This window comes from Pseudanabaena sp. FACHB-1998 (genome assembly GCF_014696355.1).
Lineage (GTDB): Bacteria > Cyanobacteriota > Cyanobacteriia > Pseudanabaenales > Pseudanabaenaceae > Pseudanabaena.
Genome location: NZ_JACJQA010000028.1, coordinates 115344 through 230686, shown reverse-complemented (window position 1 = coordinate 230686; position 115343 = coordinate 115344). Strand labels below are relative to the sequence as shown.

Here is a 115343-nt window from a genome sequence, read left to right as displayed (position 1 = left end):
TTTACTTGCCTAGAAGGAGTATAACAATCGTCAGGAATATTTGAGCTAGCAAACCTGATAAGTTAAACCGCCCAACCAACCCTTGACCAGTACAAAAGCCTGTGAAATATGGGGCAGCGTGCGCCACAGGCTGGTGGGTTTTATATTTAATTAGTTTGGTGAGAGGACTTACCCTAAATACAGCAATGCCTTGATGATAAAAAAGTTTATAATCATATTTAGATTCTAACGATCTAAATTCATGATCTAAATTCATGAATTTAGCAGTGACAGAATATGTCATCTAAAATCGTGAATCTTAAAAAGGAACTCAAAATTTCTTAAACACGTCTCACAATATATAAATGAGTTATATTGGCAATTGATTGAGATGCACACAACAAAGTTGTCTAACAGTTCAGTGACCCTTCTACACCCACATCCTTATCTGATCGTCCACGCAGATGAGGGACAGCAAATGATTCCTCTTATCAATGCAGATTTCTGGACAATTGGCAGGGGCTACGATAATTCAATTGTACTCACCGATAAATGGGTGTCACGCTATCATGCCACCCTCCAAATTGTTGGGGCTTCTAAAAACGAGGGTTTTGAATCCTCAATTAGAGGGGATGCCAAGTCTCGTAATACTAATAATGAATCTGGTAGTTTTTACCTAGTAGATTTTGGCAGTCGCAATGGCTCCTTCATGCGGGGACAGAGAATTACTTTTCCTATTCTGCTGAAAAGTGGCGATCGCATGACCATTGGCAAGACTGATATCGACTTTTTCTCTCCTCATAAACGCGAGCCTCACCGCACACCTAGTGAGCATATGCGTCTTTTTCAACAGCCTACCGCTCCTGTTTCGCGAACAACCTTGACCCCTTCGGAAGAAAGAGTATTTTGGCAAGTAGTCCAAGGCTTTACCAACAAAGAAATTGGCAAGCGCTTACAAATTAGCCCTCGGACAGTACAGACTCATCTGAGCAGCATTATGACTAAACTAAATCTTGAAAATCGTTCACAGATCGTGCGCTATGCCTTTGAGCAGAGCTATCGTCCGAGTGGGGACAGTGCGCCTGCGGCTGATAATACTGACGCTAGCAATTAGTTTTTTTTTTAATCAAAAAGAGAGTGGCGACCCTTGCGTCGCCACTCTCTTTTTATAGAAAGGTGGCACTAATGCCGCCTTTCTCTTGGGGCTATGGCAATAAATAATTAAGAAAGATCCCACAAGTTACTTTCTTAATATTTACTTGGGACTAAAATATATGGGTCATGATTAAGTAGCTAGGCGCAATTAAATATAAAACACCCAAACCTGTGGCGCACGCGCAGCGTGCGCCACAGGTTTGGGGTCTGGGTTTTTAATTCTTAGCTACTTAAGGATCATGATTAGTTTGTAATTATTCAGCAACATAAAACACCTAGCCACATACAACCATGCTTGATCTCAGAATTCTTTTGCCAGCTTTTACCATCTTGTTTACCGTTAGCTGCTTATTTTTCGGCACTCGTAACGGTTTTTATGACACTGACAAATATCACGGTAATGGCTCTGCCCATTAAAAAATATGGTGGTGCTTTGCACCACCATATTTTTTATTTGGGTACAAAAATAAGTGACCAACATGTTAAGCTAGTCTGTCTGAAAGCTAATATTCTAAAAAACTAGCGATCGCGATATATCCTACTCAGAGACTACTGAGAAACGGAAACCGCCTATGCAGTCGATCTGTCGAGTTAGCAAATAAATTGCTCTCGATAAGTGGCGCAACCCCAAAGATGGGAATAACTAGGAATGCCCAATCGTGAGGTTGGGAACTCGCTCTCTAAACTCCTAAGTGCGTTGATTGTCGGGTTTAGTCACGTCCACCTCAAAACACGTTCAAGTTTTTATCATGGCACTTTTGCAAGAACGCAAGCTCGAAATTTTCTCCGAATACCAAAAACATCCTACCGATACTGGTTCATCTGATGTGCAGGTTGCATTACTCACCGAGCGCGTCAACCAGTTGACGACTCACCTCAAACTACATCCTAAGGATTTCTCTTCTCGTCGTAGTTTGCTCAAAATTATTGGTCAACGTAAGCGCTTGCTAGCTTATGTTCGCAACCAAGATCGCGCTCATTACAAGCAACTAATCCAAAGCTTGGGTGTAAGAGGCTAGTTTTTAAATAGTATTCGTGAAAAGCACGAGTACTATTACCACTTGTTTAGTGCTAGTGAAGAATAAAAGTGAGTAAACCACCTGAACGTATCCCTTTTGAGCCAAATAATCGTAGTAAAAAAGCAAAAGGCAAGGAAATTAAAAAAACACCTACTGCTCCTGTTACTACAAATATAAATAGCTCGAAAACAAACGTAACTACCAACCCAAGTACAAAATCAGCTCCTAAACGAAATGATCCGTTAGGTATCCCTGAGGAAGTTAATCGTCGCATTGTTCGGCGTGCGGCTTTGTTCTGTGGTGTTCCTACGGGAATGGGGATTACGACTTTTTTTGTGAGCTACTTTGTTGTCACTAAACATATATTTGAATTGCCAACCACAGCCGTTGTGCTAGTGAGTATGCTGTTTTTAGGTTTAGGCGTTGTAGGACTAAGCTATGGGGCTATCTCCGCTTCTTGGGATGAGGGACGGGTTGGCAGTTGGTGGGGCAGCGAAGAGTTTAAAAAGAACTTTGGCTATTTAACTGAAGCTTGGAAAGCTCAGAAAAAAGTAGTCAAGGAAGCTCAGAAATCTAAAAGTTAACACTATCAAATAAAAAAGCCTCACATAGCGAGGCTTTTTTATTCTTTGAAAGTCAACCGCATCAATAAAAAAGATGAGTGGCGGCGTTTTGCGCCGCCACTCATCTTTTTTATTTGAGTAATCTTTGCATGATAACGTCAGAGCTTAAGCCTTCATTCAGAAAGGACTCAACAATTTGCAATCTTTCGGGTAAGCCAATTACATAGGTATTGCAACTCGCTCCTAAAGATTCACAACTGATCTGTGCGGCTAAGAGTTCGCGTCCAGTGAGGCGCGTAAAAAATGAGGTCAAAATTCCTGATTCTAAATAGCCTGTGGGTTGATTATTGCCAGCGATTTTATGGATATAGGGCGAATTGTAGGTCTTGATCGAGATAAATCCTTGGGCTTGGTATTGTGGATCAAACTCAAGTCTTCCCCAACCATGAGTTTTCCAACATTCTTTGAGACTTTGAATGAAGGTGATCATATCCATCTCCGATAAAGACTGAGAATAGTATTCTTCGAGGGATTCGGTAAAGCGGGTATAAAAGTTTTTTCCCCACCATTTGCCACAGTTGAAAAGAACTAATCTTGATGCTTGTCCCGTCTCTTTAGTTAAGCCTGTATAAAGTGAGGAAATTAAAGTGTCTGGTATGGCTAACAGGCGATCGCCACGGCGGTTTTCTAGTAGACCAATTTCTAGATCTCCTTTGATGTAAGCAGTGTAGTCAAAAAAGTTAGCAGGGATACGATTTTCTTTTACGAGGTCAGCAACGGAAATCATAGTATTGTCTCTAGTAAATTAAGGTGACTTGAGCAGTAGTAATCAAAGGCTGGATTAGAGCAAGCTGGGAGGGACTAATCTGTTGACGCAACACTTGATTTAATAATTTATAGAGCGTTTCATTGAGCCGACGCATATCTCGCATCGACATGATTCCTTCCAGCCAATTAAGAAGCCTTTCTTTTAAAAAGTTTTCGTCATTTAGCAACATCGCCATCGAGCAGTAACGCAAAACCAAAATTAGGTTTTTAACTCCCGCTTCGAGTTCTTCATCCGTAACACTTGCCAACTCAGAAGCGACTTGATCGGCAACTGTTTGTAAAATGTCAATTTCGCGATCGCGAATGACCTTATAAAGTTTGAGACGTTCAGGCAAGGAAGTGACATAGCCTTCCATCTGACCAAGCTCATCTGTTGCCAGATAGCGATCTTGAGCTTGGTTAATTAATTCTTGAATCTTCGGAATCATAGTTCTTACAGTAGAGAATTATCGAGATATTATTTGTCTGGATAAAGCATCAAAAAAGGTTCAAAGTATTGATGAAAACTAATCTAAGACGGCTCTCAAGATCTGTTGGGGTTGCTTCAGCGCTTCTAACGTAGGAATAAGCAAAGAAAATCTAGAAGAACTTAGAAACATCATCAAGAAAATCTTCAAGAGTTTCTGAATTTTCATCAATACTAGGAGGAGAGCTGATTTTCTCTGAGGTAGCAGCAATGGCAGGAATTCCAGTCCAAGATATAGCGCGAAAATAGTCTTTTACTGGCATCAAAAAACTTAAAGTTGATACAACTTTGCCGTTACTATTGCTAGTGACTTGGGTGATTAGACGATTTTCCCAATTTACACTTTGCCAAAAAGTTTTTAATGGCTGTAAGCGCCAATCTGGACTACTCATTTTAGAAGTTCTCCATTGCGTAAACGACCTTCAATGTCACGGGTTGTTGCTCCTTCGTTAAGCCAAAAAGAAGCGGCATCAATCCGATTTTTACCACCTAGCAAGAACTTGCAATAATTTTCGCCCATGGAATAGCATTGAATTTCGATGCATTCTAGTTCTTTATTAACTAGATGCGTAAAAAAGCCTGAGAACAAACCTGCATATAAATGACAGACAGGCTTGCCCACATCCCCAAGGCTCCGTGCAACCGCCGAATCAAATACGCTGATAAACATAAAGCCCTGTTTGCGATCGCTCATGTCTACCTGCCAACGTCCCCAGCCTTGGGAGGTAAAGGGCCACCACCAAGTCTCTAGCAAGAAAGGCAAATTCGTTTGACGAATACTCCGACCGAAATCTTTCTCAAACCACTTGGTAAAGACTAGAGCATCCTGCTGACCCCATTCACAGCCAATAGAATACATTACTGCTGCTGAAGCTTCGCCTACTTCATCTTCTAATCCTTCTTGTAGTCCAATGATAAAGTCTTCACTGGTAAGGATGTTTCTGACTCCATTCCAGTCTTCAATTATCCCTTGCTCAAGATTCGGCAGAAAAAAGTCTTGCAGACTATAGTGGTTGTTTTTTCTTTTAGATTTGGTGGCGCTATTGGGGCGATCTACAGCAACAGTCATAAGTAAATACTCCTATCTAAAAAGTTATCGAAAATTGTCGAATCCAACGATAGTTATTAAGTGATGAGCTGATCGACTCTAGCTCTAGCATAAATAATTCATCAAGAATGTTGCATCTAGATGTTACTTCGGCTCAAAAATATCAGCTCTTTTGGTGTTTGCCAATTGTTCACCAACGCTAAAATTCGTATTTTCTAATTGACGAACTACCGATCGCGTAATTAATTGTCCGACTTCTACTAAGGTCTGACCTGTGATCGGACTAAGTAGAGGTTTTTCGCAGCGTCTTCCTATCAACGCTTCAATGTCTTGAATCGACTGGACATACATACCTACTGGTAATTCAACGACGATGCCTTCACCCATAACTTTGGCTTGGCAAGCAAGCCTAGAGTTGGGCTTGCAGGTTGTGATTACTTCTAAAGTACGCTGCTCGCGTTTGCCCATGGGACTAAGCGAAGACATGCCGTCTTGGATATAAACATGGCAAGTGGCACACATACCACGTCCACCACATTCTTTTAAAATATTTAGCTCATCCCCCATTAAGCCAGATAGTAATGCACCGTTTGTTGCTATATCTGCTGTCTGGGCTATAGGCTCAATTCTTACACGCTTAGCCATTATTTAGCTTGCCTCTGCGGTTGTTCCCCTTATTATTAAAGACCAGTCTAACCCATTTAAGGTGTATACGTAGAGTCCTTCCCGCCAAATTGCTTAGAATTGTTAAGCATAGTTAAGCATTATAAAGATTAAGGTAGCGCTTCGGGCTGCCTTGATGTGTCGCCTTGATTTGGGTTTATAGCAATATTTGTTTTTGGCGGCTATCTAGGCAGTCTTGCTCCAGCATTTGATCGAAATTGCGAATGACTTGTTTACAGCGTTTGATATAAGCCGTAACCCAAGTTTGAATTTGTTTTAGCTCTTCTGGATTACAGGCGATCGCTGGCTGTTTTGGGTAGGAAATTTTACCATTGCGATCAACTTCAAACTCACTTAGCCACACAGACTCTGGGCGGCTAGATTTCCAATAATTAGTGACTACGACTTTGCCAAGGTATTGAGTTGTAAAGAGGCTGAGCTTATTGAGTGCGTCTAAAAGTTCATCTAACTTATACTCTTGTGTGTCAGTTTTCGTTGATACTTGCTTAGTAGGACTAGTGTTGACCTGCTGCTGATTGCTATTGGTAGTTGTTGACTTAGGTATGGAAGGTAAGGGCGATGGTGCAGGAGGTGTTTGAGGCTTAATTGTGCTTGGATTGTTTACATTGGGTTGAGTTTGAACGCTGAAGCTTGGGCTTTTACTAGAACTTGCATTGCTTTGCTGATTGTTTAAATTTCTTAGTTCATCTGGTTTTTGGCTACGAGATGATGGGGTATCAGTTTTTAGATTGGAGTTAGAAACTGGAGTCGCAAAGTTATGTACAGTGGGCTGTTCTGGTATTTTTGCTTGATCTGTTGCTTTGGCATTGTTGGCATTCCAATTTAAGCTAGGCAAAGAATGCTGGGTCACCGAGCCTAATAAGAGCTTAAAGTATGCGACTGTGTTGTATGTATCTGTTTCGATTAGATACTTGATTTTGGCGATCCCCCGTTTGTAGTCAACTGGCTCAAGATCGCTATCTGTAAGTACTAGTAGGACTAGTCCATGGGTCAGCTTGTAAATAAAGACAATATGCCCCGCAAAGTGAAACTCGAAGGATTCAAATCCTTCTGGTATATTTTCGACAACTTGCAGAACTCCTTGACCTAATGCTTGCTTTGTCCTGTCCAATACGGCATCTAGTCCGTAAAAATAGGGACGCATACGGCGATTTGTGAGGGCGATCCCCACAACTCCTGCTAAATTCAAAAAATCCTGAATAACCTCCCGACTCATCTTTTCTCACGCTGCTTCTATGATCGACATACCGTTCACCCTAGACCAATTACGCATTCTCAAGGCGATCGCTGCTGAAGGTAGCTTTAAACGCGCCGCCGATAGCCTTTATGTGTCACAACCCGCCGTTAGCTTGCAAGTACAGCATCTAGAGAGACAGCTAGATGTGCCTTTATTTGATCGCGGGGGGCGAAGAGCACAGTTGACGGAGGCAGGACAGTTACTACTTTCCTATGGTGATCGCATTTTAAGCCTTTGCCAAGAAACTTGTCGCGCCATTGATGATTTACAAAATCTTAATGGTGGGACTCTAATTATAGGTGCTAGCCAAACGACTGGAACCTATCTAATGCCACAAATGATTGGTTTATTTCGCAAGAAATACCCTGATGTCTCGGTGCAACTCCATGTCCATTCTACAAGGCGAACGGCTTGGAGTGTAGCCAATGGGCAAGTAGACTTGGCAATAATTGGCGGTGAAATTCCTGCGGATTTGCTGGATTCTTTAGAGATTACACCCTATGCTGAAGATGAGCTAGCGCTAATTCTACCAACTTCTCATGAATTAGCACAGGTTGGGGCTTTATCTATTGATGAGTTATACAAACTGCAATTTATTACGCTTGATTCGCAGTCTACGATTCGGAAGGCGATTGATCGGGTGTTGCTAGATAGTGGGGTCGATCCGCGCCAATTGGCGATCGCGATGGAGCTAAATTCAATTGAGGCGATTAAAAATGCGGTACAGGCTGGTTTAGGGGCTGCCTTTTTGTCGGTCACCGCGATCGAAAAGGAGTTGCAAATGGGAGCCTTACAGCAGGTTCGGATTGACGGGGTGGTCATCAAGCGGATGTTGTTACAAATTCGTAATCCTAATCGTTATCGCTCTAAGGCGACAGAAGCTTTTTGTAATGAGGTTTTGCCAGTTTTTCGAGATAAGCCTTAACCAAAGAGGGGGCTTCGCGCTCTCTTTGGTTTGAAAGCGATCGCGTTACAATAGTAGCCCGCATATATTCCAAGAAGCGAATCCTTTTGCTTCGCGGAATAATCAGCTTTTTGGAATATGCACTTTTTACTTTTTACTTTCTAACTGTCACCATGAGCTACTTCCGCCCCGCTATTGACGCAATGACTGGCTATGTTCCTGGGGAACAACCTAAGTCGGGTCTCAAAGTTATTAAACTCAATACTAACGAGAATCCCTACCCTCCATCGCCCAAAGCGATCGCGGCTTTGCAAAATATTGATGGTGATTCTTTGCGGCGTTATCCTGACCCTTTTGCCCATGAGTTTTGTCAAGCGGTAAGTGCTGTGGTCGGTGTGCCTACGGATTGGATAATTGTGGGCAATGGCAGTGATGATGTATTAAATATTTTGATTAGGGCTTGCGCGGAAAATGGCGATCGCAAAGTAGTTTACCCAATGCCCACCTATGTGCTTTACCGCACTCTTGCAGCAATGCAGCCATCAGAGACGGTAGAAATCCCCTATGGTGACAATTTTCAGTTGCCCATTGATGAACTTGTTGCCGCCAATGGTGCTGTAACTTTTATTGCTTCACCCAATAGTCCGTCAGGACATATCGTACCGCTTGATGATTTACGTCAATTGGCAAAAAGAGTTTCAGGTATTGTGGCGATCGATGAAGCTTATGTCGATTTTGCGGAATACTCGGCTTTGCCCTTGGTGCAAGAATTTGAAAATGTAATCGTATTACGCACTTTATCCAAGGGTTATTCTCTGGCAGGGCTGCGTCTAGGCTTTGGTATTGCAAATCCCAAGCTGCTATCAGGGCTATTTAAGGTTAAGGATAGCTATAACATTGATGCCGTAGCGATCGCTGTGGGGACTGCGGCGATGCGCGATCAAGAATACAAAACTGCCAATGCTGAAAAAGTCAAAATCTCACGGACTAAACTTACTTTAGATCTCAAAAATCTCGACTATAGCGTTCTAGAGTCACACGGTAATTTTGTGCTTGTCACTCCACCCAAAGGCAATGCTGAAGAGATCTATTTAAAGCTCAAAGATTCTGGCATTTTAGTCCGATATTTCAATCAAGCAGGACTCTCTGATAAGCTCCGCATTACAGTCGGTACTGACGAACAAAATCAAGCTCTAATTGATCAATTGTCGTTAATTGGTTAAGTGATTGTAAACGTAATTAACCGTTTGTCTATAAATATGGAGAATAGGAGGCTCGAACCCCTGACCTCTGCGGTGCGATCGCAGCACTCTACCAACTGAGCTAATTCCCCGATCTTAGGTTAACTATATTAGCATATCTGCTTGACAGAGATCCCCTCACGATCGCCTTGTTTATTTACTGACAGAGATAGGCGATCGCAACTCGCCACGCATTAAAAACTTAGTTATTTTCTGCTCATAGCCAGAACCATCGGGAAACTCAACCATGAGTACGGGCTGTTTAATCGTTTCCGAGGGAATTTGCAGCATATATACATAATCACCATTGTAAAACTCGAAATAACTGCCTTGATTCGGGTTATAGGTTTTAGCCGTAAGTTTCACCCCCGGAGTCCCATTTTTGTTCACACTGCGATAATGCTTTGGTTGTGAAGGCTCCTTAACGTCAGCGCAAATGTATAAGGAGTAGTCCTTTGTTTCCGCATAGGCAAGAATTCCACCTGTCCCCTCACAGGTTTTGTCATTAACTAACTCATTGGTTAACCCCGTAACTAAAGTTTCGGCTGTAGCTCGCCCTTCATATATACCAACACCCAAAAATAGCGAAGCTACTAACAATAAAGCGGTCAAAGGCTTTTGAGAAATAGGTTGCCCAATGAATTTAGAAATATCTGGATGAATTGCTCGCATCTCAAAACCTCACGATCTTGCTAATTGTTTCTGTACTTGCTGTAGCTACAGAGAGCCCCGTATCCCGATCATGACGGTAACAATGATGAAAACTTTTGTAATCAGCAACTTTGCCTAAAATAGGATAAGTAGCTAAGCGAAATTAAATATAAAACCCAAAACCTGTGGCGCACGCTGCGCGTGCGCCACAGGTTTTGGGTCTGGGTTTTTAATTATGCCCAGCAGCGCAATCAAGATTGCTAGGGACAGTATTTCCTAATGCCCATAGCAATTAACCCATAGCAATTAAAATCTTTTACTCAGTAAACTTGGCAAGCATCCACTATGAACTCAGGTCTCACCAATCATGAATCAACATTTCAGAAAATTGTGCGTCTCTTGCGTTGGCATAAACCCGCAGGTAGGTTGATCCTGATGTTGCCTGCACTATGGGCTACGGTTGCAGCTGCTAAATCCATGCATCAACTGCCTCCACTTGATTTATTAGGTGTGGTCATCCTTGGTAGCTTGGCAACTAGCGCCGCAGGTTGCGTTATTAATGACCTCTGGGATCGTGATATTGATCCACAGGTCGATCGCACTAAAAATCGTCCTCTCGCCGAGCGATCGCTATCGATTCAGGTGGGGATCGCGGTCTTGCTGGTTTCAGGATTGTGCGCCTTTTTACTATCAACTTATTTAAATCCCCTCAGTTTTGGGCTTTGTTTTGCGGCTGCCCCTGTAATTGTGATTTATCCCGCTTGTAAGCGCTTTTTCCCAGTACCCCAGTTAGTTCTGTCCATCGCTTGGGGATTTACGGTACTAATCCCTTGGAGCGCGGTTACGGGTGGTCTAGATCGCTATGCTTGGGAATTATGGTTAGCGGTAATTACTTGGACGATGGGTTTTGACACAATTTATGCCATGAGCGATCGCGAGGATGATCTTAAGGTTGGGGTCAAGTCTAGCGCTCTATTTTTTGGAAGATATGTAACGTTTGCGATCGCTATATTCTTAGCAATTACGCTAGGAAGCCTAATTTGGCTAGGGTGGGAGATGCAACTTGGTTACGCACACTACTTTGCTTGCTTGACGGCAGGAGTAATATGGATATGGCAATGTAACAGACTAACCCAAGCTGAAATTCCTAGCGACTTGTACCAAAAAGCCTTTGGGCAGAACGTGTGGATCGGCTTTCTTATACTGGCGGGGATGCTTCCATCGACTCTAGGAATCGGTTAACTGCCAATCAGTACATGGTGTTTTCCTACTCCTGACGTATGATGGCTATCACGCATTAGTCTGTTAGGATCTAGTTCATAGACATTAGAAAACAAATACATGAGCAATATCAAAGAGAAAATCCTAGAAGAAGTACAGCAAGCCAGAGACACCTGTGAAGTTAGCGGGACTGGTTCTAAAGAATGTGCGGCAGCATGGGATGCCGTGGAAGAGTTGCAAGCTGAAGCATCTCACCAAAAGCAAGATAAGCCTAAAAACTCCCTTGAAGTTTACTGCGACGATAATCCTGATGCTGCTGAATGCCGTTTGTACGAAGATTAATCTTTTTCGATTAGGCAATAAGTAATTTGTCAATCTGTTACTTAGATGTCCTCAATCTACCTTCAATAGCTGTAGCTATTTAAAAAAAATAAAGAGTTGCGGTGCGAAGCACCGCAACTCTTTATTTTTTTATGTACTAGATAAAATTTGTCACTAAATTCACTAATGTGTAAGATTGTCAGTTACATTATTGAGAGTCTCAAACTCCATAGTTGAGTTAATGTGCGGTTTTCAAATTAATATTATCAATGAGAAAATTGCCACAGTACCCCAAAATTACTAAACATCTATAGTTGCTAGGGTAAGAAATTTGTAGCCAATTGGGAATAGGATATGACACAAGTGAGCGTTATGGAATTGGCAAAGCAAGGTGATCCCCATGCGATCGCCGCTTTGATCAATCGATCGCTAGAATCCAAAGGCATCCATGCTCAAGCTCAGCTAGAAGATGAATGTCTGAAAATCTCTTTGCAAGCATCACAAATACCAAACCAAAAAGCGGTTGTTACAATTATTCATCGAGGCATGTTGGTTTTGCAGATACCGCAAATCAAACGTGTCAAAGTTTTTACCTATCGATCAGATAACAACTATCTAGCTTGGCAACATGAATTTTCGCTTAGCATCAGCCCTCCAAACTCTGCATCACCATCTTCAGAATTTCGGTCATTAGAATCTCAGCCTCTACCGCCTAGTCCATCAGGTTTAGTTACAGAGCCAAAAAATACGCATCTTACAAATAATTATCCAGTCAATAATTATCAAGGCGCAATTCTCGTTCAAAAACTATCGCAAATTCAACAAAACTTGCAAGAATACCAAGATATTATTGTTCGATTTACTGACGAGCATGTGGGAACAGTCCGATGCTTGACTACACTTACCGAATTAATCCAAGTAATTAGCAAACCTAGTTTTTTATTTGCAGCAGTTGCCTCAAATCCTAGTTTGAGGAGCTTGTTAGATACGATCGCCGAGTTTAGTAAAACTGATGAACATGGCGATCAGGTCATCACCAATCTATCGATTTTACAACCGGGGCAACAATGGCAAAAAGCAAAAATTCGCCTTGTCTCTAAGATATTTTTAGAACCAGCCCAAGATCCGACCAATGTAGAGAATAAACATCAAGGCATCACTCTTGACTTAGATAAAACTCTTCACCAACCTGTCGGCTATTCTGTTCTCGAAACATCTGAGCCAGCTACCCCACCTTCTCCATCGGTGGTAGCTACTCCTACCGAAGAATCAACTTCCATTTCTTCTGAATCCTCTTCTGAATCATTATTCGATGATTTCCCAGAGTCTCCAACATCAGATTCACAGGAAATCTTAGATCAACCAGAACCCGTGAATACGACGGAGTCTTTATTTGAGGATTTCTCAGAACCGAATAGTCCCGATTTGCCAGATTCTTCAGAATTTGGAGTTACAGAATCATCCAATACAGTGGAATCATTATTCGATGATTTTATGACTGATGTTACGGAGGCTGCCGGCGAATATGGGGACATTAGTAGTCTGGATGAGAGTTTATCCGTAAGTCCCTCTGTAGTCCAAGCTGTCAATAGAGTAGCTGATGAAACTGCACCTTTAGATGTAGAGGAAGGTGATTTATTTGGAGATTTCTTAATTGAAACGCCATCGCCTAAGCCAAAATTTTCGAGATCAGATATTTCCGACATAGTAAATAATCCAGAAGATAATCTTGATGTGATTAAGTCAAGAATTCCTAAGCAAAATCTTGAAACTCTTTTAAAGCTGATGGATGAGCAGGAACAAACTCCAACGGAAGTTCCAATATCTGCAAATAAGCAACCTCAGAATAAAAAAGACGCTTCTAATGATCTGGGTGCGACTACTATTGAGCGAATTTTAGGTGGTATGGAAACATTGGTGTTAAATGGAGATGGGGGATCGGGAAAATCGGAACCTGATTTTGTAACGTTAGAAAATTTTTCTAACGATTTAGATTCTCTGGGTTTTTAAAAGCACGCTAGTACTTTTAAAAAACGATAAGTAAAAGAAAAAGGCGCAAAAGCGCCTTTTTCTTTTACTTATCGTTTTCTACTATTTGTTCACAAATTTCTACAAGACGAAAATTAGCAGGGAATTTACCTTCGACTTTAATCTGTTTAATATATTCCGAAGAAATCCGCCATTGCAACTTGCTATCTAGAGCCTTAATCACATCACCTCGATCAATTACTCCAGCAACAGAACCAACTGGCGATCGCACAATTACATAACGAAGTTGCTTCTGCTCAAGGAGATTGATTACACTCGACAGCTTGGTTCGTAAATCAACGGTATCAACTTCATCGAAGGGTTTAATCAGGGATTGTAAAGATTTGGATTGCCATTCACTGCTGTCAATATTCCGAATTGCATTGGCAGAGATGATGCCGCGATCGCGTCCATCGGAAGAAGCAATATAAATCGGATTAGCATCCTTTTCTTCCATTAGCAAAAATTTATCTGCAAAGTCTCGCAAGGAGATTTCTGCATCTACTAGGCGAAAGTCTCTGGTCATCGTGACTTCAGCATCAATATCCAGAATTGCTTGTTGTAAATTCGTGATGTAGAGATATCCACTGGCACTGCCAAAGAGAAACCATCCTAAAAAGATTAAAAAGATACCTCCGAAGTTGGTAATTAAAATCATTCCCCCAAAAATCATGGTTAGGACACCAAAAAACTGTCCCGATCTTGCCGCCCAGCGAATACCCGCCCAGCGATCGCCTGTAATTTTCCAAATAATTGCTTTGAGGATATGACCACCTTCAAAGGGTAAGGCGGGAATGAGGCTAAAAACAGCGAAGATGAGATTGATACGGGCAATATTGAGAGCGATAATTGTCCAGATTGTACGAATATTGCCAATGCTTTCAGGCAATGTCTCAATTACTTTAGGATTGCTAGAAAAAATAATATCGCCAGCAAGTAACCAAGCCGCCGTAAAGCCAATGATGCTTAATAAGAGGCTACTTAAGGGACCCGAAAGGGCAATGCTAAATACAGATAGGGGATCTTTCGATTCTTTCTCAAGCGTAGTTGCCCCACCCATAAATTGAATATTAATCAGATTAATATCCACTCCTCTCGATTTAGAAACTAAGGCATGAGCGACTTTATTAAAGGCGATCGACAGAAAAAAGAGTAAGGCTGTAATTGCGCCATAACCTAGGGAAAAAGATGGCGATAGTTTGGTGTAGGCAGCACTTAGCCAAACGGCTAGAAATCCAAGTACTAAAAACCAAGAGGAATCAATGTATAAGGGTATGCCTGAAATACTGCCGATGCGGATGCCGCCTCTCATGATGTTGCTTGTCCTAGATTTATTAACTGATTGGCGCTGAAAGCTGTGTTTAACATTTTATCGTAAGTAGTTAGGCGAAATTTCAAAAAACTAAAGCTCACGCCGCGTGAGCTTTAGTTTTTTGAAATCTGATTAGTGTGGCAAACGTAGGTAGGAGATCGCCTCCTCTTGGTTGGTAATTTCGCCATCCAGCGTGGCTCCTCTTAGTTTTTGTAATATTTCACCCATTTGTTTGCCTGATGCATAGCCCAGCCCTTGGAGATCTATTCCTGTGAGTGGCGATTTTATTCTTCGCCATTGAGTCAAATATCGCCAAATAATTCGCCTCTGGAATGGCTGACATTTTACGCCCGCTAAAATCAGGGTTTGAAGATCAAATTTTTGGAGATTTTGGGTAATTTCTGAATTTTTTAATGATTTATTAGTTAAATCAGACACATTTGCTAATAATTCTGCTAGCTTGATTTGTCTGGTTTTCTGTTCGGGGCTGAACCCAAGATCCAGTTGAGTAGAGATTTGAGGCGACAAGTAGGACAGCAATAATTCCACGCCTAAATTGATGGGATTAAGGGCATTAATTTGAGCATTAATTTGGGCATGATTTTTACTGCTAGGACTATTTTCTAGGCGATTAATTAACTTGAGCCAATATTGCGATCGCCGCCATTGATATTTAAAAGTATTAGACCGAGTATTTGCCCCATCATCGGGCAATCGCAAATCTGGATGAATACAGCGCAAAGCCCCTAAGTCTTGCAATAGGGCAAACATTTGACTGGCTCTGGATTCCGCCAAGGTGTAATGCAGTTCGGCGCGTAGTCTTGCCCCACCGATCGCATCATGGAGTCCGCTCGCAGTGGTGGCGATGATTTCCGCATAAGTTTCGGGTGCGATCGCCAAATTTAATCTGGTCGCAAACCTTGCTGCCCGAAATAATCGTCGTGGATCTTCTTCAAAGCTACCTGCACGAATCGCCCGTACTTGCCTATTCGCTAAATCTTGCAACCCCTTAAAGCGATCAATGATTTCGCCTCTAGTCCCCAATTCTGAATCGAGTTGCACTGCCAAAGCATTGATGGTGAAGTCTCGCCGCTCGAGGTCATCTTTGAGGGTAGTGGCGATAACTTCAGGATTTGCGCCAGCATAGGCATAGGTTTCTTGCCTAGCAGTTGCCATGTCCATCGCAAAATCTTGCCAGAGCAACTCCGCAGTTTGAAATTTTTCGTGGATTTGTAATTTTGCTTCAGGAAAAGCTCTTTGTAAGGCGATCGCCACTTTAATTCCCGCTTGCTCCGCGCCATCAAAGACTAAATCGAGATCCTTCGGAAAAGCGGTCGTTTTGAGATGATCTAATTTGAAACTATCGACACACTCTCTCACCACAGCATCACGGACAATCCCGCCTACGGCAAAAGCTCGTAAATTTAGTTCATCAGCAATTTGGGCGACCTTGCGCAAGACTTGCCATTGCAAAGGACTAAAAAAGCGATCAAAATGTTTTATGTACATCTTTTTAAAAATGTTTTACCGTTTCGAGCTAGGCGGCTTCGCCGCCTAGCTCGAAATTAATGTTTTGCCATTTTGAGCTATGTGGCTTCGCTGTCTAGCTCGAAATTAATGTTTTGCCATTTTGAGCTATGTGGCTTCCTCATGTAGCCCAAAATTAGCGTTGTTCAGGATGGCAGACCATTGGGGCACCGCTATTGCAAGTGTCATTAATCGCAGCAATTAGCTCATGCAAACGACCAAAATCATGCTGATTGAAGTGCATTGTCAAACGTGGTAAGTCAATAATATGAGCCTCATTGACTTCATTAGGTAACGATTTACTGCGCTCGATCTTACCGTGAGTCAAAATATCGCTGAAATTATCATTTAGACGATCAAGATGTTCATCCGTAATATCTACGTTTAAGCGAATCACAAACACATCACTAACCCATCGACAGGAATGATAAACACTGTAGAAGGATTTAATGAATTGACAAGCCTCTTCCACATCATCAGTAATTTGGTAAAGACTGCGATCCTCTTTAGTGATCAAGCCTCTCTCCATTAACTGATTTTGCACAAATACATCCCACTCCTTCCAATAATCACCACCTTTTTTATCCATCAGCACCATTGGTCGGGGTGTAGTGCGTCCTGTTTGGGTAAGAGTTAAGCATTCAAAAAATTCATCCTGCGTACCAAAGCCACCGGGAAATAAGGCGATCGCATCACTCTCTTTCACAAAATACAATTTGCGCGTAAAGAAATAGCGAAACCTCACTAGGCGGGAAGCCTCCGAGACAAAACCATTACTAGACTGCTCAAAGGGCAAACTAATATTAAGTCCAAAGGAATTGTTGCCAGCCCCCTCGTTGCCCGCCGCCATGATGCCACCACCAGCCCCAGTGATCACCATAAATCCCTGCTTGGTGATTTGCTCCGCAAATTCATAAGCTTGGAGATATTCAGGATCATTTTTAGGAGTTCGCGCCGATCCAAAAATACTCACCTTGCGCTTAAAACGATGCGGATAAAACATGGCGATCGCCTTTTGCATATCCTGCAATGACCCCGCTAAAATCTTCCAGTCCAACCGTTCAGCGTTGGTATCACTAATTTGGGTAATCGCTTTTAAAGCATTATAAATAAGCTCCCCATGCTCGGTTGACTCAAGATTATCAACCAACCTCTGCAAATCGTCGGCAAGAGCTTTAATGTCTGAATTTGAAGGATTTGTAGCCATAAATGATTATCTTACAGCGCTTTGCGCTCAAATTCAAACCAAGAAAACTAATGAAAGCGTTGCAAAGTAACGCTTTCATTAGTTTTCTTGCGATTCGTTCTTCCATATACGTTATTGGTTAGATTGCGATAAGCAGCCATTTCATAAGATACTGATTAAGTAATAAAAATTAACAAATAATTAATACTTAGCTATGGCAAACATTACGTTTGTGAATGAAGGTAAGGAAGCGATCGCCATGGATGGCGCGAACCTCCGCATCAAAGCTCTCGAAAACAACATTGATGTCTATAAATTTGTTGCGAAGCTCACTAACTGTAATGGTTATGGTCAATGTGCTACCTGTGTTGTGGAGATTGTGGACGGGTTGGAAAAGCTCTCTCCTAGAACTGAATTTGAAGAACGCAAGCTAAAAAACAAACCAGCAAATTATCGCCTCGCCTGTCAAACCCTAGTCAATGGCGATGTCAGCGTAAAAACAAAACCATAATTTTGTTTTTTAATCTTGGCTAAATCGAGATTGAAATCCAGCCTGTTTGGGCTTTGGGTAGCCCAGATAAATTTTGCAAAAGCTTGCGAAGCAAGCTTTTGCAAAATTTATCTGGATTTTAGAAAAGCACCCAGCATTGTAAGGATGTGCGGTAAAACGTACCCTTAGTTAATATCCATAAGTAAACGATAAGTGCTAGGTTAAACTAGAACAATTGTCCATGAATCCTTTAGGCGACAGAGAAACCCCCTATGGCGCGTGATTATTACGAAATCCTTGGAGTCGAACGCAATACTGACAAAGAGGAAATCAAACGAGCATATCGACGTTTAGCTCGAAAATATCACCCCGATGTCAATAAAGAAGCAGGGGCGGATGAACGATTTAAAGAAATTAACCGTGCTTACGAGGTACTCTCTGAGCCAGAAACCCGTGCGCGGTACGATCGGTTTGGTGAAGCTGGTGTATCGGGAGGCGGTGGCGCACCTGATATGGGGGATATGGGCGGATTTGCTGATATCTTTGAGAGCTTCTTTAGTGGCTTTTCTAACACGGGGCAGCAACAAGCACGCCGCCGCAGTGGACCCACCCGTGGCGAAGATCTTCGCTTCGATCTAAAACTCGAATTTCGCGAAGCAGTATTTGGCGGCGAAAAACAAATCAAGATTTCCCACCTTGAAACCTGTGGCACTTGTAGCGGTTCTGGCGCAAAACCCGGAACACGTCCTCGCACCTGTGGCACTTGTAGCGGTACTGGTCAGGTGCGTCGGGCTACCCGCACCCCCTTTGGTAGCTTTACTCAAGTTTCCACCTGTCCTACCTGTAATGGGACGGGGCAGACCATTGAGGACAAATGCGAAAGCTGCAATGGCTTAGGATTAAACCAAGTTACCAAGAAACTGAAAATCACCATTCCCGCAGGTGTAGACAGTGGTACAAGATTGCGCGTTTCCAATGAAGGTGATGCGGGTCAACGTGGGGGCCCTTCTGGTGATCTTTACGTTTACTTATTTGTCCAAGCTGACAATGAGTTCGAGCGCGAAGGCATCAATATTTTGTCGGAAATTAGGATCAGCTACTTGCAAGCGATCCTTGGCGATAAGATTGCCATTAATACCGTTGATGGCAAGAAGCCGCTTACTATTCCCGCAGGTACACAACCTGATACTGTGCTGACCCTAGAAGGACTAGGCGTTCCTAAGCTAGGTAATCCCGTAGCCCGTGGCGATCATTTAATTAAGATCAAAATCGATATTCCTACGAAGATTGGCACTGAAGAGCGGGAAGTATTAGAAAAGCTCAAAGAAAAGCAGCTTGGCAATGCCTCTAAAGGTGGGATTGGCGATATTTTAGGCGGTATATTTGGTAATCAAAAGTAATATCAGCAAAAGAGAATGGCGATGCAAAGCGCCGCCATTCTCTTTTAAAAAGTAGTGGTGCGTGCCTTCGTCGCACACTACTACATAAGCTTTGCTTCGGACATAAAACCCAAGAAGCGAGTTGCAGCGCGAAGCGCTGCAACTCACTTTTTGGGTTTTGGTTTGTACTGGCTAACTCTTGCTTTGCTATAAAAGTAAAAATGGTAACGCCATTTTTACTTTTGGTATTATTTTACGGCGAAGCCCTTATCGCTATAATGAGCTAACAAGTAGGAAGTATGTATGTGTATTCAGGCAGACAAATCAATTGATTTACGCGGTGTTCCCTGCCCCTTGAGCTTTGTGAGGGCAAAATTGCATTTAGAAAAACTAGAAGCTGGGCAATTGCTAGAAGTTTTGCTAGATGCTGGTGAGCCGATTGAGCAAGTACCCAATAGCCTTATTTCTGATGGTCATCAGGTGAAGGGCATTGAAGAACGCGATCGCTTTTTTGCATTGACAGTTCAAAAGGCAGCATGATGTACCGAGAACTATGTTGGCTTTAACAGGCACTGTCTTGGCTGTACAAGCTAATTTTTATCGAGTCATGTTAGATCAGATTTTCTCTTTAGATCTACTTGATGAATTTGGACAAAGTTCAAGCCACAATATCTGTGAGCTACTCTGTACTCGACGAGCCAGACTAAAAAAAATTGGTCAACAAATTTGTGTTGGCGATCGCGTCACCATTGAGGAACCCGATTGGCAGGGAGGACGGGGAGCCATATCGGAGGTGTCACCTCGACGCAATTTATTAGATCGTCCCACGGTCGCCAATGTCGATCGCATCCTCTTAGTTTTTTCCTTAGCCGAACCGAGCCTCGATCCCCATCAACTGAGCCGTTTTTTGGTGAAAGCCGAAAGCACGGAGGTGGAAGTTTTACTTTGCTTAAACAAGCGGGATTTAGTTTCTGACGCGGTATGGCAAGAGTGGGGCGATCGCCTCGACTCATGGGGATATCCACCCGTTGCCATTAGTACCTATACCCATGAAGGGATCGAACAACTTGCACAACATCTGCAAACAGGCGTAACTGTTGTGGCGGGGCTTTCAGGAGTAGGCAAATCCAGCCTGATTAATTTACTCGTCCCTAACCTACGAGTAAGAGTTGGCGAAGTCTCCCAAAGATTGGGACATGGACGACATACCACCCGCCATGTGGAATTATTTGCTCTGCCTGCGGGGGGCTATTTAGCGGATACCCCCGGCTTTATGCAACCAAATCTAACTGTTACGCCGCAGGAATTGGCGAGTTGCTTTCCTGAAGCCAGACAAAGATTTGCGTTAGGTAATGTCTGTCATTTTAATAATTGCTTACATCGTCGCGATGAGCCTAATTGTGTGGTGCGGGGTGATTGGGAGCGTTACGAGCATTATCTTGCTTATTTAGATGAGGCGATCGCCTATCAACAAAAGCTAAAGAATACGACTAATGCAGATTCGGCTATTAAAATGAAGGATGCTAGTGATGGTAAGCAGCAGGAACCCAGATTACTCAAAAAACGTTATCGTCGAGAGTCTCGCCGCAGTGAGCATCAAAATCTAGATGAAGATTACGAGTAAATAAAGCTGTCGCCAAGTGAGTGAAGATCAAAGAATGGTGGCGCAAAGCGCCACCATTCTTTGCGGGGATTTTGTTTTTTAAAGAGAAAAGCCCACGCCAATCCAACGCATTCTTTCTTCCACTTGAGGGATCAACTCATTAGGGGTGAGGTCAGTCTCTTCCACAAGGCGATCGCTTGGTAATGCTTTTAAAATATCGATAGTTGAGCGATACATTTTAAGAGCGCGATCGCGATCGCTTTCACGACCATAGATATCACCAAGAGCCAGATAAGCCGCCACAAAATATAGATCGAGATAGATCGCCTTTTTTAAAAGTTGCTTCACATCATCGTATTTGCCCATTTCATCGGCAATATGCGCCATCAGGTAATAGGTCTTGGGGGAATTGGGATCTAGTTTGATGATCTCTTCACAATTTTGATAAGCGGACTTGAGTTCTCCTAAATTCGCATAAATTAGAGCGCTCAGTTGATGGATTTTTAGAGTATGTAAGCGTTTTTCTTGGATTTGCTCGATGTAGCGCAAAGCTTCGCGGTAGGCAGCGCGACTGATGGCAACCTCGGCGGCGGCTAGACGATCCCAATCGGTCTTAATTTCTGTGGGATGGAGATTTGTTTCTTGTTTATTGATACTATCGGCATAGTTATTGGAAGCATGGCGATAGGATTCCCAAGTAGAACTAAGGGGATCTGGAGAAGCTAATGGATTTTCAGAACTATTCGATTTAGGAGAACTTGGAGTGTAGGATAAATGACTTATATAATCTGTTTTCTGATTGAAAGAAGTATTGGCTGATGGATAGGAATTACTAGCTGGAGAAGTTGGATAATTACGGAAATCAGGACTGCCATAGGATTCGGTAGTATAAGCATTAGGGCGATCGCATTTTTGATAAACCACTGCATCGGGAAACACATTCACCTTAAATCCATCAAGATTTTGTCCATGCAGTTCCATGTGACCTGTAATCAAGTAGCAATTATTTTTGAGAGCTAGTTGAAAGCGATGTAAAACTTTTTTAATAGCCTGCGGCTCAAAGTAAATAAAGACATTGCGGCATAAAATCAAATCGAAGTTGGAAAATTCGGAAGATGACCGACTAAAATCTTCATCTACTAAGTTATTGGAATAGAAGACTGCCATTTTGCAAAGATTTTCGTGGAGCCGCCACAGACTTCCTTGCTGTGTGAAATAAAGACTTTTTTGCTTAGGCGTAAGGCTCCGCAATGACCAATCGCTATATATAGCCTGCTTTGCTTTTTGAATTACTTCAGGATTGAGGTCAGTCCCGACAATCTTTAATTTCCAATTCTGAGGATCAGGAATTAGTTCCTGCAATAAAATTGCGATGGAATAGGCTTCTTCTCCTGTTGAGCAACCCGCACTCCAAATACGCAGGGTTTTCGTATTTTGCTGCGCCTTAATAATCTCAGGCAATATATTGTTTTGCAATAAATTGATATGCCCTTTATCGCGCATGAAATAGGTTTCAGAGATCGTGATTTGACGAACGAGTTCGCGCCATTCTGAGTGACTCATATCGGAGGCACTGTTGAGGAGGTCGCAGTAGGATTCGTAGGTGGAGAGCCTTAATTCCTGCACTCTTCCATGAATTTTTTTGCAAAAGGGAGCATCATCTTGGGGACGAATATAAATTCCAAATCGCTCTGCGATCGCTGCTTTTAATTTATCTAAAACCGCTTGAGGAATAGTTACCATGACGATGCAGAACTGGTTTGGGTGGTGAGGATGTGATTCATCACAAAGGGGGCAATTTCTTGGATTGCGAGAATATTTTGGGCAGCTCCGATTTCGATCGCTACCTGTGGCATTCCAAACACAATACTGGTGGCTTCGTTTTGGGCGATCGTCACGCCGCCAGCTTTGCGAATTGCCATTAAGCCCGTTGCGCCATCGCGTCCCATTCCTGTTAGCAAAATGCCAATACTTCGCGCCCCATAACTCTTCGCCGCCGCCTGAAAAGTAACTGTCACTGATGGGCAATGTCCATCCACAGGAAAAGCTGCCGTGTAGAAAAATCTGCCGCGATCGTCAAATTCGAGTTGGCGATCCTCTGGCGCGAAGTAAATCGTGCCAGCTTCGGGCATCGTGCCTTGGACAGCAATTTTGACGGGCAAATGGCAAAGGGAGCCGAGCCAATCGATTAATCCCATTAAAAAGCCGCGACTAATGTGCTGCACACAGACAATGGGCGCAGGAAATCCCACAGGGATTTGGGTTAATAAAGTTTGTAAGGCTTGGGGACCACCTGTGGATGCGCCAATGGTGACAATCTGGGTGTCAGGGGCGATCGCAAAAAATACTGGTGGTGGGGCGGGTTCTTTGTAGGTTTGTTTTTCGAGAGATAGTAAGGTATTGCGCTTAGTGCGTGTGAATACCGAAACCCCTGACAAAACCCGAATCCGTTCGATTAAGTCCTGTTGGATTTTTTTGTAATCTTCAAACAAGCCACTGGGGGGTTTGGGGAAGACATCGACAGCACCCGATTCCAGCATTTTAAAAATGGTTCGCGCATCTTCAGTTTGTACGGAAATGCTAATTACTAAAATTGGGCGCGGATATTTCATCATTACCAATTCCGTAAGCTGCAAGCCGTTCATTCGCGGCATATGATAATCGGTGCAGATCACATCAGGATTGACTTGAGGCAAGAGGGCTAAGGCTTCGATGCCATCTTTGGCACAGCCTACTACTAAGATATCAGGAGCTTGGGAGAGAATCCGTTGCAAAATCTCTAGGGCAATGTGGGAATCGTCAACCAGTAATACGCGGATCGGTGACTTAGGCATTTAGATCAGCCTCCCTAATGTCTCTAGAAGCACATTTTGATCAAAGGCACTCTTGACGATATAGGCATTGGCTCCCACCTCTACACCTCGGCGTTTGTCCTCTTCGGAAGCGAGGGATGTAACTAAAATTACGGGCAGATCGGTATATTCTTTGTGCTGACGGATGCGGGCGGTGAGTTCTAGCCCATCAAGGTGCGGCATTTGAATGTCAGAAACTACGGCATCAACGGATTTGGTGCGAAGTTTTTCATAGCCATCTAAACCGTCAACGGCGGCAATGACTTCATAACCCGCATTTTCGAAAATGCGTTTGACTTGGGTGCGGACTGTTATCGAATCTTCGACCATTAAGACTATTTTCTTGCGTTGTACAGATTCTAACAGTTTACTCGTTGAGACAAATCCTGCACGTTTCCGCGCCGATTTTAATAAGTCCGATGGGTTGAGTACCATGCAGACTTCGCCTGTGCCTAAAATAGTCGCGCCACTGACGTTACGAATCCTTTTGAGGAGTTTGCTTTGTTGCTTCATGACGACATCTTGCTCATCGAGTAAAGCATCAACAATTAAGCCTAATCTTTCGACTCCGATTTTGAGGATGATGCAGGGCAAGGACTTGTGGTTAAAGTTGCGATCGCTGATATCTAATTCCAGTAAGTCCGACAGCCAAGCCACGGATACTGGATGCTCATCGATCGTAATCGTGTGACTGCCTTCGATGGAAAAAATATCTTGACGGGGAATCAGGCGCGTAGTTTGCACAAATTCCACAGGGAGGGCATAGGGCGTATCTTTGACGGCGGCAATCAGGACATGGGTAGTGGCGAGGGTGGTGTCAATCTGCATACGGAACTGACAACCCTGCCCAGCGCTAGATTCTACCCAAACATCGCCCTTGAGTCGTTCGATATTGGTGCGAACTACATCCAAGCCCACGCCGCGCCCAGACATTTGGGTAACCGCAAGGCGGGTGGAAAAGCCCGAAGTGAAGACTAAATTGTGAATTTGTGCTTCCGACATTGATGCTAGTTCTTCTTCACGACAAATACCGCGCTGGATAGCAGCTTGGCGGATCTGGTCTATGTTCAGCCCTCTGCCATCGTCACTGATTTCGATGATCACGCTACGGGCATTTTGCAAACCCTTGAGGCGGATCGTGGCAACTCTGGGCTTGCCAGCTTTTTCGCGCTCGGAAGGTAACTCGATACCATGATCGATCGCATTGCGGATCAGGTGCATCAAAGGATCTTTGATCTCTTCAAGAATATGCTTATCGGCGGAGGTGTCGCCGCCTTCGATGATTAGCTCGACCTCTTTGGCTTGTTGTCGTGCCAGATCGCGCACCATGCGCGGAAATAGATTAAAGACGGTGGCAAGAGGCAATAGTCTAAGAGTGCGAATACCTTCCTTGAGATCCCCTGCGATCGAGTCGAGTCGCGCCGTGTCTTCGTAAGTATTGCGGCGGAGATGGTTGAGTTGATTCCCAAGGCGATCGAGTCTTTCTTCGAGGCGGCGGTGGAAGTTGCTGTTTTTAGGGCTATGGCGATCGCCTTCTTTACCCAGAGAAATATCAGATAGAGCTTTGCCATTTTTTTCGAGAGCAAGGCGGCTGACAAAGGTATCGCGGCTCCATTCTTCCCAGAGGCTAATAATTTCTTCAATTTCCGTAAGTCTTTGGGAGATGCGAATTTTGGTAACGGTTAACTCACCAACTTGGGTCATCAAGGCATCGAGCTTCTGAGGATCAACGCGAATTGTATCAATGCGATATTTATCGGTTTCGCTAAAGGTGGCGGTTAAATTGTTGTTAATGACATTAGTACTATTAACATTGCCATTAGCCGATCGCAGATCAGGATGGGTTGCACTTTCAGGCGATCGCGCTGATTGGGTGACTTGAGGACTAGGATTTAGGGGAGGAGCCGCAGGGATGGTGGGGTTAGTTTTGGCGTTGGTAGAACTTTCGGACAAAGGTGCGATCGCTACGCCTTTATTGCCATTATTTTGATGACCATTGCCATTAAGTTTTTGACCATTCCCATTCACACTATTGAGGCTCACCAGTTCAGGGCTAGGCGCAATATTATTTGGCAATGATGATAAATTTTCGACCACAGGCGGCGTATTCATCATCACATCCCTAGTATCTTCAAAGGGATCGTTAAAAAGATCGTTTTCCTTGCTCGGCTCCGCCTCCTGCACCTCAGCTCCCATTAACTGCGCCAGCACTTCAAAAATACTAATTCGCGCTTCCTCATCAGTGATCGCCTCATGCACCAACTGCCTGATCGCATCTAGTCCTAAATACAGGCGATCGAGCATTTTGCCCGATATTTCTAACTCTCCCCGTTTCGCGGCTCCGAGTAGATCCTCAACTTGGTGAGTGAGCGTCTCCACGCCTGAAATGCCCAACATCCGCGCATCACCCTTAAGGGTATGCGCTTCTCGCAATGCTTCCTCTAAATGCGCCTTATCCTGTGGATTTTTTTCGAGAAATAGAAAGTCTTCTTCTAACTTCTGAATATGTTCTTCACTAGCGATCTTAAAGACATTTCTCAGTTCTTCATCTTGGATATACATAATAGGCACTCCTTATTAATACTTGCCCCTCATCCCCCAGCCCCTTCTCCCACTAGGGGAGAAGGGGAGCCATCAACTTTCTAGTCCCCCTCTCCCATTAAGGGAGAGGGGCTAGGGGTGAGGGTCTACACCACTGCCTGTAACTTCTGCGCCGCCGCATTAAGTTGATGGGTGCTGACCTTGATCTGCGATACGCCCGAAGCGGTTTCCCTTGCGCCAAGGTTAATCGCATTCATCGCTTCCACAACTTGATTGATTGCCACTGCCTGTTGTTTGGCATTTAGCGAAATCTGTTGACTGCTGATAAAGACGTTATTAATAGAATCCGAGACGCCTGTGAATGCTTCAGCCATGCTGCGAGCGAGGGATAGACCTTCGTTGACGGTCTTATTACCTTCATCGGTAACCATCACGGTTGAGTTAATCGCCGTTTGAATGTCGGAAACAAGGGTGTTGATTTTTTCAGCAGACTTCTTGCTTTGATCGGCGAGTTTACGAATCTCTTCCGCAACTACCGCAAAGCCTTTACCATGATCGCCAGCACGGGCGGCTTCTACAGCAGCATTCAGAGCCAGCATATTAGTTTGATTTGCCAAGTCGCCCACAAGTCCCGAAATATTACCGATCTGATTAGTTTGCTCACTGAGTCGCAAAATTTGTTCCGCGATCGCGCCGACTTTATCCTTAAGGGTAGTCATCTCATCAAGGGTTTGACGGACTGCTTTTGTGCCGCTTTCGGTGAGCGAGAGGGCATGGCGTGCGCCAGATGCTGAGACTTCCGCTTGTTCTGAGGATTGGCGCGAAGATGTGCCAAGTTCGCCCATCGTGGTTGAGGTTTCATTGACCGAGCTTGCCTGTTGCGAGACGGTGCGCTCCTGCTCTTCGACGGCGCTGGCAATCTGTGCCGAAGAACTAGCGATCTCACTGGCAGATTGATTGAGGGTATTGGCGATCGCTGAAGAAATCACAAAAGCAACCACCAAAGCAATCACTAGAGAAGCCATAGCACCAAGTACTGACATCGTAACCAATAACCCCAAAGCATTCTTAGTGGTGGCTTCTGCTTCCTTAACCACCTCAGCTTGGCGACCGTCAAACTCCTTCATCACCGCCTCAAAAGATTTCAGGAGTTCTGCGCCCTGTTCTACAGTATCCAAAACCACTTTACGGTTGCCGACTCTAGCCGCATCAACCTGACTGCGAGTAATTTTTTCATACTGCTCACTAAAAGCCACCATCTTAGTCATGCGTTCCTTTTGTTCAGGTATCGCATCTTTGACCAATGCCAAAGCCTTTGCTTGGACTTCATTCAAAGTCTTTACGCCACCTTCATAGCGATTCAATAACTCCTTGTCTGTGGTGAGGGCATAGCCCCGTGATTGGCGAGCAATCTGCGAAACCCTTAATTCCAAGGCGTCGGAAACTCTAGCGCGATCGGTAGCCACCAATGCGTGTTCAAAGTTCTTACCCACAGTTTGCGAAGTGGTGTATACGCCGATCGCCAGCCCTGTGATTAAAGCTACTGGCACAGAATAGCCAACGAGCATTTTGCCCCTGAGTTTCAAATTGTTAAACATAGTCTTAGCCCCAATTAATCTAAAATTATTCAGTTCGAGTTATCAGTCTTGAAGTAGCAAATCAATTCGTAATTCCCTATACCTCCTCATTCACCGAAAGATTCCCCTCCGCGAAAATCTTGGCAAGATTCAAAATTCCCATCATTTTTTCTTGATAGAGAACTGTCCCTTGTAAATAATCGCGATCGCCGTCACTGGTTGCCATCGGATTGGGCTTGATGTCGCTCTTTTGCAAATACAGCACATCAAACACCCTCTCCACAGGAATCCCCATAACCAGCTCGTCAATATGAACCACGATCGCCTTAGAAGTGGGATGGTGTTCGTCAATCTGCATATGCAGAGCGCGACGAATATCAATCAGCGTCACGGTTTCGCCGCGCAAATTGATATTGCCAATCACATGATCAGGACAGCAGGGAATAGGTGTCACTTTATGAAATTCGGTAAATTCGCGGACAACCTCCAAATCTAAACCGAAGTATTCATCACCCAAACCGACCACGGCGAGGGGACGTAAACCCATAAGATCGTTGCGCTGTGACGCTTGCATCAGTTGCTCAGCACGCAAATGAAAAGTGTGATGTTCCTGCGGCGTGGTATGGGGACAAAAGGTATCAAAGAAATTGCCTTGTTTTTCGACCCAATGATGCAAGACAACTTCTTCCCTATCTACATCTGCATTGTCAGCACTATTAGGCGCATGAGCAGACATCTCTAAGACAGCATTGGTGTACTCGAATAATGCTTCTGATTTGAGTAAAGCAATATTCTCGGCGCCCAACTTAGCGACACTACTAATCAAGCGTGAGGGATGTCGCGTGTAAATCGTATTTTCGATCGCTTCAGCATCTATAGAAATCACCTCCCGCACCTGATTAACCACAATCCCCAGCAGTTCCCCTTCCTCCTCGATCACAATCACCGAATCCGACAATTTGTATTCTTGAAAAGGATATCCAAAGCGACGGTTTAAATCCATCACTGGTACTAGCTTGCCCCGTAGATTTAACAGCCCCACCACATCTTCAGGAGCATCAATCGCGATCGCCAATTCTGGCAATGAGAAAATCTCTTTCACTGACATTGCATCAATACCGTAGGACAATCCATGCAGTGAAAAGATTACATAATATTTTTGGGTAAGTTCTTGAGATAACATGATGCCCCTATTGCCTCACTAACTACATTGATATTGAATTCGTGTTGTCATCTGATCCTGCGGCGTATCCTTTAGCGTACAAGTTGGTGACGACTTCACCATATTTTGCTGATGCCCTAGATCTTGCCTGTCTGGCTGGGCTTCAGTCTTCGGAGAAGGCGTGGGTAAATGGAGGTATTGGCGTACTAACTGCTTGAGATTTTCGGCTTCAAAGGGCTTCGTAATATATTCATTGGAGCCAGCCATTTTGCCTTTCATCTTGTCAAAGAAGCCATCCTTGCCCGTCAGCATAATGATCGGCAAATCGGTAAACTGAGGCATACGGCGAATTGTGCGGCAAACTTCTAATCCATCAATTTCAGGCATCATCACATCCAGCAATAGTAACTTCACTGGCTGGTGATACATTACACCTAGTCCATCCACAGCATTACTCGCCACGGCAACTCGACAAAAAGAAGAGAGCGTGCGTTGAATCATTTGCTGCACTACTGCACTATCATCGATCGCCAAAATCAATGGCATCGCGTTAGTTTCTTCGGAAATGAAATTAACCCATTTTTCCCTTGCCCATTTAGCGTAGGACTGCGCGATTTGCAAAGGATCTTTATCTAAACTTTGCGAAATATCACAGAGCGATCGCTTTCCATCCACCCATTCCATCAAATGCTTCTTGACGCTAGGAGGCATGGGCGACGATCCCGTTTTTGTCGATATCGTAGGAATTAGCTTCATAGAGGGGATCAACGACCTAATAGCCGCCCAACGATCTTTGCGGTGAGCAAGTTCTAATAAGAGATCCCCAACTTTCCATGCGCTCCGTAGTTCCAAATTGACATTTTTTTCGATCTTAAAACTTCCCCCACATTCCCAAATCTGTTCCAAGCGCACAATCGTCTGAGCATAGAAAACTGCTTCAATCTCTCCCCATGTAAACAGTTCCATAGCGATCAGGCGTTCGATCAATTCTTGGGTTGAATGTTCATCCTTAAGTTGTCGCGAAGCAAATACCACGGCTGGAGCAATCCATTGACGATGCAATTTATGTTCGAGAAAGTCAATAATTGCATGAATGTCTGGTAAGCATGGCACTGCATACATGAGTAAGCCATTGCGCCAAGCCAAAATACATTTGGATAAATGCTCATCCTTGATTTCTAAATCGAGGTTGACAGTACCCGAAAAGGCTATACTCTCTAGTTTTTTTAACAGAGCCAGCAGTTGTTGGTTGTGAAATTTACCTTGCACGGTTTCCACCTCCCGTCCAAATGAGTGTGAATGAGCCTCACATTCCCCTTACGCAAATTGATAGTCAATTCTCATTTAATTCCAGCTACTAAGCTACAAACTCAGTTGCTAATTACTTCATGGGTACTTTGCCTAAAAGCTATAAAAGGAGAGACTACATAGATGTTCTCTTAATTACTATATTAGATTTTTTTTGCCTTTAAATCGAAATCACACATTAAACTTAACTTTTGTCTATCCGCCAAAACTATTAAACTGCAACGAGGACTTCTCACTTTGATCCAGCCTGTTGAAGCAGTATGTAGTCCAGATAAATATTGAAAAAGCTTGCTTTGCAAGCTTTTTCAATATTTATCTGGATTTTAAGAAAACGCAAAGTGCTGTACCTAGTAAAAATACTCGTATTACTAAAACTCAAAAATGGCGTAGCTATTTTGGGTTTTGGTAATACGGGGTTGGTTTTAATTTCTAAAAGTGTCCACAAAAAAAATAGCCGCTAAATGCTAATAATTAGGCGATCGCGGCTTTGCCGCGATCGCCTAATTATTAGCATTTAGCTAATCTTTGTTAATGCACGGTTAATGCGCGATATAGTAAGCTACAAGTCTATTGCTGATCACTCAACTGAAGGTCATATCTTAAATTAGACATGAAAAAATACATTTCCTTAGTCTCTGGTTTAGTCTTATTTGCAGTTAGCGCTTGCACTCCTTCTACACCAAACGCCGAAACCCCTACCCCCACAGCCTCGGTTTCTTCTGCTACCCCCTCTGTTAAACCTACTGAGAAAGTATCTGATAAGCCCACCGCTACTGAGTCGCCTAAGGCTGATGACAAGTCTCCAGCGAATGCTGCGGGTTGGCAGGACTATAAATCAGGGGCTGGGAAATTTAGCATCCAAGTGCCTAGTAAGCCTCAAGAGCAGTCTCAAGATCAAAAAACTGATGTGGGAAATATTAAGCTCAATATGGTGATTGCTGAATCCAATGACTCAGGTTATTTTGTAGGCTACGCAGATTTTCCAAGCAAAATTGCTAATCCTGCGGATGTACAGAAAGGATTGGCTGATTCGGTTAGGGGTTCTGTATCTAACCTCAAGGGAGAAATTAAGTCGGAGAAAGAATCTTCCCTAGGTGATGTGCCATGTCGCGATTTTGAAGCTAGCGGCAAGGTTCAATCTACAGATGTTTTGATGAAAGGAAGATTTTGTCTTGCGGATAATCGCTTGTATCAAGTATTTGCGCTAGGGGCTAAGGATAAGTTGGCGATCGCTGACGTAGACCGCTTTATTACATCTTTCAAGATTGATAAGTAGTCTCAAAAAAAGAGAAAAGAAAGAGTAGCCCTGCATTGCTCGGCTACTCTTTCTTTTTTTTGAATGAACAAAGGACTTACTCTCTTCCCACCGAAAAAATAGACATATAAAATCCAGAAATAGCGGTGCGCGGCAAAGCCGCGCACCGCTATTTCTGGAGTGGGAAGGGAGTAAGCCCCTTGTCTGGAAACAAATCACATCGCCTTGAGTATTAACCTACTTTAGGTGCAGCGATGAGTAAAATCTTTTCCATTAGGAATGGAAAAAGTCGATGACACCAGACCGCAAGATGGCTTTGCCAACCGACAAGGATTTCAGGGGACTCATGGTCTAGCCCTTTGATTAAGGCTTTGGCTACCTGTTTGGGAGTCATCAGCGCTACCCATCGGAACCATTCCAAATCCTGCGCCATGTCAGTATCCGTAAGAGATGGAAGTAATGCTGACACTTTGATGTTATAGGCTGCTAATTCACCACGTAGGGCTTGAGTGAAGCCCACGATCGCAAACTTAGTAGCAGAATAGGTAGCCATCGTAGGAGCAGCAACCTTACCCATGAGGCTAGAGACATTGACGATTCGACCATTTCGTTGAGCAGCCATCCGACGCGCCACCATCCGTGTGATGGCATACATTCCCAATAGATTGACTTCGATTTCTGATTGCACATCTTGCAAGCGCGATCGCAAAAATGATGATTGATGCGCCACTCCTGCACAGTTAATCAGGATATCGATAGGACCGAAATCTCTCCATACTTGCGCGATCGCAATATTTACCTCAACAGTTTGAGATAAATCGAGAGGTAAACTTACCGCTTCTGTTCCTAAAGCTTCTACTTCGGAAGCAACAGAATTTAAACGTTCCAAATCACGAGCTACCAAGATCACGCACTTTACTCCTTTTTGAGCAAGCTCCAGAGCGATCGCTCGACCGATTCCGCGAGAGGCTCCAGTAATTAGAGCTGTTTTTCCACGTACATTCATAAAACCTCCAAGGTTGAGGTCTCACTATTTTTTACAGGTATAGCGGTTTTCAAATGAGTGTGCATACTCATTTGAAGAAAATTAATCCCAGAAAAGGTTTTGATTTTTTATTTCGCCTACAGCAAAATAAAAGCCGCTATATGTGTTGAAGAGGTTTAACTAACCTATGCCATTAGTTAGAACATTCATCAAGTAAATTTTGTGAGACAAGTATTAGACCTGTTATCAATAACAACTAACTAAACTTATATATGCGTTGAGTTTAAAATTTTTTGCTTAGTTAGTGCATTGTCAACATATGATTGCTTGATTAATCAGTAACTAATCGCTGATTTTTGCCCTTAGTGCTGCCATAACGTTACCTCCAATGGTAGACATGGTTTGTGCAGTAGTAAAAGGAAATTTATACTTGCGTTTAACATGAGCATCACCTTACATCTATTTTTAAATTATGTAAAGTATTATTAAATACATTTGTTTTGTGCTTACTTATAAAAAATCAATAACTATTTCTTGAGAGCTAGGTCTATGGATATAGAATAGTTTTGTAATCAAGCAAATGTTGCTCTCAAGAAAACAAAGTATAAATTTATAGGTAAAGACATGAACTGGACTAATGAAGCTGAAAACAAGTTAAAGGATGTTCCATTTTGGGGAAGATTTTTAGTAAGGAGAGAAGTTGAAAAATTTGCTAAAGGAAGGAAATCGGAGGAAGTTAATGGGGAAATTTACGATTTAGCCAATGAAAAGTGGCTAGCAATGAGTAAAAAAAATTAATTTACAGCGCTTTGTGCTTAAGCCCCAACAAAAAAACTGGTTAAAAGTGGTGCTTTGCACCACTTTTAACCAGTTTTTTGCTAGATTTATTGGCGGTTAGTTTCATTGATCTGCCATTGACCTAGAGCTTCGTTCCACACTAAGCTCATGCGAAGGGTTTCAGGAAAGATCGCCTTTCCCTTTTGATAGGTGAGATCAATATCAATAGTTGCTGTATTGTCTTTGATTTCGACGATTCTTGTACTATTAATCGAAACCTTACTGACGGTACTCCACCAGTCTGTAAATGTTTGATAGCCACTTGCCCGATCGCGTTGGAACTTGGGCGTTAAATTTTGCCATGCGGTTTGTAGTTGCCGATTGTTGATGAGACTGTAATAGTCCCTAATGGCTTTTTCTGGATCGGGTTTGGGCTTAGGTGAGGTTACGGTGGGCGATGGGGTGGGGGATGGCGAATTGGGCGGAGATACGGATAATTTTTCGCCAGTGATCCGATTTACAGGATCTTTAGCATTTTTGCTCGCAAAGGCACAGTAAGCGTCTGGGACTCGATTGACATAGGCTTTGAGATCTTCGGTACAGCTTTTAGCTTCGGTGAAGGGAACGGCATAAACTTGGTAAAACTGGCTATCCCCAAGATTAGGATAGTCGGGTATCCAAAATAAGCCTGCCTGTTTAAAGCCTTGGGCGATTAAGTTCTGGACTCTTTTTTCGGTATAGTTTTTGTCTTCAAAGGCGGAATCCGCTAGAAAGTAGAAGGATTTTTTATCTATGGGTTGGCTAGAGTTGAAGAGTTTGTTCCAGAAAGCAGCTATACCGCCATTTTGAGTAATTACTACGCCCAAGGCGATCGCTGCGCCAAGGGATATGCCAACAATAGCAGTGGCTATTAACTGAGCGATTACTTTTTTCTTGGGATCTTTTTGCGGCTGATAGATATAGATTTCTGGATTTTGAGATTGATTTTGATTTTGAGTTGAATTGCTAGGGGGGACATATCCTCTGGGCGTAACCGCCACAGTCTGCATACTGGACATATTTGCAGCAGAGGAATTGGCGGGAATGGGCTTAGTCTCAGCCAAATTAGGAACTTGGGGATCGGGTTGTAAGGCTGTCAGCATTTCTCTAGCGGAACTATAGCGATCGCGAGGATCGAATTGCAAAACCTTAGTAAATATGGCTTTTAAATCATCGCTAATTGCCATCACATGGGGTTGCCAAATCACTTCGCCTGTCTGGGGATCAGTGCCTAACTCTTGGGGATACTTACCCGTAAGGGCAAAAATGGCAGTGAGAGCCAGACTATAAAGATCGCTAGCAAAAAAAGGTCGCCCTGCGGCTTGCTCTGAAGCCATGAACCCGGGTGTACCAATGACGATGGAATGTGCTTGTTGTGCAGAACTTCTCAGGGTGCTTACATTGAGCGTTTCTTTGACTGCGCCAAAGTCGATCAGCACAGGTTCACTAGAGCGCAAGATAATATTGTCAGGTTTGATATCACGATGAATAATGCCCCGTTCATGGACATAGATGAGAGTCTGAAGTGTCTTGATGAGTAAGGCTCTAACCAACGCTTCGTTCCATTTGCCATTACGTTCGATTTCGGCAGTTAAGGTGAGTCCATCAATCCATTCTTGAACTAAATAAAACAGTCCATTTTCCACAAAATTAGCATAGAGTTTGGGAATATATCGACTCTCTTCCCCTAGAGTTTCTAAAACTGCTGCTTCCCGTTGAAATCTCTGTTGCAGTAATTCATACATTTGCGGATTGTCCGCAATGGGCTTAAGTTGTTTGATCACGCAGCGACGATTTGATGGCATTTTGGTGTCTTCAGCCAGATAGGTTTCCCCAAAGCCGCCACTTCCTAATATGCTAGTGACGCGATAGCGGTTATCTAAAAGGTTTGACATCATGGATATATTAATCGCCTAATTGATCGCTAATAAGTAGCTGGGCATAATTAAAAACCCAGAACCAAGACCTGTGACGCACGCGCAACGTGCGCCACAGGTCTTGGGGTTTTATATTTAATTTTGCCTAGCTAATAGTATTTGTAAGCCTGCTTGTAAATACTATTAGCGATCGTACAGCAATTGTTGATGCTATTGGCAGCTAATCAAGTCTAAATGTTGGCGGATCTCTTGCTTGAGCTTACGAAAATCTGACTTTTGAAAAGTGAGAAAGTCATCAATGGAGTAAACTTCTACGATTTCATCTCTACCTTTAGTATGAAAATCTCCCAGCCGAACAGGTTTCCAGCGATCGCTTAAACCTAAGCGCACATCCGCCGAAAATACTAAAAAGCGATTGAGCTTTCTAGTGATCGCTTCTAACCTCGATGCAACATTCACAGCATCGCCTATGACTGTATATTCCTTTTTAGTTTGAGAACCAATATTTCCTTCTAAAACAATTCCCTTAGAAATGCCGATACCTGTATAGAGAACACATAGAGGACTATGGGCAGGGGAGTGACTGCGTAAGATTTCTAGCTCTGAGAGAATTTCTAAGCTTGCTTGGACTGCTTCGTTGGCGCGATCGCCTTCAAAATATGCCATGACACAGTCCCCGATAAATTTTGTGACTTCGCCACCTTTTGAGGCGATCGCATTGGTACAAATTGTAAAAAATTGATTGAGGAGTTCCACCACCTCCGCAACCTGTAGTTTTTCGGTAATACTAGAGAAGGAGATAATATCCGCAAATAGGATGATTTTCTCGCTATAGCGGGGCTTAAGGGTGAGGGGATTAATCCCATTTTCAATTGCTTGCAAAACTCCCGATTGAGTATAGCTAGCCAGAATAGTTTGAGATTCACCTAAAGTTTGCAAAAGAATTTTAATTGGTTGCAAGAGAATGTCATTATTTTCATCAAGAACAATAACTTCCATTGACCAGTCAGGAAATTTACGCGTTGAAACATTTTGTTCAGATTTCAGGCATAAAATGCCATTGTGGCGATCATCTCGTAAAATCTTCTCATACAGCCGATCAATGCAGTCTTCATCGCCTTCTAAAATTTGAAAGAAAATGCTGTTACAGCTTAATAAAACCCCTGTAATTCCTTCCCTAGAATTATTAGTTTGAGAAATATGCCCAATGGCTTCAATTTCTCTTTTGCTAAGCGATCGCGAGAAGCTACTAATATAAGTTAGCCTTTTCATGAAATTGAGAGGTTATTTTTATGAAAAAAATTGATTAAAGAGATATTATATAGTTGGGTAGAAGAAGAAACAATTAAGCTCCTTTACTACTTGTAACGCAAATGAGGAGAGAAGGGTTATAAGCAATACGGCGTAAATATTTCTTCCTATATTCTATATTACTGCTTCTGAGCGCATAGGTCTGGGATTGTTATTAGCGATCGTATAGCTTAAATAGGGTTTTGCGTTGTTTGTAAGATGCTAGAGTTTGCTTTCCTATGAGTTCAAGCTGCTCGTTAATCTCTTGTTTTAGATTATGAAAATCTGATTTTTGAGATGCCAAAGGATCGTCAATCGAATATACCTCCACGATCGCTTCTCTTCCTTTAGCATAGAAATCACCCATTTTTAATAATTCCCAGCGATCGTTAAGTCCTTCTCTTACTGCTGCTGAAAACACTAAAAATCTATTTAACTTTCTGGTTAAAGATTCGATTCTGGCGGCAACATTAACTGCATCGCCGATGATTGCATACTCTTTTTTTGTTTGAGAACCTATATTTCCTTCTAGAACTGTTCCTTTAGATAGCCCAATTCCAACATAGAGAACTCGCAACGGGCTATTAACAGGCGATCGATCGCGTAAAACCTCTAACTCTGAGAGAATATCGAGACTGGCTTGTAAAGCTTCATTCGCCTTATCACCATCGAAATATGCCATCACGCAATCGCCTATAAACTTCGTAACTTCACCTCCTTTAGCGGCAATTTCTGAAGTGCAGATCGTAAAAAATTGATTGAGTAATTCCACAACTTCGGTCACTTGCAATTTCTCAGTCATACTGGCAAAGCCCATAATATCTGCAAAGAAAATAATTTTTTCGGTATATCGGGGGGTCAGAGTAAGAGGATTGATTCCATTTTCTATGGCTTGTAAAACCCCTGAATGAGTATAGTTAGCCAAAGCGATTTTTGACTCTCCCAAGCTTTGTAGCAATATTGTAATTGGCTTTAATAAATAGCACTTAATCCCAACTTAAGGAGATCAGAGCGATATAATGACCTTCCCATTAAGTTGATGTCTTCTTGTCTCGCATGGTGCGATAGGATTAAAAGTACTGCTTTAAAAGTTATAAATAAGTATTTCTAATGAGTATTTCTGCTGAAGATATTAAAAAGTTAAAACAAGAAGTTGGGATTGCGGCGGCGCAACGAGTGCAGTCTGGGATGGTCGTAGGCTTAGGTACTGGCTCAACTACTGCTTTTGCGATCGAAGAGCTAGGTAGACGGATAGCGGCTGGTGAACTTAAGGATATTGTGGGCATTCCCACCTCCTTCCAAGCATCAGTTTTAGGCAAAAAATATGGTATTCCGATCCGTAGTCTGGATGATGTCGATCGCGTTGATGTGGCGATCGATGGTGCGGACGAAGTTGATCCTCATAAGACTTTGATTAAGGGTGGTGGCGCAGCCCATACCCGTGAAAAAGTTGTTGATTCTCTTGCTTCACTGTTTATCGTAGTCGTGGATGAGTCGAAATTAGTAGACAAGCTGGGTTCGACCTTTGCTGTACCGATTGAAGTGTTGCCGATGGCAGTTGCGCCAGTGACGCGAGCCGTTGAAAAACTAGGCGGTAAGCCAGACTTGAGAATGGGTGTGAAGAAGGATGGCCCCGTCATTACCGATCAAGGCAATATGGTGCTTGATGTGACTTTTGAAGCGATCGCGGATGCGGCGGAATTAGAAAAGACTTTAAATAACATCCCAGGTGTTGTGGAAAATGGTCTATTTGTCGGCGTTACCGATCTGATTTTGGTTGGTGAATTTGTCGATGGTAAGCCCCAAATTCGCGAAATTTCTTAACTGTAGCAATGTAAGGTTTGCTTAGGACATAAAACCCCAAAAGCGAGTTGCGGCGCGTAGCGCCGCAACTCGCTTTTGGGGTTTTGGTTTGTACTGGCTAACTCTTGCTTTGCTATATAAAGAGAAAAATACATTGCAAAACGATGCATTTTTTCTTAAAAGTGGCGGCGCAAAGCGCCGCCACTTTATTAGATTTTTTCGCCACTAATAATAAACATGGGACTGACGGCGGCGAAAACTTGGCGATTGCCACGAGTTTCTAAACGGTTAACCGAAGACTGCACCACTTCAACATTGCGTGCGTGTAATTTGGCAAAGCTTTCAGAAATCGCATACAAACCTTCCAAACTATTAGTTGTAGCGATCGCCCGACCACCTATTTGCAATCTTCCCCAGCAATATTCCAAAATCTCCGAAACTGATCGCCCACCCTCAATACAAATGCGATCGGGATCAGTAGTTAAATTGGTTAAGCATTCAGGCGCACTACCGATTTTAATCTCGACATTACCGACCCCAAATTTTTTGCAGTTACTCTCGATTAAACCTGCTACATCTTCATCTCGCTCGATCGCCACAATTTTTCCCTGTGGGCATAGCAAGCCTGTCTCTACGGGAATCGTCCCTGTACCTGCGCCAATGTCCCATAAAACCGCATCTCGTATTAAGCGCAGTTGACCAATGATTAAGAGACGAGTCTCACATTTGCTCATAGGAATACCTGGCAAGCGATCGAATAATTCGTCAGGAATACCAGGGGTAACATACGACCAGATGGGTTCAGACATGGACTTAACGCACGAGATGATTAAACATGCTAAATATAACGTAAAGAGCGAGATTTTTTGTGGCGCGGCTTTGCCACGTCACAAAAAATCTCGCTCTTTACGTAAAACTTTTGTGCAATAGTTTTGTAACTAAGTTTAGGTAAGCGACTATGAGCGGGAGTATATTAGGGACAACCAAAATATTGGGGGTGATGGGCTTTCCCGTCAGTCACAGCCTTTCCCCAGTCATGCATAATGCCGCGATCGCCGCATTGGGTTTGGACTATGTATATGTGCCATTCCCAATTCCCATTGAAAATCTACCTGCGGCGATCGCTGGCTTAAAAGCTATCCAATCGGTACAAGGTTTTAACTTGACTATTCCCCATAAGGTTGAGGTCATCCCGCTTTTAGATGAAGTCACTCCCATAGCCCAATCCATCGGCGCAGTTAATACTGTTAAGCGCCTTGGCGATCAATGGGTTGGCACAAATACCGATGTCGCAGGCTTTTTAGAACCGCTCAAAAAACTCGATTGTGACTGGAAAAATATGCCTGCTATGATTCTGGGCTGTGGGGGAGCCGCTAAGGCAGTAGTTGCTGCTTGCCTAGAGCTAGGCTGTCCAATTATTCATGTGTTTGGACGCGATCCTAAGAAAACCAAAAAGTTTCATGGCACGATGACTAGCCAACTTCGTGATTACAATTTGCGCGTACATCCTTGGACTTCAATCCATCATTTGCTAGAAGTTACAGGAATTATCATTAATGCTACTCCCATAGGCATGTCCAGCGATTTTAATACGCCCGTGACCGAAGATGAGATGACTCTATTACCCGATCATGCGATCGTCTATGATTTGATTTATACACCCCGACCGACTAGATTTCTCCAAATTGCTGCGGCAAGAGGACTCAAAGCGATCGATGGACTCGAAATGCTGATCAATCAAGGCGCGATCGCCCTCGAGTTTTGGCTAGAGCAACCTGTACCCATTGAAATCATGCGTCAAGCATTATTACAACATCTCCATTTATAGGAATACAAAGGATAAAGGCTGGGCTTTGCCCAGCCTTTATCTTTTAGATTACATCCGCAAAAGTGCGTTCCATTTTACGAAAATACCAAATTCCCGTCCAAAGCAACAAGAAAACTAGTCCTAAGGAAAGTAAAAATCCTGGCATGTAAATCCGTGCTTCACCCCCAAGAATAGCCCAACGAAATCCATCAATTACCCCTACCATAGGATTGAGAGAATACAAGAGTCTCCACTGCTCAGGCACGATGCTACTACTAAACCCAACAGGAGAAATATACAAGCCAAATTGGATAATAAAAGGAACTACAAAGCGGAAATCTCTATATTGAACGGTTAGAGCCGCTAACCATAAACCCACTCCCATTGAAGCCGCACAGGAAATCAAAATAAAAATCGGTAAAGTCAATATTTGCCAGCTTGGAACGAAGTTATACCAAGCCATCAATCCTAAGAGAATGATCCCAGAAATCATAAAATCGACAAAGCTAACGATGACAGCACTAGTCGGCACAATTAAGCGGGGAAAATAGACCTTAGAAATTAAATTAGCATTACCAATCAAACTATTACTACATTCACTCAGAGCATTTGAGAAAAACTGCCAAGGCAACATTCCTGCGAATACTAAAATCGGATAAGGAACTCCCTGTGGAGCTGGTAACTTCGCAATTTGCCCAAATACGATCGTGAAAACTACCATTGTTAAAAATGGACGCAGTAAAGCCCAAGCAATACCGATCGCTGTTTGTTTATATCGAACTAAAATATCGCGCCATGCCAAGAAATAAAACAATTCTCGATAGCGCCATAAATCTTTCCAATATTGTTTCTCTGTCCTACCAGCTTCAATGACTAATTCTACAGATTTATTTTGCATTTTGATTTTATTCTTTATTTAGGATTAATATTTTCTTGCTTTTGTAAGTTAAAAGCCATAAGGTTTATATATACCTAAATCATTATATATAACAGTCATAAATGATCTGTAGTTTTTTTGATAATTAAGACCTAAATACTTTAGACTTATCAACAACAACAATTATAAATTGCTAGTAGTTACAAGTTTAAAGTATAACTTTTAAATCCCAAAGATCAAGTCCCTATAGGTATTTCAGGAAGGTTAAGACTATGCATAATGAAATAGAGATTCATTCTTGTCCGGCTTGTAATTCCAAGAAAATTAAGCCTATACAGAATCTATCTACATTAGAACTTACCAACTATTATTCACAAATCAGTTTATCTGCCTCAACTCTTTTAACTGAAATGATTAGTAAAGGTGATATTCCATCATCTATTCATATAGATAAGTGTAGTAATTGTGGACTAGAGTTTGCTAATCCTATGTTTACCGCACCAAGTCAATGGTATTCAGAGATCGAGGATTATGGAGTTCGGGAGTGGGATTTTCAACAATGTTTTCAAAATTTAAAGCCTAAATCTCATGTTTTAGAAATTGGTTGTGGTGAAGGACACTTTCTCGATCTCGCAATTAAAAAGGGTCATAGCGGGATGGGATTAGATTTCAATTATGGGGCAATTGAAGTCGCTAAATCAAAGGGCTTGGAGGCATATTGCTGGGATTTAAAAGAACTCAAAAAAAATCTGCAAGAAAGAAGATTTGATGCGGTTGTATTCTTTCATGTGATCGAGCATGTGGAGGACTTATCAATGTTTTTTGAAGATCTTTATCCAATAACTACCAAAGACGCTTCCCTACATTTTACCTGTCCTGCTCCTAATCGATGGACGATGAATCTTGAGGAAGTAAAGGTAGGAGGAAGGGAAGGATGGGACTATCCGCCCCATCATCAAACTAGATGGAATAAGTCTGCCTCAGAAACAATTCTGTCAAGATTTGGTTGGCAATTGCAAAACTATGTAGAAGAACCTTTTGACTGGTTTGGATTATCTAATATTCTTGCAGCTAAAAAGCTAAAAAAATCAGGATTAGAGCTATCTAATTTGTCTTCATTTGACCGTAAGATAAAAATTGCGAAGGCTATGGTAAGAACTTTTATTCCTTCAATTACTAAGACTGGGATGAATATGTATTGTTTAGCTAATCATAAATAATTAATCAGCTCAGCTATTTTTTGACAAATAGAATACTCAAAAAGCTCGATTAAACCTACTGATTTTGCATTTGATGGTACTTCCATAAAGCGCCTTTTCTTTCAATTAGTTCTTGATAAGTTCCTTCTTCGACTATTCGACCTTTTTCTAGCACAACAACTTTGTCAGCTCGGACAATTGTCGAAAGGCGATGAGCGATCGCGATGACAGTACAGCCCTTAGACAGTTCATCGAGAGATTCTTGAATCAATCGCTCGGTAACTGAGTCCAAAGCACTAGTCGCTTCATCTAAGATTAAAATATCGGGCTTACGCAGCAAAGCACGGGCGATCGCCACCCGTTGACATTGACCACCAGATAAACGCACTCCGCGATCGCCAAGAATAGTGTCAAATCCTTGAGGCATATCTAATATAAAATCTAGGGCATTAGCCTGTCTGGCTACATCAACTAGTAAATCTTCGTCGATATGGTCAAATCCATAGCCAATGTTGTAGCGGACAGAAGCATTAAAAATAAAGGTACTCTGGCTAACGATCGCCATCTTGCGGCGTAAGGAGCTAATTTTGAGATCGCGTAAATCAATACCGTCAATATAAATTGATCCACTAGTGGGATCGTAAAGACGGGGAACTAAATCAGCTAAGGTGGTTTTTCCCGCCCCTGAACTGCCCACTAAAGCTGTGGTTTCACCCTTTTTGATTGATAAATTAATATCATACAAAATAGGCTTGTCATCAGCATTGTAGGAAAAATTTACTGATGAGAAGTTAATTGAATCTTGTAGTTTTTCAAATTCTAATTCTCCATCCTGAAGATAAATCTTATCTTCTGTTTTTAAAATGTTTTTGATTTTATCAATAGAACCTCCATAACTGCCTAATTCAATCCTTAAGCCGTTAACTTGCTCCACTAAAGGAATCATCCTAAACAAAACAAACATGAAGGTCAGTAAGGAAGCAGTTTGTAGCTGTCCACTGGTAACAAAAATATTGAATGCTGCAACAATTACAGAGATTAAAATCGTCGTTGAAATCCCCTCGGCAAGGGGACGAACTAAATCTACTGACTTATTCAGTTTAAATAGTGCATGCTTAACGTTTTCAGAAGCTCCATAAAAGCGCTTTCTTTCAAAGTTATGTGTTGCAGAAGTGTGAATCGTTCGCATGGAATTAATTAATTCAATTCCTATAGAAGTAAAGTCAGATCCCGCTTTAGATACAGGGAAACTAGCTTCTCTAACCCTAACTACAAACCCCGATATCATTAACGAAAGCATTCCAAACAAGATTAAAGCACTAATTGATAGCTGCCAAGATATCAAAAACATGGCAATTATATAAACAATTAGAGTCGAACCGCGAATCGCAAAGGCAGATAAGGCTCCAAATCCTCTTTGAATAGTAGCAATCTCACCAGTGAGGCAATTAACGAAATCTCCCGTTCTTGTTTGAGAGTAATAACCTAAACTAAGGCTAACCAGTTGCTCAAACATCGACTTCCGCATTCTATCCGCAAAAGAAGCATCGGTTAGCTTTGCATAAACTGGTCCTAAATAGGCAAAAAGCGATCGCACCCAGCCTAAAAAAATCACCAAAAGCCCTAAGCGAGCAATGCGATCGCCAGTAGTGGCACTATTAGAAAATAGCCATGTGTTTAGCCAATCTAAGCCTGTATTGCTAAGAGGCTTATCAGGATTAGTTAGCACTTGTAAAAAAGCATTGATTACGGCTACTGCCGCGCCCTCAAAGAAGGCTCCTAAGAAAGAAAAAACAAGGGCGAGGATTGCAATATTCCAGAAATATTTAAATTCTCGCAGAAAAATATAGTTATCTTTCCAAAAGGAAGTAAGTTTGAGCTTTCTTTGAAAGAACGGCAAAGCTTTCTGCATAATTGTTTACTCGATTACTCAAAAACAAAAGTTAGGTTGACGATACAAGTAAAGGCTTATTCAAACCTAAAACTGACGCAGAAAACGCAAATCGCTGGTAAATAAGCGGCGGATATCATCGATTTTGTGCAAAACCATCGCCACCCGATCTACCCCAAATCCCCAAGCGAAACCTGTTACTAATTCAGGATCATAGCCTACGGACTTAAATACATTGGGATCGACCATACCACAGCCCCCTAGCTCTAACCATCGTCCATTCCACATAACGTCAACTTCGGCAGATGGTTCAGTGAAGGGGAAATAACTGGGGCGAAAACGAATCGGACATTCGCCTAATAGCTCTTCGACAAAGGTTTTTACAGTGCCTTTAAGATCGCCAAAGGTTAGCCCTTCTTCAACTGCTAATAACTCGATTTGATGGAAAATTGGGGAATGAGTAGCGTCAATATCATCTTTGCGATAAACTCTCCCCGGGCAAGCAATTCGCAAAGGAGGTTCATTTTCTTCCATATAGCGAATTTGGACTGAAGAAGTTTGCGATCGCAAGAGCTTACCATCGCTCAGATATAAAGTATCTGCCATATCACGGGCAGGGTGATCGGCGGGAGTATTTAGGGCTTCAAAGTTGTAATAATCAGTTTCAATTTCTGGTCCCTGCGCTACCGTAAATCCCAAGCCTACTAGTATGTCCAACATGCGATCGATAGTGCTTTGGATCGGGTGCATTCTACCTTGGTAAGAATGCAATATGCCAGGCATGGTGACATCGAGAGTTTCGGATTCTAATCTTTTTGCGATTACTAATTGCTGAATTGCGACCTTACGATCTTCTAGTTGAGTTTGTAATGCTTGCTTGACTTGGTTGGCGATCGCGCCAACTTGAGGGCGTTCCTCTGCGGACAACTTACCCATTGCTCCAAGAATTTGGGATAGAGTTCCCTTTTTCCCTAAGTACTCAACCCTTAACTGCTCTAGTTCTTCGGGAGTTTGGACATCTCCGACGGATTTTGCTGCTGTTTCTGCCAGAGATTGTAATTGAGCTGTTAAGCTTTGTAAGTCCGTTGCCATCAACGTTTTCCGATTATTTATGAAGGATTTTGCTGTCCTCACTTTAGCAGAAAACACAGAGCATCAGGATTTTCATTTCGCCAAACCCTAAAGACAAGAGGCGGCGCTTTGCGCCGCCTCTAATAAAGTCTAAAAAAAGGCGACGCATCGCGTCGCCTTTTTTTAGACTTTATTAGATTTATTTGCTAACACCAGCAAGAAATGCCATCGGGTCAATGGCACTGCCACCATTAGGACGAATCTCAAAGTGTAAGTGAGGACCTGTACTAAAACCAGTACTTCCCATCGCGCCAATGGTTTGACCTTGGCTTACAGTCTGACCTTCCTTAACGTATAGCTCATTCATGTGAGCGTATCTGGTAATAGTGCCATCCGCATGACGAATATCAATCATGTTGCCATAGCCACCATCATTCCAGCTAGAGTATTCAACCACACCAGACGCTGCGGCAAGAATTGGCGTACCAATCGGTGCGGCAATATCAATACCTTGGTGAACTCTACCCCAGCGCCAGCCGTAGCCTGAAGTGAATACACCATCCGCAGGCCAAATAAAGCCACTAGATAATCCGTAGTCTTGGACATCGGGCAAGTAGGCACTAGCAGTTAACTGAGGCAATTGAGGTGATACACCTGAGCGATCATTAGGATTGGCGATCGCACTGCGACTAGCATCAAAATTGCGATCGGGGTTAGGCGATGAATTCAAGTTAGCGGCGGCAATCTTGGTAGCTTCCAACTTACGCGCTTCTTCAGCTTTACGTGCAGCTTCCTTAATTTCCGCATCACGTACTTTTGCATTCAGTTGATCGACTTCCGACTCTAAACGCTTAACCTCTAAAGAAGTCATTCTGGCTTCAGGTTCAGGCAATAGTGCTACTTGATTAGGCTTACCAGTGTTAGCTGATTGCAGTTCTACAGACTCAGAAGAAGGAACCTTGGGCGCTAAATTAGCGGCGATCTGCGCGGGGATCTGCACATTAGGCTCAGCGGCAGGCTGTACTAACACAGTCGCTGGCTTGGAACTAGTATTGCTATTTTGCTCGATCGCCCGATTAGCAGGAATAGTAGGAACTGATAATACGGCAACAGTCGAGGTCTTAACAGTTGGCTCAGCCGCAGGTTGACTAACTGATTCAGCAGGTGAGTTAGACAAACCTCGTTGCTCGGACATCAAGACGCGAGGTATTTGAGGGATTGATAAAACTGCTGCGACTTTAGTGGGGAACTGAATCTTTGGTTCGGCTACAGGCTGGGAGGAATTTGCTTCCAATGGCTTTGAGCGCATGGCGCTGTACTGCTCAGCCGCACTGGATGCAGGAATTGATGGAGCTGAAATCGAACGCGCAGGTAAGTTAAGGGCTGTTGGTGATAGAGAGCTATTTTTCTTAGCTGAACCACCTAGTTCACCGAAAAGCTGATCGGGAGCAAAGGGGAAAAGGGCGGCGGCTACCTTGAAATCTGGCTCACTAGCTACAGGTAAACTTGGTTGAACAGCATTAGCCTTGGTTTGCAAGCTTGCAGATTGTTCTTGGGCTGGTGCGTTAGAAATAGCGGTATTTGCTGACCCAGTTAACTGAATTAAGCCATCCCAAGGAGATACCCGATTAGCTGCTGCTACTTTTGTCACTAATGATTTAGGTAAAACCATAGGCGTAGCCGCTACAACCCGAACCTGACCCATATCCTTGGGTGAAGAGGAGTTGCTTGCTTGAGAATTGCTTGACGGAGCAGGTATAAGACTAGTCCCATCATTTACAGGGGATGGCACATCTTTAAGTGGCTTAGCATTATTTGAAGAGGCAATAGTCTGCACATTTGAAAAACTACGCTCTTGAGGTAACTTTAATTCTTGATTTAGCTCTAGCCATTGAGGATTTTCTAGCTTATTCGATTCAATAATCGACTTTTGGGTAATGCCATAGCGACGAGCAATTGTCTCAATTGTGTCGCCACTTTGTACTCGATAAGACAAGTATTTAGGCTGTTTGGCGATCGCATTTTCCGCCGCATTAGGCTTGGCATTAGTGCTAGCCAGAGTTGCATTAGCTTTCTTCCCTTCTAGCTCTTGCAAGCGCTGCACCAAACGTTCTTTTTCAGCAAGTAACTGTCTCTTGACATGCCCTTCCTTTACTTGCATCAATGTAGCAACGTTTCCAGGAATCACTAAAGACTGATCGATCGCTAGGAAATCGCCAGAAGTTAACGATGTAAACTTAATAATTTCGTTCTTAGGAACGTTGTAGTAGTTGGAAATAGCTTCCAAAGTATCCCCAGGCTTGACCTTGTGAACTAATCCATTCACTGGGGGAATTACAAGCTTTGTTCCAGGCTGTAACTCGGTGTTAGCACTGATATTGTTAGAAGCCGCGATCGCTGCCGCGTCAACTTGATAAACTTGCGTTAATTTCCATAAAGTTTCATCTTCGCGAACTTCATGAACTATTACACCCTGTGTGTTGTCCCAAGCTCCCGATGCGATCGCCGTTCTTGCCATCTCATACTTACGGTCTTGGTTTTGTGCCATCACATCAGTCAAAGTACGAGACGATGCAGCAACAGGTGTAGCTTTGAGATTGTTATTCGCCGACTGTTGGTTAATTAGTACCCCTACTGTTCCTGCGGAAAGGGCAAACCCTAGAACTGCAAGCGAACGACGTACCTTCAAAGAGGACACCTTATCACCCAATGTCAGGGAAACATTGGTCATCAGATCCTCGTCTTTGGAAGATATCTTTTTCAAAAAACTGCCTCCTCTAAACTAGCTTCGCTCCTAGAAAGTTAAGTAAATCAAGTGTGAGAACATGACGAACTGCATAAAGTAACCTACAAAAAAGTTAAGTTACTAAATTAGGTAAGGAGCAATTACACCTCTTAAAGTAACTTGATTTTTCGCCTCAAACAAGTTCATATCGAACAGTCAAAATAGTCATTTTATGCATCCCCCACCTTATTCCTTTGTAATGCATGTCAATATAGGTTTTGTCAACAACCAATTCGGTAAAATATCTCTGCAAAATCCATAGAAATGTAGATTGTAACAAAATATGCCGAAAGATAGTTTTTGCTAAAAAATTCTACTCAATCGAGGTTAACTTTTTGAGTCTACGAGCTAACTTGAATTGATTTGCAGTCTTACGTTATCTCGCAACCATTTCTATAGCAAGAGACAAGCTTAGGGACTTTTACATCTCTATACTCTTAATTACTTTGTTTTAATCCTATTTACTCTTCCTTACGACTGTATTTATTTTTTTTGACTATGTAAGGTTTTTTTAACAATTTCTATCAAAAAATTTACAAACTCTTCACCCTCCCCCACATCCATCATTTAAAACACTAGAAAAATTTAGCAAGGGTACTGAATTATAGTTGTCGTTGGTCTTATCAGGACACAAACTCAGAAGACAAGTAAGGGTGCGAAGTGCTGCAACTAGTCTTTTGGGTTAGGACAGCAAAATTGCGTGACGTTGCACTAACGCATCCTACAAATTGAACTAAGCCTATCTGCACCCATCTACGTTAATAAACCTCAAAAACTAAAGAATCTGATTTGTTCGTGAAGTCCGCGCCATAGTTTTTGGAATCTTATATTTAATTGTGCTTACCTACTTAAGTACATCAATAGCCTAAAATTAATTTAAAAATGTTTTAAGAAATGACATGACGTTTATAAATGAAGGCTTTTTAGTACCAGCAGATCGTAGAAGTTTTCTATATTTTGCAGTTATTGGCATTTTTATAAAAAACAGGGGAGTTTTGAAAAAGTTTGCGTAGTGAACCTTTTCAAAACTCCCTTGTTCTCTTTATGTAGGGTCAAGCTTTCATTCAAATCTTGTGTCTGCACAAAATAACGTTATGTAGCTAATTGGTAGATTCTGGAATTAAGGTTTTGGGGTAATGTGTCAATACCTTAAAATTCCCAAATTTCACCATATTTAGCATTATTGGCTAATTTAAAGACTCTTTAGGAAAAGAAGATCTATGAGCATTGGATATCTCGCGCTGGTCTTACACGCTCATCTACCCTATGTTCGCCATCCCGAAAGCGACTATGTACTTGAAGAAGAATGGCTGTATGAGGCAATCACCGAGACTTATATTCCCCTGATTAAAGTCTATGAAGGACTCAGGCGAGATGGCATTAATTTCAAAATGACGATGAGCATGACCCCCCCATTGGTGTCTATGCTCCGTGACCCGCTTCTGCAAGAACGCTATGACAAGCATTTGGCGATGTTACAGCAATTGGTTGAGCTTGAGGTAATCCACAATGAACATAACGGTCATGTTAAGTATCTTGCTGAGTACTATGTCAAAGAATTTGCCGAAACTCGCGAAATCTGGGAAAAATACAGCGGCGATCTCGTAACGGCTTTTAAACAGTTTCAAGATACTAATAATCTCGAAATTATCACCTGTGGCGCAACGCATGGTTATTTGCCACTGATGAAGATGTATCCAGAGGCAGTATGGGCGCAGTTAGAGGTGGCGGTTGAGCATTACACCAATGAGTTTGGACGCGCTCCCAATGGAATTTGGTTGCCAGAATGTGCCTATTACAACGGTTTAGAGCGAATGCTTGCCGATGTGGGGATTCGTTATTTCCTCACCGATGGGCATGGCATTTTGTATGGTCAGCCCCGCCCCAGATTTGGAACCTATGCCCCTGTGTTTACAGAAACAGGTGTCGCAGCCTTTGCCCGTGACCATGAATCATCGCAGCAGGTATGGTCATCGAAAGTCGGTTATCCGGGCGATCCTGTTTATCGGGAATTTTATAAAGATTTGGGCTGGGAAGCGGATTATGAATATATCAAGCCTTTCATTATGCCTAACGGTCAACGGAAAAATACGGGTGTTAAATATCACCGTATTACAGGGCGAGATTTTGGGCTAGACGCAAAGCAGCTTTATGATCCTTATTGGGCAAAGGAAAAAGCGGCTGAGAATGCGACTAACTTTATGCAGAATCGTCAAAGCCAAATTAGTTATCTACATGACATGATGGGTCGTCCACCACTTGTGGTGTCTCCCTACGATGCAGAATTATTTGGTCACTGGTGGTATGAAGGTCCTTGGTTTATTGATTTCTTGATTCGGAAGTCCTATTACGACCAGACCACCTATGAAATGACCCATCTTGCCGATTATTTGCGTGGTAATCCGACTCAACAAGTTTCCCGTCCTGCTCAGTCAAGCTGGGGTTATAAAGGATTCCATGAATATTGGCTAAATGAGACTAATGCTTGGGTCTATCAACATTTGCATAAGGGGGCTGAACGGATGATTCATTTGTCCTATCGGGAGCCTGCGGATGAGTTGGAGTGGAGAGCGCTTAATCAGGCGGCGAGAGAATTGCTTTTAGCGCAATCCTCTGACTGGGCGTTTATTATGCGTACTGGCACGATGGTTCCCTATGCGATTAGAAGGACGCGATCGCATTTGATGCGTTTAGAGAAGCTATTTGAGGATATTGAGGCAGGGACGCTTGATTCTGGCTGGCTTGAGAAGGTGGAATATATGGACAATATATTTCCTGACATCAATTACAGAACTTATCGTCCCCTAACGGCTGGTTAAAACAAAAGTGGCGGCGCTTCGTGCCGCCACTTTGTTTTTGCAGGTTTTTCTTTACATTTATTCAAGAAAGTTTTAGTAGCTTATGATACTATTTACATGCTTATATGTTATGGTAAGCATAACTAAATAATATATCTGCATAGTGAGAAGCTAACCATGAATATTAATCAAAGAAAAGCCGAAGCAGCCGCAAATCATAAGGCAAACCTATCTGCTTCAGTTAAGCGCCGTATGGAAGTTGCCCGCGCTAATAATGACACTAATTTGCTAAATGTTCTTGAGCAAGAAATGAAGCAATTAGGTTTAGCCTAGCTATAGCTATTCAATAAAAAACAAAAAAGAAATGCAGCCCTTCGGGCTGCATTTCTTTTTTGTTTTTACTAGGCGCCGCCAAAAACTTCAATATTTTCAAATAAACATACTGGTGAGGCATGACCAACTCGAATTACCTGATTGGGTTCCCCTTTGCCACAGAAAGGAGATCCGTAGGCTTCGACGGTGTGCCGATCGCCTAATTTAGCAAGACTGCTCCAAAACTGGTTGGTGATGCCGCGATAGTTAGGATTGCAGAGAGTTTTGGTTAATTTGCCATTTTCGATGAGTTTTGCGTATTCACAGCCAAATTGAAATTTATTGCGATAGTCATCAATTGACCATGAGCGATTGGATTCCATATATACGCCATATTCAATGTCCGCAAGAATCGACTCAAAGCTATATTCTCCAGCTTCAAGGTTGATATTTGCCATGCGATCGATGGCTGGACGGTTCCAAGAGGTGGCTCTGGCATTCGCTACGCCCGCAATTCCCGATCGCACCTGACTTTCAGCGCTACCTAATCCGCGCAAGAGATTTCCTTCTTTAATTAAATATTCCTTAGTGGCAGGTATACCCGCATCATCAAAGGCATAACTGGCGAATTCTCCAGCCATGGTGGGGTCAAAGGTGACATTCATCAGGGGTGAGCCGTACTGCATTGTGCCGAAATCGCTAAGCTTAACAAAGCTGCCGCCTGCGTAGTTACGTTCATCGCCGAGAATGCGATCGATTTCAAGGGGATGTCCGATACTTTCATGGATTTGCAGCAACATCTGATCGGGGGCAAGTACGAGGCTAGTAGTTGCGGTGGGGCATTCATCGGCTGTGAGCAGTTCTACCGCTTGTTCACCAACGATCTTTGCCCTTTGCAAAATGAGATCACGCTCAAATACTTCCATCCCTATTTGATTGCAGCGTGCTAGTTGCCCTTTGTCGCCCCTACGCTGAATAATTGCCCCATCTTGAGCAGTCGCCGCATAGTCTGTAGCAATAGTAAGAAATTTTTGATAAATATCAGAGCCATTACTGCTTACAAATCGCGTTTCAATTTCAGTAATGACGGCATAGGCACTAGTTTTGACGATTTTGTCAGAGACTTTGAGGGTATCGCAGATTTCGATTAGTAATTCGTTGATGTCTCTAGGGGCGATCGCATCGGCTGCTTTAATAAATGGTGAAAAATATTGTCCAATTGCTTTAGGTCTTTGGGCGATCGTGAAGGGATGGACAGCCCATTGTGCGGCGATTGTGGCTTGCTCGTAAGCTTTTTGGGCGGTGAGTTGAATATTTTCTATGTCGAGATGATTGGTGCTTGCATAGCCAAATTGACCATTGGCTAAGACTTCAATCATGACTCCGTGGGATAGGCTGCGCCCATTGGACTGGGGCTTGCGATCGCGTACATAGCGAGTGGTCGTAATTTCGTGGACTTCCCGTATTCCCACCCAATCCGCAGAGGGTAGATCTATATTTGCTAGAGCGTTTTTTAAATCGAATTTGGTAACGGTTGGGGAAGCAGTCTGCAAATTAAGCTGCATAAGTTTATGGAGGTAGGATCGCAATGAGATTTGGTAATCATAACCGAACTAAAAATCTAGCAGTGCTTGAATTGTCACAAGAATGTCGCTGTGCGACGCTATTCTTGTGTTGATCAATCATCAACCAAAACCCAAGAAGCGAGTGGCGGCGCATCGCGCCGCCACTCGCTTCTTGGGTGGGCTATAGCTATAAGACAAGAGAGTCCAAGCTTTTACGCAGGACTCTCTTGTCTTTATTCTTTTTCTTAAGCGGGTGATGGGATTCGAACCCACGACATTCTCCTTGGCAAGGAGATGCTCTACCACTGAGCCACACCCGCATTTTGCGGTTGATTTGCGTTTTGCGCTTTATTAATATGCCAAACATTGTGGGTAATGTCAACTGTTTTATCAAAAAGATTTTTGCGACACGCCTAAGCCGTGTCGCAAAAATCTTTTTAATATTTAAATCCATTTTTGCGGGTATGGATGGCGGATTCACCTTCACGGAGGCGATCGCCTGCATTAATCGTCGCCAAAACGATTACGTGGTCACCAGCGTCAAGACTGCTAGTTACAGTTGCGTCTAGATAGGCGATCGCCTCGGTTAGATAGGGCTGACCACTGGGAGCCGTAGCGGTTTCAAGTCCCTCAAAGGGATCAACATCTGGCGCAAAACCCTTGGCAAAATGTCCAATAATTTTGCCCTGCCCCTTTTCGGCAATATTAATGACCACGGGGCTACCTACAGTCAAAGCAGCTTCAAGGGGGCGACCCTTACCGACAGCAAAGGTTACCGATGGGGGATTAAACCCAGCCTGTTGTACCCATGAAGCAAGCATGGTGGCTGTTGTGCCATTTTGTTGAGAGGTAATAATAAATAAGCCACTCGGAATCGCACCGATCGCGGCTCCGAGTTGTTCATCTTGAGAAGTGGTAACAGTCATTATTTAGAAAATTGATCAGAAACTTGTCTTAGATTACAGGGTTATAGACCCAAAAAAGAGATGCAGCCTAAACGACTGCATCTCTTTTTTGGGTCTATGGTTTGATAATATTTTTAAACGTAAGCAGTCTGGAAACCCCACCAGAGTAGGAAACCGATCGCACTGAGGACAACAACGCTAGAAAGCACGATTGACAAAGGGCTGTCAGCGTTTTCAAATTTCATGATCCCGCGATTAAAATCTGACATATAAGCAAAACCTAACGAGATTATTTAGATTACTTAAGCAAAACATTTTATTTATAACCCAAATCTGCTTAAGATGGCGTGAAAGTAACTAAATATCTGGGTATGAATAACTTAGGATAGTAAATTACCTATGCCTGAATGGATACGTGTTTTTTGGTTGCCATCTAAATCCATCGACAACCTTAAGGAATTACCGCAGGAATCAGGAGTGTATTACATTACGGCTCTGTGGGTGGTGTTATATGTTGGTAAAGCTAAAAACTTGCGTAATCGCTGGCGTACTAATCATCACCGTTATCAACAGTTCAAGCTTTTACAACCATTTGGGCGATTGCATTACAGGGTTGTATCGATGAAACAGCTTGATGGTTATGAGAAGTCAGAAATTTCTAAATTTACCCCCAAGTGGAATGGGACTTCCCGTCCCAGTTTTTGGAATTTGTTGGGTTTATTCTTAGCAGTCTGGGGGCGCGTTATCGTTTACGCTTCTTTGTTAATGTTGGCGATTGCTGTGGTTATTTACAGTGCGCTTAAGTAAACATCAAAATCCTATGTTGCTCAACCAAAAATCCTTAAGAAATCGATTTTGCGCTATTTGGACAAGTATTCTCGCAGTTATTCCAGAAGATTATGCCGATCGCCTAGCAATTTTGACTGAAGCCGTAGTTAAGGACAAAATTGACTCACTTTCTTTAAGTTTTTTGGCAAACCCTTTGGATTTAAGTGTGTTAGCGATCGCTATTGGGGCTTACTGGCATCAAGACTTACAGGAAGTGCGATCGCGAATTTTAGATTTACAAAATTACAGCAAAGCGGATATTTCCGAATTAGTCCTAGCCTACGCGATCGCCTATGGCTGTCGTGGCGAATTGCAACCCTTATTGTTAGTTCGGCAAATTTATACTGATTTCAGTCCAAGGCGATCGCTAAGCCCACATCCTCACAACTTCCAAAACTGTTTAGCTCAATTGCAGCTAGCTCAACAATTTGTAGAATGTGGCGCAAGTGCCATTACGGTGCATCGTGCCAACACAGGAATTTCGGCGGCGATCGCTAGTAGCTTTTATTACTTCCTCAGCACGCCCCACAATTGGCAAATTGTGATCGAACGAGCAAAGCGACATAACTGTAATCAGCAAAATGATGCCGAAGTTAGATCTCTAATTTCTCTACAATCAGGGGCGATCGCGGCGACTTATTTAGGTGAATTAGGCGAAATCAAAATTGGATTAAACACCTTAGTCGATAGTAATTATCAAGGCAAGTTTCCAAAACAAGCAAAACAGCAGGAAATTTGGCAAAAAGGCGAAATAATGGGTAGGCAAGTATGGGCTGAATGGACAGGTATTTATGAATCCAGTCAGCAATAGTAGAACCGAGAGTTGTGGCGCGAAGCCCTGCAACTCTCTCTTGGTTAGGCTACCCACTAATGAGTAAAATAAATTAGGATTGAAAGTGGAGTGACATCTCACTTCACTTTCAATATCAATTTTGAGATTAAATTAATTGCAAATTTCTGTGATTATTTAGACTGAGTACATTCAAGAGGGATTTATGCTGCCGCAGTTAATTTTGATTTTACTTGTCGTTGGTTATGTATTTGGGGTTGTGAAATTTTTGCAAGGATTTCGGCGCACCGATTTTTCTGGTAATCAGATTGGTCTAGCGTTGTTATGGCCCGTATTATTTGTCATGAATGGCAACTACCGCAAAAATTTTTTCAAAGCACTTAAAGGCTCCTAATGACTTGGTGGAAAAGACTCAGAGCCAATCCTCTGGCTTGGATTGGGATTGTAATTTTGACAATATTTTATGCTTCAGCCATATTTGCTGATTTCGTCACACCCTATGGTGTCACTGAATCAGTCAAAAATGCTTCCTTACTGCCGCCCACGCAAATATATTGGCACGATCGCCAAGGTCAATTTATTGGCGCTCATGTTTATCCCACTACCCAAGGCAAAGTCGATCTGGAAACAGGCGATCGCGCTCTGATCGTGGATTACAACAAGCCTTCACCAATTCAGATTTTGCATGGTGGTCATCTATTTAGTACCAATGGAGCAGGACAACTGAACCTTTTAGGAACGGACGAACAAGGACGGGATCAGTTAACCCGCTTACTCCACGGAGGTAGAATTAGTCTCCTAATCGGGTTTATTGGTACAACGATTTCCTATGCGATCGGCTGTTTTGTGGGAGGAATATCAGGATATATCGGCGGCTGGGTTGATGTCGTGCTGATGCGCTTTGTAGAAATCTTGATGTCGATTCCTTCAATATATTTATTAGTAGCATTAGCTGCAATTTTGCCGCCGCAGATCAGTAATACTCAACGGTTTGCACTAATAACTGCGATCATCTCATTTGTTTCATGGTCTGGACTAGCAAGAATTATCCGTGGACAAGTCTTGTCCATCAAAGAACAAACTTTTATTATGGCGGCTCGTGCATCAGGAGCCAGTCCATTGCGGATCGTGATGAGCCATGTCTTACCGCAAACAATTACCTTTATTATTATTTCGGCAACCCTCGATATCCCCCGATTTATAGTAGTAGAAGCAGTCCTAAGCTTAGTAGGACTCGGCATCCAACCGCCCGATCCTTCATGGGGGAATATGCTATCTTTGTCTACTAACGCCTCGATTGTAATTCTTCAGCCTTGGCTGGTTTGGACTCCTGCATTAGCGATCGTGCTGACGGTACTGTCATTTAATCTTTTAGGTGATAGCTTGCGTGATGCCCTTGACCCCAAAAACATAAGATAATAATCTCTCTTAAAAATATGTCGCCAAAAAGCTCATGCAATTCGGTAGTATGAGATGAGGATCTAGGCTATTTTGTATTTTCAATGACGGGTTTTTGCTCTTTCGTCATGTCAATCTGAAAGTTAGCATCAGCAAAATAGGAGTATATTCAGCGTGCAGTACTTAGCGGAACTTCAAAAAACTCAAGCAGCTTTTGGATTAGGTGGTAATTCGTCAGTCCGTCTATTAGCACGTAATACGGGTGAAAATGTTTGGCAGCCGATTACGAATGAGCAAACTTTACCAATTCAAGACTCTAGCCAAGCCAAAGATTTTAAAGATGGTCAAATGGTCATTGCCGAAGTCACAGGCAGTAACCAAGTCCAAAGTGTCCAAGATGCTTCTAAAAAAATTGTCAACCTCCTTCAAGCTTTCTCGCGATCGCAGGATAAGTATAAATCCGCTGAGGAAGAAGTTGAGCAGTGGAAGCAATCTCTTAATTTTCAAAGCCAAGAGTTACATCGTCGCGAGCAAGAATTAGAACAAAAAGAATTAGAACTAGAACACCTTGATACTCGAAGACAGGAAATTGAGGAACTTGAGGAAAAGTTTGCAAAAGAGCGAAGTGAGATCGATCAGTTAAGAAAAACCATAGAAGCAGAACGTGGGCATTTTGAAGCCAAGGCGGCGGCGCTTACCTCTGATCAAGCTGAGCATCTAAAAACATTAATTGGTCAATTATCTTCTGGATTTACAAATCCCGATTCTCTTAGAGATAGAATCCATAGCGCTCTGGACTTAATTAATAAGCGCCAAGAAGTACTTACGGGCTTTTGGCAAAATCTGGATGCCCTCAAAAGTGAGACTGAAAAACAAAAGGGACTTCTTAATAAATCGAGCGAAGAGCTTAATGCCCGCAAAACTCAATGGCAGCAAACTCAAGTTGCTTTAGCTGATGCTCAAGCCGAGCTTAAGGCTCAACGGGGCATCTTAAAGCTACAAGAAAATAATATGGCTTTGTCGAGGGTGCAGCTAGAAGCTCAAATAGATCTCTACGAACAAACTTCCAATGCGATCGAGTCCTTTGGTGGACCAGGAAGTATGGAAGTCCTCAGCCCAGAGGAGGAAAATCGCTTACAATCAATGCCTATTGAGGAATTAGAGTCCACAATTAAGGCTCTGCAATCAGACTTTGATAAGTTAACTAACTATATTGGCGCTCAAGAAGATGAGTTGGCTGGACTAGAAGGAGAAATTGCCGATTTGCAAAGTCAGGTCGAAACAGCCGATCAATTTGCGCGAATTGAACTAGAAAGTAATAAGGAATTTGCCGAAGAACAATATAAGCTTCTTGAAGAAAGCGTTTCAGGCATGAGACGAGGTATGCAAGAAAGATTGTCTTTGCTTAATCAGCAAAAGGCAATTTTGGATCGCCGTAAGGGAATTGCTGTTGAAGTAAATGCCGCCCAAAGTTTAATGCCCCTGCTATCGCAAATCGAAGCTCAAAAAAATCGCCAAGAGCAAGAATTGCGTAAAATGGAAGGTCAGATTGACGCGGTACGCAATTACACCCAGCAACAGCAGGAAATGCTTGGTAAACAAACCCAAGAGCATTCACAGCAAGAGCAAGTTATTAAAGCGGCGGAATCTCAGTATCAGGAACGCATTAAAACCGTTGCTGAGCTAGTGGGTCAAATCAACGCTCAGGAACAATTATTACGTCCTGTGCAAGATATTGTTGATACATTACGTCCCCAATTAGAGGCAGCAATTCAAGATTTAGGAACGATGTCTAACGGCAATAGCTCTTCCCAAGTTTTAAGTGATTTGCAATCGGCAATTTCTAGCCTCGTAGGTTAATACCATCGCGATTTTCGTTTAACAAAAAACAAAAAAAGATGGCTCACGCCCAGCGTGAGCCATCTTTTTTTGTTTTTTGTTAATCTTCGATTTTGATAGAGATGATTTTATCACCACGACGGATTGCTTGGGCTACTTCTGTGTCTGCGGTGTACCCAAAAGCTGCATATTGACCATCTAAAAACGATGCATCGCCAAGGGTTATAAAAAATTGACTGGTGGCACTATTAGGATCGGGAGTACGTGCCATTGAGAAAATGCCAGCTTTGTTATGCTTAATTACTGGCTTTTTGCCGCCTGCCAAAACTTTGCCGATCGTGGCTTCGCTATCACCTTCAGCCCAGATTTCTAATTGGACGCGATCGCCTGATCCGCCAGTGCCATTGCCAAGGGGATCACCACCTTGAATTACAAATCCTGGTTCGACGCGATGAAAGGTCAGCCCATCATAAAAACCATGCTTGGCTAGGTCTACGAAATTTTTCACAGTAATGGGAGCATATTGGTCATCAAGCTCAGCACGCATGGTTCCCTTAGCGGTCTCGATTACAGCACGAATCATAAATAAACTTACCTGAAAATTTTTTGTGAAGTTAGAGCAGCTTAAAGTATAGCAACCAGCAAGGTATTTAAGATGTAACCCATCCTAAAAGTAGGAGCCATTCATGAATTGCTCCTACTTTTTTTAGTATGATGGAGCTATAGATCATCTCTAGGGATCGTATAGGTTTATGGATAGCAATAATTTGCTTAAGCAGTTATTAATGCTTGGTGTTGGTACAACATCGATTGTGCTGGAAAAAATAAAAGAAGCAAGTGAAGATTGGGTCAAAGATGGCAAAGTCGATCCAGAGCAAGCCTCTGAGATTCTCAATGATATTGCTAGTCGTTTAAAGTCAGAGCAAGGAAATTTGGAGACTTTAATTCAGCGCCAGATTCGTAATGTGATGCAGGATTTGGGTGTGCCGCGTCAAAATGAAATGGATGAATTGCGGGGAAGAATCGATCGCCTTGAGCGTCAGGTTCGCGAATTAGAAAATAAACAGTGGCGTTAGATAAAACCCAATATTTTTGTTAAAAGTGTTGCAATCCAACACTTTTAACAAAAATATTGGGTTGCTATATATGGATATTAATTAATGGAAGCTTCAGGAATTCTCTATTTGGTGGGAACGCCAATTGGCAATTTGGAGGATATGACTTTTCGGGCGATCGCTACGCTTAAACAGGTCGATTTAATTGCGGCTGAGGATACAAGGCATACGGGTAAGTTATTACACCATTTTGGTATTGATACTCCTCAAACTAGTTATCACGAACATAATGCCCATAAGCGCGCGCCTGAGTTGGTGGAGAAGTTACAGCAAGGCATAGCGATCGCCTTAGTTAGTGATGCAGGGATGCCTGCAATTTCTGACCCTGGAGTAGAACTAGTGCAGGGTTGCATTGCTGCGGGAATAAGGGTTGTACCGATTCCTGTGGTTACGGCGGGAATTGCGGCTTTGACGGCTTCGGGTTTTGCCACCCAGCATTTTGGATTTGATGGATTTTTGCCGACGGATAAAAAGGAACGTCGCGATCGCTTAGAAACTCTGCGATTGGAAACGCGCACGATGATTCTTTATGAAGCCCCCCATCGTTTATTGCGTACCCTTGAAGATTTGGCGGAAAGTTTGGGGGCTGAGCGTCACATTGCGATCGCAAGGGAACTTACAAAACTCCATGAGGAATTTTGGCGAGGTTCGATAGAAGGGGCGATCGCTTACTTTACAACTCATGCGCCTAAAGGAGAATTTACGCTGGTTTTAGAAGGTGCAAAACCTAGTGAAAAGCCTGTATGGACGGAAGAGACGATTTTGCATGAGTTACAGAGTTTGATTGCATCGGGAATTTCGCGATCGGATGCTAGTCGTCAATTAGCCGAACTAGCGGATTTACCACGCCGCCAAATTTATCAGTTGGCTTTGTCTTTAGATGAATAAAGCGTTGCTTTTTTCGCGGCACAGCTAATCTTTCGGTGGGAAAAGAGTAAGAGGTTTTAACAACCCAAAATGGCTTAGCCATTTTGTGCTTTGGCTTTATTTCCTACGGCGCAAAGAATCTAATAACTTCTCAAAGCCTTCGGGTAAAGGCGCAACATTTTCTATTAATTCGCCTGAAATTGGATGGGTAAACGTGAGTCGCCATGCGTGGAGCGCTTGTCCTGATAGGTATTGAGAAACTTCTTTGGTTTGACTTCCATAGACAGGATCACCTGCGATCGCCCAGCCCATATAAGCAGAATGTACCCGAATCTGATGAGTACGCCCAGTTTCCAAATCAAATTTAACAAAGGTGTAATTTCCTAATCGTTCCTTGATTTGCCAATGGGTGACGGCTCTACGTCCATTTTCCATTACTGCCATTTTCTTGCGATCGCTATGATGTCTAGCGATCGCTGCTTCAATAATTCCCGATTCGCTGCCTAATTGACTTTTCGGAACTCCCCGCACAATTCCTAAATATTCCCGCCGAGCCGTTTTCGCCTGTATCTGTGCTTGTAAATCTTGATGAGCGCGATCGCTTTTCGCCACTACCATCACGCCACTCGTATCTTTATCTAAACGATGCACGATGCCCGGACGTTGAGTTCCATTTATGCCTGAAAGTTCTTTACAATGGGCTAAGAGGGCGTTTACTAAGGTTCCATCGCTATGTCCTACGGCTGGATGTACGACTAAGCCCGCAGGTTTATTAATTACAATCAAATGTTCGTCTTCATAAAGAACATCTAAGGGAATCTCTTGGGCAACTAAATCGAGGGGTTCGACGGCAGGAGTAATTAACTGGATGCGATCGCCTGCCTTGATTAAGTCCTTTTTGTTATTACAAAGAAGGTCATTAACGGTGACATAGCCTTCATCAATTAATGTTTGTATTCGCGATCGCGATAGTTCGGCGAGGTGATGTGCTAAAAAGCGATCGATTCGCTCAGGTTTAGACAAATCCGTTGCAACTTCAATCAAGTTAATGCTGTTTGTTGTAGTTAGGGTCATTCAAATAAGTATCCATCTAATTTCTAATCATTCCAATTATTAACATCCTTAAAAATGGCTCTTTTAGCATCTGTAAGATTATTTCACTTATCTCCAAATCTTTCCATAAGCCCTTGATATAAGTAGTCTTGCGAGAGTTCGGCAACAATTGATGATTGACAAGCTTTTTTAAATTCTCCAGCCTTTCTTGTAGAGACTGAATGCGAGGTAAAACATATTGACTCATAGTAATTACCTCGTTAACAATTCGATTTTACACCCAATCTCTCAGATTTAGAATCAATGAACGGGACATACTTATTTCTTCAGCATGTAAAAGTATCTAACTCACAGCAAACTCTGTGTATTTTCTTGCATAGGGCGCATGGTATGCCAAGACGATATCTTGCTTAGGTACACCGCGATCGCTTAATTCATTGGCAACTGAATACTCAGTTCCATCATATTGAATCCAAATCTTTCCATCTTTAATATCCACATGAATTAGACAACCATACATACGAAATCCATCTTCCCAACCCACACTAATCACTTGATAGTGATCACCTTCTGTATCAAATACAGTATAAGTTTCCATCGCTTCACTAACAGGATCGAGTTGACAGTGATGCGTTAAAATTGACTGAATATGTTGGCGATATAGAGTTAATTTATCCATTGTAAAACTTCTTCATGTTGAACATCAAAAACCATAAAAAGATTAAAAATGCACAAATGCGTAGCTCCTATTTTACATAATTTGAGCTTCATCAGCTTTTATCTACAAGACTGTTACTAGACCGACTAAAATCCTTGATGCGTTTTAGGAAACTTCTGGCATAATACTAGGAATTTTTTTGAGGCGTGCGATGTCTGAGTTACGAGACTATCAAAAACGGGTCATCGACGATATTTATGCGACTTGGCGGCTCGGCAAGCGAGCGATCTTGCTAGCAATGCCCACAGGCTCAGGCAAAACCCGAACCTTCAGCGAACTTGCCAAACATTTTTACGATCGCCATCAGCGTGTTCTCCTATTAGTTCATCGCGAAGAACTGCTCTGGCAAGCAAAAAATACTCTAGAGAAAACATTGCGATCGCCTGTTGGCATCATCAAAGCCGATCAACCCATGCACCTCGAGCATCCCGTGCAATGTGCCTCCGTGCAAACCTTAGTGAAACGCCTCGAAAAACAAGAAATAGACTTAGGTGCGATCACCTTTGTAATTGTTGACGAAGCCCACCTTTCTTTAGCACCAAGCTATTTAAAGATTTTGAGCTATTTTCCTGAAGCCTTAATTTTGGGCGTGACGGCTACACCTTCGCGACTAGATGGTAGAGGATTTGATCGCCTTTACGAAGCATTAGTCGTGGGTCCTTCTGTATCAGAATTGATTTGGCGTGGATTTCTCGCAGATTATGACGTACTTGCCCCTGAAAGCTTTTTACCCACAGAAGAAGGGATTCGGATTGCAGGGGGCGATTTTAATTCGGCTGACTTAGCAGAACGTATTGATCGCCGGTATGTGGCTGGTTGTGCCGTCGATGCATATTTGCGCCATGCCCATCAAAAACGTTGTGTCGTATTTGCGATTAATCTCGACCATTCCAAAGCGATCGCCGAACGTTACCGAAGCGCAGGTATTGCTGCTGAACATATTGATGGCGAAACTGTCCCCAAAGAACGGCAAGCCATCCTCGAACGCTTTCGTGGTGGTGAAACCAGAGTCCTTTGCAATGTCAATTTGTTTACTGAAGGCTTTGACGTTCCCGAAATCGAAGTTATTCAACTCTGTCGCCCTACGAAATCCGTAGCGCTCCATTTGCAAATGCTCGGTCGGGGTTTACGCCCCAAGGGTGGACGTAAAGCGTTAGTTCTCGATCATGCAGGAAATTGCTTGCGACTGGGTGGCGCGAAGGCGGAACGCAATTGGACATTGCAGGGCTTAGTAGAAGAAGTTCCCCAATTAGAGCCAGTTGCGGAACTATTAAGCGAACAGCCTATACTCGATCTTCCTAAAGCCCAAATAGATTTACCCAATTTCCCCAAACGCCGCGTCGAAATTTACGAAACCGATGCTGATTTCTACAACATTCCTACTCATACCGAACTCGAAACCCATCTGGCACAGCAAAGCTATCGCCAATCGCCTCCACCAAGAACTGGTGCAAATAGATTGCAGCGATCGACTTCAGACTCCGGCCAAAACCCACCCAATCGAGATCGGCGTTCCTCTCAAACTCGCAAAGTCGCTACGAAGCCATCTTCAAAACCATCTTCCCCAAAACGATCTAGCCGTCCATCTCGCCAGTTATCCCCTTTGCAAAAGGTCAGTAAAGCGGCGATCGAACTAGCCGAGACTCTCGAAAATATTTTAGTTTGGGTCTGGCGATCGTGGTTTCCGCCTAAACGTCAACAGGTGGATGTATTGCGTAAATACAAACGCCCTCCCCACTTTCGCTAAAGCTGAACTATAGCTTTAGCCCGTCTTGTTAGGACAAACCAAAACCCAAGAAACGCCGCCACTCGCTTCTTGGGTTTTGGTTTGTCCTAATGCAAGTGACCAAAACATAAAATGGCGTAGCCATTTTATGTTTTGGTATAAAATGTCTAAGGTTTCTGACATTTTGAGCTTGACATGCTAAAAACTCTCGGTATATTTCGCCAAACTGTAATTGTGACTGTTTGTTCGTTTACGCTGACGGCAGGCGAAATTGTCCAAGCTCAAGTGGATTCTAATCCCGTTCTAAAAATTGGTATAGTCCAACGTTTTGGCGAAAGACCACAGGATCGGCTCACCCTCAAAGCTCCATCTGGCGGCAAGTTAACTCTCACCTTTCCCTCAGCCGACGGTAAAAGTACGCAAACATTAACCAGCGATCGCCTAGTAATCGACATAACACCACAGCCATTAGCGGAGCCAATTCTCGAAGAGAAGTTGGTTCTGAGCAATCATCGAAGTTTTGAGAATGCTGACGCGAGTGCGTTCCATTGGAATGAGAAAGGCGTTCAAACGGAAATCGCTCAGCCGAGGCGTTGGCAAGTCTGGGCAAAGCGTGATGTCTATGACTCGATGCTGTTGCGCTATTTGATGTTTTATACCCTGCGATCGCAAGGTAATCTGACGGTACAACTCGATCGCCGTATTTTGCCTCAAAAAGCGATCGCCTCATGGACAGTGGGAGACTTTAAATACAATCGCGATCGGCTAGATGTGAGCAGTAGTTCAGGAATTGTGGAAGTTAGTTATCAGCGTGAGAATAAGGCAGAAATTAGTAATCGTCCTTATGCAGGAACGCTTAATCTTCAACCCAATGCCCATCAAAGTTTTACGCTAGTAAATAAGGTTCCCTTAGAAACCTACGTGCGCGGAGTTGTTCCCCATGAAATTGGCTACAACGCTCCCTATGCCGCAGTTCAAGCCCAAGCGATATTAGCAAGAACCTATGTCTTAGCGAGTTTGCATCGCTTTAAAGCCGATAATTATGAACTGTGCGCGGATACACAATGCCAAGTCTATCGAGGCTTAGAAAATACAACCGAAGTTGCCGATCGCGCTATTGCCGATACCAGAGGGTTAGTTTTAACCTACAACAATCGGGTAATCGATGCACTCTATTCCTCAACGACAGGCGGAATTACCGCCAACTATAACGATCTATGGGATGGAACCCCTCGCCCTTATCTAGTGTCAGTTCTAGATCTTGCTAAACGTCCTGAAAATCAGCGATCGGCAAATATCTCTGCTGATAAGAACTTAAAGGCATTTCTAGACCGTCAAGAAGGATTTAATGAGGTGGGCTGGCGTACTTTACGCTGGAGCAAAAGTGGCTCCTTAGATGAATTGCAAATCTCTCTCAAAAAGTTTTTACGCTTCTCAGGAGACAATATCACTAACTTTAATTCCATTAAACAGTTGCGAGTAACTAAAAGAGCCACTTCAGGTAGAGTTCTAGAAATGGAAGCGATTACGGATACAGGAAAAATTCTTGTTAAAAAAGATGAAATCATTGATGCCTTTGATCCTCCCGACAGTACTTTCTTTCGCTTAGAACCCATTTATCAAAATCAGGTTTTAACAGGCTATAACTTTATTGGTGGAGGTTTAGGTCATGGAGTGGGGATGAGCCAAACTGGTTCCTATAACTTGGCTCGTATGGGTTGGTCTTACGATCGCATTCTCAGTTTTTATTACACTAATACTCAATTACAAAAGTTGCTTCCTGAGAATTACAAGTAGACTCCAACAAAAAAAAGTGTCAGCCGCTTAACGGCTGACACTTTTTATCTAACGAGAATTGTCTAACTAATCCATCCCATTTCTGCGGCTCGATTAAAAAACTTACGATAAGCCAACTCCAGCGCATCCGAAGGAGCATGAATATCAGTCGTCAGATCGTAAGGAGCAGCCCCCGCCTGAATTTTAACCGCTTCATTGTCTTGAACAAATGTTTTAACTACATCTCGACGCATAAAATAATCCGCTAAAGGTGTAGTCACAAAATTGCGAATATGTAACCACTTTGTAATGGTTTTAGTTGCATTCACGGGTATGTGCAAGAGAAATAAAACAAATTGAAACTTTCCAAATTGCAAATCTACTCTCGTAATATTTGGCATGTAAAAAGTGGCTCGAAAAACCCCAGACGGATGATCGGTACCAAGAATAAGTTTTAGAGAATAGGCAGGCTTAGTATCAAAATTAATGAATCCGCTCCCACTCCATTCTCCAGCTTCTAATTTATAAGATGGAACGGCTGGGGCTTCTTTACGCCCAAAGGCTGAAGCATGGACAAAAGGAGCATGAGCCATATCAATTGTATTCGCGATTACTCTTGTGTAATGACCATCCCAAGTAAACTCACCCTGTACCGATCGCCAGCCTTTTTGTTGGAATTCATTTAAGGGGGGAATCTCTGGACAATCTTCTACGGGTAAATCACCCCAAAAAAGCCAAACTAAATCATATTTTTCCTGCACTTTATAGGATCGCAATTTTGCCCGTATGGGTATGCTTGCACCTAATTGATTAGCAGGAATATGACTGCAAGTACCATTAGCTTCGTATCGCCAACCATGATAAGGGCAATGAATACAATTACCTTCTACCCATCCTGCGGCTAATTCCGTACCTCTATGAACACAGCGACCATCTAATGCAATTATTTGTCCTTCACTTCCTCGATAAAGAACTAAATCATGTCCCATAAAAGAAATGGTTTTAGGCTTAATAGAAACATTACTACTATGTTCAATTCCATACCAAAAGTTTTTGAGTACTGTTAAGTCATTTGGCTTACTCAACTCTTCTTGTGGTATCAGAACTTTATCTTTAAGACTTTCCATAGATTAAAACGTTGATTTACTGGGGAATTGTCACTTAATTAAGTGTTTTCTCTGATACTTTAGCAGAAATCAAGAAAACTCTACATTTTCAAGAAATGTTATGTAATATATAGCAATTTTCAAGGGTTTATGGTATTCATAAGTTCAATGTAGATGCAGTAATAAATTTCATCATCAATATCCAACGCAAGAAGTTGTAGAAATATTTCTTTTGGTGGGAACCGTCGCGGAGGACTAGCTCATAACTTCCTATAGAGCTAGCTTAATTCAATAAATTTACGAGTAATACGATACATAACATGATATTTCCTTTAGATCTTTCGATCTATAGATCAGAACTCAAGAGCTTCATATTAATCAAGCAAAAATCTCCCTAAAGCACGATAAGTTCTTGCAAACTTATCGTGTCAGAGTAAAACATGAATTAATTTAGTACTGCTTTCTCATACAAATTTCTTTAATCCGATAAGTGAAAATATTCTGTATATCAAACGTTACAATATGTTTAGATAATTGTGTCTAAATGTTTAGATAGTATGAGTATTGTGAACAAATGCACCAAGATAAACCTTTGCTCTTGTAGTGTATTTTCAGTCTCATAAAAGATTGAAGGTAAAGACTTAACTATTAGCACTAAGGGGGCTAAGATGGCAATGTTCCTATATCCGTTTTATACGGTATGTCATTTATTTTTATTAGCGTGGGCACATTATCTTTATTATCAATCTCATCAAATAGGTCTAGTTATCCTGATTTTAGTAATAACTGCGATCGCCTATGACAACCTTATTGTGAGTGTAGGTAGCTTAATTGGCAAAGGTAAAACCCTTTTAAAATTAAGTCATCCTCGTTTTATGGGGCATGTTTTATTAACACCTTTATCTATTCTTGCAGCCTTCAGTTTTTGCCTCCAAAGTCATATGGAATGGGCTTTTCAGCCATTGTCTATTTTCAGTGTTTGCTTCTTAGTGATTAGCTTAATCGCCGCCGAGATTGTAACTTACTACAGAAAATTTGAGCCAAAAGAAGTATGGTTTGAAGGTACTTTGCGTTATACAAATAGTGCTTACAAGATGTTGCCAATTCCTTCTATCATCACAACTATTTTAGTAGGCATAATTGGCTTAGCGATTTGGCAACAAGTAGGTTCTCCTTGGTTACTCGTTAGCAGTATTGTGATGTTTGTCGGTGGGGCTATTCCACAGTGTGTAGCTGGTCCTGTAGTATGTTCGGGAGTGGAAGTCTGCTTAATTGTTGGTTTTTGTATGACGGCAGCGCAGTTACAAAATATTATTTAGTCTTGTTTTTATTGGTCTAGATTATCTGCAATATCTTTAATCTCTACAATTTGTAATTACTTTGTTTATATGTTTGCCAAGCCAATCTTTCTATTAGATAACTTAATGAATCAATCAGTACCACTAAGTGTCCTAGCATTTTTCTTGATAGCTTTCGTTCTACCTCTAATTCGCCTTTGGATAAGAACAGGTACATTCGCTATGGCTTTCAGCCGAAACCGCGATCCTATTCAAAAGTTGGTGGGTGCAGCGATCGCTATCTACATGACAGGATTATGTGTCTGGGCAGTTTGTTACGCTCTATTAGGGAAAAATGCATTAGGTGTTTGGGAAGTCCCCTCTAATGTAAAGATATTTGGATGGACTTTACTAGCTATTGGTTTGACAATGACCGTTACTGCTCAAGCCCAAATGGGAATCTCATGGAGAATGGGCGTAGATCCAGAACCCACCGCTATTGTCAAAAGCGGACTATTCAAATTTAGCCGTAATCCTATTTATAGTGGGATGCTTCTAACCTTATTTTCTTATCTATTTACGAGTCCTTGCCCTTGGTTGCTAATGGGATGCTGCCAGTTCTCATTACTCATTTATCTGCAAACACTTTACGAAGAGCAAGCCCTAATTAAAATTCACGGAGATAGTTATTTAATCTATGCTTCGTCAGTAGGGCGGTTTTTTCCAAAAATGGGTTACTTAAAATCTCCTACACTCCCAAATTCTGATGATAGTTTAGAAACAGCGATCGTGAATTCTTGAGTATACTTAATTCAATTTTTTAAATAGTTTATTTATTAAATTACTATCCCTCAATTAGATAAGTAGTTTTACTTAAAGCTACTTCCTACGGAGCGAATAATCCGCGCATTGCTTATTGACTCAGTAGGAAGTATTAATGTTTAGTTAAATATATAAATTTAGTCAAGTAAATTAAGACGCAAGAAATATAACTGTTGCCATTCTTATTAGAACCCAAAGCCAGAATAGGAGTTGCGTCGCTTCGCATCGCAACTCCTATTCTGGCTTTGATTTTTCCTAATACAATTGACCAAAGCCATACAAGCGTATTTTCTTGATACTAACCTGTGGCGTAAGCGGGGATTGTGCCATAGGTTTTTAAATTTATGTCTAGCTACCCGTTCCCAATATTCATAATCTAATCAATTCTGGATTTCATCTTGTAATTAAAATTTTTTTAATGTTAATCCTAGGCTAAATACTAAACATATTGTTACTTTTATGAACCTAAGTATCTAATATTTATTAAATAATTAAAGTCACTTTTTTGTTTACGGATGTGACATCTTGATATATGATTTGAATATGTGCAACTTGCAGTATATTTACCTTGATATAGTATTGTAAAACACATATAACTTTTCGTGAGATTACTGCTAATAGTAGAAGCCTCACGATTAGCATCTACTTACACAAAAACACAACCAAATCTTTTGGAGATTTAATAATGCGTTTATCCTCTCTTGGTCTAATCGGTGGCGCTTTACTAGTAGGAGCTGTTAGTGCAGCACCTGCATTCGCTGGTGGTCTTTCTTCTTCTGCTACCTTTATTACCCCTGCTGGTTTTACTTCTACCGTTAGTGGTGAAATTATTCTTCCTGCTGGAGCATTCTACAAGACTACAAATCCATCTGTTTTGACTCCTGGTACTCCTGTGACAAAAGCTAGCATCACTGATGCAGACTTGATCGTAGTACCTCAATTCTCCTTGCAAGGGTTCTCAGTTGCTGTTGAATCTTTGTCAGTGGGTTCTAATGGTGTTGTTACAGTTCTTCCTGGAGCTAGCTTCACTGCTGCTGCTGCTACTGTCTTAACCTCTGCTGCTGCTGCTGCTGACCCCACAGCAACTGGTGCTGAGTTCCAACAAGGTGGTGTTCGCGTTTATAACTCTTCTAACATTGAATTCATCAGCGCAATCATCAAGGCTGGTGCTGGCGTTAATGGTCTAGACTAGTTGACACATTTCTGATGATCAACAAACTACAAAGATGATATTACTATTATCTTTGTAGTTTGTTTAACTACAAAAACCCTAAGATTTTGACTCAAGTTTATCGATCAATTTCTTAGGGTATTTATTTGGTTAAAACTAATCAAGTTGTACGGATTTTATTGACAAATAACGCTGGCTCCAAAAGCTTAACTATAAGTTCCAAGGATTAACAATCAAATTCATGTAAGACAAAAGATTACCTAAAATGACAATTTCTATATTTTTAAAATTATTTTAAAAATACAGAGGGAAAATCCCGATTTGACTTACACGAAAGATCTTAATCAATTGAAATATTTAGTGACCCAAAAATTAGTTAAAGTTAAATATTAATTTAGAAATAAGCCCCATAAACGCTTATAATGTTTCGACTGTATTTATTTTAGTTAAGAATGGTATGAAACCATGAAATCCATTAAAAATAAAAACCTTTTAACATTAATATCTGTAATTGTACTGAGTTGTAATGTTGAAAGCATCTCAGCGCAAACAGCTAGAATCTCTGCTTCAGCAGTATTCGCCAATGGAGAAACGAAAACATTTGCCACTTTTAATACCGTTACAAACAACTTTGATACGGCAGGAAATCTTATATCTAACACAATAACCCCCACATCAGTTCTTACCTCATCTGTATCAGGACCTATAACTACTATCTCTGCTGAATCTTCTCTGCCATCTGGTTTTTACTATTCGGGTACGACTGTTGTCTTACCTACATACACTACTTTGACATCTGGAGAAAAAGTTCTGGAGTCTCTAAGTTTAGGTGGAGGAGCAATTACAGCCGCTGGTCCCGCAAATTCCTTTACACAGGCGGCAGCAAGCATATTACTTCAGGCTGCAAGTGGTAATCCATCAGCTCTTACGTCCAGACAACTTGAGGCGGCGGCGGCTTTAATTAAGGCGGGCGCAGGAATTAATGGACTTGAATAGCTTGGGATATATTTAGTTAGTTTCATTTTTCTTGATTTTTACCTATTTATATTATTTAAAAATACTGGCAAATTATGACCCAATTTAAGGCACACTCTGTCAAAATTGGGAGTGCGGCAGCAATTTTTTTGTGGATATTTGCTGGACAAAATGATGTTTTTGGACAAAATTTTGCCCAAAATATTCCTATTGATCCAGGTAAAATTCCCGATCAGATACAACAAAACTTACCTGTAATTCCTCAAGAACCTCCCAAGGTCGATCAACAATCAAATACTCTTAAGCCAGAACAAATTAATGAGGTTGTTAATTTTGCCATCAGTACTACTTCGGCTCGCTATCCTTGGCTAACTAATCCCACGGATCGCTTAACTTTTCCGCCAACTATTTTTAGTCCCAATAACTCAGAGAGTTATCTGGATTCTGACATCCGATTTGCTAGTAAAAATCCAGTTGTTATTAAATTAACTTACGGTTATTTTCCTAAGTCCGATCAGTTTTACTGGGTGCTGCCAAATAACGAAATTGCGATCGAAACTCAAGGATATCAAGCAGGAATATTGCATCAAGGTGATGGGACGGACATTAGCTTTAATTCAACAATCACTTTTTCGCGTGCTTTAACAGGAACTCAAGTTGTTACATCTTTACCTGAGAACTTTCCACTAATTACCAACAATCTTGATCCAAGAACCCTTTCTGTTCAATCAACGGCTGCGGAAGCAGTTAATCCACCTGGGATACCAGCACCTAATATTACGATCAATTCAGGTTTCGATCTTAATAGACCAAATGTAACCTTGATAGGAACTGGTTCAACCAATAATCCTCAAGGTGGTTCCTCTAATTTTGGAAATTTAGAAGCCCAAAATACTCCTCAAGTAATTCAAGGATTTCCGACAGTAAACCTTCAGGCTCTATTTGATAATGGAGCTATTCCGTTAGCTCTAGACTCGGTAGTTTCGCCTAGTGGTTTGGACGCACTAGGATTAGCATTTAATATTAGCTCTAATTCCCAATCTGCAAAGTCAAAGTTAGGTGGATTTACATCTTTACCTGGAGTCAAAATTCTCCAAGATGGTAAATTTGATAATTTCGATCTCCTACAAATTTTGACTAATCCTAACCTCAAAAAGGGAGAAAAACAGTTTTATTATTTAAATTCCCTATTTTGGTCTGATCTAGGTGCTAGAAATCCGACCGTGCAAACTACTACACAAACAAGTTTTAGTTCATGGGAAAGGATATATGCGAGTCGTCCTGTAAATCAGTCTCTTATCACCTATGACAAGGAAGAAATAAAAGCTAGCTATAGTAATAGATTTGTCAATATCGGCGCATCCTTAACCTATTCTTTCGATCGCGGAAAAGTTGATGGAGCGCAGAGTTTAAATAGTACAGTGGGGATGTTGTTGGGTAGTACTTTTTTAGGAATAGCTCCAAACAATATTCAAGATAGGATTGATGAGGCAAAAAGATTACGAGATTCACAGGCTAAATTCAACTCTCTATCTACAAAATCCACTTCTGAACAAAGGCAGCAAATTAATCAGCGCTTAAATTCAAATCTTTTTTATAGCAATCTTTCTAGTGCGCTAGAGCAGATATCTGGCAACATTACAGTTTCTAGTGATATTCGACCTACCAGTTCGGACATATTTCAAGTGAGAACGGGGTTGTACCGTAGGGCTGTTCAATTTATTGACCAAGAGATTAATGATATTGTTTTTGGCGATACGGTGGTTTCAGAACTGCGTACCAATTTTCAGGATTTTGGCCCTTTAACTTTTATTGGCACGCTGATTCCTCGGAATGAGACAGGATTTCAGCCTAGTTCAGCCTTTGCTTCCGAAATTATTTTAACTGCTCCCGATGGTCGGCAATTTGTTCAAAATATTAATTCCTCTAATCCTATTTTTGCTACTATTCCTGCGGGTATTAAAAGGCTAGTTTTAGCCTTCGATCGCATTGAGTTAACTCAAAAAGCCACTCAATCGGGAAAATTTTCCAGTTATTTAGGCTATATCTCATTGCCTAGTATTGAAGCAAATTGGTCAGGTTCCGTCGACAATTTCAACTATGGGATTTCATCTGGCTTGTGGTTCAATCTTTCGCCAAATAAAGCAGGTAACGTCTCCAATAATACTTTGGGAAATCCTGAACCTTCTCTCGGAGCTTTTGTCAATGCTGTTTTGAGTTGGTCGAGTAGTTCAGTTGAATTGGATGAGAGCAAGAAAATAGCCACTGCTATCACTACAGGCTCTCCTGTGCTAAGACTGAATTGGAATAGTTCTATTAATAATAACAATGCGGGAACTTTGATATTTTCCTACACCTATGGTCGTCAGGGACAGGGAATGAATATCTCCTTAACTCCTGGTACTGGCTTAGTACTTCAAGGCTCAAACCTTCGTACTATTGGATTTTTGCAAGGATCGCTAGATATGATGGGGGGAACGCGATTTCGGGGAAGTTTAGAATACGATCAGAATTTTAATTGGTCTTTGGAAGCGACGCAAGCTTTAAATTCTATTTGGACAGCAGGTTTGTTTATTAAAAATTTTAGAGATATTAATCAGGGGATTGATAGTCGCGAGCAGTCTTCAGTCTTTGGGGTTTTATTTCGATATCAAATTCCCCAGAGCTTGGCGGCGATTGAGATGCAGTTAGGTACGGGTGGTTCTGGAATTGATTTCAGGATTAAGGGTAATTTGCGTTGGTAATCGCGATCGCCTTATGTGGTGGAAAAAGTTCCCGAATGGGGAGGGATAAAGCCCTATTAGAGCTTAATGGAGAATCTCTTTTAGCTAAAACTTGTCGCACAGCTTTAACCGTAAGTGACTCGATGTTTATTGTGGCTCGAAGTCAGAAACAGTTTCAAGAAGCGATCGCGAGTTTGACGATTTCTCCAGAAAGCACGCGAACTATTTCGCAATCTCCACAATTGGTAATTGATCAAAAGTTTGATGGAGCTTTAGTTGGTTTTTGGCAGGGAATGGAAGCAATCGCCAATTCTTTGACCTACCAACCCGATTGGATATTGCTCCTAGCTTGCGATTTGCCAAATCTTCAGGATGAAATTTTACAAACTTGGGTATCTCAGTTAAGGGACTTACCGAGTAGGGCGATCGCCTATTTACCTCGCTCTGTAGATCAGCATTCCCAAAAGCAATGGGAACCTTTGTGTGGATTTTATCGATGGCAATGTCGAGATTCGCTGAAAGAATTTATTAAAAATGGAGGAAGATCATTCCAAAAATGGTTAGCGAATCAAGAGGTAATGGAAATAGAAAATGCACCTAGGTCGATGCTGGTTAATTGCAATACACCTGAAGAATTTGCTGCTATAGCTAAGCGCTCAAACCCCAACTGACGGTACAAGTTTGCCAAGCAATACTTGTACCGTCAGTTGGAGTGTTAAAACAAAGTTAGTTGCTCTGGTGGTATAGCGAGAGCATTCCAAGGCAATGGAGGAACAGGAATATTCGCTTTTTCTAACATTTCTTGAAAATATTTGGCATTATGGGGCGATCGCTCCTCTCGAGGACAATGAACAAAAAAATAGATCTGAGTTCCATTGGCTAGCCATTCCTGTAAATAATTCGTCCATTCTTGCCAGAATCGAATATTTAAGTCGCGATTGGGATGACTGATAAACCGCACAATACTAAAAGGGGCGGTGACTACAGGTAGTAAAGGTAAATTCGGTTTACGGCTTTCTTGCTGAACTGCTAGAAATAGGGCGTGATCAATCTCCTCCCCTAATGCTAAGTCTCCCAACGGCAAATCATAAATTGGTCGGGTATCTAGCAATACCCGACCAATACCTAAAGTTTGTAATAGCTGATTGAGGTGATCGCTATGGGGAGATTTAAACCAGTCAGCGTGGCGTACTTCTAGAGCAATCTGATATTTGCTGGCTGGTAGGGCTGTAAGAAAATTAGTCAAATCCCCAAAACTAGCAGGGCTATAGCTAGGTGGTAACTGCACAAATACTACACCTAAGCGATCGCCGAAACCAGACATTAAATCTAAAAAATGCGAAGCTTGCTCAATATAGGGCAAAAGCAAACCATTATGAGTTAGTTGTTTAGGAAATTTCGGGCAAAAACGAAATCCTGTGGGTGTATCCTTTGCCCAACGCTCAACGGTTTGGCGATCGGGAATCACATAAAAAGTCGAATTGACTTCTACCGCCGCTAAGCGATCGCTGTAAAGCTTCAAAAGTTCAGTGGCGCGACTACCTTTGGGATAAAAATCACCGAGCCAACCCTTGTAAGCCCATACAGCGCAACCCAGATAGAAATCAAAATTCATATTGCTTGACAAATGGATGCGTTGAGGTCATCTCTATCAATTATATTATAAATTCTAATAGGATTTTAATTGCGACATAAACAAAAGCTATGTTAGTTTGGGTCAAGGGTTCAACATAGAGGAAATAACCAATGCAGAAGTTACAACAGCTAATTGATAAAAACGAACATCAAAGGAACGAGGAGCAAACTATTGATCCTTTGCATAATCAAACTCTGCGGTGCCGAATTGTCAATACTTTAGAACTAGTCCAAGATGTTATTGCTGTTTCCTTGTGTATTGGACTTTTCTGCGTCATGGTATTGCAGCTAAAACAAACTTTTCTCTCTTTATTTACAAACTTGCAATTCCATGAAATAACAGCAGATATATTGTTTATTCTTATTTTAGTAGAATTATTTCGTCTGTTAATCATTTATCTGCAAGAACAACGAGTTTCTATAGGGGTTTCCGTAGAAGTTACGATTGTGTCGGTCTTACGAGAAGTAATTGTTAAGGGTTTGCTAGAGGTTGATTGGAAACAAATATTGGCTACCTGCGCTTTTTTAATTGCTCTTGCTGTACTTTTAGTGGTCCGAGTTTGGTTGCCCCCCACCTTTGAAGGTATTGACCCAGAGCAAACAGCCTCAGCAAAGCTCAAAGAACGTAAATAGTATAAACAAGTATAAAAAAGCAATTGGTGGCGCATCGCGCCACCAATTGCTTTTTTATACTATTTAATTTGGCTAAGTAACTGCTTAATTGTTTTGATTAATTCAGGAGGATGATAAGGCTTGGTCAAATATGCATCTGCTCCCTGTTTCATACCCCAATATTTATCAAATTCCTCACTTTTAGTTGTACACATAATCACGGGTACATTCTTCGTAGAGGCATTATTTTTGATCCAACGACATAACTCATAGCCATTCATCCGAGGCATAACTACATCGGTAACTACGAGATCTGGTGTCAAAGTTTTGAGTTTTTCCACCGCATCAGCGCCATCATTAGACTCTATGACTTCCATGCCATGTTGCTTTAAATGTGCCGAGACCATCTCCAACACCATCGAACTATCGTCCACTACGAGGACTCTTACCATAACTGCCTTCCTGATTTTCCAGTTGTGCATCAGATAGGATCGCCCTAAACCTTGAGTTTTCAAGGAAATTTATTAATTCCTCAGAAAACTTAAGCTTTTTAAAAACGATCGCTCGCTAATGCAGTCATAAAATTTCCAAAACCCTAAAAATAAGATAAGGTTATGAATATTGCTTAATCAACATTAACTGTTTTTTGATTGTGTCTTTACAGAATTGTTGATCCAACTCTAACCGATCAATGAAAAACATCGATATTGTTGACAGTATATCAGAATGCATCTTGGTTAGAGCGCTATAGGGATGGTTACAGTCGAAGGTTTGAGCAAAATTTATAATATTGCCATTAAAGAAGCTGGACTGATTGGCACTATTCGCCATTTTTGGCATCGCCAATACCGATCTATTGCGGCGGTTAAAGATGTATCTTTTGCGATCGAATCTGGGGAAATGGTCGGTTTTTTGGGGGCAAATGGTGCAGGTAAAACCACGACCCTCAAAATGTTGACAGGTCTGATACATCCATCTGCGGGGGCTATCAAAGTTGCAGGACATATTCCCTTTCGTCGTGACCGAGATTTTTTACAAAAAATTACTTTAGTTATGGGGCAGAAGCAGCAGCTAATTTGGGATTTGCCAGCTCTAGACTCTTTGAAAATGAATGCTGCTGTCTATGACATCCCCGATAAGGTGTTTAAACATCGTCTGGGCGAATTAACAGAAATGCTCGCCCTAGAAGGAAAGTTATCCCAGCCAATGCGTAAGCTTTCCTTGGGAGAACGGATGAAGGCGGAGTTATTAGCTGCTTTGTTGCATCAACCGCAGGTTTTATTTTTAGATGAACCAACTCTGGGCTTGGATGTTAATGCTCAAGCTAGTGTGCGGGAATTTTTGCGGGAATATAACGATCGCTATAAAGCGACGATTCTCTTGACTAGTCATTACATGGCGGATATTACGGCTTTGTGTAAACGAGTATTGCTAATTCATCAAGGCGGACTAATTTATGATGGTAGTCTCGAGGGTTTACACAATGATTTTGCACCCTATCGCGAGGTGCGCGTCGAGCTAGCCCAGTCCATTAGCGATCGCGATCGCTTACAAAAGTATGGTCAAATTTCCCAAATTGATGGACAGGCGATTTGTTTTCTAGTGCCACGGGAAAATTTAACGAGGGTAGTTTCTCAAATTTTGGCGGAGTTGGAAATTTTAGACTTATCGGTGAATGAACCTGCGATCGAAGAGGTAATCGGGAGAGTTTTTCGACAAGGTTCTACTATTCATTTTGATTAGTGATTCTATTTTTATAGATGAAAGGTGATGCTTTGCGCTATCTCTCATCTTTTGAATTCAGATTGTCGTGCTGTCTTCCTAGTGAGCCTTACACCAATTAGAGTTTCAAGGTTATATAGCAAAGCAAGAGTTAGCTAGTACAAACCAAAGCCCAAAAAGCGGGTTGCAGCACGAAGCGCCGCAACTCGCTCTTTGGGTTTTATGTCCTAAGAAAACCTTACATTTCTATACCAATTTCTCTTTGATTGTTTATGCGAGTGCCCTGCTTAGCGCCTCAACTCTCTTTCTTGCTATTACATACTTGCTATTACATATATGTGCCAAAATTTATAAGCACAATGTCAAAAAGTTTTTGTCTAGATAGCCATGCTCAAAGCTGGGATTGTCGGACTACCCAATGTGGGCAAGTCTACGTTATTTAATGCCCTAGTTGCCAACGCCAAAGCCGAAGCAGCCAACTTTCCCTTTTGTACGATCGAACCTAATGTTGGCTCGGTGTCAGTACCTGACGATCGCCTGACTACTCTTGCTGAAGTCGGCAAATCTGCCCAAATCATACCTACCAGAGTCGAATTTGTCGATATTGCAGGATTGGTCAGAGGCGCAAGTAAGGGTGAAGGACTAGGAAATCAATTTTTAGGAAATATCCGAGTTTGCGATGCGATCGTGCATGTCGTGCGATGTTTTGAAAATGATGACATCATCCATGTGGAAGCATCGATTGATCCCGTTCGTGATATTGAAATCATTACCCTTGAACTAGCTCTATCGGACTTGGCACAAGTAGAGCGTCGTATTGATCGTACTCGCAAAGCAGTTCGCAGTAATGATTCCGAAGCAAAGATGGAATTAGCTGCCTTAGAAAAAGTTCGGGAAGTGTTAGATTCTGGTAAGCCCGCTCGTCTCGCTAATCTCTCCGACGAAGAAAAAGATGCCATTTCTGTGCTTCAGTTGTTAACTCTCAAGCCTACAATTTATGCTGCTAATGTCGCTGAAGATGATTTAGCCACAGGCAATGCGTTTGTCGATAAGGTCAAGGCGATCGCCGCCACAGAAAATGCTGAAGTAACTATCGTTTCGGCTCAAGTTGAAGCCGAGTTATTAGAATTACCCGACGAAGAACGTCAAGACTATCTAGAGTCCTTGGGTGTAAGGGAAGGCGGATTGAAGTCTCTAATTCGGGCTACCTATCATCTTTTAGGACTGCGTACCTACTTCACAGTTGGGCCCAAAGAAGCTAGAGCATGGACAATTCATGCTGGCATGAAAGCACCCCAAGCCGCAGGGGTGATTCACTCTGATTTTGAGAAAGCCTTCATCCGTGCCGAAACCGTAGCATTTAAAGATCTTATAGAATCAGGATCAATGAGTGCGGCGCGTTCTAAGGGACTACTCCGCAGTGAAGGGAAAGAATATGTCGTTCAAGAAGGCGATGTGATTTTATTCCTCACCAGTGCCTAAAAACAAAAAGACCTAGTCATTGACTAGGTCTTTTTGTTTCGGAATACTTTAGGATCTTTAGGTCACAGTCAACTGCTGGAAGGATCTCAGGGTTACTAGATAATTAAACTAGCGAACTAGAGATAATCAACTAAATACCTTACAGAACAGCCCCAGCACACAGCTCGGAAACCTGAAGACCCATACGTTTACCGTTACTACTATCTGATTGCATGGGCATCACCTCCTGTCTATCTAAATGTTTGTTATTTGTTTAGTAATGCTTGGCATCACAGGCTTTTTCAAGCTTGTACACAATATAACTGACAAATCTAAGTTTGACAATAAGTAAAAATACAAAATCCTCAAAAGCAACGCGCTATATTATTTAACGATGGGCGAAGCTTTGCGCTGTCTGTTCTTAAATAGTTAGCACTACTGATAATTTCTATGATTGAGTTTGCAGTTAATGGCACTTTGATGCGTGGGCTGGAATTAAATGATAATTTACAGAAGGTGGGAGCCAGTTTTGTCAGAGAAGACAAAACTGCGCCAATCTATCGATTATGGACGATCGCTGATCGCCATCCCGCCATGCTTAGGGTGAGCGAAAATGGACAGGCGATCGCTTTAGAAATTTGGTCAATTACGCCCGATGCACTGGGGGCAATCTTGCTATCTGAGCCTGCGGGATTATGTATTGGCAAGATTGTTTTGGATAATGGACAAGAAGTATTAGGCGTTCTTGGTGAGCCTTTTCTATGTGAAGGGCAAAAGGAAATCACTGAGTACGGTGGTTGGAGAAATTATATTAATCGATAAATTAAGAAGGTGCAAAGCACCTTCTTAATTTATCGATTACATAATTGGTAATTCTAAATGTGAAGGATATTCCAATCCATAAAAAACCTGCTGTGTTGCTTCTATAAAATCACTTACGGTTGCTTCGGATGGTAGCTTTTGAGTATTAGAATGTCGCTCAATGATTGGGAAAGCAGAACTAGAAACTGCAACTCCTATTCGATGTCCTGTAGCAAAATTTTGGCAAGTAGGGCGTAATTTGATGCGATATTCAGTCACTACATCAGGCTCAACCCACTTAGGCTCAGTCCATGAATTACGGAACTTTGCGCGTAACACTCCCATAGATACCAGCATTTGCTTGCCATCAGGATAAATATCTAGGAGCTTAATTACCCAATCGGTATCGGGAGCCGTGGTTGCGGCGTAGAGAATGAATTGGGGAATACCTGCGATCGCTAAATCTTGATCAAGTTCATCACTTTGATAAACCATGACATCCCAACGCTGATGGACATTACGCTGATCGTAAAATCCATAATTTGTGGAGGGATTAGGATTACGGGGATCGTAGACGTAGATATCGGGTAATGGGCTATTAGCTGTTAGCTGTTGGCTGTTAGCTGATTGGGTAATTAGTTGTTTGTTTGATGAGAGATAGAGATTTTTGATGTTAGTAGACTTGGGGAATTCTGGCAGGTCTAACCAATGATTTTTACCCATCAGGAAAAGCTGCACTGGTGCGCGATCGCTAATCCCATTCTCAATTCCTTTAAGCCAAAAATCGAACCAATCTATTTGTAATTGATCAACTTTAGAAACAGCATTTTCACCGAAATCAATCTCACCGACTTTGGGTAACCAAGGTAAATGCTGCCAAGGTGCGACTACTAAATGTTGAGGCTTTTTAGTCGCGGATTTAGCTTGGTGATAGGTATTAATCGTCGCCTCAATGAAAATATCTGCCCATCCTGCAATGTGTAAAGCTGGCAAATCATAGCGATCGAAATAACTGAGAGGATTCAACTTTTGCCAATATTCATCGTTTGGTTGTTGGTTCCCTATCCAGTCAAAAAAGAAGTCTCCAAAATTGCCAAATTCTGCGTTTTTAAATAGTTCGATTTCACTTAGTGGCGCAGACTCTAGCCATTTTGCAGATTGTTTTTGAGCTTCAAAAAGTTTTGTGGCTTGCGGCTCTTGTTTCAAATACCATGCGAGATTTTGCGCCAGTTGTAACGCCCAATTTACATCAAAATCTAGGCAAACTGCACCACCAAAATAGAACCAACCATGATATAAATCTGCTGTTGCCATAGTTGGACAGATCGTAACTAGTCCTTCAGGTTGTTGGACTGCCGCCTGAAATTGGGTCACTCCCTGATAGGAAAATCCATACATTCCCACCTTGCCATTACTGCCTTCTAATTCCTTGGCGCACCATTCCACCGTATCAAATCCATCGTCATATTCATTACGGAATGGATAGAACTCACCTTCCGAAGTACCACAACCCCGCACATCTTGGATCACCACAATATAGCCTTGATGGGCATACCAACTAGGATGAGCATAGGTACAGGTGGAGGCGATCGCCCGACCGTAGGGCAAGCGCATTAATAATACTGGCAACGGTGTTTCTACATCCTTGGGGCGATAGATATCGGCAGTTAAGTTAAGGCGATCGCGCATAGGAATTTTCACCTGACGCTGCACATTAACTTGAGAATGGAAGGAAGTTAATTTTGGAGGCATGGAAATTTTAATCCTGCTTAGTCCTGCCAATCGGGGAAAACTTTCCTGATTTCAATGAGTAGATCATCAAGTTCTTCTAAAGCTTGGATCACATCAATGCTCAAAGTACCCAAATTATCCTTGAGAGATAGCTGTACCAAGAGTTCGCGCTTACTGGCGATCGCGACAAATCGTTCTTTTAATTTTTCAGGAGTTGACATAATTAAGGCTTTCTCTAAATTGGTTTAATTATTGTGCTGCTCACGACAGGGGTGGCGCAACAGTCTCTATTTTGATCATACTTGAAAATTTAGGTGCTTACTAGCGCTTGTTGCCCAAAACGCTTCAAAATTCGCAGGACACCATACAAAGCATTACCGCGATTAAACAGGAAAAAGCTGTCAGATAGGGCATATTGAGGATTTTCGCCTCTTCTTACTTTTACAAACAGCGTATGATCGCCACTGGTAATCATGCCAAATACAGGCTTTTCAGGATGCGGTGCTGCCATCATATAGGTAAGGATTTGCGGCAAGGCTTCCATAACATTAAATTTGGCGCGTTTTGCTTCAATGACAGCAATCCAGAACTGATTTTGTACCACCAAAACATCAATTTGTCCTTTAATAATTTCGCCTTCTTCTTCTTCTACGATTTCAACTGATTCTTCAGCCCTAACTAAAAAAGGAGATTCATAAAATCCTGCAAGTTCTAGTAATGGGGACAGTATTAACATCTTGACCACTACTTCCAGCATCGGACGCTCAGATAGATACATGTAATGAGCCTTTACCTGATCTAAACGCTGCTTTTCCTGATCACTAAGATCTGGTAAATTTTCTATCCATTCTGTAAAGAAGATTTCATCTTCTATATATTGCAGATGAAATCTTGATTTGACATCATAAAGACTTAATTTAGAAGCATAGAGAGTTTGAACCATGATTTTTTCCCTTAACGCTTATCTTAATTATAGAACAAGGGGCTTAAGCCCCTTGTCTGAACAGATTATTTGCCTTGCAATTGGGCTAAACGTGCTTTGAGAATTTCCTGTTGTTTCAGAGATTCTTCTAACTCCGCACGTGCAGTTGCCACAACTTCAGGAGGTGCTTTTTTGATATAACCCTCATTATTTAAACGTCCTTGAGTGGAATTAATCGCTCCTTCGAGTTTTGTCAACGTGCGTTCTAATTTCGCCACCAATTGACCGATATCAACCACACCAACCAGCGAGACAATTACCTGAATTGTTCCCACTACACCAGCGATCGCCTGTTCCGTTGCCGAAGCATCGACAGTTGCTACAACTGCTAAATCTTCAACCCTTGCTAAATCGAGAATGTAGCTTTGTCCTGCTTCTAGGAGATTGCGTTCGCGATCCCTGTCGGATTGTAAAATTGCTTTGACCTTGGCGCTAGGCTTAATCTCAGCCTCGGCGCGAAGATTACGAATCGTGCGGATTGTGCCAATTAATAAATTGAACTGTTCTTCCAGTTCCTCATTGATATAACTGGTATCAATTTCAGGATAGGGTTGGATGGCAAGCACAGGGCGATCGCTGGATGGTTCACTAGTGTCGTAGGTCAGCAATTGCCAAATCTCTTCGGTAACGTGCGGCAAAAAGGGATGCAGTAAGCGCAAAATACCATCAAGGACAAATCTGAGGGTTTGCTGTACGGTGGCGCGAGAAGTGGGATCGGCGGATTCCTGTAAACGCGATTTAACTAGCTCAATATACCAGTCGCAGAAATCGCCCCAGAAGAATTCATAGATGCTTTTGGTGGCTTCACCTAAGCTATAGCTATCAAGCTGTTCACGAACTTGCAATACCGTTTGAGCATAGCGCGACAAAATCCAGCGATCGGCAAGTTCTAAATTCTCAGTACTAATCATGGCGGAGCCATGATTAGCGTCGAGATTCATCATTACAAATCGCGAAGCATTCCAGAGCTTATTCGCAAAGTTCCGCGCTGTTTCTACGGTGGTGGATTCATCGGTTTTGCGATTGTAATCAAGACGAATATCTTGCCCTGCTCCCGTTATTTCCTTAACTAGAGAATAGCGCAAAGCATCAGTTCCATACTTGTTAATCAGAACTAACGGATCGATGCCGTTATTCTTCGATTTAGACATCTTCTGATTATTCTCATCCCGCACCAATCCATGAATATAGACCGTGTTGAAAGGCATCTTACCCGTAAAATAGCCAGCCATCATCGTCATCCGCGCTACCCAGAAGAAGATAATGTCAAAACCTGTAACTAGCACACTGGTAGGATAGAAGGTTTGAAAATCTTGTGTTTCTTCGGGCCAGCCAAGAGTGGAGAATGGCCATAAACCTGACGAGAACCATGTATCTAGTACATCAGGATCGCGTTCCAGTTTCACATCTTCGCCAAATTTAGCTTTCGCCTGTGCGTAGGCTTCCTCTTCAGTTTTAGCCACAAAAATGGAGCCGTCGGGGGCATACCATGCAGGGATCTGATGTCCCCACCACAACTGACGGGAAATACACCAATCTTTGAGGCGAATCAACCAATCGCGATATACCTTACCCCAGCGATCGGGAACGAAGGTGGGCGAGTTCTGCTTATCAAATTGCTCTAGGGCAAAGTCTGATAGAGGCTTAATTTTTACAAACCATTGAATTGAAAGTAATGGCTCAACTGGAACCTTACCCCGTTCCGAATAGGGAACAGTGTGGTTATAATCTTCAATTTTTTCTAATAAGCCCAGTTCATCCAGCTTCTTCACGACATTTTTACGCGCCACAAAGCGATCTTGCCCTGCAAATTCGCCGCCATTCTCATTAATCGATCCATCTTTATTGAGGATGTTGATTAAAGGCAAGCTATGGCGTTGCCCCATTTCAAAGTCATTGGGATCATGGGCAGGAGTTATCTTGACACAGCCACTACCAAAAGCCTTATCGACATAGCGATCGTCAATGATCGGAATCTCACGATTCATAATTGGCAGCATTACTGTTTTGCCAATCAGATGCTTGTAGCGATCGTCGTCAGGATTAACTGCTACAGCCGTATCGCCTAACATGGTTTCGGGGCGAGTAGTCGCGACAACTAGATAACCTGATCCATCAGATAACGGATAACGGAAATTCCAGAGATGCCCTTTAACTTCTTTATTATCAACTTCGAGATCAGAAACCGCAGACTGGGACTCAGGACACCAGTTAACCAGATATTCACCGCGATAAATTAAGCCAGCTTCGTAGAGTTTGACAAAGGCTTCGGTAACAGAATTGGATAGCCCTTCATCCATCGTGAAGCGTTCGCGTGTCCAGTCCGCCGAGACACCAAGGCGGCGCAGTTGAGAAACAATGGTTCCCTCTGATGCGGCTTTCCATTGCCAAGCTCGTTCGAGGAACTTTTTGCGCCCAATTTCTTGATTGGTTTTACCTTCAGCTTTAATTTGTTTATCGAGAATCGTCTGGACTGCAATACTGGCGTGGTCGGTTCCGGGAAGCCAGAGGGTATTAAACCCCCGCATACGGTGATAGCGAATCAAGATATCAATCAATACTTCCTGAAAGGCGTGACCCATATGCAGACTACCCGTGACATTGGGCGGCGGAATCATGATGCAGTATGGGTCTTTATCACTTTGACTCTCTGCTACAAATACGCCACTTTCCTCCCAATATTTTTGCCACTTGGCTTCAGATTCGAGAGGGTTATATTGTTTTGGAAGTTCGTTCGTACTCATAGCAGGTTAATTACAGAATTATGCGGATTTATTGAAGTTTACACTTAGCTTAATATTTTATAGCGTTTCCCAGATTTTATGAGTTGATATGGCTACAGCTTGTGAAATAGTCCAATATTTAATACGATTTAAAAGGAGAATAGCTTACTTTTTGTTTGGGCAAAGATCGCAAAATGAGTTAAACTCTTACCTCCAGCCTGAATCTCAAAGTATCTCGTTAAATGTTGGCAAAACAGCAGTTTAAATATTTGTAGGAGTAACAACCTTGGAAGTCGCTCAACTGTTAGAACTATACAGACAGGGACAACGTAACTTTTCCAATGTAGACCTTAGTAATGCTCAATTACGAAGTGTCACGTTAATTGGTATTGATTTGCGTGGGGCTACTTTGAATAAAGCTGATATGAGTAGTGCAAATTTAATAGATGCTAACTTAACTGGGGCAAATTTAATTGAGACTAATCTGAGGGGAGCTTTGCTGAGAGGGACTAATTTTTCAGATGCAGATTTGGGTTGGGCTAATTTAACTTGGTCAAATTCTTCTAACAGTAAATTTACTCGGGCTAATCTTAGTGTTACCAATTTTAGTGGTGCTAACTTAATTGAAGCGGATTTCACGGGTTCGATTATGAAAGGCTCAAATCTGCGAGGAACAAACTTGCGGGGAGCGATTTTAAAAAATTTAAGGACTTGTGCGGATACTGAGTTTACGGGTGTGCGGAATTTAGACGATCGCACAAGGTTATATCTCTGCACGATCGCCAGTGGTACGCATCCGTTTACCAAAAATGATAGCCGCCAAACTTTGGGCTGCCCCATTTAAAAAGAAAGACCACGCAAAGCATGGTCTTTCTTTTTGTGGATTACTTCTGAATAACAGGGTTGAGGTTTTCAGAAATCTGGATAATATAGGGAAATGATGCGTTTTGTTCGTAGGAGCCAATCCAAACTTCATAGGTTCCGGCCAGCCAATCGCCTGATATTTCGGGGTTGCGATCGCTGACATCATCACTGCACCAACTCCCGCCCGGCCCCCGCACTAAAAGTATGGTGTCGCCTGAGCTTTTTACTTGGAGTTTCAGATAACGAAATGCTTGGGTGAGGGTGATTTTGTGATCTGGTTCTGTGTCAATAAACCCAATGCAATCGCCTGTTTCCGTACTTTTGCGACCAGATTTTTTTTGAGTTTCGACGATGCCACCACTAATACCTCTGAGTTCGATCGCTTTTGGCGAAAAATTTGGCGCAAGCGTAATGTCTTCAAACATTTTGACAACGCTAGTCTTTTTGCTAGAAGTGTTTTGTAGCTTCTCGGGCTGGGGCTGGGGGCGCGAAATTTCCACCGATGTGGTTGGCGAGGGTTGCGATCGCAAAGGGGTTACCACAGCAAATATGGCTGTAGTGGCGGCTATGGTAATTAGCGATCGCGCGGCAAATTTTCTCATGACACAAATATATTGGCTCTAAGACCTAGATTTTAGCATTCTGTGCCAAAACATAAAGGCAGGGCATTGTAACGCCTTTATGTTTTGGGTTTTCGATATAATCACAATGAATGAGAAATGAACGAGCTTAGATAAAAACATGGCAGCGATAGGCATCATGACCGCACAGGTGCGTCCCGAACGTGAGATCGGACAAATCCATGTTTACGACGGAACAGGCAAAGGTAAATCACAGGCGGCCCTGGGCGTAGTCCTACGATCGCTTGGTCTAGGAATGTCCGACACATCACCTTTTGGCACAAGAATTTTGTTGTTGCGCTTTCTTAAAGGCTCCGAACGTGAATATTCGGAAGATGCCGCAATTTCTGCCTTGCAACAAGGATTTCCCCATTTGATCGATCATGTTCGCACTGGTCGTGCTGAATTTTTTGATGCCGAACATGTCACACCCTTTGATCGCCAAGAAGCTGAACGGGGTTGGGCGATCGCTAAAGGCGCAATGGCATCAGGACTTTATTCTGTAGTAGTTCTCGATGAAATTAATCCCGTTCTCGACTTAGGCTTAATTCCTGTTGATCGCGTCGTTAAAGACTTAAAAAATAAACTGCCCCACCTCGAAGTTATCTGTACAGGACGCGGCGCACCCCAAGCATTGATTGATATTGCCGACCTGCACTCAGAAATGCGATCGCACGATGAAGCCCATGCTGAAAAATATGATGTCACAGGTATCGAGATTTATACAGGGGCAGGTAAAGGGAAAAGCACCTCCGCTTTAGGAAGATCTTTAAAAGCGATCGGTACTGGCATCAGTCGGGATTTATCCCATCGAGTTCTGATCATGCAATGGCTCAAGGGCGGTGCAGGCTATACCGAAGATGCCGCGATCGCTGCCCTCAAGCGGGGCTACCCCCACGTAATTGATCATCAACGCTGTGGAAGAGATGCGATCGTTTGGCGTGGTCAACAACAGGAAATCGACTGCATCGAAGCGCAACGGGGTTGGGAAATCGCACAAGCAGCGATCGCTTCAGGGCTATATAAAACTATTATTCTGGATGAACTAAATCCCACCGTCGATTTAGAGTTGCTGCCTGTCGAGCCAATCTGCCAAGCACTGCTCAAAAAATCCCGCGACACCGAAATCATCATCACAGGTCGATGTCTCAATCAACCTGCATATTTTGACCTCGCCTCAGTGCATTCCGAAATGGTATGTCACAAACATTACGCGGAAAAAGGCGTAGACCTCAAACGTGGAGTAGATTTTTAAGTCAATAAAAAAGAGAGCTTGCGAAGCAAGCTCTCTTTTTTATTGACTTAAAGGAATTACTTAGCAATATCAATAGCCGTAACTTCTGAGTCAGGTTCTTCTTCCTTAGAAGAAGAAGGATTCAGATAGTATTGGTCATAATAACCGTAGTGGTAATCACTATCAGACGAACCAATCATGTTAATTAATATCCCAGAAACATTAGCTCTAGCGGTGGATAACACCTCTAAAGCTCTTGAAATTCCGCTTCTTGTAGAACGATTAATTGCCGCAACCAGAATAAATGTATCAACCTTAGAAGTTAAGCATTGAGCGTCAGTAATCCCAATAACAGGAGGAGTATCAACCAAAACATAGTCATACTCTTGTCGCCATTCCTGCAATAGCGCCGTCATCTTATTTGACTCCAGCAATAGCATTGGGTTGGGCGGAATCGAACCTGATGTCAAAACATGCAAGTTCCCCTTATCATCTCCCACTTGAATCAAATCTTGCCAAGGACTAGGAGTAGCGAGGGCAGTGGATAAACCAACCTTATTACTCAGCTTAGATAACTTATGAACGGTGGGCTTTCGCATATCCGCATCCACAAGCAGAACTCGATAGCCCAAAGCTGCCAAAATCGTAGCCAGATTATAGGTTAAGGTACTCTTCCCTTCGGAAGGTACTGATGAAGTAAAAGCAATTACTTTCATCATGTTATCTGTGCCTAAATAGCGCAAATTCAAGGCGAGAGAACTCAAGGCTTCCTTAAAAGCATAATAACTGCTAGTTGGCAAAATGCCTTGACCGATCATGGCTGACAAAGAGGCAACTTCGGTCATAGGAATTGAAGCAAGCAATGGAACATCAATAATCTCTTTGACTTCTTCAACTTCGCGGATGCGCTGATCTAAACGATTAATGACCAGCGCTAGCAATACTCCTATACCCAAGCCGAGAAAGGCTCCCGTAACTAAGCTTCTTTCGATATCAGGAGATGATGGTCTCGTGGGTATCAGAGGTGGCTCTAAAATTCTCCATGAAGAAATCTCTTGGGCTTCCGAAATGCGTAATTCTTCTAATTTTTCAGTGAGTTTATTATAGGTAGAAGTATCAAGAGCTAGTTGCCTCTGAATTTCCACAAACCTCTGCTGAATCTGGGGAATTTTAGAAAAAGCCGTAGATACTTCAGACTGAGCATTTCTGATGCTTTCTAGCTGGGCTTGATTAACCGCCAGAGTTGTTTGAGTTTCAAACAATTGAGTTGCTAGCTTTTGCTGAATTTCACTGTTAGGCTCATTAACGATGTTGGCGCTACCACCTCTTACGCCAACTACTGATTGGGCGCGAGTTTCAAGTAATCGATAGAGTTCATCTCGACGATCCTTTAGGGCGACGACATTCGGATGATCTTCCCTAAATCTAGTACGCTCTAAGAAGTAGGCAGTTTCCACTTCTTGAAACTGCTTGACTAAGGACTGATAGGGAATATCCTGCTGGAGAATTGCGCCCCCAATCGCTGCGTCTGGCGATTTCCCAACTTGGCGGCTAAGCAAATCATACTGCTGCTGAGTCTGAGCAATTTGAATTTGTAAATCCTGTGCTCTAGTTTCTAAAGCCTCTCGCATCTTATACACAGAAGCGGCATAGGTTTCAGGATCGACAATATTGTAAGTTTTGCGAAATTGGGTAACTGCTAGGGCTGACTTGTCGAGTTGTTGCTTAACTTGAGGTAGCTTTTCTTGAATAAACTTAATGGCAGTACTGGACTTAGTCCGTCGATCATTTAAGCTGTACTCGACATAGGTCTGTGAAAGTGCGTTGAGGACTTCACGGGCGCGTTTTGGGTCACTATCCGTGTAAATAAGCCTTAAAATTAAAGCGTCTTTTTCAGGGCGAATATCTAGACCACCCATAATTGTCCCTGCATCAATATCTTTGTAGGCATTTGCAGAGGGTGACTGTCGCATCTTGGAGACGGCGACTTCAATCAATGGACGACTTTTCAGGATGCCAATTTCTGTCCCAAGGTTGATTAACGAACTACCTGGTAAACCCGGAACTTGAATGTCCGATACGGAGATCGTGGAGTTATTGATTAACAGTGCGGCGGATGAGCGATATTGAGGGGTTCTCGTAAATGTATAATAGGCATTTGCGGCAAAGACTGTAGCCGATGCAGCGACGATGACAATCCAACGTTTGCGTAATACTCGAAAAAATTTGGCAAGCTTAAACGAATCATCGACATACTTGCCTACATAGGTAGCTTTAGGATATTCAGTCATCGTTGTATTTTTACCCAATTAGTTCTAATCGTCACACGCTTAACCGCTAATCTTTATATCAAAATAAAATGGATATATCAAATTAAAGATTTAAGTGCTTCTGGATCTTTAGGGTTGCTTTTTATAATAAGTAATTAACAGATTGTATCTTAAACCTATAGCAAACCCATAGAATTCCTGTCTTAATGCCTGTAACAGTTCCTACAATATACTCCACCCTCTTCTTAACAATCCTGTTATTTTTTGGGTTGATTTCCTTTTTGCGAGGTTCGATTAAAGATCGGACTATAGATGCTTGCTTCGCTGTGGGCAATTTCACTGACGATCGCCTACTAATGCAAGTTCGTGATCATTTTTTACAGAGAGCCTATAAGGTAATTGAGCTTGATCCAGAACGGGATGTTGCAATTTTGCTTGGACAAGTAAAGCCAAGTATTTTTTTAGCGATATTTCTTACTTTTTTGGCGGCTATTGGTTTGATTTGTCTGGGTTTAGTTTTAGGTATTTTAATTCCTGATTTGGATAATATCTGGCTTTGGCTCACCTTCATGTCACCACTGGCTGGTGTATTTTATTGGCGTGGCATAGCCCGCGAACAAAAAGTAAGTTTGCAACTTTTGCCCGATGCCAAGCTCAAAGTACGCGCCCACAAAGATGAGATCACCGAATTACAGCGATCGCTAAATCTAGAAAAATTAGAGATTTAAAAACCAAAAAACTTTAGTGCACGCTTTGCGTGCGCTAAAGTTTTTTGGTTTTTAAATTGCTGCACCCTAGCACCCTAATTGGTGATTATTAATCATGCTTTGTAAATAAAGCTGCATCTATTTTTTATAATAGATTTAGAGAATTTTGAAAATATTAATTGGTACTGCATGACTACTGTCTTAACCAGTCTCAGACAAGAGACTGTCATATCTAACGCTCCTGATCAGGAGTTAAAGAGTTTACAAAAACTATCTCCCAATCAACAACTTTTGCCTTTAACTGCCGTTGTCAATGCCAACGACCATCTGGAAATCGGTGGTTGTGATGTAGTGGATCTAGTAAGTCAATATGGCTCTCCCCTTTATATTTTGGATGAGATGAGCCTGAGAACTGCTTGTCAACAATATCGTGATGCACTGGTCAAGCATTATCAAGGTCAATCTCAGGTTTTATACGCTTCTAAGGCTTGGAGTTGCCTTGCTGTTTGTGCGATCGCGGGTTCCGAAGGACTAGGTATTGATGTGGTGTCGGCTGGTGAAATCTTGACCGCAACCCGTGCTGGAGTTTCCCCTAGTTTGATTTATTTTCATGGCAATAACAAATCTCTTGATGAACTGACCTATGCTCTAGAGTCAGGCTGTACGATTGTGGTTGACAATTGGCACGAACTCAAGAATTTAGATCGCTTAGCCCGTGAACAAGCTGATTTACCTAGTTTTGTGGCTCCTAGAATCATGTTGCGTTTGACTCCTGGGATTGAATGTCATACCCATGAATATATTCGCACTGGTCACATTGATAGCAAATTTGGGTTTGATCCCAATGAAGTGGAGTCTGTATTCGCTTTCTTAGCAGATTCTTTGCTCAATTGCATTGGCATTCATGCCCATATTGGTTCGCAAATTTTTGAATTGCAACCCCATCAAGATATTGGTGGTGTGATGGTGCAGTGGTTCAAGCTAGCTGGTGATAAGTATGGTTTGAATTTCTCTGAATTAAATATTGGTGGTGGCTTAGGAATTCGCTATGTCGAATCCGATGATCCTCCTAGCATTGAAGAATGGGTGAAAGCGGTTAGTGCGGGTGTGACCGAAGCTTTTGTGTCCGCAGGGCTTGCTTTACCGAAATTGCTTTGCGAGCCTGGGCGATCGCTGGTGGGTGCAACCTGTATAACTGCTTACACCATTGGTGGTAGCAAGACGGTTCCTGATATTCGTACCTATGTGACGATTGACGGGGGGATGTCTGATAACCCTCGTCCAATCACCTATCAATCCCAATATCGCGCTGTTGTCGCAAACACGATGAGTGCGCCTTTGTCGCAGACGGTCACGATCGCTGGTAAGCACTGTGAATCAGGTGATATTTTAATCAAAGACATCCAGCTTCCTCAAACAAATGCTGGCGATATCTTGGTTGTGTTCGGCACAGGCGCTTACAATTACAGCATGGCATCGAATTACAACCGTTTGCCTAAGCCTGCGGCAGTTGTAGTTGCAGATGGGGAAGCGAGCTTGATCATTAAACGGGAAACTCGTGAAGATCTATTGCGTCAAGATTGCTTGCCCGAGAAGTTAAGAAAGTAGTTGTATTTTTTCAGTTGAGAATGAGAGGATTATGAATGCAGTGGTTAACCAATATCAACTCAATTGCATTCATCATGAGGGCGATCGATATCCTTGCAGTTTTAGGATTGATCTACCTCATGCTGTCTCTCAGCAATGATCGACGCACTCTCTTGATGGTGCGTGGCATCATCTTTTTACTCATCGCTAGTGTATTGAGCGATCGCCTTGGGTTTAGATTGCTCAATTTCGTGCTTGATAAATTATTGATTGGGACAGCTGTGGCTATGGCTGTAATTTTGCAGCCTGAGTTACGGCGGTTTCTGGAACGTCTGGGTCGCGGAGATTTACTCTCCTTAGTTCAACCCACGACTAATCGGCGATCGCCTATCGAAGCGGACTCAGTAATCGAAGAAATTAATGATGCTGTGATTGAGCTATCCCAAAATCGCACGGGCGCATTAATGATTATTGAGACAGGTGAACCTATTGACGATCGCGATTTTTCTGTGCCTGGGGTTAAACTTAATGCTTTACTCTCCAAAGAACTATTGCATACGATTTTTCAAACTTCAACACTTTTGCATGATGGAGCAATCCTAATTCGTGAAGATCGGATTTTGGCGGCTGGCGTTATTTTGCCAATTTCGGAACGAGCCGCCTCGCGGGAAATTGGTACAAGACATCGGGCGGCTATGGGTATTACTGATCGCGTGAGAAATTGCTTTTGTATTGTCGTTTCTGAAGAAACGGGTTCAATTGCGATCGCCGAAAATGGCATCTTAGATCGTCCGATTACGAGTAGCCGTTTACGAGAAATCCTAGAAACTAAACTTGGTAATTATCGTCCGACTCCTCTAGGTAGAACAGTGCCGAAGTTTAATTGGCTACTGTCGAACCTCAATCTGAAAAACATGGTAAGTCGAAAATCGTCAGAAAAGAAATGACTGCTAAGCTATTGCAAACTTTGCCACCAGACATCGATCGTCACCGCTTGCCCAAACATGTCGCCGTAATTATGGACGGGAATGGACGTTGGGCAAAGAAAAAGGGAATGCCTAGAATAGCAGGGCATCGGCAAGGAGTGGACGCACTTAAGGATTTATTACGCTGTTGTAAGGACTGGGGCATTGGCGCACTGACTGTGTATGCTTTTTCTACGGAAAATTGGAGCCGACCAGCGCAAGAGGTCGATTTTTTGATGGTTCTTTTTGAGAGAATGCTACGCCGTGAGTTGGAGGAAATGTGTAGCGAAGGGGTACGCATCTCCTTTGTGGGCGATCTTGATTCTTTGTCCAATTCTTTACGTGCCGAAATCGAGCGATCGCAAATTGCGACGGCAAATAATCAGGCTATTCATTTCACTGTAGCGATTAATTATGGTAGTCGGCGCGAGATTGTGCGGGTCTGTCGCAAACTTTCCGAGGGAGTGCAAGCGGGTGAGATTAAAGCTGAAGACATTGATGAAAACCTATTTGAGCAACATCTTTATACCGCCGGAAATCACAATCCTGATTTGCTAATTCGGACTAGTGGCGAAATGCGCTTGAGTAATTTTTTGCTGTGGCAAATGGCATATACGGAAATGTATTTTACGGATACTCTTTGGCCAGATTTTAATCGGAGTGAATTTCACCGAGCCTTAATAGATTATCAAGAACGCGATCGCCGTTTTGGGAAGGTATAGAGTTTTTGATATTGCCGTAGGCAATATCAAAAACTCTATCTGGTTTCCTCATATAGTGAATTAGCATGGGTAAGAAAAAAATGCTGGATGTAAGTAAGGTAAATAAAGTTTATCCATCAACTAGACAAACTCAAGCTCAACAGGATCAATATGAGCAGGATTTTTATGCGTGGACTCAGAAACAGGCGCAATTATTGCGGCTTGGGGACTTCCAAGGCTTAGATCTAGAAAATTTGGCAGAGGAAATAGAATCTTTGGGTAGACAGCAAAAGCAGGAGTTGCGAAATCGTTTTGGAGTTTTAATCGGACATTTGCTGAAATGGGAATATCAACCTCAACGGCGGGGCAAAAGTTGGAAAATTACTATTGATTTGCAACGTGATGAAATTACAGAATTGGTTCATGAAAATTCTAGCCTGAAGCCCTACTTAGAAGAGGCGATCGCTAAATCCTATAAACAAGCGATCGCGCTAGTCGTCAAAGAAACACCTCTAGATAAGCATGATTTACCCCCACAATGTCCTTATAGTTTTGCCCAAGTTCTAGATCAAGACTTTTATCCCAATTAACAAAAAAAGGGCGCTTTGCGCCCTTTTTTTGGAATTATGACTGGGCGCTTTGCGCCTTTTTTTTAGTAATGATTGCCAATTTTGCGGTGATGCGTAGCGGTGAGAGCTTCAGGCTTTGATACTCGTCCTTCCTCTGCGATCGCGTAGATAATCCAATGATCGCTACATTCCATGCGGCTCATCACTTCACACTCGATGAAGGCAAGGGCATCGGTCAAAATCGGCGCACCCGATTGCGAAATTTGGGTTTTTACCCCTTCAAAACGATCTGCCCCGGGGGCAAACCGCTTCAAGAAATGCTGCATTAGCTTGGAGTAGTTGCCATCCTCAAGGACATTCAACACAAAGCGATCGCCTACTTGCATAAATGACTCGATCGCCCGATCCTTTGCCACCGCAACCGTAAAGCCCAGAGGCTTAAAACTAGCCTGTGTAACCCAAGAGGCTAACATCGCACTCCGAGCGCCACCTTTTGCTGCCGAAATAATATACAAACCACCTGCTAAACGTCCTAAGGCTTTATCAAGATCGGCATCGATCGCCTTTAACTGCTTGATATTTTGCTTACGAGTGAGCAACTGTCCCAAGTCAGTTCCCGCTTCATCACAGGTTTGATAGGTGGCTTCATTGGGATTTTCGCGGACACGAATAGCAGGAAAGGCTGTCACCACTCCGAGATCCTTAAACCGATTATTCAGCAAGTCAATGGAGGAATCTTCGTTGCCATGAGGTTCATACAAACCAATCACCTGTTTTTCGGTAGCCGCCGCCAAAATTGCGCCGATCGCCGTTTCTACATTGCCATTGGAAGCTGGGGCAGTACATACGACTAAGCCCGCCGCATGACTGACTAATTCGCGCAATTCCTGCAAATCAATCACCTTAAGGTCTGCCATTTCTATGGCTACACCTGTTTTGGCGATCCCACGGGCGATCGCTTGGGAGAGGCGATCGCAATATCCATAGTCTGAAACATAGCAAACCACTACATTCGTCTCGCCTTTGGTTTGCTCTTGGCTCCAGCGACGATAGTTTTCCGTTAATTCCTTAACGTTATAGCGCAGTAGGGGACCGTGACCATTCGCCACAATTTCCACTTGAGGCAACTCATCCATGCGCTTCATTGCCGAAATTACCGATCGCGCATTGGGAGCCATCAAGCATTCATAGTAAAAGCGATAGTCGGGCGAAATCTTTTTTAAGTCCTCGTCATAGGTCGCATCACTGCAATAGTGCATCCCAAAAATATCGCAAGTATACAAAATTGAGGTGGCATGATCAAAGGTCATCATCGTGTCTGGCCAGTGCAGATTAGGCGCATTCACAAATTGCAAAATATGCCCATTGCCCAGATCGATCTGGTCACCATTTTTGACAATTTGCTGTTTAAAAGGATGATGTACCAAATCATTCAAAAACTGTAAAGCCACCTTTGTACCAACCACCGTAACATTCGGGGCAAGGGCTAGGACTTCTCGCACTAGTCCGCTATGGTCTGGCTCGGTGTGACTAATTACTAAATATTCAATTTGGCTGGGATCGATTAGCTCTTGGAGGGTTTGGAGATATAGTTCGCGGAATTTGCCATGAGATGTATCGACGAGGGCAAGCTTTTCACCACGAATGATATAGGAGTTGTAGGTTGTGCCATTTTGCAAGCCAAACTCAATGTCAAAGCGATCGCGATCCCAATCAAGCGATCGAATTGTGGTGGTGTCCGCCGCAATTTTTTCTACTTGAATAGTAAGGCGGCGCTCAATGGGCTTTTCTGCAATTTTTTCAGCAGACGGAATCTCAGTAACAGCTACCACGATTTTGTCTCCTATCTCATGTTTTTTCTATCTCCAGTCTAATCCGTACTTTTATACAAGTCCAATTGAATGTACTGATTGCTACTATAAGAGATCAAAGGGGAAGTTTAGGATTTCCCTTAGTCTTTGTGAGTTTAGTCAGTTAACTATGTCAGACCTCTATGTTTCGTGGGAAGAATATCACGCCAAAATTGAGCAGTTGGCAGCCCAGATCTATCGATCCCAGTGGGAATTTGACCAAATTCTCTGCCTTGCTAGAGGTGGCTTACGCATTGGTGATGTCCTGTCGCGGATTTATAACAAGCCTCTCGCAATTCTTTCTACGTCATCTTACGGGGGCAAAGACTTTCAAGAAAGGGGCAAATTAACGATCGCCCATAGCATTACGATGACGACGGAGACGCTAGGCAAAAGAGTTTTGCTGGTTGATGATCTGGTTGATTCGGGGGTAACGCTGGTCAATATTCTCGAATGGCTAAAGCAACATCAAGAATACGAAATTACAGAGGTGCGATCGGCTGTCCTCTGGTTCAAAGATTGCTCTGTCGCCAAACCCGATTACTATATTGATTTTTTAGCCGATAATCCTTGGATTCATCAACCCTTTGAGAAATACGAAAAACTAAATCCAAGTGATTTATAAAGAATGATGATTCCTGCAAAGCCTAATTTAGTAAGCAAGATCTAGGTAAGTTAAGAGGCAGTTTTATGGCGATCGCGACTCAACCGAAACCACCACAAAGCCTTATTTCACTGGAAGATTTTTTGGTGCTTCCTGAAACTAAGCCTGCTAGCGAATTTATCAACGGCGATATCCTTCAGAAACCGATGCCACAGGGGAAACATAGCACATTACAGGGAAAACTAGTTGCTACGATTAATCAGCTTGGCGAACCTGAGCAAATCGTGTTTGCCTTTCCTGAATTGCGTTGCACTTTTGGAGGAAGATCCATCGTTCCTGATATCGCGGTATTTGAGTGGGAGCATATCCCCCTTGATGCTAACGGTGAAATTATGAATAGGATGGAGATTTCGCCAGACTGGATTATTGAAATTCTGTCACCTGATCAGTCACCGATTGATGTAATTGATAAAATTAGCTTTGCCCTTAAACATGGCACAAAACTCGGTTGGCTGATTGCCCCTCAAGAACGAACCGTACTTAGCTTTCAAGGCGATCGCTTTAACAGTCACCGAGGTAAAGATCTTTTGCCTGTGCTAGAAGGCTTAAAAGATTGGCAAATATCAGTCGATGATTTATTTAAGCTACTTAGCTTTGTTAAGCGGTAGAGCATTTCAAAAAAATGAAGCGGGGCTTCACTTTTTTAATCACCAAGATAAGAAAGCGGCTTCGATACCTTGTTCTCGCTTGATCTTCGCATCACGCTCTACCCATGCAATCACCTGCTCTGCGGTTAAATCTTCAAGATGAATACTGTAATCTTTGGCGATCGCTCCTAACGCTTGCATCGCCGAAATCACCATCCGCGTTAAAAACTTTTCATGACTCGATAGCTTTGCAGGAGTCACCTCGTCCTCTCTGGTATCCTCAAAATCTAAATCAGGATGGGGTGAAGTCCATTTCAGAAAAGCCGCATCTTCACCTTGCTCTTTCCGAATCAGCGCATCTCGCTCAATCCATTGCACAATTTGCGCTGGCGTAAGCTCCTCTGCATGAATAGCTAATTCTTGAGCAATTTTGACAATGATCCGCAACGAAGAAATCGTAATACGGGTCATAAATTTTTCCATTGTTGACAACAGCGCACCATTGATCGCATGGGCTTCCGCTAAAGTCAAAAACTGGATTTCTACATGAGGATTAGACATAAAACTATATTCACAAATAATTTGGGGTGAAGCAAAGCTTCACCCCAAATGAAGAAATTGAGATTAAAGACCGATAATTTGCAAAAATCCCTTACCAGTTACAAATTCAATAATTACGACAAGTGTGAAACCAACCATAGCCAAACGACCGTTGAGCAATTCTGCATATTCTGTGAATCCCACTCGGCTATCGCTTTGCTCATCGACATACATTTTTGGCTCGATCGCCCAGTTGTTTAAAATTCCACGCTCATCCTTAGTAAAAGCCGTGCGTGTTTTCGTTTGTTCTGTCATTTTTTTACCTTTTTATTATATTTAGCAATTTTGCTGCTACACAAATTTTCTTGTTAAGTAATTGCTTAGCATTGCTACATGAATCTTAATGATTTGTTGATCTTAGCCCCAAATGACAAAATTAGCCAAACATCAAAGGGGAGATTTCTCAGGGAGAAATTAGTAATAAGGGGCTTTACCGCCCATCACTAATTTCTCCCTGAGAGTAACATTACTGGCGTAAGCTATATAATTTCCCCGTTAGCTGCAAATACCTGCAAAATTTACGCATGTCCCATTTTTCCCATCTATTCGAGCATTGGCAATCCACCCTTAATTGGTCACCAAGCCCTGACCAACTTGAGCAATTTGAAAAGCTCTACGAGCTTGTATTAGAGGGCAATAGCCAGCAAAATCTGACACGCATCACCGCTCCTGATGACTTTTGGGAAAAGCATCTATGGGATTCATTGCGTGGGGTTTTAAATTATTGGGAAAGGGAAAATCTTCAGGTAATTGATATTGGGACTGGTGCAGGGTTTCCGGGACTACCGATCGCGATCGCTAAACCATCATGGCAAGTGACTTTAGTAGATAGCAAACAAAAAAAGGTTGCTTTTGTGGAACAAACGATTAAGGATTTGCAGTTAACTAATGCGATCGCGGAGGCTGGTCGAGCCGAAGATATTAACAAAATCTCGCCATACAAAAAAAAGTATGACTTAGCCGTTGTCCGTGCGGTTGGTAGTCCCGATCTTTGCGCTAGCTATTGTCTACCTTTTTTAAAAAAGAATGGCACAGCAATTTTATATCGCGGACAATGGCTTCCCGAAGAAAGCGAACAACTGGATATATTTTGCGAGGAGCAAGGATTACAGGTTGTGCAGCAAGATCGATTTCAAACCCCTCTCACCATGAGCATTCGCCATAGTGTTTATCTATCACCTCGCTCAACCTCCATTTCCAACTCATAGGGAGATGCAAAGTTAGAGGAATCATACAGAAATCTAATTACCTCTTCTTCGAGGCGGTGAATATTATGGACTTCTACAGCATTAGTAACGCGCAGAGCCGATAGGTAACCGTCCAAAAAGAGTCTCATTTCGTCGGTAGAACGATAACCACGTTCAGACATTTCGACGAGTGAGTCGGTAATCTTTTGATAATGACGAATGGCGATCGCGTCTTGAAGCATAGGTCAAGCTGGAATAACTACCGTCCTAGATGGTTAATTTACCTAGGTATATATAAAGGATTCCCCACATTTTAGATCAGCGATCGCCAATGGCGAAAATGCAACCTTACATATACTTCTAAGTTCCGTAATTCTAACATTTACGGAACCTAAAGACCAATATTGCGATGGTGTAGAACCGCCCCATTATTTGAGCAAAAAAAATGGCATAGCCATTTTTTTTTGCTCAAATAATTAGCATTGCATGGTGAATCCGCGCAGTGCCAATTGTTTACTGGGATTCGTAAAGGGGGAATACATTTTGCCAACTAGGATAAATCCCTGATTGCCATTGCCCATAGGCGATCGCCAGCAAACTCTCGCTCAAAGTTAATGGAGGAGAATTTTGTTGTGAATAATGAATAATCGTGGGGCAGTCAATCCCATAAACGGGAATATTTAGCTGTTCCCCAAGGGTTCTGGCTGTCACAACCCCGATCCTTGTGCCTGTAAAGCTACCTATACCAGTGGCGATCGCTAAAAACGCGAAATCAGCCCATAAAATATCACCCACAAACAAATTTAAGCAGTCATGCAACTGTACAGATAATTCTCTGCCAAGTTCCCATGACTGCTGTTTGTGGATGATATAAGAGTGAGAATTGCGATCTGAATTGTGATTAATTACGGCGATCGCAAGCTCTAAATTTGTCGTCGTTGTGTGTAAAGCAAGGGCAAAACTTGTGGTCATGATCTGTAGAATACTGGAAATTTAAATCCAGAATTCAATTTAGAACTTACCAATACCGATCGCAGCGCCTGTATCAGCAGCACCAGTATCCGCCGCCCCTGTATCAGCAGCTCCATTGGATTCAGAATCTTCAGGATCATTATAGTTGCCCATTGGTCTTCTACGTCCAAAGCGTCCCATAGGGGTGCGCTTGCGAAACTTACGCGCATACGCTTGGTTGCGAAGAGCTTTTTCTTTTTTCTGATTGCGGCGCTTAGCCATTTTAAACCGTTATACCTTTTAGAGATTGCGTCTATTTAAGCTAGCACAAAATGAGAAATAGACAAACACAAGTTATTTTTTGTCTGTATTTTTTTTTAGATTTCCCTGATCAAGAATTCAGATTTTTGATGGTGCAGCTTTGCTACACCATCAAATTGCGATCAAGTTACGCTCAAACCAACCACAAGAAACCGCCAGAAAATTTTTGTAATTAATCGATCCATTCGTTATCTGATTTGTCATCCCGAAAGAGGATGCGATCAAAACCTTCATTAAGGCTAGGGGGATTATAGGAAAGAGTGCGATACATATCTACCACAATATCTTCGGGGACTGAGCGATCGCGTACTTCATTGCGCGACAAACAAATCCATAGCGGCACATTGAGCCATAGCCCCGTGATTGGCTTAAAGCCATGCTCCTTAGCAAGGGCGATCGCCTCTTTGCGATATTCACGCTTATAGTTTGTGGCATCATATATTACAGATTGTTGCGATTTTGCGGCTTCGGCAAACTCCTGTTGTACATGCGCCCAAATTTCTGACCAATTGCCTTGCGTGGTCGTATCTCCGTAGAGTAAAGCCCTGATGCGATCGGGGCTAATTAATTTGGTGGATGTATAGCTATTTTGGTTAGAAGCACGTAGCATCTGCTCTGCAAGAGTAGACTTGCCGCAGGCGGGGATACCAATCAGGATTATTACGCTTGCCATTCAAATTGCCGCAAAATGCTAACTTAGTCTTCTAGCTCACTATAAGGGCTTCGCCATAAAATAAGGAACCGATTTTTGATGTCACCGCGAAGCTACGCACTCAAAAATCTAGTTCTTTATTAAATTGGGGAACCCTAAGTGATCTATGCTTCGCTCAAACAAACCTAAAACACTCAACTATGTCTACACTTTACGACTACAAAATCACTAACATCGATGGTCAACCCGTTGATCTCGCTCAATACAAAGGCAAGGTTGCTCTAGTTGTCAATGTTGCGTCTAAATGTGGTTACACCAAGCAATATAAAGGGTTAGAGGCTCTTTATCGTGAATATAAAGACAAGGGTTTTGAGATTCTTGGTTTTCCTAGCAATGACTTTGGCGCTCAAGAGCCAGCCCCAGAAGCCGAAATCAAGAGCTTCTGCTCACTTAATTATGATGTAACTTTTGATATGTTTAGCAAGGTTACGGTCAAGGGTTCTGGCATCGTAGATATTTACAAATACCTCACTGATACCACTGGTAATCAAGTCCAATGGAACTTCAACAAGTTTCTCGTAGACAAAGAAGGTAAGGTTGTGAAGTATTACCCATCTAGTGTTGCTCCTGAAGATGCTGGACTTCGTAAAGATATTGAAGCTTTAATTAACTAAGTAGCTAGTCGCAGCTAAATACAAAGCCACAAAAAATGGGACGCACGCTGCGCGTGCGTCCCATTTTTTGTGGCTTTGTAGCCCAACATCTTTAAAAAAGCAAAACCTAGATTATCCCTTCTTAGGAATGCCATACATTTGAGATAATAGACTGATAGTGTTCAAGCTCACATAGGGATATGCAATATTTTTTGTAATCTTTAAAAAGATCTAAGTTTTTGATGATTCCTAAAATATCCGATCGCTATTTACTAACAATTTGAGAAAGATTATAGTTTTGCTCCTATGACTAGAACCAAAAAAGATTTAACCCATAAAAGCTCCGAATCTGTTGCAGAGATACTAATTGAGTCGTCAGATTCGGCAAATTCAGAAAAGTCAAAGACGGCGGCAAGCTCTCTGGGAGTACAAATTGAAAAAGATACTGAACCTGAAGTCGATCGCTCTGTGTACTTTTTTAATCGTGAATTGAGTTGGATTGCCTTCAATAAAAGAGTATTACACGAAGGAATTGATTCTCGGACTCCCTTACTAGAACGGGCTAAATTTTGTGCGATTTTTAGTACTAACCTTGATGAATTTTTTATGGTTAGAATCGCAAGGGTGAAGAAAAAACTCGCAGAACAGATTGATATCATTACCGATGATGGGCTGACTCCCCAAAAGCAGCTAGAGGTGATTCGGGAAGCGTTAGTGCCATTGGTGACGATGGAGCATGAGTTTTTTGAGAATAATCTGCGCCAAGAGTTGCATAAAAATGGTGTGAAGCTACTGGACTACAAAGATATTGACAAGAAACATCAGCGCTATCTCAAAACCTATTTCCAAGAAAAGCTGTTTCCTGTACTTACGCCCTTAGCGGTTGATCCTGCCCATCCGTTTCCCTATATTTCTAATCTCAGTTTAAATTTGGTCGTAATTGTCCGTGATCGCGAAACTGGCGAGAAAAATTTTGCAAGGGTCAAAGTGCCAAGTGTTTTACCCCGTTTTGTGAAAATACCTGAGACTGATGATCATACCTTTGTGCCTTTAGAACAGGTCATTGCTCATAATCTTGATGCTTTATTTCCGGGAATGGAAATCATGAGTTATTATCCATTTCGGATTACCCGTGATGCAGAACTGGATATTGAAGAAGAGGAAGCTGATGATCTAATTTCGGCGCTGCAAGAGGAATTGCGGAAGCAAAAATTTGGCTCAGTAGTACGAATGGAAATTGCTAATGATATACCAACGGAAATTCGGCAAGAGTTAATAGAACAGCTGGGAATTACAGAAGCGGATGTTTATGATATTCCGGGGCTGATTGGTTTGGGTGATTTGATGGCGATCGCCTTTTTGCCTATGCCCGAACATCAGGATAAACCTTGGAAATCGGTTACTCATCCGCGATTGAAGGATACGAGTGGCGAAAGTAATATCTTTGAAATCATTCGAGAAGGGGCTTTTCTGGTTCATCATCCCTATCAATCCTTTACGACTACGGTACAGCGATTTATTGAAGAGGCAGCTCTCGATCCTAACGTGCTAGCGATCAAGCAGACTTTGTATCGTACTTCGGGAGATTCGCCAATCGTTCATGCCCTGATCGGTGCTGCGGAAAATGGCAAGCAGGTAGCGGTATTGGTGGAACTCAAAGCAAGATTTGATGAAGCTAACAATATTCTCTGGGCGAAAAAGCTCGAAAATGCGGGAGTCCATGTGGTCTATGGCTTGAAAAATCTGAAGACCCATACGAAAACTGCATTGGTTGTTAGGCAGGAAGGCGATCGCCTTGTGCGCTATGTGCATATTGGCACTGGTAACTATAATCCAAAAACCGCCAGATTTTACAGTGATCTTGGTATATTTAGCTGTTCTGATGATTTGGGGGCAGATTTAACGGATTTGTTTAATTATCTCACGGGCTATTCACGACAACGTGATTATCGGAAGCTGTTAGTTGCGCCTGTAAATATGCGCGATCGCTTTTTGCAATTGATTCATCGCGAAATCGAACACCAGAAGAAAGGATATCCTTCGTACATCATCGCGAAGATGAATTCCCTAGTCGATCCCGAAATTATTACGGCTTTGTATGAAGCTTCACAGGTAGGCGTAAATGTTGATCTCATTATTCGCGGTATTTGTTGCATCCGTCCTAAGGTGAAGGGCTTAAGCGAACGCATTCGCGTAATTAGTGTGATCGGACGCTTTTTAGAACATTCTCGAATTTTCTATTTTAGCAATGGTGGTCAGGAGCAAGTCTATATCGGCAGTGCCGACTGGATGCCACGCAATCTTGATGCCCGTGTGGAGGTGATTACGCCCATTGAAGATACAATTCTCATTCAAGAACTTAAACAAATTCTCGAAATTGTCCTTGCGGATAATCGCCAAGCTTGGGATCTCAAAGCAGATGGAACCTACATTCAAAGGATTCCCAAAGATGATGAACCTGAAATGAGTTCACAAAAGCATTTCATGTCACAGGGTAGACCTGAATTTGCATAAAAAAGAAAGAGCGCTAAGCGCTCTTTCTTTTTTATGCAAATAGGGTGCAGCGCTTCGCGCCGCACCCTATTTTTGTTTTTAGGCAAATTCTTTAGGTTTAATCCCTAACTGATGAAACATTTTTGCATCATCTTGCCAATCGGGATTTGCCGTAGTTAATAACTTCTCGCTGGAGAAGATCGAATTTGCGCCTGCAAGGAAACAAAGCGCTTGATCAGATACACTGAGGCGATCGCGTCCTGCGGAAAGCCTGACGATCGCCTTGGGCATCAAAATCCGAGCAGTTGCTACCATTCGCACTAGCACTAAAGGATCAATTGGCTCCACATCCCCCAAGGGCGTTCCTTGCACAGGGGACAACGCATTGATCGGCACTGACTCAGGCTGGGGCGAAAGATTCGCGAGGGTATGCAAAAGCTCAAGGCGATCGCTATCAGTTTCCCCCATGCCGACAATGCCACCACAGCAAACCTGAATCCCCGCATTGGCAACATGCTGAATTGTCTCAAGGCGATCGCGATAGGTGCGGGTCGTAATAATCTCAGGATAAAACTTTTCAGAAGTATCAAGATTATGATTATAAGCAGTTAAGCCTGCCTTTGCTAAGCGTTGAGCCTGATCGGGGCGCAACATTCCCATAGTCACACAGGCTTCCATACCCATGCCCGCGACCGCTTCTACCATCTGCAATACTCGCTCAAAGTCTTCCCCATCTGGCGCATTACGCCAAGCCGCACCCATACAAAAACGAGTTGCCCCATGTTCTTTTGCATCCTGAGCTTGACTAATTACTTCCTCTAAAGGCAATAGAGGATAGGACTCCACCTCCGTGGGATAACGCGCACTTTGGGGGCAGTACTTGCAATCTTCGGGACAACGACCTGACTTAATATTAGAGAGGGTACACATCTGGACGGCATCGGTTTGATGATGATGACGATGGACAGATTGCGCCTCAAATATAAGAGATAGCAAAGGTTGATGGTAAATCTTGGTGACGGCTTCGAGTGAAATCAAGAGAGTATTTATGCTTAAAACATAGAAAGAGCGATCGTCATTGTACTGCTAAGGAATACCGATTGAGGCGGCGATCGCAACACTTCTTCAAAAAAGATCGATGAAAAGTTAATCAATTGCTATATTAGAGGTAGCTATAAACGATAGGAATTATTTAAACAAGTTATAGTTGATTATTAGTCCTCTAAAGTTAATAAGTCTTTTTGATAAAATTTTCTGTTTTCGTAACAATTAAATCAACTTAACGGGGAAAAGGGGCTTTAGGTGGAATTTTTGATCTCTTTCTGTTATGAATATTTACTAGAAATTTTCAAAATAGACATACGTTAAAATACTGACGGATTTAGTTTTAGACTTCTATTCAACCAATGATTGATTAACTCTTAATTTATTTAAATGATTCCTGCAAAAGAGCCTATAAACGAACTGGAAAGAGTCGCCGCTCTACATCAGTGCAATATTCTCGATACTAAGCCAGAGAAAGGTTTTGATGATATTACTCAATTGGCTGCTCAAATTTGTCAGACCCCGATCGCATTAGTGAGCTTAATAGACAAAGAACGGCAATGGTTTAAATCAAAGGTGGGAATCACGGCGTTAGAAACTCCTAAGAAAATAGCTTTTTGCGCCCATGCAATTCTTCAAGACGGTATTTTTATAATCCCTGATACCTTAACCGATGAGAGATTTAGCGATAATCCATTAGTTACAGGCGCACCGCACATTCGCTTTTATGCAGGAGTTCCCATTAAAACTTCTGAAGGGTTTCCCATCGGCACTCTATGTGTAATTGATCATAAGCCCAGAGAGCTTAGCCAAGAGCAGATTGTTGCCTTGAAATCTTTAGCTGGTCAGGTTCGATATATTCTGGCAACAAGAAGAAGTATCACTAAAATTGGGCGTTTATCACTATTATCAAGTTCTAGAGAAAAAAGGAGTAGGTTTTTAACAAAAATTGCTTTATGGACAGGGATTACTGCCACCATGATTGTTGCGTTAGGTGGTATTTCTTACCTAAATTTAACTAAATTACAAGAGACTAATGTTGCTTTTTTGCGTCAACAGGAAATCCTAGAAAAAATTAATCGTCCTCTTAATCATCTTCGTGATTTAAAAGCTACGGTGATGGAATATATCTTCACCAATAGTGAAGAAAAGCTCGAAAAATTTGAAATATTAATGTTGCAACTGGATCAGGATATCCAAACATTAAAACAGACGGAAACACCCAATAACTTAAAGGTTGATGCCAAAAAAGAATTTGGTCAATATATTGAAGCCAAGAAATTTTTAATTAAATACATAGCCAAAGAAACAGACAATTCTCTACAACTTGTGGCGCTATATAAAGCTGCTGGTATTAAAGCAACTCAGAAAAAAATTCAAGATGATAGTGCCAGATTATTAAATATTTCAGAACTACGTTCTGAAGAATTAATTGAAATTGAAAAAAACAATCTAATAAATTGGCTTAATAGAAGACAAGCTTTAATCAATCAATCCATAGAATATTCGATCATCACTCTAGCTCTTGCCTTAGGAGTGTTAGGGCTAGTGTTTTATTATGTCTATCGTGAAATTGATACCCGTCGCCAACTAGAACATGTCCTCAAAAAAGAAAGAGATTTTACGATCGCTGTTTTGGATACGGTAGGCGCATTAGTAGTTGTAATTAATCCACAGGGAAAGATCGTACGTTTAAATCGTGAGTGCGAACAGATAACGGGCTATTCCTATGAAGAAGTAATAGATCAAATTTTCTGGAAGATTTTTTTACTGCCTGACGACATTCAATCTGTTTGTCAGATATTAGAGGAATCCGCAAATAAAACCCTATCTAATCATCAAGAAAACTATTGGCTAAGCAAAAATGGTCAAAAACATTTAATTTCGTGGTCTAGTACAACCTTATTAAATGCAGATAAAAAAGCGGAATTTATCATTATTACTGGCTCTGATATTACCGATCGCAGGCAAGTTGAGGAAGAAGTTCGCCTCCAAAACTGGCGATCGCTCGTAGCTTCTCAAGTTACCCTCCGTATTCGGCAATCTCTTAATATTAATGAAATATTAAATACAACCGTATCGGAAGTAAGTAAATTTTTAAAAGCCGATCGGGTTGTTTTTTATCAATTTAATGGAGAATGGGAGGGTAAAGTGGTCGCTGAATCCGTTACTTCTCCTTGGCTATCCCTATTAGATGCGAATGTTAAAGACCTCTGTTTCCGTAATGGTTTGTGGCAAGCCTATCGTCAAGGTAAAAAGATTATTAATGATGATATTGCTAACTCTAATTCTCCAGTATGTTATAAAGAACTGATGGCAGATCTTCAGGTCAAAGCCAATTTAGTAGTTCCTATTCTCGAAAGCGATCGCCTCTGGGGCTTACTCATAGCTCATCAATGCAGTGATGTTCGGCATTGGCGAAATTTTGAAATAGATTTTCTGAGTGAATTAGCTTCACAATTTGGAATTGCCCTCTATCAAGCCTCACTCTTAGAGCAAGAAACCTATCAACGCAAGCAGCTTTCATTACAAAACATTGAACTAGAAGAAGCACGCCGTGAAGCGGAAACTGCGACGAAGATGAAAAGCTCATTCTTGGCAACCATGAGCCATGAAATCCGCACGCCAATGAATGCAGTTTTAGGCATGACAGGGTTACTCGCGGATACTCAGCTTTCGCCAGTACAGAGAGACTTTGTAGAGACGATTCGGATTAGTGGCGAGAATTTACTGACTTTAATTAACGAAATTCTTGATTTCTCTAAGCTTGAAGCGAATGAAATGGAATTAGAAGAAATTAACTTTGAGCTAAATACCTGCGTTGAGGAAGTTATAGATCTGCTAGCGATGCTTGCTCAATCTAAAGGATTAGAACTCGCTTCCCTAGTTCATCATGATGTTCCTAACTACCTATGTGGAGATGTGTCGCGATTAAGACAAATATTGACCAATCTAGTAAGTAATGCCATTAAATTTACTGAGAAGGGAGAAGTAGTCGTGAAGGTTTCTTTGAAATCAGAAACTGACTCCAGTGTAAACCTTGAATTTAGGGTTATTGATACAGGCATCGGGATTCCGATAGAATCCCAAAGTAAGCTGTTTCAGCCATTTACACAGGTGGATGCTTCAACTACACGCAAATATGGCGGTACGGGCTTAGGTTTAGCTATTTGCAAACAAATTATTGATTTAATGGGGGGCAAGTTTGGTATTGATAGCGAAGTAGGGAAGGGATCGCATTTTTGGTTCCTAATTCCTTTTACTAAGCCATCTCTTAGCGCGATCGCCAATCTCCGACCTCGCCGTGAAATTAATCTCAAAGATATTCGCGTATTAGTTGTTGATGACAACGAAACTAATTGCAAAATTTTGACCTATCAATTGACAGCTTGGCAGATGCGCGTGGATGCAATCCAACATTCGTCTGACGCTCTTTCGGTAATGCAAAAAGCAGTCGATGAGGGTGATGCCTATGAGTTAGCCATCTTGGATATGCAAATGCCAGATTTGGATGGAGAAAATTTAGGTATTCAAATTAAGGCGGATGTGAGATTGAGTTCCACTAAGTTGATCATGTTAACATCCCTCAATCAAAGCAATGGAGTAAATAAAATTAAGGAGATAGGCTTTGATGAATATCTAGTCAAGCCGATCAAACAGTCTCGATTACTAGACACCTTGATGTCTGTAATTGCCAATGCCCGTGGAGATCTAGAATATGAAACCTTTAACAATGATAGAAATAAAAAGGCTAGGGGAACTGCTATTCAAGGAATTAAAACTTCTAAACTCAAAATTTTAATTGCGGAAGATAGTCCGATTAATCAAAAAGTAGCTCTGCATCAATTACGCAGCATTGGTTATGAGGCGGATGTGGCGGGCAATGGGAAAGAAGTTCTCCAGTTACTAGAGTGCATTGATTACGACATTATTTTGATGGATTGTCAGATGCCAGAGCTAGATGGCTATGAGACGACTATTGCCATACGCAATCAACCTTCGGATAAGTCGAAAATCACTATCATTGCCATGACTGCCAATGCGATGAAAGAGGATCGCGATCGCTGTATCAATTGTGGTATGGATGATTACCTTAGTAAACCAATTCGCAAAGACGATCTTGCCCAAAAGTTATTAGAATGGGAGCTAAAACTTCAAATTGAGAGAGAACTCATTGATACTAGTGAAGCTGTAGTTACTGCGGATATGTCCCATGAGTCAGTAGGTCAAGATAATGCTGATAACAAATGTCTAGAAATAGATGTGCCCCTCATCGACTGGACATATATAGATGAAATTGCTGATGGTAGTGAAGAATTTAAAACTGAACTTCTCCAAACTTTTTGTAGCGCAACTGTCGAGAGTTTAGAACAACTCCAACAAGCGATCGCCTCTCAAAACTGGGTAGAGATTAAACGTGTCGCTCATTTCATTAAAGGTTCGGCTAGCAACTTAGGTATCCTTTCTATGGCAGCGATCGCCAATGACTTAGAGAATAGCGAGATAAATCACAAATGGGATGATGTAGAGGATCAATTTAGAAAAATACAAGAACTATTTGCGATGATTCAAAAAAAATATCCATAAAAAAGCTGGGCAAAGCCCAGCTTTTTTATCCCAATGGCGATTTTTAGAAAACCTGTTCGATTTCATCAATTTCAGGAATCTCTTCTTTTAACTTGCGCTCAATACCCATTCTGAGAGTCATTGCTGAACTAGGACAAGAACCACAAGCACCTTGCAAACGTAATCTCACAATTGGTCCTTCGATTTCCACAAGTTCCACATTGCCTCCATCAGACATCAAATAGGGACGCAATTCATCGAGAACATTCTCAACATTATCTCTGGTTAAAGTTAAACTCATATTTTTTCCTTGATTTATCTCAAAACTACTAGGGTTAAAGAATATGACGCAAAATGTCACATTCTCTGTAAACCATAACTACTAATATCTATGCTAATCGAAATCATCTCTATTTGTGAAGTTATCCGCTAACAGCTAACACCTTGCTCTCGAATTAAATATCCACAACGATGTTCGCCATCAACCATCCAGTGAGTTCGCTCCACTGGACAATCTAGTACCGTCGCAAACATTTCTAATTCATGCCCACAAACACTAGGAAAAGATTCCGCCACATGGGCGATCGCGCAATTATATTCTGTAAAAATAAAGCTTTGATTTTTTCCTTCTACAGGAAACCATTCCGTTACATAACCTTCGGAACGGCGGAGCTCAGCTAATTTCTCTAGTCTTTGTTTTAGCGAACCTCTTCCAAGTTGCGATTTATAATTTTGGGCTTTGCGTTGCCATTGCTTTTGCAACACCTCAGATACTTGCTCTTTGCCTAAGGTATCGATCAGCGTATCTAAGAAATTTACGGCAAATTGATTATAACTATCAGGAAAGCGATCGCGTCCCGCCACCGTTAGAGCATAAATAAATTGAGGACGACCCATGCCCATTTGCTCAGCAGTGTGGTAAATCAGCCCCTCAGCTTCTAAATCTTTTAAATGCTTCCGAATTGCTTGGGGACTAATATCTAGCCGATCTGCCAAATCTTGGGCGGTCACTTCGCCGCGCTTTAGCAAATGCTGCAAAATATCTTGCTTAGTGTCATGTTTAGTTTCAGGCTTGGCATCGCTTTTATCTACGCTTTTGTCTAACTGATGATCTTCAGGATCTAGCTTTAAGTTTGGCGTAATCATCTCAGCAACGCCGATGGGAGTTTTCATGAAATAAGCTCCTGATGGCAATTCGAGCAGTTGGTCATATAAGCAAAACCCAAGAGAAAATTGCGATGCTTCGCATCGCAATTTTCTCTTGGGTTTTGCTTGATGTTAATGACCATGGTTATGTGCCGAAGTTGTAAGTTTATAAAAAAATTGACTTTGACAACTTGTATGTTGCTAATGTACCGTACAATGAGTAAAGAAACAAGCAAGTTGTTTTAGTAAGAACATTTCTTATGCTTTGCATAAAAAATATTCAAAAGTTAATCACTAGGAGCCTTAACTGACATGACTGCAACGGTTCAAGCACTTGTCAACCAACCATACAAATACGGATTTGTTACGTCCATTGAGTCGGACACGATTCCTCGCGGGCTTAGCGAAGATGTCGTCCGCATGATTTCGGCTAAGAAAAATGAGCCAGAATACATGCTGGAATTTCGTCTCAAAGCGTATCGACAATGGTTAAAGATGCAAGAACCGACTTGGGCGCATGTGGATTATCCTGCGATCAATTATCAAGATATCGTTTACTATTCTGCACCTAAGCAGTCCAAGAAAAAAGCAAGCCTCGATGAGGTCGATCCCGAATTGCTGGACACCTTCGAGAAGTTAGGTATTTCTCTAAATGAACAAAAACGTCTCGCTAATGTTGCCGTTGACGCAATTTTTGACAGCGTTTCTGTCGCCACTACCTTTAAAAAAGATTTAGCCAAAGTCGGCGTAATTTTCTGCTCGATCTCGGAAGCGATGCATGAGTATCCCGAACTAATCAAAAAATATTTGGGTAGCGTTGTCCCGATCGCTGACAACTACTTCTCAGCACTAAACGCCGCCGTATTTAGCGATGGTTCCTTCGTCTACATCCCCAAAGGCGTGAAATGTCCAATGGATTTGTCCACCTATTTCCGCATTAACAATGGTGACTCTGGACAGTTTGAGCGCACCCTGATCGTTGCCGAAGAAGGAGCTTATGTTAGCTATCTTGAAGGCTGTACTGCGCCGATGTTTGATACTAATCAACTTCACGCCGCAGTTGTCGAAATCGTCACCCTCGATGACGCGGAAGTAAAATATTCCACTGTGCAGAACTGGTACGCTGGCGATAAGAATGGCAAAGGCGGTATTTATAACTTTGTAACTAAGCGTGGTTTATGCCAAGGCAAAAACTCGAAAATCTCTTGGACGCAAGTAGAAACTGGTTCGGCAATTACTTGGAAATATCCTAGTTGTGTATTAGTCGGTGAAAATTCCGTTGGTGAGTTTTACTCGGTTGCTTTGACTAACAACAAGCAACAGGCTGATACAGGCTCAAAAATGGTGCATATCGGCAAAAACACCCGCAGCAAGATCGTTTCTAAGGGTATTTCCGCTGGTGGTTCCCAAAATAGCTATCGCGGCTTAGTGAAGATTTCACCAAAAGCAGAAGGCGCAAGAAATTATTCTCAATGCGACTCAATGCTAATCGGTGATTGCTCACAGGCGAATACTTTCCCCTATATCCAAGTCCAAAATAATACGGCAAGGGTTGAGCATGAAGCCTCAACTTCTAAGATTGGCGAAGAACAACTCTTCTATTTCCAACAACGCGGTATCGCTGTAGAAGATGCGGTTTCAATGATTATTAGCGGCTTCTGTAAGGAAGTATTCAACGCTTTGCCGATGGAATTTGCAGTTGAAGCAGACAAGCTCTTGGCTTTGAAGTTAGAGAATAGTGTGGGTTAAAATAGAGTTGACGCTTTGCGTCAACTCTATTTGTGAATTACAGAATTATGGAAGAACTCATAGAACTGCGATCGCTAATTCAGAGAGGAGATACCCAATCTGCTCTGATGCTGATCGATGAGCTAGAAGAGATGAGCAAAGACGACAAGATTAATAAAATCCAAAGTTATGCTGTGATTCTTTTACTACATCTTATCAAGCAGTCTGCTGAAAAGCGTTCTACCAGTTCTTGGGATGTATCAATCCGTAATTCTATATTCTCAATCCAACGCACAAACAAACGACGGAAGGCTGGCGGTAATTATTTAAGTGATCGCGAATTGCAAGAAATTCTCGAAGAAGCATATGATCGCGCTTTAGACAATGCTCGACTAGAAACTTTTGGCGGTGCTTATGATGCGATCGCCCTTGGTAAAATGGTGAATCAATCGGAGATCTTGAAACGCGCTATGCATTTATTAACAACAATTTAAACGAGAATATACAGGTGTTTGATATGGCGGTTAAATTTATTCTTAGTGATTATGTAGAGCAAGCTCTCAGACAAGCAACATACGATAAGCTAGAGGATAACTCGTTTGTTGGACGTATTCCAAATTGTCATGGTGTAATTGCTTTTGGCGAAACCTTACGAGAATGCGAATATGAAGTGCAATCTGTATTTGAAGACTGGTTATTTTTAGGTTTAAAGCTAGGTCATCATTTACCGATCATTAGTGGGATTGATCTAAATCAGGAGCTAAAAAGTGAGTCGATTAGCGCCATGTAAGCGTAAAGAATTTATCCGAAAGCTACAAAAACTTGAATTTGAAGGCGTATTTTCTGGTACAAGACATCAATTTATGATTTATAAACAATGTCGGCTCACAATCCCCTCAAATTTAGAATATTCCGTTCCACAGCTAAAAATGATGATAAAGGAAATTGAAAATATCTTAGGTAGAGAAATCACGATTGATGAGTGGAATAACTTGAATTAAAGTGTTCTAACGTATTTATCTGGAACGAAAAGCATTACAATTGAAGTTAACTGTTAAGAGAAACATAGATGATTGTTGAAAATAGTGAAGTGATTTTATCGGTCAAGGATTTGACTGCGGAAGTTGGTGGAGTTGAGATTCTTAAAGGACTAAATCTCGAAATTAAAGCTGGTGAAGTTCATGCGATTATGGGACCAAATGGCTCGGGTAAAAGCACCTTCTCCAAAGTATTAGCGGGACATCCTTCCTATACCGTCACAGGTGGTGAGATTTGGTATAAGGGCAAAAATCTCTTAGATTTAGAACCTGAAATTAGATCTAGAGAAGGAATATTTTTAGCTTTTCAATATCCACTGGAAATTCCAGGGGTAACTAATTCTGATTTCTTACGTTTGTCCTATAACAATTTGCGAAAGCATAAGGGCTTAGAAGAGTTAGATATTATTGATTTTGATGACTTTATTCAAGAAAAGTTGGAAATCGTAGAAATGAATCCTAGCTTTTTGAGTCGTAGTGTCAACGAAGGATTTTCGGGTGGCGAAAAGAAACGCAATGAAATTTTGCAAATGGCAATTCTTGACCCCACTTTAGCGATTCTGGATGAGACTGATTCAGGGCTAGATATTGATGCATTGCGGATTGTGGCGGGTGGTGTAAATAAGCTTTCCACACCTCATAATTCTTCACTAGTAATTACCCACTATCAGCGCTTGCTCAATTATATTATTCCTGACTTCATTCATGTTATGGAAAATGGCAAGATCATCTTGACTGGTGATAAAGACTTAGCGCTAGAGCTAGAAGAGAAGGGCTATGACTGGCTCAAAGAAGAAGAGGCGGTGTTGGCATAATGGCTATACAAGTTTCTGAACAATTGGAAGATCAAGCAGAATTTAAGGGTGCGTTAAGTACGCGCAGTAAGTTGGCTGTAAATAGCGAACAATTTACAAGTCAAGTTGTGGAGCTAAGTTCCGATATTGCTAGTCCTGACAAGGAGACTAGTGATTTTGTGGG

General features: G+C 42.1%; 106 protein-coding genes and 2 tRNA genes (1 of these 108 only partly in view). 57 read left to right on the top strand and 51 right to left on the bottom strand.

Annotation, left to right across the window (positions count from 1 at the left end; genetic code table 11):
- Positions 1–370 precede the first annotated feature (370 nt).
- From H6F42_RS12515 to H6F42_RS12505, 4 genes are all read left to right on the top strand, one after another.
- Positions 371–1093 carry a LuxR C-terminal-related transcriptional regulator gene (locus H6F42_RS12515; protein WP_190399694.1) on the top strand — a complete coding sequence of 241 codons (723 nt, stop codon included), beginning with the start codon at positions 371–373 and terminating at the stop codon, positions 1091–1093.
- Positions 1094–1425: 332 nt separating this feature from the next.
- Positions 1426–1551 carry a hypothetical protein gene (locus H6F42_RS22130; RefSeq protein ID WP_277873859.1) on the top strand — a complete coding sequence of 42 codons (126 nt, stop codon included), beginning with the start codon at positions 1426–1428 and terminating at the stop codon, positions 1549–1551.
- A gap of 332 nt (positions 1552–1883) precedes the next feature.
- Positions 1884–2153: a 30S ribosomal protein S15 gene (gene rpsO / locus H6F42_RS12510; RefSeq protein ID WP_009628343.1), complete on the top strand. Its 270-nt coding sequence runs from the start codon at positions 1884–1886 to the stop codon at positions 2151–2153.
- A 68-nt stretch (positions 2154–2221) separates the two neighbouring features.
- Positions 2222–2737, top strand: coding sequence for a photosystem II biosynthesis protein (locus H6F42_RS12505; RefSeq protein WP_190399693.1), 516 nt, complete (start codon positions 2222–2224; stop codon positions 2735–2737).
- A gap of 109 nt (positions 2738–2846) precedes the next feature.
- Here the strand turns inward: H6F42_RS12505 and H6F42_RS12500 are convergent, their stop codons facing one another.
- The 6 genes from H6F42_RS12500 to H6F42_RS12475 form a co-directional block, all read right to left on the bottom strand.
- Positions 2847–3503 (bottom strand): 4-vinyl reductase, encoded by a 657-nt coding sequence (locus H6F42_RS12500; protein WP_190399692.1) that lies wholly within the window; start codon positions 3501–3503, stop codon positions 2847–2849.
- Positions 3504–3513: 10 nt separating this feature from the next.
- Positions 3514–3972 (bottom strand): hypothetical protein, encoded by a 459-nt coding sequence (locus tag H6F42_RS12495; protein WP_190399691.1) that lies wholly within the window; start codon positions 3970–3972, stop codon positions 3514–3516.
- A 151-nt stretch (positions 3973–4123) separates the two neighbouring features.
- A complete protein-coding gene (locus tag H6F42_RS12490; RefSeq protein WP_190399690.1) occupies positions 4124–4402 on the bottom strand; it encodes a hypothetical protein in 279 nt (92 codons plus the stop codon).
- A complete protein-coding gene (locus H6F42_RS12485; protein ID WP_190399689.1) occupies positions 4399–5079 on the bottom strand; it encodes a V4R domain-containing protein in 681 nt (226 codons plus the stop codon). Before H6F42_RS12485 ends, H6F42_RS12490 begins: the two co-directional genes overlap by 4 nt.
- Before the next feature lie 123 nt (positions 5080–5202).
- A complete protein-coding gene (locus tag H6F42_RS12480) occupies positions 5203–5703 on the bottom strand; it encodes a 2Fe-2S iron-sulfur cluster-binding protein (RefSeq protein ID WP_190399688.1) in 501 nt (166 codons plus the stop codon).
- A gap of 175 nt (positions 5704–5878) precedes the next feature.
- On the bottom strand, positions 5879–6958 hold the full coding sequence (locus H6F42_RS12475; RefSeq protein WP_190399687.1) for a hypothetical protein: 1080 nt from the start codon (positions 6956–6958) through the stop codon (positions 5879–5881).
- Positions 6959–6977: 19 nt separating this feature from the next.
- On the opposite strand from H6F42_RS12475, the gene H6F42_RS12470 reads away from it, so the two are divergent.
- Positions 6978–7904 carry a LysR family transcriptional regulator gene (locus tag H6F42_RS12470; RefSeq protein ID WP_190399686.1) on the top strand — a complete coding sequence of 309 codons (927 nt, stop codon included), beginning with the start codon at positions 6978–6980 and terminating at the stop codon, positions 7902–7904.
- Positions 7905–8056: 152 nt separating this feature from the next.
- Positions 8057–9106, top strand: a complete 1050-nt coding sequence (gene hisC / locus H6F42_RS12465) for a histidinol-phosphate transaminase (RefSeq protein ID WP_190399685.1) — start codon at positions 8057–8059, stop codon at positions 9104–9106.
- Positions 9107–9143: 37 nt separating this feature from the next.
- Here the strand turns inward: hisC and H6F42_RS12460 are convergent.
- Together H6F42_RS12460 and H6F42_RS12455 are read right to left on the bottom strand one after the other, a co-directional pair.
- Positions 9144–9216, bottom strand: a tRNA-Ala gene (locus tag H6F42_RS12460).
- Between the two features lie 61 nt (positions 9217–9277).
- Positions 9278–9796 (bottom strand): hypothetical protein, encoded by a 519-nt coding sequence (locus tag H6F42_RS12455; protein WP_190399684.1) that lies wholly within the window; start codon positions 9794–9796, stop codon positions 9278–9280.
- A 324-nt stretch (positions 9797–10120) separates the two neighbouring features.
- Here H6F42_RS12455 and H6F42_RS12450 point away from each other — a divergent pair, with 324 nt between their 5' ends.
- From H6F42_RS12450 to H6F42_RS12440, 3 genes are all read left to right on the top strand, one after another.
- On the top strand, positions 10121–11017 hold the full coding sequence (locus tag H6F42_RS12450; protein ID WP_190399683.1) for a 4-hydroxybenzoate solanesyltransferase: 897 nt from the start codon (positions 10121–10123) through the stop codon (positions 11015–11017).
- 99 nt (positions 11018–11116) lie between these two features.
- On the top strand, positions 11117–11338 hold the full coding sequence (locus H6F42_RS12445) for a Calvin cycle protein CP12 (RefSeq protein ID WP_190399682.1): 222 nt from the start codon (positions 11117–11119) through the stop codon (positions 11336–11338).
- A 333-nt stretch (positions 11339–11671) separates the two neighbouring features.
- Positions 11672–13327: a hypothetical protein gene (locus tag H6F42_RS12440; protein WP_190399681.1), complete on the top strand. Its 1656-nt coding sequence runs from the start codon at positions 11672–11674 to the stop codon at positions 13325–13327.
- Positions 13328–13391: 64 nt separating this feature from the next.
- Here H6F42_RS12440 and H6F42_RS12435 read toward each other — a convergent pair whose 3' ends face one another.
- The 3 genes from H6F42_RS12435 to H6F42_RS12425 form a co-directional block, all read right to left on the bottom strand.
- Complete coding sequence (locus tag H6F42_RS12435) at positions 13392–14657, bottom strand: site-2 protease family protein (protein ID WP_190399680.1); 1266 nt, start codon at positions 14655–14657, stop codon at positions 13392–13394.
- Positions 14658–14789: 132 nt separating this feature from the next.
- Positions 14790–16166, bottom strand: a complete 1377-nt coding sequence (locus tag H6F42_RS12430) for a CCA tRNA nucleotidyltransferase (protein WP_190399679.1) — start codon at positions 16164–16166, stop codon at positions 14790–14792.
- Positions 16167–16320: 154 nt separating this feature from the next.
- Positions 16321–17391: an LOG family protein gene (locus H6F42_RS12425; protein ID WP_190399678.1), complete on the bottom strand. Its 1071-nt coding sequence runs from the start codon at positions 17389–17391 to the stop codon at positions 16321–16323.
- Between the two features lie 193 nt (positions 17392–17584).
- On the opposite strand from H6F42_RS12425, the gene H6F42_RS12420 reads away from it, so the two are divergent.
- From H6F42_RS12420 to rsgA, 4 genes are all read left to right on the top strand, one after another.
- Positions 17585–17881: a 2Fe-2S iron-sulfur cluster-binding protein gene (locus H6F42_RS12420; protein ID WP_190399677.1), complete on the top strand. Its 297-nt coding sequence runs from the start codon at positions 17585–17587 to the stop codon at positions 17879–17881.
- Between the two features lie 251 nt (positions 17882–18132).
- On the top strand, positions 18133–19260 hold the full coding sequence (gene dnaJ, locus H6F42_RS12415) for a molecular chaperone DnaJ (RefSeq protein ID WP_190399676.1): 1128 nt from the start codon (positions 18133–18135) through the stop codon (positions 19258–19260).
- Between the two features lie 282 nt (positions 19261–19542).
- On the top strand, positions 19543–19779 hold the full coding sequence (locus H6F42_RS12410; RefSeq protein WP_190399675.1) for a sulfurtransferase TusA family protein: 237 nt from the start codon (positions 19543–19545) through the stop codon (positions 19777–19779).
- 13 nt (positions 19780–19792) lie between these two features.
- Positions 19793–20863 (top strand): small ribosomal subunit biogenesis GTPase RsgA, encoded by a 1071-nt coding sequence (rsgA, locus tag H6F42_RS12405; RefSeq protein ID WP_190399674.1) that lies wholly within the window; start codon positions 19793–19795, stop codon positions 20861–20863.
- A gap of 78 nt (positions 20864–20941) precedes the next feature.
- On the opposite strand, the gene H6F42_RS12400 is transcribed toward rsgA, so the two are convergent.
- The 6 genes from H6F42_RS12400 to H6F42_RS22310 all read right to left on the bottom strand — a co-directional run bounded on the left by H6F42_RS12400 (position 20942) and on the right by H6F42_RS22310 (position 30243).
- Positions 20942–22585 (bottom strand): CheR family methyltransferase, encoded by a 1644-nt coding sequence (locus tag H6F42_RS12400; protein WP_190399673.1) that lies wholly within the window; start codon positions 22583–22585, stop codon positions 20942–20944.
- Positions 22579–23676, bottom strand: coding sequence for a chemotaxis-specific protein-glutamate methyltransferase CheB (gene cheB / locus H6F42_RS12395; protein ID WP_190399672.1), 1098 nt, complete (start codon positions 23674–23676; stop codon positions 22579–22581). Before cheB ends, H6F42_RS12400 begins: the two co-directional genes overlap by 7 nt.
- Positions 23677–26256: a hybrid sensor histidine kinase/response regulator gene (locus H6F42_RS12390; RefSeq protein ID WP_190399671.1), complete on the bottom strand. Its 2580-nt coding sequence runs from the start codon at positions 26254–26256 to the stop codon at positions 23677–23679.
- A gap of 125 nt (positions 26257–26381) precedes the next feature.
- Positions 26382–27833 carry a methyl-accepting chemotaxis protein gene (locus tag H6F42_RS12385; RefSeq protein WP_190399670.1) on the bottom strand — a complete coding sequence of 484 codons (1452 nt, stop codon included), beginning with the start codon at positions 27831–27833 and terminating at the stop codon, positions 26382–26384.
- 76 nt (positions 27834–27909) lie between these two features.
- The gene (locus H6F42_RS12380) at positions 27910–28995 is read right to left on the bottom strand and encodes a chemotaxis protein CheW (RefSeq protein ID WP_190399669.1); all 1086 of its coding nucleotides are present in this window, start codon (positions 28993–28995) and stop codon (positions 27910–27912) included.
- An 18-nt stretch (positions 28996–29013) separates the two neighbouring features.
- On the bottom strand, positions 29014–30243 hold the full coding sequence (locus H6F42_RS22310; protein WP_190399668.1) for a response regulator: 1230 nt from the start codon (positions 30241–30243) through the stop codon (positions 29014–29016).
- A gap of 649 nt (positions 30244–30892) precedes the next feature.
- On the opposite strand from H6F42_RS22310, the gene H6F42_RS12370 reads away from it, so the two are divergent.
- The gene (locus H6F42_RS12370) at positions 30893–31558 is read left to right on the top strand and encodes a hypothetical protein (RefSeq protein WP_190399667.1); all 666 of its coding nucleotides are present in this window, start codon (positions 30893–30895) and stop codon (positions 31556–31558) included.
- Positions 31559–31769: 211 nt separating this feature from the next.
- Here H6F42_RS12370 and H6F42_RS12365 read toward each other — a convergent pair whose 3' ends face one another.
- The gene (locus tag H6F42_RS12365; RefSeq protein ID WP_190399666.1) at positions 31770–32543 is read right to left on the bottom strand and encodes an SDR family NAD(P)-dependent oxidoreductase; all 774 of its coding nucleotides are present in this window, start codon (positions 32541–32543) and stop codon (positions 31770–31772) included.
- Positions 32544–33146: 603 nt separating this feature from the next.
- Between H6F42_RS12365 and H6F42_RS12360 the strand changes: the two genes are divergently transcribed.
- Positions 33147–33320: a PCP reductase family protein gene (locus tag H6F42_RS12360; protein ID WP_190399665.1), complete on the top strand. Its 174-nt coding sequence runs from the start codon at positions 33147–33149 to the stop codon at positions 33318–33320.
- Between the two features lie 86 nt (positions 33321–33406).
- Here the strand turns inward: H6F42_RS12360 and H6F42_RS12355 are convergent, their stop codons facing one another.
- From H6F42_RS12355 to H6F42_RS12345, 3 genes are all read right to left on the bottom strand, one after another.
- Complete coding sequence (locus H6F42_RS12355) at positions 33407–35236, bottom strand: serine/threonine-protein kinase (protein WP_190399664.1); 1830 nt, start codon at positions 35234–35236, stop codon at positions 33407–33409.
- 189 nt (positions 35237–35425) lie between these two features.
- Entirely contained in the window at positions 35426–36487 is a 1062-nt protein-coding gene (locus H6F42_RS12350; RefSeq protein ID WP_190399663.1) for a BLUF domain-containing protein, read from the bottom strand.
- Positions 36488–36680: 193 nt separating this feature from the next.
- Positions 36681–37430, bottom strand: coding sequence for an adenylate/guanylate cyclase domain-containing protein (locus tag H6F42_RS12345; protein WP_242018421.1), 750 nt, complete (start codon positions 37428–37430; stop codon positions 36681–36683).
- A 185-nt stretch (positions 37431–37615) separates the two neighbouring features.
- Between H6F42_RS12345 and rpiA the strand changes: the two genes are divergently transcribed.
- Positions 37616–38329, top strand: a complete 714-nt coding sequence (rpiA, locus tag H6F42_RS12340) for a ribose-5-phosphate isomerase RpiA (RefSeq protein ID WP_190399662.1) — start codon at positions 37616–37618, stop codon at positions 38327–38329.
- Between the two features lie 188 nt (positions 38330–38517).
- On the opposite strand, the gene cbiT is transcribed toward rpiA, so the two are convergent.
- Positions 38518–39117, bottom strand: coding sequence for a precorrin-6Y C5,15-methyltransferase subunit CbiT (gene cbiT / locus H6F42_RS12335; protein ID WP_190399661.1), 600 nt, complete (start codon positions 39115–39117; stop codon positions 38518–38520).
- Positions 39118–39266: 149 nt separating this feature from the next.
- Between cbiT and H6F42_RS12330 the strand changes: the two genes are divergently transcribed.
- A complete protein-coding gene (locus H6F42_RS12330; RefSeq protein ID WP_190399660.1) occupies positions 39267–40136 on the top strand; it encodes a shikimate dehydrogenase in 870 nt (289 codons plus the stop codon).
- 43 nt (positions 40137–40179) lie between these two features.
- Here H6F42_RS12330 and H6F42_RS12325 read toward each other — a convergent pair whose 3' ends face one another.
- The gene (locus tag H6F42_RS12325; RefSeq protein WP_190399659.1) at positions 40180–41013 is read right to left on the bottom strand and encodes an ABC transporter permease; all 834 of its coding nucleotides are present in this window, start codon (positions 41011–41013) and stop codon (positions 40180–40182) included.
- A 251-nt stretch (positions 41014–41264) separates the two neighbouring features.
- Here H6F42_RS12325 and H6F42_RS12320 point away from each other — a divergent pair, with 251 nt between their 5' ends.
- Entirely contained in the window at positions 41265–42212 is a 948-nt protein-coding gene (locus tag H6F42_RS12320) for a class I SAM-dependent methyltransferase (RefSeq protein ID WP_190399658.1), read from the top strand.
- Positions 42213–42267: 55 nt separating this feature from the next.
- Here the strand turns inward: H6F42_RS12320 and hepA are convergent, their stop codons facing one another.
- The 3 genes from hepA to H6F42_RS12305 form a co-directional block, all read right to left on the bottom strand.
- Complete coding sequence (hepA, locus tag H6F42_RS12315) at positions 42268–44103, bottom strand: heterocyst formation ABC transporter subunit HepA (RefSeq protein ID WP_190399657.1); 1836 nt, start codon at positions 44101–44103, stop codon at positions 42268–42270.
- Positions 44104–44169: 66 nt separating this feature from the next.
- Positions 44170–45174: a phenylalanine--tRNA ligase subunit alpha gene (pheS, locus tag H6F42_RS12310; RefSeq protein WP_190399656.1), complete on the bottom strand. Its 1005-nt coding sequence runs from the start codon at positions 45172–45174 to the stop codon at positions 44170–44172.
- Positions 45175–45352: 178 nt separating this feature from the next.
- Positions 45353–47917 carry a peptidoglycan DD-metalloendopeptidase family protein gene (locus tag H6F42_RS12305; protein ID WP_190399655.1) on the bottom strand — a complete coding sequence of 855 codons (2565 nt, stop codon included), beginning with the start codon at positions 47915–47917 and terminating at the stop codon, positions 45353–45355.
- A 1241-nt stretch (positions 47918–49158) separates the two neighbouring features.
- Here H6F42_RS12305 and H6F42_RS12300 point away from each other — a divergent pair.
- A complete protein-coding gene (locus tag H6F42_RS12300; RefSeq protein WP_190399654.1) occupies positions 49159–50757 on the top strand; it encodes a glycoside hydrolase family 57 protein in 1599 nt (532 codons plus the stop codon).
- A gap of 156 nt (positions 50758–50913) precedes the next feature.
- On the top strand, positions 50914–51069 hold the full coding sequence (locus tag H6F42_RS12295) for a hypothetical protein (protein WP_190399653.1): 156 nt from the start codon (positions 50914–50916) through the stop codon (positions 51067–51069).
- Between the two features lie 68 nt (positions 51070–51137).
- On the opposite strand, the gene H6F42_RS12290 is transcribed toward H6F42_RS12295, so the two are convergent.
- The 3 genes from H6F42_RS12290 to H6F42_RS12280 all read right to left on the bottom strand — a co-directional run bounded on the left by H6F42_RS12290 (position 51138) and on the right by H6F42_RS12280 (position 53539).
- Positions 51138–52613, bottom strand: a complete 1476-nt coding sequence (locus tag H6F42_RS12290; protein ID WP_190399652.1) for a TldD/PmbA family protein — start codon at positions 52611–52613, stop codon at positions 51138–51140.
- A 248-nt stretch (positions 52614–52861) separates the two neighbouring features.
- Positions 52862–52933 (bottom strand) — tRNA-Gly (locus H6F42_RS12285).
- Positions 52934–53050: 117 nt separating this feature from the next.
- Positions 53051–53539 carry a flavin reductase family protein gene (locus H6F42_RS12280; RefSeq protein WP_190399651.1) on the bottom strand — a complete coding sequence of 163 codons (489 nt, stop codon included), beginning with the start codon at positions 53537–53539 and terminating at the stop codon, positions 53051–53053.
- 378 nt (positions 53540–53917) lie between these two features.
- Here H6F42_RS12280 and H6F42_RS12275 point away from each other — a divergent pair, with 378 nt between their 5' ends.
- From H6F42_RS12275 to hmpF, 5 genes are all read left to right on the top strand, one after another.
- Positions 53918–54325: a GIY-YIG nuclease family protein gene (locus H6F42_RS12275; protein WP_190399650.1), complete on the top strand. Its 408-nt coding sequence runs from the start codon at positions 53918–53920 to the stop codon at positions 54323–54325.
- Positions 54326–54338: 13 nt separating this feature from the next.
- Positions 54339–55157: a hypothetical protein gene (locus H6F42_RS12270; protein ID WP_190399649.1), complete on the top strand. Its 819-nt coding sequence runs from the start codon at positions 54339–54341 to the stop codon at positions 55155–55157.
- A 187-nt stretch (positions 55158–55344) separates the two neighbouring features.
- A complete protein-coding gene (locus H6F42_RS12265) occupies positions 55345–55530 on the top strand; it encodes a hypothetical protein (RefSeq protein WP_190399782.1) in 186 nt (61 codons plus the stop codon).
- Positions 55530–56555, top strand: a complete 1026-nt coding sequence (locus H6F42_RS12260; protein ID WP_190399648.1) for an ABC transporter permease — start codon at positions 55530–55532, stop codon at positions 56553–56555. The genes H6F42_RS12265 and H6F42_RS12260 overlap by 1 nt, the downstream gene beginning before the upstream one ends.
- 153 nt (positions 56556–56708) lie before the next feature.
- A complete protein-coding gene (hmpF, locus tag H6F42_RS12255) occupies positions 56709–58394 on the top strand; it encodes a pilus motility taxis protein HmpF (protein WP_190399647.1) in 1686 nt (561 codons plus the stop codon).
- 79 nt (positions 58395–58473) lie between these two features.
- Here the strand turns inward: hmpF and H6F42_RS12250 are convergent, their stop codons facing one another.
- Positions 58474–58956 carry a peptidylprolyl isomerase gene (locus tag H6F42_RS12250; RefSeq protein WP_190399646.1) on the bottom strand — a complete coding sequence of 161 codons (483 nt, stop codon included), beginning with the start codon at positions 58954–58956 and terminating at the stop codon, positions 58474–58476.
- A 169-nt stretch (positions 58957–59125) separates the two neighbouring features.
- Between H6F42_RS12250 and H6F42_RS12245 the strand changes: the two genes are divergently transcribed.
- Positions 59126–59449: a phasin family protein gene (locus H6F42_RS12245; RefSeq protein ID WP_190399645.1), complete on the top strand. Its 324-nt coding sequence runs from the start codon at positions 59126–59128 to the stop codon at positions 59447–59449.
- An 84-nt stretch (positions 59450–59533) separates the two neighbouring features.
- Positions 59534–60376, top strand: coding sequence for a 16S rRNA (cytidine(1402)-2'-O)-methyltransferase (rsmI, locus tag H6F42_RS12240; RefSeq protein ID WP_190399644.1), 843 nt, complete (start codon positions 59534–59536; stop codon positions 60374–60376).
- A 96-nt stretch (positions 60377–60472) separates the two neighbouring features.
- Here rsmI and H6F42_RS12235 read toward each other — a convergent pair whose 3' ends face one another.
- Both H6F42_RS12235 and H6F42_RS12230 read right to left on the bottom strand, forming a co-directional pair.
- Positions 60473–61429 (bottom strand): RluA family pseudouridine synthase, encoded by a 957-nt coding sequence (locus H6F42_RS12235; RefSeq protein WP_190399643.1) that lies wholly within the window; start codon positions 61427–61429, stop codon positions 60473–60475.
- 322 nt (positions 61430–61751) lie between these two features.
- Positions 61752–62087 (bottom strand): XisI protein, encoded by a 336-nt coding sequence (locus tag H6F42_RS12230; RefSeq protein WP_190399642.1) that lies wholly within the window; start codon positions 62085–62087, stop codon positions 61752–61754.
- A 190-nt stretch (positions 62088–62277) separates the two neighbouring features.
- Here H6F42_RS12230 and H6F42_RS12225 point away from each other — a divergent pair, with 190 nt between their 5' ends.
- Both H6F42_RS12225 and H6F42_RS12220 read left to right on the top strand, forming a co-directional pair.
- On the top strand, positions 62278–63873 hold the full coding sequence (locus H6F42_RS12225; protein ID WP_190399641.1) for a DEAD/DEAH box helicase: 1596 nt from the start codon (positions 62278–62280) through the stop codon (positions 63871–63873).
- A 174-nt stretch (positions 63874–64047) separates the two neighbouring features.
- Entirely contained in the window at positions 64048–65649 is a 1602-nt protein-coding gene (locus tag H6F42_RS12220) for a SpoIID/LytB domain-containing protein (RefSeq protein WP_190399640.1), read from the top strand.
- A gap of 62 nt (positions 65650–65711) precedes the next feature.
- Here the strand turns inward: H6F42_RS12220 and H6F42_RS12215 are convergent, their stop codons facing one another.
- Entirely contained in the window at positions 65712–66755 is a 1044-nt protein-coding gene (locus tag H6F42_RS12215; RefSeq protein WP_190399639.1) for an aromatic ring-hydroxylating dioxygenase subunit alpha, read from the bottom strand.
- Positions 66756–67402: 647 nt separating this feature from the next.
- Here H6F42_RS12215 and H6F42_RS12210 point away from each other — a divergent pair.
- The 6 genes from H6F42_RS12210 to H6F42_RS12185 all read left to right on the top strand — a co-directional run bounded on the left by H6F42_RS12210 (position 67403) and on the right by H6F42_RS12185 (position 74373).
- A complete protein-coding gene (locus H6F42_RS12210) occupies positions 67403–68053 on the top strand; it encodes a hypothetical protein (protein ID WP_190399638.1) in 651 nt (216 codons plus the stop codon).
- 201 nt (positions 68054–68254) lie between these two features.
- Complete coding sequence (locus H6F42_RS12205; protein WP_190399637.1) at positions 68255–68812, top strand: isoprenylcysteine carboxylmethyltransferase family protein; 558 nt, start codon at positions 68255–68257, stop codon at positions 68810–68812.
- A 706-nt stretch (positions 68813–69518) separates the two neighbouring features.
- Positions 69519–70025 carry a hypothetical protein gene (locus H6F42_RS12200; RefSeq protein ID WP_190399636.1) on the top strand — a complete coding sequence of 169 codons (507 nt, stop codon included), beginning with the start codon at positions 69519–69521 and terminating at the stop codon, positions 70023–70025.
- 444 nt (positions 70026–70469) lie between these two features.
- A complete protein-coding gene (locus H6F42_RS12195) occupies positions 70470–71000 on the top strand; it encodes a hypothetical protein (protein WP_190399635.1) in 531 nt (176 codons plus the stop codon).
- A gap of 74 nt (positions 71001–71074) precedes the next feature.
- Positions 71075–73723 (top strand): hypothetical protein, encoded by a 2649-nt coding sequence (locus H6F42_RS12190; protein ID WP_190399634.1) that lies wholly within the window; start codon positions 71075–71077, stop codon positions 73721–73723.
- Positions 73717–74373 (top strand): molybdenum cofactor guanylyltransferase, encoded by a 657-nt coding sequence (locus H6F42_RS12185; protein ID WP_277873858.1) that lies wholly within the window; start codon positions 73717–73719, stop codon positions 74371–74373. Before H6F42_RS12190 ends, H6F42_RS12185 begins: the two co-directional genes overlap by 7 nt.
- Positions 74374–74417: 44 nt before the next feature.
- Here the strand turns inward: H6F42_RS12185 and H6F42_RS12180 are convergent, their stop codons facing one another.
- Positions 74418–75317 (bottom strand): DUF72 domain-containing protein, encoded by a 900-nt coding sequence (locus H6F42_RS12180; protein ID WP_190399632.1) that lies wholly within the window; start codon positions 75315–75317, stop codon positions 74418–74420.
- A gap of 131 nt (positions 75318–75448) precedes the next feature.
- On the opposite strand from H6F42_RS12180, the gene H6F42_RS12175 reads away from it, so the two are divergent.
- Entirely contained in the window at positions 75449–75970 is a 522-nt protein-coding gene (locus tag H6F42_RS12175; protein ID WP_190399631.1) for a phosphate-starvation-inducible PsiE family protein, read from the top strand.
- Positions 75971–76029: 59 nt separating this feature from the next.
- Here the strand turns inward: H6F42_RS12175 and H6F42_RS12170 are convergent, their stop codons facing one another.
- Positions 76030–76401: a response regulator gene (locus H6F42_RS12170; protein WP_190399630.1), complete on the bottom strand. Its 372-nt coding sequence runs from the start codon at positions 76399–76401 to the stop codon at positions 76030–76032.
- A gap of 295 nt (positions 76402–76696) precedes the next feature.
- On the opposite strand from H6F42_RS12170, the gene H6F42_RS12165 reads away from it, so the two are divergent.
- From H6F42_RS12165 to H6F42_RS12155, 3 genes are all read left to right on the top strand, one after another.
- Complete coding sequence (locus H6F42_RS12165; RefSeq protein ID WP_190399781.1) at positions 76697–77692, top strand: ATP-binding cassette domain-containing protein; 996 nt, start codon at positions 76697–76699, stop codon at positions 77690–77692.
- Between the two features lie 366 nt (positions 77693–78058).
- The gene (gene ychF / locus H6F42_RS12160; protein ID WP_190399629.1) at positions 78059–79153 is read left to right on the top strand and encodes a redox-regulated ATPase YchF; all 1095 of its coding nucleotides are present in this window, start codon (positions 78059–78061) and stop codon (positions 79151–79153) included.
- A 429-nt stretch (positions 79154–79582) separates the two neighbouring features.
- Positions 79583–79954, top strand: a complete 372-nt coding sequence (locus H6F42_RS12155; protein ID WP_190399628.1) for a glutamyl-tRNA amidotransferase — start codon at positions 79583–79585, stop codon at positions 79952–79954.
- A gap of 36 nt (positions 79955–79990) precedes the next feature.
- On the opposite strand, the gene H6F42_RS12150 is transcribed toward H6F42_RS12155, so the two are convergent.
- The 4 genes from H6F42_RS12150 to H6F42_RS12135 form a co-directional block, all read right to left on the bottom strand.
- On the bottom strand, positions 79991–81685 hold the full coding sequence (locus tag H6F42_RS12150; protein WP_190399627.1) for a CocE/NonD family hydrolase: 1695 nt from the start codon (positions 81683–81685) through the stop codon (positions 79991–79993).
- A 17-nt stretch (positions 81686–81702) separates the two neighbouring features.
- On the bottom strand, positions 81703–81885 hold the full coding sequence (locus H6F42_RS12145; RefSeq protein WP_169364980.1) for a hypothetical protein: 183 nt from the start codon (positions 81883–81885) through the stop codon (positions 81703–81705).
- A gap of 89 nt (positions 81886–81974) precedes the next feature.
- On the bottom strand, positions 81975–82607 hold the full coding sequence (locus H6F42_RS12140; protein ID WP_190399626.1) for a type I restriction enzyme HsdR N-terminal domain-containing protein: 633 nt from the start codon (positions 82605–82607) through the stop codon (positions 81975–81977).
- A 65-nt stretch (positions 82608–82672) separates the two neighbouring features.
- Positions 82673–85390, bottom strand: a complete 2718-nt coding sequence (locus tag H6F42_RS12135; RefSeq protein ID WP_190399625.1) for a valine--tRNA ligase — start codon at positions 85388–85390, stop codon at positions 82673–82675.
- A 265-nt stretch (positions 85391–85655) separates the two neighbouring features.
- Between H6F42_RS12135 and H6F42_RS12130 the strand changes: the two genes are divergently transcribed.
- Positions 85656–86213: a pentapeptide repeat-containing protein gene (locus H6F42_RS12130; RefSeq protein ID WP_242018420.1), complete on the top strand. Its 558-nt coding sequence runs from the start codon at positions 85656–85658 to the stop codon at positions 86211–86213.
- A gap of 40 nt (positions 86214–86253) precedes the next feature.
- Here H6F42_RS12130 and H6F42_RS12125 read toward each other — a convergent pair whose 3' ends face one another.
- Complete coding sequence (locus tag H6F42_RS12125; protein WP_190399624.1) at positions 86254–86835, bottom strand: hypothetical protein; 582 nt, start codon at positions 86833–86835, stop codon at positions 86254–86256.
- A gap of 139 nt (positions 86836–86974) precedes the next feature.
- Between H6F42_RS12125 and H6F42_RS12120 the strand changes: the two genes are divergently transcribed.
- Entirely contained in the window at positions 86975–88108 is a 1134-nt protein-coding gene (locus H6F42_RS12120; protein ID WP_190399623.1) for a cob(I)yrinic acid a,c-diamide adenosyltransferase, read from the top strand.
- A 56-nt stretch (positions 88109–88164) separates the two neighbouring features.
- Here H6F42_RS12120 and H6F42_RS12115 read toward each other — a convergent pair whose 3' ends face one another.
- The gene (locus H6F42_RS12115; protein ID WP_190399622.1) at positions 88165–90378 is read right to left on the bottom strand and encodes a polysaccharide biosynthesis tyrosine autokinase; all 2214 of its coding nucleotides are present in this window, start codon (positions 90376–90378) and stop codon (positions 88165–88167) included.
- A gap of 185 nt (positions 90379–90563) precedes the next feature.
- Here H6F42_RS12115 and H6F42_RS12110 point away from each other — a divergent pair, with 185 nt between their 5' ends.
- The 5 genes from H6F42_RS12110 (at position 90564) to H6F42_RS12090 (ending at position 94907) form a co-directional block, all read left to right on the top strand.
- Positions 90564–91085 (top strand): cofactor assembly of complex C subunit B, encoded by a 522-nt coding sequence (locus H6F42_RS12110; protein ID WP_190399621.1) that lies wholly within the window; start codon positions 90564–90566, stop codon positions 91083–91085.
- Between the two features lie 168 nt (positions 91086–91253).
- Complete coding sequence (lysA, locus tag H6F42_RS12105; protein WP_190399620.1) at positions 91254–92672, top strand: diaminopimelate decarboxylase; 1419 nt, start codon at positions 91254–91256, stop codon at positions 92670–92672.
- A 35-nt stretch (positions 92673–92707) separates the two neighbouring features.
- Entirely contained in the window at positions 92708–93598 is an 891-nt protein-coding gene (gene cdaA / locus H6F42_RS12100; protein WP_190399619.1) for a diadenylate cyclase CdaA, read from the top strand.
- Positions 93595–94338: an isoprenyl transferase gene (locus tag H6F42_RS12095; RefSeq protein ID WP_190399618.1), complete on the top strand. Its 744-nt coding sequence runs from the start codon at positions 93595–93597 to the stop codon at positions 94336–94338. The genes cdaA and H6F42_RS12095 overlap by 4 nt, the downstream gene beginning before the upstream one ends.
- 65 nt (positions 94339–94403) lie before the next feature.
- Positions 94404–94907: a DUF29 domain-containing protein gene (locus H6F42_RS12090; RefSeq protein WP_242018419.1), complete on the top strand. Its 504-nt coding sequence runs from the start codon at positions 94404–94406 to the stop codon at positions 94905–94907.
- 62 nt (positions 94908–94969) lie between these two features.
- Here H6F42_RS12090 and H6F42_RS12085 read toward each other — a convergent pair whose 3' ends face one another.
- Positions 94970–96718, bottom strand: a complete 1749-nt coding sequence (locus H6F42_RS12085) for a flavin reductase (protein ID WP_190399617.1) — start codon at positions 96716–96718, stop codon at positions 94970–94972.
- A gap of 148 nt (positions 96719–96866) precedes the next feature.
- Between H6F42_RS12085 and H6F42_RS12080 the strand changes: the two genes are divergently transcribed.
- Complete coding sequence (locus tag H6F42_RS12080) at positions 96867–97361, top strand: phosphoribosyltransferase (RefSeq protein WP_190399616.1); 495 nt, start codon at positions 96867–96869, stop codon at positions 97359–97361.
- A gap of 65 nt (positions 97362–97426) precedes the next feature.
- Positions 97427–98008 carry a Uma2 family endonuclease gene (locus H6F42_RS12075; RefSeq protein WP_190399615.1) on the top strand — a complete coding sequence of 194 codons (582 nt, stop codon included), beginning with the start codon at positions 97427–97429 and terminating at the stop codon, positions 98006–98008.
- Positions 98009–98047: 39 nt separating this feature from the next.
- Here the strand turns inward: H6F42_RS12075 and H6F42_RS12070 are convergent, their stop codons facing one another.
- Positions 98048–98548, bottom strand: a complete 501-nt coding sequence (locus H6F42_RS12070; RefSeq protein ID WP_190399614.1) for a hypothetical protein — start codon at positions 98546–98548, stop codon at positions 98048–98050.
- Between the two features lie 63 nt (positions 98549–98611).
- Complete coding sequence (locus H6F42_RS12065) at positions 98612–98842, bottom strand: chlorophyll a/b-binding protein (protein ID WP_190399613.1); 231 nt, start codon at positions 98840–98842, stop codon at positions 98612–98614.
- A gap of 269 nt (positions 98843–99111) precedes the next feature.
- Here H6F42_RS12065 and rsmG point away from each other — a divergent pair, with 269 nt between their 5' ends.
- A complete protein-coding gene (gene rsmG / locus H6F42_RS12060; protein ID WP_190399612.1) occupies positions 99112–99795 on the top strand; it encodes a 16S rRNA (guanine(527)-N(7))-methyltransferase RsmG in 684 nt (227 codons plus the stop codon).
- Here rsmG and H6F42_RS12055 read toward each other — a convergent pair.
- The 4 genes from H6F42_RS12055 to H6F42_RS12040 all read right to left on the bottom strand — a co-directional run bounded on the left by H6F42_RS12055 (position 99756) and on the right by H6F42_RS12040 (position 101719).
- Positions 99756–100016, bottom strand: a complete 261-nt coding sequence (locus H6F42_RS12055; protein WP_190399611.1) for a DUF6761 family protein — start codon at positions 100014–100016, stop codon at positions 99756–99758. The two genes, rsmG and H6F42_RS12055, sit on opposite strands and share 40 nt — an antisense overlap.
- Positions 100017–100287: 271 nt before the next feature.
- Positions 100288–100746 (bottom strand): hypothetical protein, encoded by a 459-nt coding sequence (locus H6F42_RS12050; RefSeq protein WP_190399610.1) that lies wholly within the window; start codon positions 100744–100746, stop codon positions 100288–100290.
- Between the two features lie 39 nt (positions 100747–100785).
- Entirely contained in the window at positions 100786–101007 is a 222-nt protein-coding gene (locus H6F42_RS12045) for a hypothetical protein (protein ID WP_190399609.1), read from the bottom strand.
- Between the two features lie 211 nt (positions 101008–101218).
- Positions 101219–101719: an AAA family ATPase gene (locus H6F42_RS12040; RefSeq protein WP_190399608.1), complete on the bottom strand. Its 501-nt coding sequence runs from the start codon at positions 101717–101719 to the stop codon at positions 101219–101221.
- Between the two features lie 179 nt (positions 101720–101898).
- On the opposite strand from H6F42_RS12040, the gene H6F42_RS12035 reads away from it, so the two are divergent.
- Both H6F42_RS12035 and ppk1 read left to right on the top strand, forming a co-directional pair.
- Positions 101899–102372: a glutathione peroxidase gene (locus tag H6F42_RS12035; RefSeq protein WP_190399607.1), complete on the top strand. Its 474-nt coding sequence runs from the start codon at positions 101899–101901 to the stop codon at positions 102370–102372.
- Positions 102373–102657: 285 nt separating this feature from the next.
- Positions 102658–104865, top strand: a complete 2208-nt coding sequence (gene ppk1 / locus H6F42_RS12030) for a polyphosphate kinase 1 (RefSeq protein WP_190399606.1) — start codon at positions 102658–102660, stop codon at positions 104863–104865.
- Between the two features lie 78 nt (positions 104866–104943).
- Here the strand turns inward: ppk1 and bioB are convergent, their stop codons facing one another.
- On the bottom strand, positions 104944–105882 hold the full coding sequence (gene bioB / locus H6F42_RS12025) for a biotin synthase BioB (protein WP_190399605.1): 939 nt from the start codon (positions 105880–105882) through the stop codon (positions 104944–104946).
- 396 nt (positions 105883–106278) lie between these two features.
- On the opposite strand from bioB, the gene H6F42_RS12020 reads away from it, so the two are divergent.
- Positions 106279–110475, top strand: coding sequence for a response regulator (locus H6F42_RS12020; RefSeq protein WP_190399604.1), 4197 nt, complete (start codon positions 106279–106281; stop codon positions 110473–110475).
- Between the two features lie 43 nt (positions 110476–110518).
- Here the strand turns inward: H6F42_RS12020 and H6F42_RS12015 are convergent, their stop codons facing one another.
- Entirely contained in the window at positions 110519–110755 is a 237-nt protein-coding gene (locus tag H6F42_RS12015; RefSeq protein ID WP_094536202.1) for a NifU family protein, read from the bottom strand.
- Between the two features lie 128 nt (positions 110756–110883).
- A complete protein-coding gene (gene sufR, locus H6F42_RS12010) occupies positions 110884–111627 on the bottom strand; it encodes an iron-sulfur cluster biosynthesis transcriptional regulator SufR (RefSeq protein ID WP_190399603.1) in 744 nt (247 codons plus the stop codon).
- Positions 111628–111912: 285 nt separating this feature from the next.
- On the opposite strand from sufR, the gene sufB reads away from it, so the two are divergent.
- The 5 genes from sufB to sufD all read left to right on the top strand — a co-directional run.
- Positions 111913–113349: a Fe-S cluster assembly protein SufB gene (sufB, locus tag H6F42_RS12005; RefSeq protein WP_190399602.1), complete on the top strand. Its 1437-nt coding sequence runs from the start codon at positions 111913–111915 to the stop codon at positions 113347–113349.
- A gap of 47 nt (positions 113350–113396) precedes the next feature.
- A complete protein-coding gene (locus tag H6F42_RS12000) occupies positions 113397–113822 on the top strand; it encodes a DUF29 family protein (protein ID WP_190399601.1) in 426 nt (141 codons plus the stop codon).
- Between the two features lie 23 nt (positions 113823–113845).
- The gene (locus H6F42_RS11995; protein ID WP_190399600.1) at positions 113846–114118 is read left to right on the top strand and encodes a type II toxin-antitoxin system HicB family antitoxin; all 273 of its coding nucleotides are present in this window, start codon (positions 113846–113848) and stop codon (positions 114116–114118) included.
- Between the two features lie 279 nt (positions 114119–114397).
- Positions 114398–115180, top strand: coding sequence for a Fe-S cluster assembly ATPase SufC (gene sufC, locus H6F42_RS11990; RefSeq protein ID WP_190399599.1), 783 nt, complete (start codon positions 114398–114400; stop codon positions 115178–115180).
- A protein-coding gene (gene sufD, locus H6F42_RS11985) for a Fe-S cluster assembly protein SufD (protein ID WP_190399598.1) crosses the window boundary here: on the top strand, positions 115180–115343 show its beginning. The gene runs 1237 nt beyond the window's last position; 164 of the gene's 1401 nt are visible here — the first part of the coding sequence; the start codon lies at positions 115180–115182; the stop codon falls past the right edge of the window. Before sufC ends, sufD begins: the two co-directional genes overlap by 1 nt.

Bases quoted from the DNA above. Each gene is read 5' to 3' on its own strand.
- H6F42_RS12170 (WP_190399630.1), bottom strand. From the start codon at position 76,401: ATGGTAAGAGTCCTCGTAGTGGACGATAGTTCGATGGTGTTGGAGATG.
- H6F42_RS12445 (WP_190399682.1), top strand. From the start codon at position 11,117: ATGAGCAATATCAAAGAGAAAATCCTAGAAGAAGTACAGCAAGCCAGA.
- H6F42_RS12145 (WP_169364980.1), bottom strand. From the start codon at position 81,885: ATGTCAACTCCTGAAAAATTAAAAGAACGATTTGTCGCGATCGCCAGT.
- H6F42_RS12490 (WP_190399690.1), bottom strand. From the start codon at position 4,402: ATGAGTAGTCCAGATTGGCGCTTACAGCCATTAAAAACTTTTTGGCAA.
- H6F42_RS12475 (WP_190399687.1), bottom strand. From the start codon at position 6,958: ATGAGTCGGGAGGTTATTCAGGATTTTTTGAATTTAGCAGGAGTTGTG.
- H6F42_RS12245 (WP_190399645.1), top strand. From the start codon at position 59,126: ATGGATAGCAATAATTTGCTTAAGCAGTTATTAATGCTTGGTGTTGGT.
- H6F42_RS12440 (WP_190399681.1), top strand. From the start codon at position 11,672: ATGACACAAGTGAGCGTTATGGAATTGGCAAAGCAAGGTGATCCCCAT.
- hepA (WP_190399657.1), bottom strand. From the start codon at position 44,103: ATGCAGAAAGCTTTGCCGTTCTTTCAAAGAAAGCTCAAACTTACTTCC.
- H6F42_RS12015 (WP_094536202.1), bottom strand. From the start codon at position 110,755: ATGAGTTTAACTTTAACCAGAGATAATGTTGAGAATGTTCTCGATGAA.
- H6F42_RS12380 (WP_190399669.1), bottom strand. From the start codon at position 28,995: ATGTTATCTCAAGAACTTACCCAAAAATATTATGTAATCTTTTCACTG.
- H6F42_RS12455 (WP_190399684.1), bottom strand. From the start codon at position 9,796: ATGCGAGCAATTCATCCAGATATTTCTAAATTCATTGGGCAACCTATT.
- H6F42_RS12140 (WP_190399626.1), bottom strand. From the start codon at position 82,607: ATGGTTCAAACTCTCTATGCTTCTAAATTAAGTCTTTATGATGTCAAA.
- H6F42_RS12425 (WP_190399678.1), bottom strand. From the start codon at position 17,391: ATGGCTACAAATCCTTCAAATTCAGACATTAAAGCTCTTGCCGACGAT.
- H6F42_RS12385 (WP_190399670.1), bottom strand. From the start codon at position 27,833: ATGTTTAACAATTTGAAACTCAGGGGCAAAATGCTCGTTGGCTATTCT.
- H6F42_RS12485 (WP_190399689.1), bottom strand. From the start codon at position 5,079: ATGACTGTTGCTGTAGATCGCCCCAATAGCGCCACCAAATCTAAAAGA.
- H6F42_RS12045 (WP_190399609.1), bottom strand. From the start codon at position 101,007: ATGGCTAAGCGCCGCAATCAGAAAAAAGAAAAAGCTCTTCGCAACCAA.
- sufC (WP_190399599.1), top strand. From the start codon at position 114,398: ATGATTGTTGAAAATAGTGAAGTGATTTTATCGGTCAAGGATTTGACT.
- H6F42_RS12450 (WP_190399683.1), top strand. From the start codon at position 10,121: ATGAACTCAGGTCTCACCAATCATGAATCAACATTTCAGAAAATTGTG.
- H6F42_RS12495 (WP_190399691.1), bottom strand. From the start codon at position 3,972: ATGATTCCGAAGATTCAAGAATTAATTAACCAAGCTCAAGATCGCTAT.
- H6F42_RS11995 (WP_190399600.1), top strand. From the start codon at position 113,846: ATGGCGGTTAAATTTATTCTTAGTGATTATGTAGAGCAAGCTCTCAGA.
- hisC (WP_190399685.1), top strand. From the start codon at position 8,057: ATGAGCTACTTCCGCCCCGCTATTGACGCAATGACTGGCTATGTTCCT.
- dnaJ (WP_190399676.1), top strand. From the start codon at position 18,133: ATGGCGCGTGATTATTACGAAATCCTTGGAGTCGAACGCAATACTGAC.
- H6F42_RS12480 (WP_190399688.1), bottom strand. From the start codon at position 5,703: ATGGCTAAGCGTGTAAGAATTGAGCCTATAGCCCAGACAGCAGATATA.
- H6F42_RS12420 (WP_190399677.1), top strand. From the start codon at position 17,585: ATGGCAAACATTACGTTTGTGAATGAAGGTAAGGAAGCGATCGCCATG.
- H6F42_RS12210 (WP_190399638.1), top strand. From the start codon at position 67,403: ATGGCAATGTTCCTATATCCGTTTTATACGGTATGTCATTTATTTTTA.
- H6F42_RS12400 (WP_190399673.1), bottom strand. From the start codon at position 22,585: ATGGTAACTATTCCTCAAGCGGTTTTAGATAAATTAAAAGCAGCGATC.
- H6F42_RS12325 (WP_190399659.1), bottom strand. From the start codon at position 41,013: ATGCAAAATAAATCTGTAGAATTAGTCATTGAAGCTGGTAGGACAGAG.
- H6F42_RS12095 (WP_190399618.1), top strand. From the start codon at position 93,595: ATGACTGCTAAGCTATTGCAAACTTTGCCACCAGACATCGATCGTCAC.
- H6F42_RS12125 (WP_190399624.1), bottom strand. From the start codon at position 86,835: ATGAGAAAATTTGCCGCGCGATCGCTAATTACCATAGCCGCCACTACA.
- H6F42_RS12350 (WP_190399663.1), bottom strand. From the start codon at position 36,487: ATGAAAAGGCTAACTTATATTAGTAGCTTCTCGCGATCGCTTAGCAAA.
- H6F42_RS12180 (WP_190399632.1), bottom strand. From the start codon at position 75,317: ATGAATTTTGATTTCTATCTGGGTTGCGCTGTATGGGCTTACAAGGGT.
- H6F42_RS12020 (WP_190399604.1), top strand. From the start codon at position 106,279: ATGATTCCTGCAAAAGAGCCTATAAACGAACTGGAAAGAGTCGCCGCT.
- H6F42_RS12360 (WP_190399665.1), top strand. From the start codon at position 33,147: ATGAACTGGACTAATGAAGCTGAAAACAAGTTAAAGGATGTTCCATTT.
- H6F42_RS12000 (WP_190399601.1), top strand. From the start codon at position 113,397: ATGGAAGAACTCATAGAACTGCGATCGCTAATTCAGAGAGGAGATACC.
- H6F42_RS12075 (WP_190399615.1), top strand. From the start codon at position 97,427: ATGGCGATCGCGACTCAACCGAAACCACCACAAAGCCTTATTTCACTG.
- H6F42_RS12065 (WP_190399613.1), bottom strand. From the start codon at position 98,842: ATGACAGAACAAACGAAAACACGCACGGCTTTTACTAAGGATGAGCGT.
- H6F42_RS12230 (WP_190399642.1), bottom strand. From the start codon at position 62,087: ATGGATAAATTAACTCTATATCGCCAACATATTCAGTCAATTTTAACG.
- H6F42_RS12430 (WP_190399679.1), bottom strand. From the start codon at position 16,166: ATGTACATAAAACATTTTGATCGCTTTTTTAGTCCTTTGCAATGGCAA.
- H6F42_RS12040 (WP_190399608.1), bottom strand. From the start codon at position 101,719: ATGGCAAGCGTAATAATCCTGATTGGTATCCCCGCCTGCGGCAAGTCT.
- H6F42_RS12365 (WP_190399666.1), bottom strand. From the start codon at position 32,543: ATGAATGTACGTGGAAAAACAGCTCTAATTACTGGAGCCTCTCGCGGA.
- rpiA (WP_190399662.1), top strand. From the start codon at position 37,616: ATGAGTATTTCTGCTGAAGATATTAAAAAGTTAAAACAAGAAGTTGGG.
- rsgA (WP_190399674.1), top strand. From the start codon at position 19,793: ATGTTGGCTTTAACAGGCACTGTCTTGGCTGTACAAGCTAATTTTTAT.
- H6F42_RS12220 (WP_190399640.1), top strand. From the start codon at position 64,048: ATGCTAAAAACTCTCGGTATATTTCGCCAAACTGTAATTGTGACTGTT.
- H6F42_RS12290 (WP_190399652.1), bottom strand. From the start codon at position 52,613: ATGCAGCTTAATTTGCAGACTGCTTCCCCAACCGTTACCAAATTCGAT.
- H6F42_RS12470 (WP_190399686.1), top strand. From the start codon at position 6,978: ATGATCGACATACCGTTCACCCTAGACCAATTACGCATTCTCAAGGCG.
- pheS (WP_190399656.1), bottom strand. From the start codon at position 45,174: ATGGCAACGGACTTACAAAGCTTAACAGCTCAATTACAATCTCTGGCA.
- H6F42_RS12035 (WP_190399607.1), top strand. From the start codon at position 101,899: ATGTCTACACTTTACGACTACAAAATCACTAACATCGATGGTCAACCC.
- H6F42_RS12295 (WP_190399653.1), top strand. From the start codon at position 50,914: ATGAATATTAATCAAAGAAAAGCCGAAGCAGCCGCAAATCATAAGGCA.
- rpsO (WP_009628343.1), top strand. From the start codon at position 1,884: ATGGCACTTTTGCAAGAACGCAAGCTCGAAATTTTCTCCGAATACCAA.
- H6F42_RS12410 (WP_190399675.1), top strand. From the start codon at position 19,543: ATGTGTATTCAGGCAGACAAATCAATTGATTTACGCGGTGTTCCCTGC.
- H6F42_RS12270 (WP_190399649.1), top strand. From the start codon at position 54,339: ATGTTGCTCAACCAAAAATCCTTAAGAAATCGATTTTGCGCTATTTGG.
- H6F42_RS12300 (WP_190399654.1), top strand. From the start codon at position 49,159: ATGAGCATTGGATATCTCGCGCTGGTCTTACACGCTCATCTACCCTAT.
- H6F42_RS12190 (WP_190399634.1), top strand. From the start codon at position 71,075: ATGACCCAATTTAAGGCACACTCTGTCAAAATTGGGAGTGCGGCAGCA.
- H6F42_RS12135 (WP_190399625.1), bottom strand. From the start codon at position 85,390: ATGAGTACGAACGAACTTCCAAAACAATATAACCCTCTCGAATCTGAA.
- H6F42_RS12370 (WP_190399667.1), top strand. From the start codon at position 30,893: ATGAAAAAATACATTTCCTTAGTCTCTGGTTTAGTCTTATTTGCAGTT.
- H6F42_RS12115 (WP_190399622.1), bottom strand. From the start codon at position 90,378: ATGACTGAATATCCTAAAGCTACCTATGTAGGCAAGTATGTCGATGAT.
- cbiT (WP_190399661.1), bottom strand. From the start codon at position 39,117: ATGTCTGAACCCATCTGGTCGTATGTTACCCCTGGTATTCCTGACGAA.
- H6F42_RS12070 (WP_190399614.1), bottom strand. From the start codon at position 98,548: ATGTCTAATCCTCATGTAGAAATCCAGTTTTTGACTTTAGCGGAAGCC.
- H6F42_RS12260 (WP_190399648.1), top strand. From the start codon at position 55,530: ATGACTTGGTGGAAAAGACTCAGAGCCAATCCTCTGGCTTGGATTGGG.
- sufR (WP_190399603.1), bottom strand. From the start codon at position 111,627: ATGAAAACTCCCATCGGCGTTGCTGAGATGATTACGCCAAACTTAAAG.
- H6F42_RS12355 (WP_190399664.1), bottom strand. From the start codon at position 35,236: ATGATGTCAAACCTTTTAGATAACCGCTATCGCGTCACTAGCATATTA.
- H6F42_RS12050 (WP_190399610.1), bottom strand. From the start codon at position 100,746: ATGACCACAAGTTTTGCCCTTGCTTTACACACAACGACGACAAATTTA.
- H6F42_RS12200 (WP_190399636.1), top strand. From the start codon at position 69,519: ATGCGTTTATCCTCTCTTGGTCTAATCGGTGGCGCTTTACTAGTAGGA.
- H6F42_RS12205 (WP_190399637.1), top strand. From the start codon at position 68,255: ATGGCTTTCAGCCGAAACCGCGATCCTATTCAAAAGTTGGTGGGTGCA.
- H6F42_RS12155 (WP_190399628.1), top strand. From the start codon at position 79,583: ATGATTGAGTTTGCAGTTAATGGCACTTTGATGCGTGGGCTGGAATTA.
- H6F42_RS12500 (WP_190399692.1), bottom strand. From the start codon at position 3,503: ATGATTTCCGTTGCTGACCTCGTAAAAGAAAATCGTATCCCTGCTAAC.
- rsmG (WP_190399612.1), top strand. From the start codon at position 99,112: ATGTCCCATTTTTCCCATCTATTCGAGCATTGGCAATCCACCCTTAAT.
- H6F42_RS12215 (WP_190399639.1), bottom strand. From the start codon at position 66,755: ATGGAAAGTCTTAAAGATAAAGTTCTGATACCACAAGAAGAGTTGAGT.
- H6F42_RS12250 (WP_190399646.1), bottom strand. From the start codon at position 58,956: ATGATTCGTGCTGTAATCGAGACCGCTAAGGGAACCATGCGTGCTGAG.
- ppk1 (WP_190399606.1), top strand. From the start codon at position 102,658: ATGACTAGAACCAAAAAAGATTTAACCCATAAAAGCTCCGAATCTGTT.
- sufB (WP_190399602.1), top strand. From the start codon at position 111,913: ATGACTGCAACGGTTCAAGCACTTGTCAACCAACCATACAAATACGGA.
- lysA (WP_190399620.1), top strand. From the start codon at position 91,254: ATGACTACTGTCTTAACCAGTCTCAGACAAGAGACTGTCATATCTAAC.
- H6F42_RS12390 (WP_190399671.1), bottom strand. From the start codon at position 26,256: ATGTATATCCAAGATGAAGAACTGAGAAATGTCTTTAAGATCGCTAGT.
- H6F42_RS12280 (WP_190399651.1), bottom strand. From the start codon at position 53,539: ATGACTGTTACCACTTCTCAAGATGAACAACTCGGAGCCGCGATCGGT.
- H6F42_RS12055 (WP_190399611.1), bottom strand. From the start codon at position 100,016: ATGCTTCAAGACGCGATCGCCATTCGTCATTATCAAAAGATTACCGAC.
- H6F42_RS12175 (WP_190399631.1), top strand. From the start codon at position 75,449: ATGCAGAAGTTACAACAGCTAATTGATAAAAACGAACATCAAAGGAAC.
- H6F42_RS12090 (WP_242018419.1), top strand. From the start codon at position 94,404: ATGGGTAAGAAAAAAATGCTGGATGTAAGTAAGGTAAATAAAGTTTAT.
- H6F42_RS12330 (WP_190399660.1), top strand. From the start codon at position 39,267: ATGAGCGGGAGTATATTAGGGACAACCAAAATATTGGGGGTGATGGGC.
- H6F42_RS12435 (WP_190399680.1), bottom strand. From the start codon at position 14,657: ATGAGAGGCGGCATCCGCATCGGCAGTATTTCAGGCATACCCTTATAC.
- H6F42_RS12080 (WP_190399616.1), top strand. From the start codon at position 96,867: ATGTCAGACCTCTATGTTTCGTGGGAAGAATATCACGCCAAAATTGAG.
- H6F42_RS12120 (WP_190399623.1), top strand. From the start codon at position 86,975: ATGGCAGCGATAGGCATCATGACCGCACAGGTGCGTCCCGAACGTGAG.
- H6F42_RS22130 (WP_277873859.1), top strand. From the start codon at position 1,426: ATGCTTGATCTCAGAATTCTTTTGCCAGCTTTTACCATCTTGTTTACC.
- cheB (WP_190399672.1), bottom strand. From the start codon at position 23,676: ATGCCTAAGTCACCGATCCGCGTATTACTGGTTGACGATTCCCACATT.
- H6F42_RS12195 (WP_190399635.1), top strand. From the start codon at position 70,470: ATGAAATCCATTAAAAATAAAAACCTTTTAACATTAATATCTGTAATT.
- H6F42_RS12320 (WP_190399658.1), top strand. From the start codon at position 41,265: ATGCATAATGAAATAGAGATTCATTCTTGTCCGGCTTGTAATTCCAAG.
- rsmI (WP_190399644.1), top strand. From the start codon at position 59,534: ATGGAAGCTTCAGGAATTCTCTATTTGGTGGGAACGCCAATTGGCAAT.
- ychF (WP_190399629.1), top strand. From the start codon at position 78,059: ATGCTCAAAGCTGGGATTGTCGGACTACCCAATGTGGGCAAGTCTACG.
- H6F42_RS12110 (WP_190399621.1), top strand. From the start codon at position 90,564: ATGCCTGTAACAGTTCCTACAATATACTCCACCCTCTTCTTAACAATC.
- cdaA (WP_190399619.1), top strand. From the start codon at position 92,708: ATGCAGTGGTTAACCAATATCAACTCAATTGCATTCATCATGAGGGCG.
- H6F42_RS12235 (WP_190399643.1), bottom strand. From the start codon at position 61,429: ATGACCCTAACTACAACAAACAGCATTAACTTGATTGAAGTTGCAACG.
- H6F42_RS12225 (WP_190399641.1), top strand. From the start codon at position 62,278: ATGTCTGAGTTACGAGACTATCAAAAACGGGTCATCGACGATATTTAT.
- H6F42_RS12515 (WP_190399694.1), top strand. From the start codon at position 371: ATGCACACAACAAAGTTGTCTAACAGTTCAGTGACCCTTCTACACCCA.
- H6F42_RS12275 (WP_190399650.1), top strand. From the start codon at position 53,918: ATGCCTGAATGGATACGTGTTTTTTGGTTGCCATCTAAATCCATCGAC.
- H6F42_RS12150 (WP_190399627.1), bottom strand. From the start codon at position 81,685: ATGCCTCCAAAATTAACTTCCTTCCATTCTCAAGTTAATGTGCAGCGT.